104 protein-coding genes and 1 tRNA gene (1 of these 105 only partly in view) are annotated in these 115,343 nt (G+C 65.2%); 44 read left to right on the forward strand and 61 right to left on the reverse strand.

Translation table 11 applies throughout. The annotated features are described in order from the left end of the window. Positions 1-675, reverse strand: partial view of a hypothetical protein gene (locus Q0L25_RS05770; RefSeq protein WP_296612404.1) — the 5' portion only. It extends 396 nt beyond the left edge of the window; 675 of the gene's 1,071 nt are visible here — the first part of the coding sequence; it begins with the start codon at positions 673-675; its stop codon lies off the left edge, out of view. 271 nt (positions 676-946) lie between these two features. On the opposite strand from Q0L25_RS05770, the gene Q0L25_RS05775 reads away from it, so the two are divergent. Together Q0L25_RS05775 and Q0L25_RS05780 are read left to right on the forward strand one after the other, a co-directional pair. Then, positions 947-2,188, forward strand: coding sequence for a hypothetical protein (locus Q0L25_RS05775; protein ID WP_296612406.1), 1,242 nt, complete (start codon positions 947-949; stop codon positions 2,186-2,188). A 416-nt stretch (positions 2,189-2,604) separates the two neighbouring features. Further along, entirely contained in the window at positions 2,605-7,212 is a 4,608-nt protein-coding gene (locus tag Q0L25_RS05780; protein WP_296612407.1) for an NAD-glutamate dehydrogenase domain-containing protein, read from the forward strand. A gap of 113 nt (positions 7,213-7,325) precedes the next feature. Here Q0L25_RS05780 and Q0L25_RS05785 read toward each other — a convergent pair whose 3' ends face one another. The 9 genes from Q0L25_RS05785 to Q0L25_RS05825 all read right to left on the reverse strand — a co-directional run bounded on the left by Q0L25_RS05785 (position 7,326) and on the right by Q0L25_RS05825 (position 17,229). Next, complete coding sequence (locus tag Q0L25_RS05785) at positions 7,326-8,432, reverse strand: PepSY domain-containing protein (RefSeq protein ID WP_296612409.1); 1,107 nt, start codon at positions 8,430-8,432, stop codon at positions 7,326-7,328. A 7-nt stretch (positions 8,433-8,439) separates the two neighbouring features. Continuing rightward, entirely contained in the window at positions 8,440-9,123 is a 684-nt protein-coding gene (locus Q0L25_RS05790; protein WP_296612410.1) for a Fe2+-dependent dioxygenase, read from the reverse strand. After that, positions 9,117-9,845, reverse strand: coding sequence for a tetratricopeptide repeat protein (locus Q0L25_RS05795; protein WP_296612412.1), 729 nt, complete (start codon positions 9,843-9,845; stop codon positions 9,117-9,119). The genes Q0L25_RS05790 and Q0L25_RS05795 overlap by 7 nt, the downstream gene beginning before the upstream one ends. Continuing rightward, entirely contained in the window at positions 9,845-12,406 is a 2,562-nt protein-coding gene (locus Q0L25_RS05800) for a TonB-dependent siderophore receptor (RefSeq protein WP_296612415.1), read from the reverse strand. The genes Q0L25_RS05795 and Q0L25_RS05800 overlap by 1 nt, the downstream gene beginning before the upstream one ends. Positions 12,407-12,473: 67 nt before the next feature. Beyond that, positions 12,474-12,731: a ribbon-helix-helix domain-containing protein gene (locus Q0L25_RS05805; RefSeq protein WP_296612416.1), complete on the reverse strand. Its 258-nt coding sequence runs from the start codon at positions 12,729-12,731 to the stop codon at positions 12,474-12,476. A gap of 121 nt (positions 12,732-12,852) precedes the next feature. Beyond that, positions 12,853-14,679 carry a cobaltochelatase subunit CobT gene (gene cobT / locus Q0L25_RS05810; protein WP_296612418.1) on the reverse strand — a complete coding sequence of 609 codons (1,827 nt, stop codon included), beginning with the start codon at positions 14,677-14,679 and terminating at the stop codon, positions 12,853-12,855. A 10-nt stretch (positions 14,680-14,689) separates the two neighbouring features. Beyond that, positions 14,690-15,694 (reverse strand): cobaltochelatase subunit CobS, encoded by a 1,005-nt coding sequence (cobS, locus tag Q0L25_RS05815; protein WP_066589518.1) that lies wholly within the window; start codon positions 15,692-15,694, stop codon positions 14,690-14,692. Between the two features lie 378 nt (positions 15,695-16,072). After that, positions 16,073-16,534, reverse strand: coding sequence for an SRPBCC domain-containing protein (locus Q0L25_RS05820; RefSeq protein ID WP_296612421.1), 462 nt, complete (start codon positions 16,532-16,534; stop codon positions 16,073-16,075). Continuing rightward, complete coding sequence (locus tag Q0L25_RS05825) at positions 16,531-17,229, reverse strand: winged helix-turn-helix transcriptional regulator (RefSeq protein WP_296612423.1); 699 nt, start codon at positions 17,227-17,229, stop codon at positions 16,531-16,533. Before Q0L25_RS05825 ends, Q0L25_RS05820 begins: the two co-directional genes overlap by 4 nt. 87 nt (positions 17,230-17,316) lie before the next feature. On the opposite strand from Q0L25_RS05825, the gene Q0L25_RS05830 reads away from it, so the two are divergent. The 7 genes from Q0L25_RS05830 to Q0L25_RS05865 all read left to right on the forward strand — a co-directional run bounded on the left by Q0L25_RS05830 (position 17,317) and on the right by Q0L25_RS05865 (position 22,399). Next, complete coding sequence (locus Q0L25_RS05830; protein ID WP_296612425.1) at positions 17,317-17,754, forward strand: VOC family protein; 438 nt, start codon at positions 17,317-17,319, stop codon at positions 17,752-17,754. Between the two features lie 166 nt (positions 17,755-17,920). Continuing rightward, positions 17,921-18,346 carry a DoxX family protein gene (locus tag Q0L25_RS05835; protein ID WP_296612427.1) on the forward strand — a complete coding sequence of 142 codons (426 nt, stop codon included), beginning with the start codon at positions 17,921-17,923 and terminating at the stop codon, positions 18,344-18,346. A gap of 25 nt (positions 18,347-18,371) precedes the next feature. Then, entirely contained in the window at positions 18,372-19,088 is a 717-nt protein-coding gene (locus Q0L25_RS21785) for a DUF1428 domain-containing protein (RefSeq protein WP_367184088.1), read from the forward strand. 23 nt (positions 19,089-19,111) lie between these two features. After that, positions 19,112-19,897, forward strand: coding sequence for a VOC family protein (locus Q0L25_RS05850; protein ID WP_296612429.1), 786 nt, complete (start codon positions 19,112-19,114; stop codon positions 19,895-19,897). After that, positions 19,894-20,388, forward strand: coding sequence for a VOC family protein (locus Q0L25_RS05855; RefSeq protein ID WP_296612431.1), 495 nt, complete (start codon positions 19,894-19,896; stop codon positions 20,386-20,388). The genes Q0L25_RS05850 and Q0L25_RS05855 overlap by 4 nt, the downstream gene beginning before the upstream one ends. Then, a complete protein-coding gene (locus Q0L25_RS05860; RefSeq protein ID WP_296612433.1) occupies positions 20,381-21,049 on the forward strand; it encodes a dihydrofolate reductase family protein in 669 nt (222 codons plus the stop codon). The genes Q0L25_RS05855 and Q0L25_RS05860 overlap by 8 nt, the downstream gene beginning before the upstream one ends. Positions 21,050-21,115: 66 nt before the next feature. After that, positions 21,116-22,399, forward strand: coding sequence for a phospholipid carrier-dependent glycosyltransferase (locus Q0L25_RS05865; protein WP_296612434.1), 1,284 nt, complete (start codon positions 21,116-21,118; stop codon positions 22,397-22,399). 157 nt (positions 22,400-22,556) lie between these two features. Here the strand turns inward: Q0L25_RS05865 and Q0L25_RS05870 are convergent, their stop codons facing one another. Continuing rightward, positions 22,557-23,453 (reverse strand): LysR substrate-binding domain-containing protein, encoded by an 897-nt coding sequence (locus Q0L25_RS05870; protein ID WP_296612436.1) that lies wholly within the window; start codon positions 23,451-23,453, stop codon positions 22,557-22,559. 167 nt (positions 23,454-23,620) lie between these two features. Here Q0L25_RS05870 and Q0L25_RS05875 point away from each other — a divergent pair, with 167 nt between their 5' ends. Genes Q0L25_RS05875 through Q0L25_RS05885 form a run of 3 tightly spaced genes read left to right on the forward strand, consistent with a single transcriptional unit; the run spans position 23,621 to position 29,328 of the window. After that, positions 23,621-26,809 (forward strand): efflux RND transporter permease subunit, encoded by a 3,189-nt coding sequence (locus tag Q0L25_RS05875; protein ID WP_296612438.1) that lies wholly within the window; start codon positions 23,621-23,623, stop codon positions 26,807-26,809. Then, a complete protein-coding gene (locus Q0L25_RS05880; RefSeq protein WP_296612440.1) occupies positions 26,802-27,941 on the forward strand; it encodes an efflux RND transporter periplasmic adaptor subunit in 1,140 nt (379 codons plus the stop codon). The genes Q0L25_RS05875 and Q0L25_RS05880 overlap by 8 nt, the downstream gene beginning before the upstream one ends. Then, positions 27,931-29,328: an efflux transporter outer membrane subunit gene (locus Q0L25_RS05885; RefSeq protein WP_296612442.1), complete on the forward strand. Its 1,398-nt coding sequence runs from the start codon at positions 27,931-27,933 to the stop codon at positions 29,326-29,328. Before Q0L25_RS05880 ends, Q0L25_RS05885 begins: the two co-directional genes overlap by 11 nt. A 242-nt stretch (positions 29,329-29,570) precedes the next feature. Here Q0L25_RS05885 and Q0L25_RS05890 read toward each other — a convergent pair whose 3' ends face one another. From Q0L25_RS05890 to Q0L25_RS05905, 4 genes are all read right to left on the reverse strand, one after another. Then, complete coding sequence (locus tag Q0L25_RS05890) at positions 29,571-30,671, reverse strand: glycosyltransferase family 2 protein (RefSeq protein WP_296612444.1); 1,101 nt, start codon at positions 30,669-30,671, stop codon at positions 29,571-29,573. After that, positions 30,668-31,717: a 3-isopropylmalate dehydrogenase gene (gene leuB / locus Q0L25_RS05895; RefSeq protein WP_296612446.1), complete on the reverse strand. Its 1,050-nt coding sequence runs from the start codon at positions 31,715-31,717 to the stop codon at positions 30,668-30,670. The genes Q0L25_RS05890 and leuB overlap by 4 nt, the downstream gene beginning before the upstream one ends. 47 nt (positions 31,718-31,764) lie before the next feature. Then, a complete protein-coding gene (locus Q0L25_RS05900; RefSeq protein WP_296612874.1) occupies positions 31,765-32,376 on the reverse strand; it encodes a recombination protein O N-terminal domain-containing protein in 612 nt (203 codons plus the stop codon). A 153-nt stretch (positions 32,377-32,529) separates the two neighbouring features. Further along, positions 32,530-33,015 carry a hypothetical protein gene (locus Q0L25_RS05905; protein ID WP_296612448.1) on the reverse strand — a complete coding sequence of 162 codons (486 nt, stop codon included), beginning with the start codon at positions 33,013-33,015 and terminating at the stop codon, positions 32,530-32,532. Between the two features lie 256 nt (positions 33,016-33,271). Here Q0L25_RS05905 and Q0L25_RS05910 point away from each other — a divergent pair, with 256 nt between their 5' ends. Continuing rightward, on the forward strand, positions 33,272-34,075 hold the full coding sequence (locus Q0L25_RS05910; RefSeq protein WP_296612450.1) for an arginyltransferase: 804 nt from the start codon (positions 33,272-33,274) through the stop codon (positions 34,073-34,075). Between the two features lie 122 nt (positions 34,076-34,197). Here the strand turns inward: Q0L25_RS05910 and Q0L25_RS05915 are convergent, their stop codons facing one another. From Q0L25_RS05915 to Q0L25_RS05940, 6 genes are all read right to left on the reverse strand, one after another. Next, positions 34,198-34,902, reverse strand: a complete 705-nt coding sequence (locus Q0L25_RS05915) for a transglutaminase family protein (RefSeq protein WP_296612451.1) — start codon at positions 34,900-34,902, stop codon at positions 34,198-34,200. After that, positions 34,902-35,837: an alpha-E domain-containing protein gene (locus Q0L25_RS05920; protein ID WP_296612453.1), complete on the reverse strand. Its 936-nt coding sequence runs from the start codon at positions 35,835-35,837 to the stop codon at positions 34,902-34,904. Before Q0L25_RS05920 ends, Q0L25_RS05915 begins: the two co-directional genes overlap by 1 nt. A gap of 172 nt (positions 35,838-36,009) precedes the next feature. Next, on the reverse strand, positions 36,010-37,440 hold the full coding sequence (locus Q0L25_RS05925; protein WP_296612455.1) for a circularly permuted type 2 ATP-grasp protein: 1,431 nt from the start codon (positions 37,438-37,440) through the stop codon (positions 36,010-36,012). 258 nt (positions 37,441-37,698) lie between these two features. After that, the gene (locus Q0L25_RS05930) at positions 37,699-38,007 is read right to left on the reverse strand and encodes a hypothetical protein (RefSeq protein ID WP_296612457.1); all 309 of its coding nucleotides are present in this window, start codon (positions 38,005-38,007) and stop codon (positions 37,699-37,701) included. A gap of 82 nt (positions 38,008-38,089) precedes the next feature. Continuing rightward, positions 38,090-38,926, reverse strand: a complete 837-nt coding sequence (gene bla / locus Q0L25_RS05935) for a subclass B3 metallo-beta-lactamase (protein WP_296612459.1) — start codon at positions 38,924-38,926, stop codon at positions 38,090-38,092. Then, positions 38,926-40,962: a protein-disulfide reductase DsbD gene (locus tag Q0L25_RS05940; RefSeq protein WP_296612461.1), complete on the reverse strand. Its 2,037-nt coding sequence runs from the start codon at positions 40,960-40,962 to the stop codon at positions 38,926-38,928. The genes bla and Q0L25_RS05940 overlap by 1 nt, the downstream gene beginning before the upstream one ends. A gap of 79 nt (positions 40,963-41,041) precedes the next feature. Here Q0L25_RS05940 and Q0L25_RS05945 point away from each other — a divergent pair, with 79 nt between their 5' ends. After that, on the forward strand, positions 41,042-42,688 hold the full coding sequence (locus Q0L25_RS05945) for an alkaline phosphatase family protein (RefSeq protein WP_296612463.1): 1,647 nt from the start codon (positions 41,042-41,044) through the stop codon (positions 42,686-42,688). After that, complete coding sequence (locus Q0L25_RS05950; RefSeq protein ID WP_296612465.1) at positions 42,685-43,035, forward strand: VOC family protein; 351 nt, start codon at positions 42,685-42,687, stop codon at positions 43,033-43,035. Before Q0L25_RS05945 ends, Q0L25_RS05950 begins: the two co-directional genes overlap by 4 nt. A 230-nt stretch (positions 43,036-43,265) precedes the next feature. Here the strand turns inward: Q0L25_RS05950 and Q0L25_RS05955 are convergent, their stop codons facing one another. From Q0L25_RS05955 to Q0L25_RS05975, 5 genes are all read right to left on the reverse strand, one after another. Further along, positions 43,266-44,201 (reverse strand): right-handed parallel beta-helix repeat-containing protein, encoded by a 936-nt coding sequence (locus tag Q0L25_RS05955; protein ID WP_296612467.1) that lies wholly within the window; start codon positions 44,199-44,201, stop codon positions 43,266-43,268. A gap of 360 nt (positions 44,202-44,561) precedes the next feature. Next, positions 44,562-47,216, reverse strand: coding sequence for a methionine synthase (metH, locus tag Q0L25_RS05960; RefSeq protein ID WP_296612468.1), 2,655 nt, complete (start codon positions 47,214-47,216; stop codon positions 44,562-44,564). Positions 47,217-47,346: 130 nt separating this feature from the next. Beyond that, positions 47,347-48,393: a homocysteine S-methyltransferase family protein gene (locus tag Q0L25_RS05965; RefSeq protein ID WP_296612470.1), complete on the reverse strand. Its 1,047-nt coding sequence runs from the start codon at positions 48,391-48,393 to the stop codon at positions 47,347-47,349. Positions 48,394-48,484: 91 nt separating this feature from the next. Continuing rightward, on the reverse strand, positions 48,485-49,423 hold the full coding sequence (gene metF / locus Q0L25_RS05970) for a methylenetetrahydrofolate reductase (RefSeq protein ID WP_296612472.1): 939 nt from the start codon (positions 49,421-49,423) through the stop codon (positions 48,485-48,487). Then, entirely contained in the window at positions 49,423-50,382 is a 960-nt protein-coding gene (locus tag Q0L25_RS05975) for a metalloregulator ArsR/SmtB family transcription factor (protein WP_296612474.1), read from the reverse strand. Before Q0L25_RS05975 ends, metF begins: the two co-directional genes overlap by 1 nt. Positions 50,383-50,486: 104 nt before the next feature. Between Q0L25_RS05975 and Q0L25_RS05980 the strand changes: the two genes are divergently transcribed. The 5 genes from Q0L25_RS05980 to Q0L25_RS06000 all read left to right on the forward strand — a co-directional run bounded on the left by Q0L25_RS05980 (position 50,487) and on the right by Q0L25_RS06000 (position 55,152). Then, positions 50,487-50,786, forward strand: a complete 300-nt coding sequence (locus tag Q0L25_RS05980; protein WP_296612476.1) for a hypothetical protein — start codon at positions 50,487-50,489, stop codon at positions 50,784-50,786. Then, positions 50,786-50,968, forward strand: a complete 183-nt coding sequence (locus Q0L25_RS05985; protein WP_296612477.1) for a hypothetical protein — start codon at positions 50,786-50,788, stop codon at positions 50,966-50,968. The genes Q0L25_RS05980 and Q0L25_RS05985 overlap by 1 nt, the downstream gene beginning before the upstream one ends. Beyond that, positions 50,965-51,909: an aldo/keto reductase gene (locus Q0L25_RS05990; protein ID WP_296612479.1), complete on the forward strand. Its 945-nt coding sequence runs from the start codon at positions 50,965-50,967 to the stop codon at positions 51,907-51,909. Before Q0L25_RS05985 ends, Q0L25_RS05990 begins: the two co-directional genes overlap by 4 nt. Before the next feature lie 24 nt (positions 51,910-51,933). Then, on the forward strand, positions 51,934-52,758 hold the full coding sequence (locus Q0L25_RS05995; protein ID WP_296612480.1) for a protein phosphatase 2C domain-containing protein: 825 nt from the start codon (positions 51,934-51,936) through the stop codon (positions 52,756-52,758). Between the two features lie 177 nt (positions 52,759-52,935). Next, on the forward strand, positions 52,936-55,152 hold the full coding sequence (locus Q0L25_RS06000) for an arylsulfatase (protein ID WP_296612483.1): 2,217 nt from the start codon (positions 52,936-52,938) through the stop codon (positions 55,150-55,152). A 234-nt stretch (positions 55,153-55,386) separates the two neighbouring features. Here Q0L25_RS06000 and Q0L25_RS06005 read toward each other — a convergent pair whose 3' ends face one another. After that, positions 55,387-56,982, reverse strand: coding sequence for an isocitrate lyase (locus Q0L25_RS06005; RefSeq protein WP_296612484.1), 1,596 nt, complete (start codon positions 56,980-56,982; stop codon positions 55,387-55,389). Positions 56,983-57,118: 136 nt separating this feature from the next. Beyond that, positions 57,119-57,646: a lipocalin-like domain-containing protein gene (locus tag Q0L25_RS06010; RefSeq protein ID WP_296612485.1), complete on the reverse strand. Its 528-nt coding sequence runs from the start codon at positions 57,644-57,646 to the stop codon at positions 57,119-57,121. Positions 57,647-57,756: 110 nt separating this feature from the next. Between Q0L25_RS06010 and Q0L25_RS06015 the strand changes: the two genes are divergently transcribed. Continuing rightward, the gene (locus tag Q0L25_RS06015; protein WP_296612487.1) at positions 57,757-58,623 is read left to right on the forward strand and encodes a LysR substrate-binding domain-containing protein; all 867 of its coding nucleotides are present in this window, start codon (positions 57,757-57,759) and stop codon (positions 58,621-58,623) included. A 68-nt stretch (positions 58,624-58,691) separates the two neighbouring features. On the opposite strand, the gene Q0L25_RS06020 is transcribed toward Q0L25_RS06015, so the two are convergent. After that, positions 58,692-60,083, reverse strand: a complete 1,392-nt coding sequence (locus Q0L25_RS06020) for a short-chain fatty acyl-CoA regulator family protein (protein WP_296612876.1) — start codon at positions 60,081-60,083, stop codon at positions 58,692-58,694. 455 nt (positions 60,084-60,538) lie between these two features. On the opposite strand from Q0L25_RS06020, the gene Q0L25_RS06025 reads away from it, so the two are divergent. Continuing rightward, positions 60,539-61,108 (forward strand): hypothetical protein, encoded by a 570-nt coding sequence (locus Q0L25_RS06025; RefSeq protein WP_296612488.1) that lies wholly within the window; start codon positions 60,539-60,541, stop codon positions 61,106-61,108. A 3-nt stretch (positions 61,109-61,111) separates the two neighbouring features. Here Q0L25_RS06025 and Q0L25_RS06030 read toward each other — a convergent pair whose 3' ends face one another. From Q0L25_RS06030 to Q0L25_RS06040, 3 genes are all read right to left on the reverse strand, one after another. Beyond that, on the reverse strand, positions 61,112-61,651 hold the full coding sequence (locus Q0L25_RS06030) for a DUF4893 domain-containing protein (RefSeq protein WP_296612490.1): 540 nt from the start codon (positions 61,649-61,651) through the stop codon (positions 61,112-61,114). Positions 61,652-61,771: 120 nt separating this feature from the next. Then, positions 61,772-62,557: a 3-hydroxybutyrate dehydrogenase gene (locus Q0L25_RS06035; protein WP_296612492.1), complete on the reverse strand. Its 786-nt coding sequence runs from the start codon at positions 62,555-62,557 to the stop codon at positions 61,772-61,774. A 12-nt stretch (positions 62,558-62,569) separates the two neighbouring features. Continuing rightward, positions 62,570-63,703 (reverse strand): patatin-like phospholipase family protein, encoded by a 1,134-nt coding sequence (locus Q0L25_RS06040; RefSeq protein WP_296612493.1) that lies wholly within the window; start codon positions 63,701-63,703, stop codon positions 62,570-62,572. 107 nt (positions 63,704-63,810) lie between these two features. On the opposite strand from Q0L25_RS06040, the gene Q0L25_RS06045 reads away from it, so the two are divergent. Further along, a complete protein-coding gene (locus Q0L25_RS06045; RefSeq protein WP_296612495.1) occupies positions 63,811-64,731 on the forward strand; it encodes a neutral zinc metallopeptidase in 921 nt (306 codons plus the stop codon). A 122-nt stretch (positions 64,732-64,853) separates the two neighbouring features. Here Q0L25_RS06045 and Q0L25_RS06050 read toward each other — a convergent pair whose 3' ends face one another. The 3 genes from Q0L25_RS06050 to Q0L25_RS06060 all read right to left on the reverse strand — a co-directional run bounded on the left by Q0L25_RS06050 (position 64,854) and on the right by Q0L25_RS06060 (position 69,974). Beyond that, positions 64,854-66,524, reverse strand: coding sequence for an ABC transporter ATP-binding protein (locus Q0L25_RS06050; RefSeq protein ID WP_296612496.1), 1,671 nt, complete (start codon positions 66,522-66,524; stop codon positions 64,854-64,856). Positions 66,525-66,605: 81 nt separating this feature from the next. After that, positions 66,606-67,205 carry an alpha/beta hydrolase gene (locus Q0L25_RS06055; RefSeq protein ID WP_296612497.1) on the reverse strand — a complete coding sequence of 200 codons (600 nt, stop codon included), beginning with the start codon at positions 67,203-67,205 and terminating at the stop codon, positions 66,606-66,608. Positions 67,206-67,352: 147 nt separating this feature from the next. Then, positions 67,353-69,974 (reverse strand): sensor histidine kinase KdpD, encoded by a 2,622-nt coding sequence (locus tag Q0L25_RS06060; protein WP_296612878.1) that lies wholly within the window; start codon positions 69,972-69,974, stop codon positions 67,353-67,355. A 264-nt stretch (positions 69,975-70,238) separates the two neighbouring features. On the opposite strand from Q0L25_RS06060, the gene kdpF reads away from it, so the two are divergent. The 6 genes from kdpF to Q0L25_RS06090 all read left to right on the forward strand — a co-directional run bounded on the left by kdpF (position 70,239) and on the right by Q0L25_RS06090 (position 76,777). Beyond that, entirely contained in the window at positions 70,239-70,328 is a 90-nt protein-coding gene (gene kdpF / locus Q0L25_RS06065) for a K(+)-transporting ATPase subunit F (RefSeq protein ID WP_066809408.1), read from the forward strand. A 10-nt stretch (positions 70,329-70,338) separates the two neighbouring features. Next, positions 70,339-72,072 (forward strand): potassium-transporting ATPase subunit KdpA, encoded by a 1,734-nt coding sequence (kdpA, locus tag Q0L25_RS06070; protein ID WP_296612500.1) that lies wholly within the window; start codon positions 70,339-70,341, stop codon positions 72,070-72,072. A 178-nt stretch (positions 72,073-72,250) separates the two neighbouring features. Continuing rightward, positions 72,251-74,272 carry a potassium-transporting ATPase subunit KdpB gene (gene kdpB / locus Q0L25_RS06075; protein WP_296612502.1) on the forward strand — a complete coding sequence of 674 codons (2,022 nt, stop codon included), beginning with the start codon at positions 72,251-72,253 and terminating at the stop codon, positions 74,270-74,272. Positions 74,273-74,320: 48 nt separating this feature from the next. After that, complete coding sequence (gene kdpC / locus Q0L25_RS06080; RefSeq protein ID WP_296612503.1) at positions 74,321-74,917, forward strand: potassium-transporting ATPase subunit KdpC; 597 nt, start codon at positions 74,321-74,323, stop codon at positions 74,915-74,917. Between the two features lie 10 nt (positions 74,918-74,927). Next, on the forward strand, positions 74,928-75,620 hold the full coding sequence (locus Q0L25_RS06085) for a response regulator (RefSeq protein ID WP_296612504.1): 693 nt from the start codon (positions 74,928-74,930) through the stop codon (positions 75,618-75,620). Positions 75,621-75,727: 107 nt separating this feature from the next. After that, on the forward strand, positions 75,728-76,777 hold the full coding sequence (locus Q0L25_RS06090) for a LacI family DNA-binding transcriptional regulator (protein ID WP_296612506.1): 1,050 nt from the start codon (positions 75,728-75,730) through the stop codon (positions 76,775-76,777). Between the two features lie 71 nt (positions 76,778-76,848). Here the strand turns inward: Q0L25_RS06090 and Q0L25_RS06095 are convergent, their stop codons facing one another. From Q0L25_RS06095 to Q0L25_RS06110, 4 genes are read right to left on the reverse strand one after another with little or no spacing between them, the layout of a single operon-like run. Next, positions 76,849-77,523 carry a TorF family putative porin gene (locus tag Q0L25_RS06095; protein ID WP_296612507.1) on the reverse strand — a complete coding sequence of 225 codons (675 nt, stop codon included), beginning with the start codon at positions 77,521-77,523 and terminating at the stop codon, positions 76,849-76,851. 31 nt (positions 77,524-77,554) lie between these two features. Continuing rightward, on the reverse strand, positions 77,555-78,763 hold the full coding sequence (locus tag Q0L25_RS06100) for a S8 family serine peptidase (protein ID WP_296612509.1): 1,209 nt from the start codon (positions 78,761-78,763) through the stop codon (positions 77,555-77,557). Between the two features lie 50 nt (positions 78,764-78,813). Continuing rightward, positions 78,814-79,455, reverse strand: coding sequence for a zf-HC2 domain-containing protein (locus Q0L25_RS06105; protein WP_296612510.1), 642 nt, complete (start codon positions 79,453-79,455; stop codon positions 78,814-78,816). Positions 79,456-79,467: 12 nt separating this feature from the next. Next, a complete protein-coding gene (locus tag Q0L25_RS06110) occupies positions 79,468-80,067 on the reverse strand; it encodes a sigma-70 family RNA polymerase sigma factor (protein WP_296612511.1) in 600 nt (199 codons plus the stop codon). 138 nt (positions 80,068-80,205) lie between these two features. Here Q0L25_RS06110 and Q0L25_RS06115 point away from each other — a divergent pair, with 138 nt between their 5' ends. The 5 genes from Q0L25_RS06115 (at position 80,206) to Q0L25_RS06135 (ending at position 85,007) form a co-directional block, all read left to right on the forward strand. After that, positions 80,206-81,111 carry a cyclase family protein gene (locus Q0L25_RS06115; RefSeq protein WP_296612512.1) on the forward strand — a complete coding sequence of 302 codons (906 nt, stop codon included), beginning with the start codon at positions 80,206-80,208 and terminating at the stop codon, positions 81,109-81,111. 120 nt (positions 81,112-81,231) lie between these two features. Next, entirely contained in the window at positions 81,232-82,110 is an 879-nt protein-coding gene (gene yghU / locus Q0L25_RS06120; RefSeq protein WP_296612514.1) for a glutathione-dependent disulfide-bond oxidoreductase, read from the forward strand. A gap of 798 nt (positions 82,111-82,908) precedes the next feature. After that, entirely contained in the window at positions 82,909-83,208 is a 300-nt protein-coding gene (locus tag Q0L25_RS06125; RefSeq protein WP_296612515.1) for a PqqD family protein, read from the forward strand. Next, entirely contained in the window at positions 83,201-84,148 is a 948-nt protein-coding gene (locus Q0L25_RS06130) for a hypothetical protein (RefSeq protein WP_296612517.1), read from the forward strand. The genes Q0L25_RS06125 and Q0L25_RS06130 overlap by 8 nt, the downstream gene beginning before the upstream one ends. A gap of 1 nt (position 84,149) precedes the next feature. Next, entirely contained in the window at positions 84,150-85,007 is an 858-nt protein-coding gene (locus tag Q0L25_RS06135) for a sulfotransferase domain-containing protein (RefSeq protein ID WP_296612519.1), read from the forward strand. A 12-nt stretch (positions 85,008-85,019) separates the two neighbouring features. Here Q0L25_RS06135 and Q0L25_RS06140 read toward each other — a convergent pair whose 3' ends face one another. After that, a complete protein-coding gene (locus tag Q0L25_RS06140; RefSeq protein WP_296612521.1) occupies positions 85,020-86,759 on the reverse strand; it encodes an asparagine synthetase B family protein in 1,740 nt (579 codons plus the stop codon). Between the two features lie 845 nt (positions 86,760-87,604). Next, a complete protein-coding gene (locus Q0L25_RS06145) occupies positions 87,605-88,795 on the reverse strand; it encodes a zinc-binding dehydrogenase (RefSeq protein WP_296612523.1) in 1,191 nt (396 codons plus the stop codon). A 13-nt stretch (positions 88,796-88,808) separates the two neighbouring features. On the opposite strand from Q0L25_RS06145, the gene Q0L25_RS06150 reads away from it, so the two are divergent. Next, a complete protein-coding gene (locus Q0L25_RS06150; protein WP_296612525.1) occupies positions 88,809-89,087 on the forward strand; it encodes a helix-turn-helix domain-containing protein in 279 nt (92 codons plus the stop codon). Between the two features lie 441 nt (positions 89,088-89,528). Here Q0L25_RS06150 and Q0L25_RS06155 read toward each other — a convergent pair. Together Q0L25_RS06155 and Q0L25_RS06160 are read right to left on the reverse strand one after the other, a co-directional pair. Continuing rightward, a tRNA-Gln gene (locus Q0L25_RS06155) sits at positions 89,529-89,603 on the reverse strand. 79 nt (positions 89,604-89,682) lie between these two features. Beyond that, positions 89,683-90,774 (reverse strand): branched-chain amino acid aminotransferase, encoded by a 1,092-nt coding sequence (locus Q0L25_RS06160; RefSeq protein ID WP_296612880.1) that lies wholly within the window; start codon positions 90,772-90,774, stop codon positions 89,683-89,685. 79 nt (positions 90,775-90,853) lie between these two features. Between Q0L25_RS06160 and Q0L25_RS06165 the strand changes: the two genes are divergently transcribed. Next, the gene (locus tag Q0L25_RS06165; protein WP_296612526.1) at positions 90,854-91,369 is read left to right on the forward strand and encodes a helix-turn-helix domain-containing protein; all 516 of its coding nucleotides are present in this window, start codon (positions 90,854-90,856) and stop codon (positions 91,367-91,369) included. 22 nt (positions 91,370-91,391) lie between these two features. Here Q0L25_RS06165 and proC read toward each other — a convergent pair whose 3' ends face one another. The 5 genes from proC to Q0L25_RS06190 form a co-directional block, all read right to left on the reverse strand. Then, a complete protein-coding gene (gene proC / locus Q0L25_RS06170; protein WP_296612528.1) occupies positions 91,392-92,204 on the reverse strand; it encodes a pyrroline-5-carboxylate reductase in 813 nt (270 codons plus the stop codon). 2 nt (positions 92,205-92,206) lie between these two features. Then, positions 92,207-92,710, reverse strand: coding sequence for a YbjN domain-containing protein (locus Q0L25_RS06175; RefSeq protein WP_296612532.1), 504 nt, complete (start codon positions 92,708-92,710; stop codon positions 92,207-92,209). A gap of 88 nt (positions 92,711-92,798) precedes the next feature. Next, the gene (locus tag Q0L25_RS06180) at positions 92,799-93,065 is read right to left on the reverse strand and encodes an accessory factor UbiK family protein (protein ID WP_296612534.1); all 267 of its coding nucleotides are present in this window, start codon (positions 93,063-93,065) and stop codon (positions 92,799-92,801) included. A gap of 22 nt (positions 93,066-93,087) precedes the next feature. Further along, on the reverse strand, positions 93,088-93,639 hold the full coding sequence (locus Q0L25_RS06185; RefSeq protein ID WP_296612536.1) for a TspO/MBR family protein: 552 nt from the start codon (positions 93,637-93,639) through the stop codon (positions 93,088-93,090). 238 nt (positions 93,640-93,877) lie between these two features. Further along, positions 93,878-94,615 (reverse strand): TlyA family RNA methyltransferase, encoded by a 738-nt coding sequence (locus tag Q0L25_RS06190; RefSeq protein WP_296612538.1) that lies wholly within the window; start codon positions 94,613-94,615, stop codon positions 93,878-93,880. 179 nt (positions 94,616-94,794) lie between these two features. Here Q0L25_RS06190 and Q0L25_RS06195 point away from each other — a divergent pair, with 179 nt between their 5' ends. The 3 genes from Q0L25_RS06195 to Q0L25_RS06205 all read left to right on the forward strand — a co-directional run bounded on the left by Q0L25_RS06195 (position 94,795) and on the right by Q0L25_RS06205 (position 98,386). Then, positions 94,795-95,466: an alpha/beta hydrolase gene (locus Q0L25_RS06195; protein ID WP_296612540.1), complete on the forward strand. Its 672-nt coding sequence runs from the start codon at positions 94,795-94,797 to the stop codon at positions 95,464-95,466. 393 nt (positions 95,467-95,859) lie between these two features. Further along, complete coding sequence (locus Q0L25_RS06200; RefSeq protein ID WP_296612541.1) at positions 95,860-96,306, forward strand: hypothetical protein; 447 nt, start codon at positions 95,860-95,862, stop codon at positions 96,304-96,306. 52 nt (positions 96,307-96,358) lie between these two features. Further along, positions 96,359-98,386: an alkaline phosphatase family protein gene (locus Q0L25_RS06205; protein ID WP_296612543.1), complete on the forward strand. Its 2,028-nt coding sequence runs from the start codon at positions 96,359-96,361 to the stop codon at positions 98,384-98,386. A 42-nt stretch (positions 98,387-98,428) separates the two neighbouring features. Here the strand turns inward: Q0L25_RS06205 and dxs are convergent, their stop codons facing one another. Genes dxs through Q0L25_RS06220 form a run of 3 tightly spaced genes read right to left on the reverse strand, consistent with a single transcriptional unit; the run spans position 98,429 to position 101,366 of the window. Then, a complete protein-coding gene (gene dxs, locus Q0L25_RS06210; RefSeq protein WP_296612544.1) occupies positions 98,429-100,354 on the reverse strand; it encodes a 1-deoxy-D-xylulose-5-phosphate synthase in 1,926 nt (641 codons plus the stop codon). A gap of 44 nt (positions 100,355-100,398) precedes the next feature. Further along, a complete protein-coding gene (locus tag Q0L25_RS06215) occupies positions 100,399-100,908 on the reverse strand; it encodes a hypothetical protein (RefSeq protein ID WP_296612546.1) in 510 nt (169 codons plus the stop codon). Beyond that, entirely contained in the window at positions 100,896-101,366 is a 471-nt protein-coding gene (locus Q0L25_RS06220) for a hypothetical protein (protein WP_296612548.1), read from the reverse strand. Before Q0L25_RS06220 ends, Q0L25_RS06215 begins: the two co-directional genes overlap by 13 nt. A 62-nt stretch (positions 101,367-101,428) precedes the next feature. On the opposite strand from Q0L25_RS06220, the gene Q0L25_RS06225 reads away from it, so the two are divergent. From Q0L25_RS06225 to Q0L25_RS06245, 5 genes are read left to right on the forward strand one after another with little or no spacing between them, the layout of a single operon-like run. Beyond that, on the forward strand, positions 101,429-101,995 hold the full coding sequence (locus Q0L25_RS06225; protein ID WP_296612550.1) for a MarR family transcriptional regulator: 567 nt from the start codon (positions 101,429-101,431) through the stop codon (positions 101,993-101,995). Positions 101,996-102,011: 16 nt separating this feature from the next. Further along, positions 102,012-102,698, forward strand: a complete 687-nt coding sequence (locus Q0L25_RS06230) for a DUF4166 domain-containing protein (RefSeq protein WP_296612551.1) — start codon at positions 102,012-102,014, stop codon at positions 102,696-102,698. Continuing rightward, positions 102,695-103,096, forward strand: a complete 402-nt coding sequence (locus tag Q0L25_RS06235) for a thiol-disulfide oxidoreductase DCC family protein (RefSeq protein ID WP_296612553.1) — start codon at positions 102,695-102,697, stop codon at positions 103,094-103,096. The genes Q0L25_RS06230 and Q0L25_RS06235 overlap by 4 nt, the downstream gene beginning before the upstream one ends. Further along, the gene (locus Q0L25_RS06240) at positions 103,093-103,539 is read left to right on the forward strand and encodes a hypothetical protein (RefSeq protein WP_296612555.1); all 447 of its coding nucleotides are present in this window, start codon (positions 103,093-103,095) and stop codon (positions 103,537-103,539) included. Before Q0L25_RS06235 ends, Q0L25_RS06240 begins: the two co-directional genes overlap by 4 nt. Next, a complete protein-coding gene (locus Q0L25_RS06245; RefSeq protein ID WP_296612556.1) occupies positions 103,536-105,170 on the forward strand; it encodes an SDR family oxidoreductase in 1,635 nt (544 codons plus the stop codon). The genes Q0L25_RS06240 and Q0L25_RS06245 overlap by 4 nt, the downstream gene beginning before the upstream one ends. Here Q0L25_RS06245 and Q0L25_RS06250 read toward each other — a convergent pair. The 10 genes from Q0L25_RS06250 to Q0L25_RS06295 all read right to left on the reverse strand — a co-directional run bounded on the left by Q0L25_RS06250 (position 105,160) and on the right by Q0L25_RS06295 (position 115,246). Then, positions 105,160-105,978: an alpha/beta hydrolase gene (locus Q0L25_RS06250; RefSeq protein ID WP_296612558.1), complete on the reverse strand. Its 819-nt coding sequence runs from the start codon at positions 105,976-105,978 to the stop codon at positions 105,160-105,162. The two genes, Q0L25_RS06245 and Q0L25_RS06250, sit on opposite strands and share 11 nt — an antisense overlap. A gap of 224 nt (positions 105,979-106,202) precedes the next feature. Continuing rightward, complete coding sequence (gene rpsI, locus Q0L25_RS06255; RefSeq protein WP_296612560.1) at positions 106,203-106,766, reverse strand: 30S ribosomal protein S9; 564 nt, start codon at positions 106,764-106,766, stop codon at positions 106,203-106,205. Continuing rightward, on the reverse strand, positions 106,766-107,245 hold the full coding sequence (gene rplM / locus Q0L25_RS06260; protein ID WP_296612562.1) for a 50S ribosomal protein L13: 480 nt from the start codon (positions 107,243-107,245) through the stop codon (positions 106,766-106,768). The genes rpsI and rplM overlap by 1 nt, the downstream gene beginning before the upstream one ends. A gap of 163 nt (positions 107,246-107,408) precedes the next feature. Beyond that, positions 107,409-107,720, reverse strand: a complete 312-nt coding sequence (gene cutA / locus Q0L25_RS06265) for a divalent-cation tolerance protein CutA (RefSeq protein ID WP_296612563.1) — start codon at positions 107,718-107,720, stop codon at positions 107,409-107,411. After that, entirely contained in the window at positions 107,717-108,754 is a 1,038-nt protein-coding gene (locus tag Q0L25_RS06270; RefSeq protein WP_296612565.1) for a COX15/CtaA family protein, read from the reverse strand. Before Q0L25_RS06270 ends, cutA begins: the two co-directional genes overlap by 4 nt. A gap of 218 nt (positions 108,755-108,972) precedes the next feature. Next, complete coding sequence (locus Q0L25_RS06275; RefSeq protein ID WP_066806883.1) at positions 108,973-109,383, reverse strand: DUF3035 domain-containing protein; 411 nt, start codon at positions 109,381-109,383, stop codon at positions 108,973-108,975. Further along, on the reverse strand, positions 109,376-109,894 hold the full coding sequence (gene lspA / locus Q0L25_RS06280) for a signal peptidase II (protein ID WP_296612569.1): 519 nt from the start codon (positions 109,892-109,894) through the stop codon (positions 109,376-109,378). Before lspA ends, Q0L25_RS06275 begins: the two co-directional genes overlap by 8 nt. Then, positions 109,891-112,923 carry an isoleucine--tRNA ligase gene (locus Q0L25_RS06285; protein WP_296612571.1) on the reverse strand — a complete coding sequence of 1,011 codons (3,033 nt, stop codon included), beginning with the start codon at positions 112,921-112,923 and terminating at the stop codon, positions 109,891-109,893. Before Q0L25_RS06285 ends, lspA begins: the two co-directional genes overlap by 4 nt. A 206-nt stretch (positions 112,924-113,129) precedes the next feature. Next, positions 113,130-114,059 (reverse strand): bifunctional riboflavin kinase/FAD synthetase, encoded by a 930-nt coding sequence (locus Q0L25_RS06290; protein WP_296612572.1) that lies wholly within the window; start codon positions 114,057-114,059, stop codon positions 113,130-113,132. A gap of 20 nt (positions 114,060-114,079) precedes the next feature. Next, positions 114,080-115,246: a dipeptidase gene (locus tag Q0L25_RS06295; RefSeq protein ID WP_296612574.1), complete on the reverse strand. Its 1,167-nt coding sequence runs from the start codon at positions 115,244-115,246 to the stop codon at positions 114,080-114,082. Positions 115,247-115,343 lie beyond the last annotated feature (97 nt).

Below are 115,343 nucleotides of genomic sequence, written 5' to 3' on the forward strand. Positions count from 1 at the left end.
TGACGACTTACCGTCCCACGGGTAATATTCGGTAAGTTGGTACAGCCGATCTTCAAAAAGGATATCCTCTACATATAGGGTACAACGCACGCTCGCGATATCGGAAATCGGCTTTCCGTCCTTGAGCGCGTTCGCGTTGCGGAGCATCATTTCTAGACTCTGCCTTATGTCTAGCGCCGCTACCTGGCGACGAAACTCGCGGTCGGCCTTTTCGCGAAAGGAGTCGAACGCCTCTTCCGTAGTTTGCGCGAGCCGCTTTGCTGCCTCTGGGGTAAACTCTAGCTCGACCTCCCCAACTTTGACCTTCTGAGCTCTCCTAGCCAACCACATCGCTCCCCCATCAAGCCGCCGGGTAAGAAGGACTAAGGCTACGATTACGAGAACGACGGCAGGCCAGGTAAAACGGATCAATTCTCCAATACTGGCGTGGGCTATACGCCCGATCCCGGCGACCGTCTCGTGTAGGCCCTTAGCCAGTATTCCGGGCGGCAAGTCTATCCAGCCTACGATCACGAGACCGAAGACGATTATGCTAAGAGTCGCAATGAACGTCGACACCGCGCCGAACATATTCTTAGTCAGAAAACGACCAAAATCTCCGGCGTGTCGCTTCATGATCATCCGGAAAGTTTCGCGAACCTCTGGGATGCCTCTCGCCTTTGGGGTACCGTTCACGGGCTCATTACTCCGTTGGGAATGGCACTAAAAAATCGCAATTGCGGCTAATGAAGCGCTGGGATCAATGTCGCCCGCTGCCCTCTGCTGTCAACTGCTTGAGGTTTATTGGAGGCTCCGACCAGATCCCGGCGAGTAGCTGGTTGGAAAGACAGCTCCAGCACAGCCGCCCTTATTTACTTCTAGCCCCCCAAACACCCTTTACGCTTCATTTACCACGCCCGGGGCAAAACACGCTCTGTACGGGGCGATGTGCGCCCAGGGGACGTTTATGGATTCGCAGCGCGGCTACGAAGAGGACCGGTCGGATACCGATCGCGTCGTCGCGGATGATGGGATCGACGACACGACGGCGCCATCGGCGATCGGCACCGACGAGCGCCGAATGCACGTGCGCGCGTACAACCATTGGGTGTCGTTGCTGCGCGGGCGGGCCTATCCCTCTATCGAGGATCTGGACCCCGCCAATATCGCCGATTTCGGTCCGCATTCGGTGCTGCTCGATTTCACCGCCGGGATCGAGGATCCGGCGATCGCCTTTCTGGGCCGCGCGCTGCGCGACGAGACCGCGCTCGACCAGTCGATCACGCATATCTCTCAGGTGCCCAGCCGGTCGCTGCTGTCGCGGCTGACCGATCATTATCTTCAGATCATCGCCAACCGCGCCCCTATCGGGTTCGAGGCCGAGTTCGTCGGCACGCGCGGGCACAATACGATGTATCGCGGCATCCTGATGCCCTTTTCGTCCAACGACGACACGATCGATTTCATCTATGGCGTGATCAACTGGAAGGAACTGGTCGACGCCGAGACGCAAAAGAAGCTCGACGCCGAGGTCGATAGCGCGCTGCGCGCCGCGCCCAAGCCGCAAGCCGCCGCCCCGGTCTGGGCCGATGGACCCGCCGCCGACACGGCGCTGGTGCCCGAGCCGGAAGATCTGGCCGGCAAGCTGGAACAGGCGCGCCAGACCGCGCAGGCCGCGACCAATGCCGATACGCGCAGCCGCGCCGCGCTGTATCGCGCTTTGGGCCGTGCGCACGATTTCGGACTCGCCGCCGAACAGGATAACGAGACCTATGAACGCCTGCTCGCCGATGCCGGGGTGACCGTGCAGGAGCGCGCGCCGATGACCGCGGTGGCGAAGCTCGTGTTCGGCGCCGATTACGACAAGGCGCGACTGACCGAATTCGCCGCGGTGCTGGCGCATGCCCGCCGCCATGCCATCCCCGCCGGCCAGCTGACGCCGTTGCTGGAAACGGTCGAGGGCGGGATCAAGGCGGTGGTCGCGGCCGAACGCGCGGCACGCAACCCGGAGAAGGACGAGGCGCGCGATCCGCTGGCCGATATCGCCGAGCGGCTGGTGCTGGCCAGCATCGAGTTCGCGACTGGGCTGGAGCCTGGGGAACTGGTCGTGCTGCTGGGGCGGGCGACGGGGGAAGGCACGGTGGATATCGTTGCTTCGGTGGCGAACGACCGGCCGCTGGCGGCCCGGACGTTGAAGGCGGCGAAGTAGGTTACTTCGACGTCGTAGGTCTCTCTACCGTCACCCCGGACTTGTTCCGGGGTCCAAGGTACCGCGAGCGCCGGACTTGAGCCTCTTGCTTCTCACCCAGCCTCCCGTTGGTGCTCGAGCGAGATCGTGTCCCCCGGACACGATCTTGGCTTGCCGGGGGCAAGCCAAAGCTCGAACACGGCACAAGGCCGGGATGACGGAGGAAAGGGGCAAGGCCTCACCTCCTCGTCACGCCAGCGAAAGCTGGGGTCTCGTGCAGTATATCGATCGCCTGAGACCCCAGCTTTCGCTGGGGTGACGGCTATTGGCAGGATGACGACGTTTTGCGTGTCAGGTCAGCACCCCGCTAACCCACAAACCAAGTTTCACTCGAAACTATCCTTGAGCCCGCCGCTTCACGGGAGCATAGGGCGGCGATGGCCAAGACCACGCTGAAATCGCTGTCGGACGCGCTTGCGGACCGGCTGACCAAGGGCGCCTTGCCGGGAGAGCTGCAGGGATTCGGAAAGGCGGAGCGCGCGGAAGCGGCGAACTTCGTCGCCACCGCTGCCTATAGCCGGCCGCCGGGCGGACCGACGATCGTGATCGAGCCGATCGCCGCTAACGATCCGCGCCGCCGCATGCGCGTGGCGATCGTCAATGACGACATGCCGTTCCTGGTTGATTCGGTCGCGGCGACGATCGCGGCGCAGGGCATTGCGGTCGATCGCATCATCCACCCGGTCATTCCGGTCACGCGCGACCAATCGGGCGGGCTGATGAGCGTGGGCGACGGCAATCCCGAATCGATGATCTATATCGAGATGGAACGGGCCGACGCGCGCGAGCGCCGCGCCTTGGTCACCGCGCTGGAAGACAATCTGAAGGACGTGCGCGCCGCGGTGTCCGATTGGGTACCGCTGCAGGATGCGATGGCCGCCGACGCCGGGACTTTGGGTGGCGCGGGCGCGGAATTGCTCAACTGGTTCCTCGACCGCCACTTCACCTTGCTCGGCCACGGCAAGTTCGGCCGCGACGGCGGCGCCCGCGATCCGCTGGGCATTTGCCGCAACAAGAACGAAACGCCGATCCTGGCCGAAGCGTCGCGCGCGCTGGCGATCGAATGGTTCGAAAAGGGCAACGAAGCGCCGTTGCTGCTCAAGTCCAACCGCATTTCGAGCGTGCATCGCCACATCCCGCTCGACCTGGTCGTGGTGCCGATCCGCGAGGGCAAGACAGTCGCCGGCCTGTCGATCCATGCCGGTTTGTGGACGTCGTCCGCGCTCAATTCGCCGCCGGACGACGTGCCCACGTTGCGCACCCGCCTGGCCGACCTGCAGAAGAAATTCGGGTTCGATCCCAAGGGCCATGCCGGCAAGGCGCTGGAACATGCGCTGACCACCCTGCCCCACGACCTATTGATCGCCTTCACGCCCGAAGCGCTGGAGGAAGTAGCACTGACGGCGATGAGCCTGGCCGACCGGCCGCGGCCGAAACTGGTGATGGCGCGGTCGATCCTGGGCCGGCATCTGTTCTGTTTCGTCTGGTTGCCGCGCGACGAATTGACCACCGCGCGCCGCATCGCGATCGGCGAGATGTTGTCCGAGGCGGCCGGCGGCGCCCTGCTCAACTGGGCGATCGCGATGGACGATCTGGTCGCATTGATCCGCTATACGGTCGACGTGCGCGGCGAGGGCCGCATGCCCGACGTGGCGGCGCTCGATACCCGCTTGGCGCGGATGATGCGCGGCTGGGCGCCGGCGGTCGAAGCGGCGCTGGCGGAAAGCGACGCGGCGCGGTCGACCCGGCTGGCGCTGCGCTGGGCCAATTGCTTCCCGCAAGGCTATCGCACCGTCAACACCGCCGACGAAGCCGCGCGCGACATCTTCAGCCTGGCGACGCTCGACACGCCCGATCAACGCGCGGTGCGCCTCTATCGCGACGCGCGCGGCGAAGCGCGGCTGAAACTCTATCGCCTGGGCGGCGCGATCGCGCTGTCGGACGCGGTGCCGGTGCTGGAGAATTTCGGCTTCCGCGTGATCGAGGAAGTGCCGACCGCGCTGAGCGACGAGAGCCAGGGCTTCATCCACGAATTCCTGATCGAGGCGGCCGGCGGCGTCCGCAACGTGTTCGACGGCAATACCAGCGTGCTGGAAAATGCGGTCGCGGCGGTGCTGGAAGGCAATGCGGAGAACGATGCGTTCAACCGCCTGATCGTCGACCTCAACATGGCGCCGAGCTCGGCGGTGCTGTTCCGCGCCTGGTTCCGCTATCTGCGCCAGGGCGGGCTGACCTATGGCCTGACCACGGTGGTCGACGCGCTGCGTCGCGCGCCGGCGGTGACCGCCGCTTTGATCGAGCGGTTCGATGCCGCGCACGCGCCCGGCGGCAAGCGCGAGGCCGGCGTCATTGCCGCCGACGAAGCGATCAAGGCGGGGCTCAACAATGTCTCGGCGATCGACGACGACCGCATCCTGCGCGCGATCCATGGCGTGATCGCCGCGACCCTGCGCACCAACGCCTTCACGCCCGCGGCGGACGAGGCGCTGGCGTTCAAGCTCGACAGCCACAAGGTGCCGGGCCTCCCCGCGCCGCTGCCCTGGCGCGAAATCTGGGTGTACAGCCCGCGAGTGGAGGGCATCCATTTGCGCGCCGGCCCGGTCGCGCGCGGCGGGCTGCGCTGGTCCGACCGACGCGACGACTTCCGCACCGAGATCCTCGGCCTGATGAAGGCGCAGCGCGTGAAGAACGCGGTGATCGTGCCGACCGGCGCCAAGGGCGGCTTCTATCCCAAGCAGCTGCCCAGCCCCGCGGTCGACCGCGATGCCTGGTTTGCGGAAGGAACGGAGAGCTATCGCATCTTCATCCGCACGCTCCTGTCCGTCACCGACAATATCGTCGAGGGCAAGGTCGTCCATCCCAAGGGCGTGGCGATCCATGACGGCGACGACCCCTATTTCGTCGTCGCCGCCGACAAGGGCACCGCGACCTTCTCCGACGTCGCCAATGCGATCGCGATCGAGCGTGGCTTCTGGCTGGGCGACGCCTTCGCCTCGGGCGGCAGCTACGGTTACGACCACAAGGCGATGGCGATCACCGCCAAGGGCGCCTGGGTCTCGGTCCAGCGCCACTTCGCCGAGCGCGGGGTCGACGTGCAGACGCAATCGATCCGCGTGGTCGGCTGCGGCGACATGTCGGGCGACGTGTTCGGTAACGGCATGCTGCTGAGCAAGGCGATCAAATTGATCGCGGCGTTCGACCATCGCCACATCTTCCTCGACCCCGATCCCGATCCGGCCGCGAGCTGGGCCGAGCGCGAGCGGATGTTCAACCTGCCGCGGTCGAGCTGGGCCGATTACGACCCCAAGCTGATCTCCAAGGGCGGCGGCGTGTATCCGCGCACCGCCAAGACGATCCCGCTGTCGAAGCAGGTGAAAGCCGCGCTCGACATCCAGGCCGACGAACTCGAGCCCGCGGCGTTGATCTCGGCGATCCTCAAGTCGCCGTCCGACCTGATCTGGTTCGGCGGCATCGGCACCTATGTGAAGGCGGCAGCCGAGAACCATATCGAGGTCGGCGACCCGGCCAATGACCGCCTGCGCGTCAATGCCGAGGATATCCGCGCCACCGCAATCGGCGAAGGCGCCAATCTGGGCGTGACCCAGGCGGGACGCATCGCCTTCGCGTCGAAGGGCGGGCGGATCAACACCGACTTCATCGACAATTCGGCGGGCGTCGATTGTTCGGACAACGAGGTCAACATCAAGATCGCGCTCAACCGCGAGATGATCGAGGGCCGGCTGCAATTCGAGGCGCGCAACAAATTGCTCGTCCAGATGACCGACGACGTCGCGCACCTGGTGCTCGAGGACAACCGGCTGCAGACGCTGGCGCTGTCGATCATGGAGCAGGACGGCGCCCAGGCACTGCCGAGCTTCGTCCGCCTGATCGAGATTTTCGAAAGCGCCGGCCGGCTCGACCGCGTGGTCGAGGGACTGGCCGATAACGGCACCCTGCTCCGCCGTGCGCCCGAAGGTCGCGGCCTGACGCGGCCCGAACTGGCGGTGTTGCTCGCCACCGCCAAGCTCGCGCTGCAGGACGCGATCGAGCATTCCAACCTGGGCAGTGACGACGAATTGCTCACCGACTTGCACGCCGCTTTCCCGCCGGCGATGCGCAAGAAGTTCGCCGACGCGATCGACCATCACCGCCTGCGCGGCGAGATCATCGCGACCAAGCTGGCCAATCGCCTCGTCAACCGGCTGGGCGTGCTGCACCCGTTCGAGCTCGCCGAGGAGGAAGGTGCCGCGATGGCCGACATCGCGGCGATGTTCGTCGTGGTCGAGCGGCTCTACGATCTCGACAAATTATGGGCGGAGATCGAGCGGGCGCCGATGCCCGAAACCGGCCGCCTGGCGCTGTTCGACGAAGTGGCGGCCGCGGTGCGCAGCCAGATCGCCGATCTGCTGCGCGTGACCGCGCCCGGCACCACGCCATCGGCGGTGATCGCGCGACTGGCCAAGGGCGTGTCGGCGCTCGACCGCAAGACGAAGGAATTGCTGCTCGAGGAAGCGAGCGCGCAATCGGTGCGGATCTCGACCAGCCTGGAAGCGGCGGGCGCGCCGGCCGCGCTGGCGAAGAAGGTCGTGCGGCTGTTCGAGCTCGACGGCGCGGTCGGCCTCGCCGATCTCGGTGCCGAACTCGGGATGGACGAAACGGTGCTGACGAAGGCTTTCACCCATCTGGGGCAAGCGCTCGGGCTCGACTGGGCGCAGGCCACCGCGGCGCGCATCGTGTCGAGCGATCCCTGGGAACGCCTGCTGATCGCAGGGCTCGCGCGCGACTTCCAGCAGCTCCGCCTCGAATTCCTCGCGCGGCACGCCGGCAAGGACCCCGAGGGCGCGGTGGAGATGTGGCTGGGCGCCAATGCCGGCCGCGTCGCGCAATTCAAGGGCGTGGTCGACCGCGCCCGGACGGCGGCAACACCGAACGCCGCGATGCTCGCGCAGATTGCGGGGCAAGCGCGGGTGTTGTTGGGGCGGTAGGTCGTCTTCCTCAAGCCCCTCCCCTTTAGGGGAGGGGTTGGGGGTGGGGCGGTGCCCCAAGCGCATCGTCTGCGGATAGGCCCCACCCCAACCCCTCCCCTGAAGGGGAGGGGCTAGGAAATTGTCGCCTTCGCCCGCTGCCGCGCCTTCAGCTCGGCCTTCCACCCCCGCGCACGCCACCACATGATGACTCCGGTGACCGCCAGGATCGCCGGCAGCAGGCCGCCCAGAAAAATCACCACCTGCCACAGCAAGCCCATCCGCGTGCCGTCATGGATGCGGCGCATCAGGCGGGCGGTGTCCTCCTTGGGTAGGGGTGATACCGTCGCCGCGCCGGTCGCATCGTCGACCTTAACCTGACGCCCCGCGCCCTCGCCGATCGTGACGGTCCATTCCGGTTTGAGGTCGGTCGGCCAGGCAATCATTGCGATCTCGCCGGGCAGCGCCTTTCGCGCATTGACGATCGCGCTATCGAGGCCGGTCTTCGGCGCTTCCAGCGGTTTCGCCCTCGCGAGCGCGGCGCGGTCGGGCCCCTTTTGCGGCTGCGCGCCCGACATCGCGCCGAAGAATTGCGGGAAGCTGATCCACGCGCCGGTCAGCGACAGCACGAACAGGGGTAAGGCGATCCAGAAGCCGAACAGATGATGCAGATTGGTGTCGAGATTGCGGTGCCGGCGCCAGCGCAGGCCCCTCACCCATTTGCCGACCGTGGGCCACCACAGCCAGATGCCGGTGAAGCAGGAAAACAGCATCGCGACGCCCAACCAGCCGACGATCGAGCGGCCCCAGACGGGGATCATCATGCTGCCATGGATCATATGCATCGCGCGGATCAGGCCGGAGTTGCTGCTCGCACGATCGAGCACCCGCGCGGTCGGCGGATCGAGCCAGACATTGGTGCGCGTCGGTGGACCCGCTTGCGGCCTGGCGCCGCCGGGTATCGCCGCGACGATCACCGGGCCGTCGCCATTGGATAACGTGATAGACTGGATGCGATCGCCCGGCTTGAGCGCCGCACGCGCGGCGTGGACATAGAGTTGCGGATCAAGCGTCTGTTGGCCGCTGACCGCATAGCGCTGCGGATTGAGGCCATGGTCGAGCGCCTCGTCCCAGACGAGCGCCGCGCCGGTCACGCACAAAGGAATGATCAGGATCGCCAGGATCAGGCCGATCCATTTGTGCACCTGGAACCAGAAATTGCGCAGCCCGATCTTGGTCATCGTCGTCCTAAGCCTCGGCCCAGCGGCGGAGGAGATTGTGGTAGGTGCCGGTCAGCCGCACGACCGCCGGATCGTCCTGGCCGAGCCGCGCTGCGACGTCTTGTACCGACTGGTCGAGCTCGAACAGGATGCGGCGCGCGCTGTCGTCGCGGATCATCGACTGGATCCAGAAGAAGGACGCGACGCGCGCGCCGCGGGTGACCGGTTCGACGCGATGCACGCTGGAGGCGGGATAGAGCACCATATGTCCGGCCGGCAGTTTGACCCGTTGTTCGCCGAACTGGTCCTCGATCACCAGTTCGCCGCCGTCATAGCTGTCGGGATCGGACAGGAAGAGCGTCGCCGACAAGTCGCTTCGGATGCGGAAGTCGCTGCCGCGCCGGATGCGAATCGCACTGTCGACATGCGCGCCGAACGCGTCGCCGCCGGCATAGCGGTTGAACAGCGGCGGATAGACTTTGAGCGGCAGGGCAGCGGCGACGAACACCGCCGCGCTCGACAAGGCGTCGAGCACCATCGTCCCCGCCTCTCGCGCCGCCGCCGACTCTTCGGGCAATTGCGCGTTCTTCTTGGCAAGCGCCGATTGGTGACCCGAAGTCGCGTTGCCGTCGATCCACTCGGCCGCGTCGATGATCGCGCGCATCCTGGCGACGCCCGCTGCGTCGAGTACATCGGGAATTGCGATCAGCATCGGCCCGCCCCGCGCTCGATCGCGGCGCGGCCGCGCGCGCGAAAGGCGGGCACCGGCGAAGCGTCTAGAAACGCGGCGGCCTTGGCGACGAAGGCCGGGGTTGCCCGCTCTCCTGCGCGTTCGATCCAGCGAAGCGCTTCCTCGCCGCGTCCCTTGGCGCCGAGCATGCGCGCATGGTTGAACATGCCGCGAAAATCGCCGCCCTCGGCTGCCTGCTCGTAGAGTCGCGCCGCCTTGGTCAGGTTGCGCGCGACCACCCAGCCGTCCTCGTGGAAGCTGCCGACGAAGTTGATCGCCTTGGCATTACCCAATTTCGCCGCCTTCTCGAACCAGGCGAGCGCCGCCGCTTTGTCCTCGGCGACGCCGTGCCCCAGCGCGAGCAACGTCGCGTAATTGTACATCGCCCAGTCGAGCCCGCGTTCGGCGGCGATGCGATAGCAGTCCGCCGCGCGGGTCTTGTCGACCGCGACGCTCCAGCCAAGATCGTAGCAGCGCCCGACCATGTTGAGCGCCATCAGATGACCCTGCGCCGCGGCACGGTTGAACCAGGCGAAGCCGGCCGCTTCGTCCTTGGCGACGCCATTCCCGTCGAGCAGCAGCTGGCCGTAAAGCGCCTGCGCCTCTGCCTCTCCGCTTTCGGCGCGTTGGCGAAGAGACGCCGCGCGCTCCACCGGATCATCGGGCAAGCGCGCGGCGTCGACGACGGACGGTTCTGCCGTCATCAGAACTTGAACTCCACCGACCCGAACACCGTCCGCCCGGTAGCGATCGACGCGTAATGGCTGGTATAGACCTGGTTGAAATAGACCTTGTCGGTCAGGTTCTGCGCGTTGACGCTGAGTTGGATGTTCCTGGTCAGCTTGTACGACGCGCGCGCATCGAACCGCCAATAAGACGGGATCATGCGATAGAGGACCTTGGTCGCCGGCGTCACAGTGATCGCCCCAGTATTGGTCTGCGACGCGGCGCGATTGTCGGCATAACCGCCGAACTGCCGGTCCATGTAGAGCGCCCCGCCGCTGACCGAGAAGCGCTTGGTCACATCGACCGTGGTCCAGGCAGTAAACGAATTCTTCGCCGTTTGCGGTACTTGTTTGCCGTTATTGACCGACGGCACGAGGACAGTGGTCGCCTTGGCCGCTCCATTGGCCGCCACCGCGAGCGAGGTGAAACCGCCATCGATGATCTTGGGGTCGAGATAGGTATAACCGCCGAACACCGTCCAGCCGGGCATGATCGTGCCGTTGACGGTCAATTCCAGCCCGCGGATGCGGGTCTTGCCCAGGAACGAGGGCAGGCCGTCGTCACCCGTCACGCGCGCATTGGCGATGTCGGTCTGGAAAATCGCGAGACCCAATCCCAGGCGCTCGTCGAACAGGCTCGCCTTGGCGCCGACCTCATAGGACTTGGTCTTCTGTACCTTCAGCGAGTCGAGGATCGCGAGGTTCTGATTGGTGACACTGGTCGGCAACGCATTGTCCTCGCGCCCTTCGCCCAACAACGTGTTGGGAGGCGTCGCGGCCGTCGCGTAGCTTGCGTAAATGCTGGTCTCGGGCGTCGGTTTGAATACCAGGCCCGCCTGCCAGTTGAACAATTCGTCGGTGCGGCCGAGCCGGAAGGTCTGGGTCGCGGCATAGGTCTGGCCGGGCGTGGTCACCGATTTGAAGCGGTCGAACCGCGCGCCGAGGTTGAGGATCAGCTGTGGCGTCAAGGTGATCGAGTCGAAGCCGTAGACGCTGATTGTGTTGGCGTCGTTCTGCGTCTCCTCGAGCGGCAGGGACTTCACGATCGGCGATAGCGTGGACGACGTGTCGCTCGCGTAATTGACCCAGGGATCATAAGGATTGGGGTTGAACAGGCTGGTGCAATAATAACGGGAGACCGTCGCCGTGTTGCAGCGCGGGCTCCCCGTCGAGCCGGTCGACAGCGTTTCGACGCCGGAGGAATTGAGGAAGCCGCGCGTGACGAACGTGCCGCGACGCGCCTTTTCCCAGGAGAATTCCGCGCCCACCGCGATGCTGTGCTTGATACCGCCGGTATCGAACGTCCCGTAGAGATCGATCTGATCGGTCAGCGCGTCCGAATAGCTGTAGCGCGTATTGGCGCGGCGCCAGACATAACCGCCGCTGAGAAGGTCGCCGCGCGTACCCGCCGCCCCGGTCGTCGGGTTGGTCGGCGCCGTGCCGTATACGTTGCCGGTGCTATCGTCAGGCAGCAGGAAAATATAGGCTTGCGTCGAGTGCGACCAGCGCGCGGTGTTGCGGATGGTGAGCGTCGGCGTCAGGTCGTGTTCGAAGCGGAGCGTCGCCTGATCGGCGGTCGCGTCGCGGAAATCGCGGTCGACCAGCCCGTAATAGGTACTGCGGTCGACATAGCCGGTCTGGCCGCCTGCGGTGGTGATCCGGCCGAGCGCTGGTTGGGTATAGATGTTGCCCGAGCCCGGGGCGTTGGCGATCGTGTAGAGATAGGGGATGCCGCTGTCGGGCAATTCGTGGCTTTCCAGCCGGTAATAGCTCGCGGTCAATCGCGTCGCGGTGCCGAGGCCAATCGTCAGCGACGGCGCGAAACCCCAACGCCTTGCCCAGATCGCGTCGCGCCCGGCGAAATCCTGATCGTGCCACAGGCCCTGGATGCGGAACGCGACGGTCGGCGTGATCGCGATATTGAGGTCGCCGGTGATGCGCTTGTAATCGGCTTGGCCATAGCTTGCCGAGATGCTGCCGAAGGTGCCCGCCTTGGGCAATTTGGAGATGATATTGATCGTCCCGCCCGCCGATCCGCGCCCGCCCAGCGTCGAATCCGAGCCGCGAACGATCTGCACCGCATCGATCGCGAAGGTCTCGCGGGTCTGCGACGACAGATCGCGGACGCCGTCGACATAGATCGACCCCTGGCTGTCGAAGCCGCGAATGAAGGGACGATCACCGATCGGATTACCCCCCTCGGCCGCGCCGAAAGTGATGCCGGGCACGGTGCGCAATGCGTCCTGGAGCGAGGCCGATCCGGTTTCCTCGATCACCTTGCTCGGGATCACGACGATCGACTTGGGCGTGTCGACCAAGCGGGCCACGTCCTTGGGACCATTGGGTTCCGCCTCCGCTTTGATCAGCTGGCCATTGATGATGATGTCGTGGCGGCGATCCTGATCGTCGCCGTCGTCATTGGCCGGCGTCGGATCGGGTCCGTCGGCGGCAAACGCCGGATGCGCGGCAAAGGCGCCGACACAGGACAAGGCAAGGAAAGCCGGCTGCGCGACACGGCGCGCGGAGTTGTTGCGAGTCACTCTTATCTCCCTTGGGAGACGCGCTATTGAGAGTCGTTCGCAGTGTCAACGCTATTGAGAAATATTCTCAACTACGACTGTCGTTCGCTTGGCTAAATGCCCATGTCCGCAACGCGCTGGCGAGGTTTGGCGGATCGGCGGCGAGGATGCGCAACGCGTCGATCTCGGCGACCAAAGCGGATAGTGGCAAGGCACGAGCCTTCGCCGCCTCTTCGAGTGCTCGCCAGAAGATGGGTTCGAGCGTGATCGAGGTTTCATGCCCCGCGATGGTGATCGAGCGTTTTACCGGGCCTGCGAAGCCGCCGGGGGGTGGGTCGATATTCAAGAAAGCCCCTCCCCTTCAGGGGAGGGGTCGGGGTGGGGAATGTCTCGCAGAGCGTATCGCCCGTGACTGCCCCACCCCCAACCCCTCCCCCGAAGGGGAGGGGCTTGATGGAGCCCCATGTTCAAGGCTTGTCGAACAGCGCCGCGAGCTGCTCGATGATCGCGCCACCCAATTGTTCGGCATCCATGATCGTCACCGCGCGCTCGTAATAGCGGGTCACGTCGTGGCCGATGCCGATCGCGACGAGCTCGACCGGCGAGCGGTTCTCGAGCCAGTGGATCACCTGGCGCAAATGACGTTCGAGATAGGAGCCGCTATTTACCGACAAGGTGGAATCGTCGACCGGCGCGCCATCGGAGATCACCATCAGGATCTTGCGCTCCTCGGGACGGCCGATCAGTCGATTGTGCGCCCAGAGCAAAGCCTCCCCGTCGATATTCTCCTTGAGCAGCCCTTCCCGCATCATCAGGCCCAGGCTGGGCTTGGCGCGGCGCCAGTGTTCGTCGGCCTGCTTGTAGACGATGTGGCGGATGTCGTTGAGGCGGCCGGGCTGCGGCGGGCGGCCCGCGGCGAGCCAGCTCTCGCGCGCCTGCCCGCCTTTCCACGCGCGCGTGGTAAAGCCGAGAATCTCGGTCTTCACGCCGCAGCGTTCGAGCGTGCGCGCCAGGATATCGGCGCTGATCGCGGCGATCGAGATCGGCCGCCCGCGCATCGACCCCGAATTGTCGATCAGCAGGGTGACGACCGTATCCTTGAACTCGGTATCGCGCTCGATCTTGTAGCTCAGCGACTGCATCGGGTTGATCACCACGCGCGCCAGCCGTGCGGCGTCGAGCAATCCTTCTTCCTGATCGAAATCCCACGACCGGCTCTGCTGCGCCATCAGCCGGCGCTGCAGCCGGTTGGCGAGCTTGGTCACCGCACCTTGCAGATGAACGAGCTGCTGGTCGAGATACGAACGCAGCCGCGCGAGTTCCTCGGCATCGCACAGCTCGGTCGCCGCGATCACCTCGTCATATTGCGTGGTCCAGGCCCTATAGTCGAATTGCGGCGACAGGTCCGAAAACGGGCGGTTGGGCCGGACGGGAAGCATCCCCTCCTCGCCTTCGTCGCCGGCTTCGCCCTCGGCATCTTCGAACGATTCGTCGCCGGCCTCGGCACCTTCGCCCTCATCGCTCTCGGCTTCGGATTGCTCGCCGCGCGCCTCGACTTCGCCCTGGCCCTGCTCGCCCTGGTCGTCGCCTTCCTCGCCCTGATCCTGTTCCTCGTCGGTGCCTGCGTCGTCCGAGCCGCCGTCGTCGCTGTCCTCGGGAATCTGATCGCCCTCGACCAGGTCGAGGTCTTCGAGCATTTTGGTCGCCAGGCTGGCGAAGGCGCGCTGGTCGTCGAGCGCGAGGCGTAACGCGTCGAGATCGCCGCCCGCTTTCTCCTCGATCCAGTCGCGGACCAGATCGAGCCCCTCGCGCGCCACTTCGGGCGCCGGCTGGCCGGTCAGCCGCTCGCGCACCAGCAGCTGGATCGCGGTCGACAGCGGCACTTCGTCGCGGCTGCGCGCGCGCGTGATCGGGTCCGAGCGCAAGCGCATGTCGAGCGCATGGTTGAGGTTGGCCGAGATACCCGCATAGCCGCGCGACCCCAATGCCTCGACCCGCGCCGTCTCGGCCGCATCGAATACCGCGCGCGCCACCGCGTCGTGCGGCGCGTTCTTGAGGTGAAGCGCCGCATTGTGGAGCTTCAGCCGGAGTGCAAACGAGTCCGCGAAACCACGCGCCTCGGCGACCTGATCGGCCGGCAGCGTCCGCGCCGGCATCGGCACCTTGATATGCTTGCCCGACTGCGCCGGCGCATCGGCGGTGAACGCCAGTTCAACCTCGGCCTCTTCCGACAGCGCGCGCGACGCACCGCCGAGCACGGCCTTGAAGCGATCGAGGGGAGTATCCTGCGCCACGCGCCTGCTGTTACGCCTTTCCGACCACGCTCTCGGGCAGGTCCTTGCCGAACACGCGCTGATAATATTCCGCCACCAGCGCCCGCTCCGCGTCGTCACACTTGTTGAGGAACGACAGGCGGAAGGCGAAGCCGACGTCGCCGAAGATCAGCGCGTTCTGCGCCCAGGTGATGACCGTACGCGGGCTCATCACGGTCGAGATGTCGCCGTTGATGAAGCCCTTGCGGGTCAGGTCGGCGACGCGGACCATGTTGTCGACGACCTGTTTGCCGTCGGGCTTGTCGTACTCGCCCGACTTGGCGAGCACGATCTGCGCCTCGACCGCGGCGGGCAGATAGTTGAGCGTCACGACGATGTTCCAGCGGTCCATCTGACCCTGGTTGATCTGCTGCGTGCCGTGATAGAGGCCGCTCGTGTCGCCCAGGCCGACCGTGTTGGCGGTCGCGAACAGCCGGAAATACGGGTTCGGGCGGATCACGCGATTCTGATCGAGCAGCGTCAGCTTGCCCTCGGTCTCGAGCACGCGCTGGATCACGAACATCACGTCGGGGCGGCCGGCGTCATATTCGTCGAACACCAGAGCGGTCGGCGTCTGCAGCGCCCAGGGCAGCAGGCCTTCGCGGAATTCGGTGACCTGCTGGCCGTCCTTGAGCACGATCGCGTCGCGGCCGATCAGGTCGATGCGGCTGATATGCGCGTCGAGGTTGATGCGGATGCACGGCCAATTGAGGCGCGCCGCGACCTGCTCGATATGCGTCGACTTGCCGGTGCCGTGATAGCCCTGGACCATCACGCGGCGATTGTGCGCGAAGCCCGCCAGGATCGCCAGCGTGGTGTCGGGATCGAACACATAGGCGGGGTCGAGATCCGGCACGCGCTCGTCGGCCTCGCTGAACGCGGGCACTTCCATATCGCTGTCGATGCCGAACAGGTCGCGCACCTTTTTCATCTGGTCGGGCGCGTCGAGCAGCGTCGTCTCACGGCTATCTGGCTGGATGTTTGGGATGTCGGTCATCGTCTATTCCTTCACGCGCCTCCTAGGGTGTGTATTCGCGGTGGGCAATGCCCTGGACGGAGCGGATTTTGGTGCAGGGCTAGAAGCGAGGAAGGAGCGATGTCGATGCATCGTGACCGACGAGCGTCGCCGCCATGCGCCAAAATCCGCCCGCCGCTTCGCGGTTGGGCAGGGAGGCGCGCTGGGCGTCGTCGCTTGCTTGCGCGTAGCTCAAGCTACGCGACCGCGCTGCGCTCCTCGCCAGCGCGCCTCCCTGCCCAATCCAGGGCATTGCCCACCGCGAATACACACCCACGACGCGGCCATGGCGCGAAGTCGAGACGCGAATTGCAGACCCGATGTTCGAAAATTCGGCCCCGCCGTTCGTCGTAACGCGCTCTATTCGAGAAAATCAGCGAGGTTGGCGAGGGTGGAGGCGAGTCCCCGGGCGTGATCCTCGGCGGAGATTCCCGACGGAACATCGCGCGCCGTGATCGTCACTTCCGTGCCCTCCGGAACGGCTTGAAGCGTCCATGTCATCGTCATCGTGCCCGCATAGGCAGGATCGTCCGACTCGAAGCCGGCGGTCTGGACGACACGCTCGCCGGGGACAAGCTCGACCAGCCGCCCCTCGACCGTGTCCGCATCGGTGGACGTCTTGCCGGCCATGGCGTGCGCGCCGGTGAACGTCAGCGTCATGCGATAGCGGCCGCCCGGCCATGGCTCAAACACATCGAATTTCGCCGTCATGCCTTCCGGCGGTAGCCAACGCGCCTGTATCTTGGGGTCGATGAAGGCGTCGTAGATCGCCTGCGGGCTGGCGCGAATGATCCGGCTGCCGGTGTCCGTCCGTCCGGTCACTCTTCGGTCCATTTGGGCGGCAAGGGAAACAGCGTCACGAACCGCTCGGCAAGCGCCCGGTCCCCCTCAATCGCGACCAGTCCCAGCCGTTCGCCTTCCGCGATCGGCACGCCGCCATAGGTCAGCGCGGCAAATCCGCGCGGAGTCGAGGTGAAGACGACATCGGCATCGACCGGCTCGGCGCGTATGACCTGAAAGCTGCTATTGGCGAGTTCGGTCGTGAATACCTCGTCGCCCAGGCGGAAGCCGATCCTGGCGACCATGCCCGCCGAGCGTTCGGCCGACAACATGGTCCGGAACGACAGCATCAGCGACGCCGCCGACAGCGGCAGCGAGGGATCGTGCGCGGGCGATCGCGTCGCCCAGCGGCCGAGTTCCTGAATCGCTGTCTCGCTCTCATAGCCCCAGCGAGTCAGCTCATAGATCTGGACCGAAGCCGGCGGCGGGAGCTTGCGCTTCTTGAGGATGCCGGCCGCCTCCATTCCCTCAAGCCGTTGCGTCAGGACGTTGGCGCTGATGCCGTTCAATGCCGCCTTGAGCTCACCGAAGCGGCGCCCGCCGAACATCAGCTCGCGGACGATCAACAGCGACCAGCGCTCCCCTACCAGTTCGAGCGCCATCGCGGTGCCGCATGCATCGTCATACCACCGTTTTTCTGACGTTTTTTCCTGCTTAGTCATTTTTTCTAACTTCATGGTTGCTTTTTGTAACTATCGAGGTCATAAAAGTCAAGTCAGTTGATTCGCCAGTCCATGGCGGCACCGTCTTTAGGGAGAGATCAGATGACCAAGATGATTTTCGTGAACCTGCCCGTCGCCGATGTCGCCAAGGCGACCGCATTTTACGAAGCGATCGGGTTCGACAAGAATCCGCAATTCAGCAATGGACAGGCTTCCTGCATGGTCTGGTCGGACGCGATCCATGTGATGCTGCTCGACCACGGTTTCTACCGGACCTTCACGTCCAAGCAGATCGCCGACACGCACAAGACCAGCGCCGCGCTGATCGCCTTGTCGCGCGACAGCCGCGAACAGGTCGATGCGATCGCCGACGCCGCGATCGCCGCCGGCGGACGCCAGACGCGCGACACCGAGGATGGGGGCTTCATGTACGCTCGCCCGTTCGAGGACCTCGACGGCCATACGTTCGAGCCGATCTACATGGACATGAAAGCGTTCTCCGCCGCGATGTCCGATCAACAAGAGAGCGTCGCGGCCTGAGCGCCGCGCCCTCCTCCCCAAGGAGATTTACGATGCCCGAACGTTTCCGCCCCTGGATTGCCGGCCTTTTCTGGTTCGCCGTGACCGGCATCGTCATCCTCGACTATCCGGCGCTTGCCGGCATGCCGATCACCGCCTGATCACCACCGCTTCCAGGAGAGAAAGCATGGCGAGCACCTATCGAGCCGCTTCGGCGGCGACGCCTCCGCGCGCCCTTGAGCTATGGGGCGGCCGCATCCTGACTGCCCTGATCATCCTGTTCCTCGGTGCCGATGCCGCGGGCAAGCTGATCGCCCCGATAACGATGATCGCGCACAGCCCGCCGCTGGGACTCCCCGCCACGTCCGGCTTCTACCGGCTGCTGGGGGCAATATTGGGCCTCGCGACCGCGCTTTACGCCTGGCAGCGCACGGCATTGCTCGGCGCGATCTTGCTGACCGGCTATCTGGGCGGCGCTGTGGCGACCCATTTGCGCGTCGGAAGCCCGCTGATCGGCTACACGCTGTTCGGCGTCTATCTCGGGATCATGCTATGGGCAGGCCTGTGGCTGCGCGACTCCCGCATCCGCGCATTGCTGCCCCTGAACCGTTGACCAAAACAACAGAAGGAGAGGCATCATGACCTATGTGCAGGGCTTCATCATTCCGGTGAAGGAAGGCGATAAGCAGCGCTATCTCGACTTGGCGAAAAAGGCCGCGCCCGTCTTCGCCGAATATGGTGCGATGGCGACGGTCGAATGCTGGGGCGACGACGTCCCCGACGGCAAGCGCACCGACATGAAGCGCGCGGTGAAAGCCGAGCCCGACGAGAAGATCGTCTTCTCCTGGGTGTGGTGGCCCGACAAGGCGACCTGCGACGCGGCGGCCGAGAAACTGATGGCCGATGAGCGGATGCAGCCCGACGGCGAGATGCCGTTCAATCCGCAGCGGATGATCTATGGCGGGTACGAGCCCGCCTATGAAGGCGGCGAGGGCGGCAAGTTCGGCTTTGTCGACGGGATCGTCGCGCCGACCGCCTCCGACAAGGCCGCCTTCGTCGACCATGCCCGAACGATCTCGGCCTATTTCCTGAAGAAGGGCGCGACGCGCATCGTCGATGGCTGGGGCGTCGACGTGCCCGACGGCAAGGTCACCGACTTCAAGCGCGCGGTCGCGGCCGAGGAAGGCGAGACGGTAATCTTCGGCTGGGTCGAGTGGCCCGACAAGGCGACCCGCGATGCCGCCTTTGCCGGGATGATGGACGATCCCGACATCCAGGCCGCGCCGCCAGCGTTCGACATGCAGCGCGCGATCTTCGGCGGCTTCGTGCCGATCCTCGATACCGATCACCAATAACGACCATCAACAGGAGAGAGATGATGGCTACCCGAACCGGAATGCCGATCTGGTATGAATTGCTGACCAGTGACGTCGATGCCGCCAAGAGATTCTATGGCGACATCGTCGGCTGGACCACGACCGCGTTCCCGTCGCCCGACGGCGGAATGCAATACAATATCTTCAACGTCGGCGAGACCGGCGTCGGCGGTCTGGCAGGATTGCCGGCAGGCGCGCCCACCGGCGGCCCGGCATGGCTCTCTTATTTCTACGTCGCCAACGTCGATGCGAGCGTGGCGGAGGTCGAGAAAGCCGGGGGCAAGACCCATATGCCGCCGACCGACCTGCCCGGCGTCGGCCGGATCGCGCTCGTCAACGATCCGCAGGGCGTGCTGTTCTACGTCATGACGCCCGATCCCTCGATGCCGGATCAGGAGAGCACGGCCTTCTCGGCCAACCTGCCCGGCCGCTGCAGCTGGAACGAACTGGTCACCAGCGACCAGAAGGCGGCATTGCCTTTCTATTCCTCGTTGCTCGGCTGGACCTCCAAGGAGGCGATGCCGATGGGCGAGATGGGCGATTACACCTTCATCGATTGCGGCGACGTTCGGCTCGGCGCGATGATGGATCGGGCGAGCCCCGAACAGCCGCTCAAATGGACTTTCTACTTCGCCATCCCCGACGTCGACGCCGCGGTCAACAAGGTCAAAGCGCATGGCGGTACCGTGATCATGGGGCCGATGGACGTCCCCGGCGGCCAGCGCATCATTCTCGCCGTCGACCCGCAAGGCGCGTCGGTCGGCTTCGTCTCAGGAGAACGGCAATGAACAAGATGGCAACCTGTCTGTGGTTCGATCGCGGCGAAGCCCGCAAGGCAGCGGAATTCTATGCCGCGACCTTCCCCGACAGCCATGTCGGAAGCCCGCATGAAGCGGCGTCCGACTATCCGGGCGGCAAGGCCGGCGACGAACTCACGGTGGAATTCACTGTGCTCGGCCAGGCGTTCCTGGGATTGAACGGCGGTCCCAATTTCAAGCCGAACGAAGCGGTCAGCTTCCAGGTCTATACCGACGATCAGGAGGAAACCGATCGCTATTGGAATGCGATCGTCGGCAATGGCGGCGCGGAAAGCGCGTGCGGCTGGTGCAAGGACCGCTGGGGCTTTTCGTGGCAGATCACGCCGCGCGTGCTGATCGATGCGGTGAGCGGTTCCGACCGCGCCGCCGCCAAGCGTGCGATGGACGCGATGATGACCATGAAGAAGATCGACATCGCGACGATCGAGCGCGCCCGCGCCGGGGAGCAGATCGATGCGTAAGGTGACCGGCGGCGTGTTCCTCTCGCTCGACGGCGTGATGCAGGCGCCCGGCGGTCCGACCGAGGACTATACCGGTGGCTTCGACCAGGGCGGCTGGCTGTTCCGGTTCGGCGACGAAGGCATATTCGATACCGTCGGCTCGCTCTTCGCCGGCGAGTACGACCTGCTGCTCGGCCGGCGTACTTACGACATCTTCGCCTCCTATTGGCCCTATGTCGAAGGTCCCGAAGCGGCGATGGGCCAGGCGTTCGCGCGCGCCGGCAAACATGTGCTGACGCGCGGCGATCGGCCGCTCGAATGGCAGAATAGCCATCGTCTGAAAGGGGTGGACGACGTCGCTGCGCTCAAACGGAGCGAAGGCCCCGACCTTATCATCCAGGGATCGAGCACGATCTATCCAGACCTGCTCGCCGCCGGGCTGATCGATCGTCTGGTGCTGATGATCTTCCCGGTGACGCTCGGCAAGGGCAAAAGGCTGTTTGGCGAGGGGACGCCGGCAGGCAAGCTGCGGATGACGGACCACAAGGTCACGGCCAAGGGCACGGTCATCGCGACCTACGAACCGGACGGCGCTATCCCTGCGGACGCGTCGTTCCCCGAGCCCAGCACGAGCCAACGCGAGCAGGAGCGCCAGGCACGGATGCGGGAGGAGAAGTGGTAGGCGTGTCCAAGGGTCTCTCCCAAAACCGGTATCCACTTTTCAACACGATAGGCTAAGCGGGCGGGGATGCATGGTCGTCCCCGCCCGTTTCTCGTCGCGATCCTGATCGGGCTGGCCGCGGAGGCGCTGTTCCTGTGGGGCGTCACGATTCCGTCGAAGATCGTGTTCGACGAGATTCACTACGTTCCCGCCGCCCGCGCGCTGCTCGCGCTGTCTGGGCCGGTGAATACAGAACATCCCCTGCTCGCCAAGGAATTCATCGCCGCGGGGATCGCGCTGTTCGGCGATAACGCCTTGGGCTGGCGATTCTTCTCGACCATCGCCGGCGCGGCGACGGTGATGGGCGTGTTCGCGATCCTGTGGTTGCTTTACGGGCGGATGCGGCCGGCGGTGATGGGCGCGATCTTCGCGCTGCTCAACTTCACCATCTATATCGAAGCGCGGATCGCGATGATCGATCCGTTCCTCGCCGTTTTCACCATCTGGGCGATCGCCGCCATGCTGTGGGCGATGCGCGCGTCGCCGGGCAAGGTCTGGTTGCGCTGGATCGTCGCGGCGATCCTGTTCGGGTTGGCGGTCGCGGCGAAATGGGCCGCCGTGCCCTATGTCGCTGGGGCCGGTATCGCCTTCCTCGCGATGCGCTGGCGCGACGCGACGCGGGCGAAGCGTCCCCTCGCGACGCTGTGGTCCGCTCGCGACCAGCCGCATTGGCCGGGCCTTGCCGCCTTCCCCGCGCTGCTCGCCTTCGGGCTGGTCGCGATCGCGGCCTATTTCCTGACCTTCGCACCCGCCTTCTTCTATCACGACCAGCCGCTGACCCTCGCCGAGCTGCTGCCGTTCCAGATGACGATGTATGCCGAGCAGACGCAGGTCCTGCCGCACCACACCTACGAATCGTCCTGGTGGACCTGGCCGCTGATCATTCGCCCGATCTGGTATTTCTACGAGCCCTCCGACGGCGCGATGCGCGGCATCCTGATGATCGGCAATCCGGTGATCATGTGGGGCGGGCTGGTCGCTGTGCTCGCCTGTGTGTGGGGCTGGCTCCGCGTGCGAGACCCCAGGCTGCTGTTCGCCGCGGGACTATGGATAGCGAGTTATCTGATCTGGGTGATCATCCCCAAGTCGCTGGGCTTCTATTATTACTATTACCTGCCATCGATCTTCCTGTGCATCGCGCTGGCCGCCGCGTTCGACCATTTCGGCAAGGACAGGTTCGAGCATTGGGACGAGGGATTCGCGATCCTGGCGTTCGGAATCGCGGTCTATTTCTTCCCGATCATCTCCGCCGCGGCGCTGCCGGGGGAGCAATCCTTCATGCACTGGATGTGGTTCTCGAGCTGGCCTTAGCGGAATAGCGAAACTCCCCTCCCGCTTGCGGGAGGGGTGGGGGGGGGTCTGTTATGCCCGACAATCGCTAGCGGACATGCCCTCCCCTAACCCCTCCCGCAGGCGGGAGGGGAATAATGTAGCTATTTCAGGTCGCTCGCCCTCGCGAATATCGGGACTAAGCCTCCATCGCACCCGCCGGACGAGTAAGTACCTGGAGGAAATGACGACAGGGCAGCGTCAGGTCGGAAACGTGATGGACCAGCCACAGCATCATCGTCACGTCGGTCAGCGGCCGATAGGCCAAGGCAGCCGATTGCAAATTGCATAGCGATTCCGCCAACACCATCACGCCGATCCCGGCGGCGGTCAGCCCGAATAGCGTCGACACGTCGCTCACCACTTGCGCGACATTGGGCTCGACACCGCGTTCGCGCATCAACGCCATCAGCTCGCCGGTGAACAGGCTGCGTTCGGTCGAGTAGAAGACCATGGGTTCGCCGGTCAGATCGAGGAGGTCGACCGTGTCCTGCGCCGCCAGCCGGTGATCGGGTGGCACGCCGACGAACAATCGTTCGCGAAGGAAAGGCTGTGCGATCAGGTCGCGCGGCAGGACGGGCCTTGCGCGGCTGCGCATGAAGCCGATGTCGAGCAAGCGGTCGTCGATATCCTCGACCTGGGCGCGGCCCGACGCCTCGCGCAGGACGAGCTTCACGTCGGGGTAGAGACGGCGGAATTCGGCGATCGCCCGCGCGATCTCGGGAATGAATGGGGCCGAGGCGTTGAACCCGATCGCCAGTTCGCCACGTTCGCCCCGCGCCGCGCCGCGCGCGACCGCCATGGCATGCTCGGCCTGGCGCAACGTCGCCCGCGCAGCATCGAGAAACAGCTTGCCGGCGGGAGTCAGCGTGACGCTGCGGCTGGTGCGATCGAGCAAGCGCACCTGCAATTCGTCTTCCAATGCCCGAATTTGCTGGCTGAGAGGCGGTTGCGATATGCCGAGATGCTTTGCCGCGCGTGCGAAGTGCAGATCCTCCGCGACACGAACGAAATAGCGCAGGTGGCGTAACTCCATTATCAAGACGTAATAAATATCAATCATGCCGTAAACAATATTGGACAGGCGCGGTTGTCGCGCCCACTTCGCCGCGACGCAGCATCGGCTTGCCACCGGTGCCATCACAAAGATCGCCGACGGTGCTCCCCCGCCCCGCCACCGGCAATCGAACACGGGAATCGCCGATGATCGGAATCGTCCGCATAGCGCTGACGCGACCGCTGACCTTCGTGGTCATGGCCATTCTGATCGCGCTGATCGGCGTGCTGACGGCCGTCCGGACTCCGGTCGACATCTTTCCCAATATCCGCGTGCCGGTGATCGCGGTGGCCTGGCAATATAGCGGCCTGCCGCCCGATCAGATGTCGGGGCGCATCATCACGCCCTTCGAGCGCGTGCTGACGACCACCGTCAACGACATCGACCATATCGAGAGCCAGTCGATGCCCGGCATCGGCGTGACCAAGATCTATTTCCAGCCCGGCGCCGATATCCGCACCGCCACCGCGCAGGTGACCAGCGTGTCGCAGACCGTGCTCAAGCAGCTGCCGCCGGGTGTCACCCCGCCGCTGATCCTCAACTACAACGCCTCGACCGTGCCGATCCTGCAGCTCGCTTTGTCGGGCAAGGGTCTGTCCGAGGGCAAGATGTTCGACCTGGCGCAGAACCAGGTCCGCCCCGGCCTGGTGACCGTACCCGGCGCGGCGATCCCCTATCCTTCGGGCGGGCGTCAGCGCCAGATCCAGGTCGATCTCGACCCGGCCGCGCTTCAGTCCAAGGGGCTGTCGGCGCAGGATGTCGGCAACGCCATCGCCGCGCAGAACCAGATCAATCCGGTCGGCTTCGCCAAGATCGGCAGCTTCCAGTATAGCGTCGCGCTCAACAACGCGCCCAGCTCGGTCGAGCAACTCAACAACTTGCCGGTCAAGGTGGTGAACGGCGCCACCATCTATATGCGCGATGTCGCCCATGTCCGCGACGGATCGGCGCCGCAGACCAATGTCGTCCATGTCGACGGGTCGCGATCGGTGCTGATCACCGTGCTCAAGAACGGCGCCACGTCGACGCTGGCGATCGTCCAGGGAATCAAGGACGCGCTGCCCAACATCCAGGCGACCTTGCCCAGCGCGCTCAAGATCGTGCCGATCGGGGACCAGTCGCTGTTCGTCAAGGCGGCGGTCGAGGGCGTCATCAAGGAAGGCGCGATCGCCGCCGCGCTCACGTCTTTGATGATCATGCTGTTCCTGGGCTCGTGGCGATCGACGGTGATCATCGCGATCTCGATCCCGCTGGCGATCCTGGGCGCGATCATCGCCCTGTCCGCGACCGGCAACACGCTCAACATCATGACGCTGGGCGGCTTGAGCCTCGCGGTCGGCATCCTGGTCGACGATGCGACGGTGACGATCGAGAATATCAACTGGCACCTCGAACAGGGCAAGCCGGTGTTCACCGCGATCATGGACGGCGCGGCGCAGATCGTGACCCCGGCGTTCGTGTCGCTGCTGTGCATCTGCATCGTGTTCGTGCCGATGTTCTTCCTGCCCGGCGTCGCCGGCTTCCTGTTCGTGCCGATGGCGCTCGCCGTGGTGTTCGCGATGATCATGTCGTTCGTCCTGTCGCGCACCCTGGTGCCGACCATGGCCAACTATCTGCTCAAGCCGCATGCCGGCGACATGCACGCAGCCGGGACGCCGTCCTCGCGCAACCCGCTGGTTCGTTTCCAGCGCGGCTTCGAGCAGCGGTTCGAACGGTTTCGCAAAAGCTATGGGGCGTTGCTCGAACGCGCGCTGGCGACGCCGCGGCCGTTTGTCATCGGCTTCCTGGCATGCGTCGCGCTGTCTTTCCTGCTGGTGCCGTTCCTGGGCGAGAATTTCTTCCCGTCGGTCGATGCCGGGCAGATGGCGCTGCATGTCCGTGCGCCGGTCGGATCGCGGATCGAGGATACGTCGGCGCAGTTCGACCGTATCGAACAGCGCATCCGCCAGATCATCCCGGCGGACGAACTGGTGTCCGTGGTCGACAATATCGGCCTGCCGGTCAGCTCCATCAACACGACCTACAACAATTCGGGCACGGTGGGGCCGCAGGACGGCGACGTCCTGATCCAGCTGACCAAGGATCACCGGCCGACCGACGATTATGTCCGGATGCTGCGCGAGCAATTGCCGCGCGATTTCCCCGGCTCCACCTTCTCGTTCCTGCCCGCCGACATCACCAGCCAGATCCTGAACTTCGGCGCGCCCGCGCCGATCGATGTCGCGATCTCTGGCAAGGACGGCGAAGGCAATGCTGCTTTCGCGCGCGAAGTGCTGCGTCGGATCAAGGCGATCCCCGGCTTGGCCGACGCCCGCATCCAGCAATCGGCGCGCTACCCGCAGCTCAATGTCGATGTCGACCGCAGCCGGATCGGCCAATACGGCCTGACCGAGCGCGATGTGACCGCCAGCCTGGGCAACTCGCTCGCCGGCTCGTCGCAGACCGCACCAGTCTATTTCCTCGATCCTGCCAGCGGCGTGTCCTACCCGGTGGTGGCGCAGACGCCCGAATATCAGGTCGGGTCGATCAGCGACCTCGCCAATGTCCCGGTCACCGGCTCGGCCGGCGCCAGCCAGATCGTCGGCGGCATTGCCACGATCGGCCGTTCCTATGCGCCGACCGTGGTGTCGCACTATAATATCGCGCCGGTCGTCAATGTATTCGCGACCACCAACGGGCGCGATCTCGGCGCGGTCGCCGGAGACATCAACCGCGTGCTCAAGGACATGAAGGCGAAGGCACCGAAGGGCACGACCGTCACGCTGCGCGGCCAATATGCGACGATGAATGCGGCATTTTCCGGCCTCGCCTTCGGCCTGCTGGGTGCGATCGTGCTGATCTACCTGTTGATCGTCGTGAACTTCCAGTCGTGGCTCGACCCATTCGTGATCATCACCGCTTTGCCCGGCGCGCTGGCCGGCATCGTCTGGATGCTGTTCGCGACCGGCACGACCTTGTCGGTCCCGGCGCTGACCGGCGCGATCATGTGCATGGGCGTCGCCACCGCGAATTCGATCCTGGTGGTCAGCTTCGCGCGCGAGCGGTTGGCCGAACTGGGTGACGCGACCGCGGCAGCGCTCGACGCCGGTCTGGTCCGCTTCCGTCCGGTGTTGATGACCGCGCTGGCGATGATCATCGGCATGTTGCCGATGGCGCTGGGTCTGGGCGAAGGCGGCGAGCAGAACGCGCCGCTCGGCCGCGCGGTGATCGGCGGCCTGATGGTCGCGACCTTCGCCACCCTGATGTTCGTTCCCGTAATCTTCAGCCTCGTCCACCGGCGCAAAGCCGGCGATGCGGACGCGGCGCCAAAGCAGCTGGAGGAAGCCTATGCCTGACGGCGACGGCCCCAATCTGAAACGCACCGGCATCATCGCCGCGGTCGCCGCGATCGCAGTGGTCGGCATCGGCATCGGCACCCGCGTCCATTCGCAGGCGCAGCTCGCGACCTGGACGCACGACCAGTCGACCCCGACGGTCAATGTGATCCACGCCAAGCCGAGCGCCGCCACCACCGCGCTGACGCTTCCGGCGACGCTGCAGGCGTTGCAAAGCGCGCCGATCTACGCCCGGACCAGCGGCTATATCCGCAAATGGTTCGTCGATATCGGCGACACTGTCGGGCGCGGCCAATTGCTGGCGGTGATCGACGCGCCGGAGGTCGACCAGCAGTTGGCCGCCGCGCGCGCCGACCTGCAGACGGCGCGCGCCAATCAGCAGCTCGCCGCGACCACTGCGACACGCTGGCAGACGATGCTAGGCAAGGACGCGGTGTCGAAGCAGGAAACCGACGAGAAGGTCGGCGACCTCGCCGCCAAATCCGCCGTCGCCAATGCCGCGCGCGCCAATGTCAGCCGCCTGCAATATCAACAGGGCTTCACCCGGCTGACCGCGCCGTTCGCCGGCGTGGTAACGACGCGGTCGACCGATATCGGCGCGCTCGTGACCGCGGGCAGTGCCGCCAGCGCACCTTTGTTCACCGTGTCGGACGTCAGCAAGATCCGGGCCTTCGTGAAGGTTCCCCAGGCCTATTCGGCGCAGGTCCATCCGGGCATGGAAGTTCAGCTCACGCTGCCGGAATATCCCGGCCGGACGTTCAAGGCGGTGATGACGCGATCCGCCGACGCGGTGGATACGAGCTCGGGTACGGTGCTGGTCGAATTGCTCGCCGACAATGGCGACCGCGCACTCAAGCCGGGCGCCTATTCGCAGGCGACCTTCCCGATCGGCGGCGCCCGCACTGCCGTCGAGCTCCCTGCCAGCGCGATGATCATCGGCAAGAATGGTACCCAGGTCGCGGTGCTGGATGCCGGCGGCAAGGTCCGGCTCAAGACGGTGACGATCGGCCGCGATCTGGGCGACCGCGTCCAGATCAGCGCGGGGCTGACGCCGGCCGATCAGGTGATCGACAACCCGCCCGATTCGATCCAGTCGGGTGACAAGGTGCAGGTCGCGCGCGGTGGCAAATAAGCGCCTCCTCGCTTTGTCCTTGGCATTGCTTGGCGGGTGTTCGCTGGCGCCGGCCTATCAGCGCCCTGCGATCAGCACCCCTGAAGCGTTCAAGGAAGCGCCGTGGCAGCCGGCCGGCAGCGATGTCGCTCCATCCGGCAAATGGTGGGAGGCCTTCGGCGACCCCGCGCTGACCGCGCTCGAAGAGCGGATCGACAAAGGCAATTTCGATCTCGCTGCCGCGTCGGCACGCTATCAGCAGGCACTGGGTGCGGCGCGCCAGGCGCGTGGCGACCTGTTCCCGCAGGTCGGCGCGTCAACCAGCATCGAGCGCCAGCGCCAGTCGGCCAACCGCCCCAACAGTCCGGGCCGGCCCAGCACGTTCACGGACAAAGCGATCGGCGCGTCCCTCTCCTATGAGCTCGATTTGTTCGGCCAGGTGCGCAATCGCGTCGCCGCGGGTGACGCCTCGGCTAAGGCCGCGGCGTTCGACGTCGACGGCATCCGGCTGGGCCTGCAGACCCAGCTCGCCTCGACCTATTTCGATCTGCGCGGGCTCGACGCGCGGATCACGTTGCTCAAGCAGACAGTCGCGTCCTATCAGCGCGCCTTCGACCTCACCGATACGCGCCATTCGGGCGGGATCGCCTCGGGGATCGATGTCAGCCGCGCGCAAACGCAATTGTCGAGCGCCAAGTCCGAACTGTCTGCCGTCGAAATCGACCGCGCGCAGGACGAGCACGCCATCGCCGTGCTGGTCGGCGAAGCGCCGGAGACTTTCACCATCGCTATCGCGGACCAGCAGTCGCGGCCGCCCGTCATCGCCGCAGGCCTGCCCTCGACGCTGCTCGAACGCCGGCCCGACATCGCCGCGGCGGAACGCCGCGTCGCCGCCGCCAATGCCGAAATCGGCGTCGCAAAGGCCGCGTTGTTCCCCAACATCACCTTGGGCGGCGCGGTCGGTTACGAAGCGGCGGGCGGCAGCTGGCTGAGCGCGCCGAGCACCTTCTGGGCGCTGGGGCCGTTGCAGGCGGTGCTGTCGATCTTCGACGGCGGCAAGCGACGCGCCGGCGTTAAGATCGCGCGGGCGCAATATGACGAGGCCGCCGCCAATTACCGCCAGACCGTGCTCACCGCGTTCCGCGAAGTCGAGGACGATCTCGCCGCGCAGCGTCTGTTGATCGCGAGCGAAGCCGATCAGGCCGAAGCGACGCGCGCGGCCGAACGGACGCGCGACCTGGCCCTGACCCGCTATCATGACGGGGCGTCGGATTATCTCGAAGTGGTGCTCGCGCAGACGGCGGCCTTGGACGCCGAGCGTAGCCTGTTACAGCTGCGCGCGCGGCAATTGCAGGTGGCTAGCGATACGTTCCGGGCGTTGGGTGGGGGTTACGGGGTCACGTCCTGATCTCCGACGCCTCCCCGGCGAAGGCCGGGGCCTAGTTTCGTGATATAGCGACGGCGTCCCGCCAACTTTGAATGTATCGCGACTGGGCCCCGGCCTTCGCCGGGGAGGCGTGACTTTGACGGAGCCAAGTAACGAAGTGCGCCCGGCGCGAAGTGAATTCGCGCCGTCGGTCGGCGCTTTGCGCCGCCGGCCGGGCTCGCCATGGCGCGCGGAATAGCGTGCGCTATTCCACTATGGCGAGCCTAGTACCTCCCCCAAACGAACTTGCTCGACAGCGCGTAATTCCACACCGCGCCGACCAGCACGCCGACCATCGCCGACGCCGCCCAGCTGCCGTCGCGGAAATCGTACAGGAACCCGGCGACGCCGACATTGGCGACCAGCCCCACCGCGCACACCGCGCAAAACGAAATCCAGCCGTCGACCAGTTGGCGCACGCCCTTCAGCCGGCGGTCGCGATAGGTCAGCGCATTGTTGAGGAAGAAATTGCCCGTCATCGCGGCGAGGGCGGCGATGATCTGGCTGGTCAGGAAATGCACGTTGAGCACGAACATCGCAAAGGTCAGCACCGCCATGTGCACGCCGACGCCGATCGCGCCGATCGCCGAAAACATCGCGAAGCGCACCGGAATCACATTACCGAACATGCGATCGTAGAGCGCGATCAGATATTCCATCGCGACGACGTGATCGAGCTTGCTCTCGCCTTCGGTGCGGACGCGGAACGTGTAGGGCAGCTCGCGGAAACGGAGCGGACGCGGCGATCCGGTCATGATGTCGAGCAGGATCTTGAACCCGATCGCGGCTAGGCGCGGCGCGAGATTGCGCACGATCTCGGTCCGGATCATGAAGAAGCCGCTCATCGGATCGCTGAGATCGGCCTTGAGCACATGCCGCGCCAGCTTGGTCGCCAGCGCCGATTTGGCGACGCGATCCTTGTCCCACTCGCCCGTCCCGCCGCCCGCGACGAAGCGCGACCCGATCACCACGTCGAGCGTCGGGTCGTCGTGCAAGGCCTTGGCCATCGCCGGCAGGATCGTCTCGTCATGCTGCAGATCGCCGTCGATCACCGCGACGAGCGGCGCAGCGGTCGCCAGCATCCCTTCGATACAGGCCGAGGATAGGCCGCGCCGTCCGATCCGCTGGATAACCCGCACGCGGCGATCGACCCGCGCCAATTCGCGCGCCGCGTCGGCGGTGCCGTCGGGGCTGTCGTCGTCGACGAAGATCGCTTCCCAGGCGACATGTTTCAGCGCCTCGTCGAGCTTGGCGACCAGCACGGGCACATTGCGACGCTCATTGAACGTCGGAATGACGACCGCGAGGTCGAGCAGGTCGCTCACAGCGCAGTGAGGATCGCGTCGCCCATCGCCGAGGTCGACAGCGTGCCGCCCAGATCCGCGGTGCGCGCGCCGCCCGCTATTGCCTTGGCGACTGCCGCCTCGACCCGGTCTGCCGAGTCCGCCAGATCGAGCGAATGCCGCAACATCATCGCCGCCGACAGGATCGTCGCGCACGGATTGGCTTTCCCTTGCCCGGCAATATCCGGCGCGGAGCCGTGGATCGGCTCGTACATGCCGAGGCTGGATCGCCAGCTGGATAGCGAGGCCGATGGCAGCATGCCGATCGACCCCGCGCACATGCTCGCCTGGTCTGACAGGATGTCGCCGAACAAATTGCCGGTGACGATCACGTCGAATTGCCCAGGATTGCGCACCAGCTGCATCGCGGCGTTGTCGACATACATATGGGTCAGCTCGATATCGTCATAATCGCCGGCGACCTCGTTGACGATGTCGCGCCACAATTGCGAGGTTTCGAGCACGTTCGCCTTGTCGACCGAGCACAATTTGCCGCGGCGGCGGCGCGCGGTCTCGAACCCGACCCGGGCAATGCGTTCGACCTCGGTTTCGTCATAGCGCATCAAGTCATGACCCTCGCGCACGCCGCCGGGTCCGACGCGACGGCCCTTTTCGCCGAAATAGACGTCACCGGTCAGCTCGCGGACGATGACCATATCGATGGCCCCCGCGATCTCGGGCTTGAGCGGTGAGGCATCCTCCAAGCCCGGCGTCAGCGTGGCCGGACGCAGATTGGCGAACAGGCCGAGTTCGCGGCGCAGGCCCAGGATCGCGGCTTCGGGGCGCAGCCGGCGCTCGAGGCCGTCGAACTGCGGATCGCCGACCGCGCCGAACAGGATCGCGTCGGCGCGCTTGGCGAGGTCGAGCGTCGTCGCGGGAAGCGGGTTGCCCGCCCGCATATAGGCCTGGCCGCCGACCGGCGCCTCTTCGAACGTCAGGTCGAGCGCCAGCGCGTCAAGCACGCGGCGCGCTTCGGCAATGACTTCGGGTCCGATCCCGTCTCCGGGCAGCAAGGCGATCAACGGCACGCGGCTTCCTTTCTCTCGTCCCGCCGCCTTTGCCGAGCGAAACGCGCTCACGCAACCGCGCGCTTGAGCCTTTCGATCAGGCGCGCGCGCGCCGCCAGCGCTTCGGCGCGGCGATCGGTCAGCAGATGCGCTTCGATCTCGCGCCCCGTCAGCGTCAGCGCGGCGATGATTTCGGGCCAGCCGGACTCCCCGGCCAGCGCCGGCGATTGGCGAAAACCATAGCCGAGTTCGGCCAGCAACAATTGCTCATAGCGCGCCAGCGCCACCGCCCAGCCGCGTGCCGCGGGCGCCGCCTCGATCGCGCCGATCATGCCGTCGAGCGCTTCGTAGAGGCGCGGATAGGGCTGGCTCTCGGGCAGCGCGATCGCGGTCAGCGCCGTCACCCATTCGAGCGCCGCGCTCGCCAATGGCTCGGAATACAGCGGGGCGCGGCTGTGGGTCAGCTCGACGGTCAGGCCGGCAAGCTGGTCGTAGGTTCGCGCGCGCCATTCGCCCATCACCAGATTGGCCGGTTGCAGCACGGGCCGCAAGGCGCGCGACCGCCCGCCGCGGATGTAACCCGCGATCATTCCCGCCTCGCGGGTCAGGCAGCGCACCACCGCATTGTGCTCGCCATGCTGGCGGACCGACAGGATCAGGGCTTGCGCGCGAAGATGCATGCCGCCGAGGTAGAGCGCCGGGCGAGGCGGCGCCACCTACAAAGCCCCTCCCCTTCAGGGGAGGGGTTGGGGTGGGGCCTGACCACCATCGACCCGCTTGAGGCACTGCCCCACCCCCAACCCCTCCCCTGAAGGGGAGGGGCCAGAATAAACTTAATCCGCCGCCGGCCGCAGCACCGGGCCGGTCGCGCGACGGCCGATTTCGTTCACGTCGTCCAGCGCTTCGACCAAGTCGCGATAGCGCGGATTGCTGCGGCTTTGCTGCGTCAGCATCACGGTATGAATACGCCCGTTCTGCCGCCGGGTCAGCGCGCAGTCGATACCGTCCATCACATACGGCTTTTCGGGCCGTACGGTGCGGCGTTCGAACCGCGCGATGTCGAGCTCGCGCCAAATCTTCATGACCTCCATCCGGGTCGCCCGCGCGTGGAGCACGCCGCCGGACCGGCGAGTCACTTTCGACACCTGGCCGTTCGTCAGAATCCGCGTCTGTTCGTAGCGGCCGTCAAAGCCCCCGGTGCAGACGCTCTCGACATAATCGACGCCGCGGGGCGCGAAGGGCAGTACCGGTTGCACGCGCTGCGCCATTGCCGGGGCTGCAATGGCGACGATCAGAGCGGGAAACAGCAAGCGACGCATCATCATCTCCTTTGCCGGTGCTGCTAACCGGCGGTCCCTGAACCGAAGCTTGCGACAAAGCGAATCGGAGCGGCGACGAGCTGCCTTGCACCCGCGAGTCGCGAGGGCGTATTCTGCCGATGCAAGGCAGTTCGTCGCATTCTGGTGAATCGTTAACCACCTTTCTTGGTAAAGCCGCTTTTCATCACGCTCCGCTCGATTCATAGTGTGTTCCCAGAGGCCGGATGGACCGGCGTCGAAGGGGACCTAATCGTCGGTGACCGCGCCATTTCGCTTTCCGCGCTTTTTCGTGACGTCACCGTCGCCGTGCCCGTATCTGCCGGGCCGGCAGGAGCGGAAGGTGTTCACCGAACTCAACGGTCCGCACGCCAGCGAACTGAATGACGCGCTCGGCCGGATTGGCTTCCGCCGCAGCCAATCGGTCGCCTATCGTCCCAGCTGCGCGGGATGTTCGGCCTGCGTCTCCGTCCGCGTCGTGGCGCCCGAGTTCAAACCCAATGCGAGCCAGCGCAAATTGTTGCGCCGCCATGCCGATCTCGAGATCACTGCCTGTAATCCCTGGGCAACCGACGAACAGTTTCAACTGCTCCGCCGCTATCTCAGCGCGCGTCATCCCGGCGGCGGGATGACGATGATGGACGACGGCGATTATGCCGGCATGGTCGAGCAATCGCCGGTCAACTCCGTCGTCGTCGAATATCGCGAGCCGAGCCTGCATGGCGAGCGCGGGCGGCTGGTCGGCGCGTGCCTGACCGACCAGCAGGCCGATGGCCTGTCGATGATCTACAGCTTCTTCCTGGCCGATGATGAAAGCCGCCCGGGGCTCGGCAATTTCATCATCATGGACCATATCCTGCGGTCGCGTGCCGCCGGCCTGCCCTATGTCTATCTCGGCTATTGGGTGAAGGGATCGGCGCGGATGGCCTACAAGACGCGCTACCGCCCGATCGAAGTGCTCGGCCCGTCGGGCTGGTCGTTGCTCGAGGACGAGGACGCGAACTACACGCCGCCGACGCACCCGGCCGAGCACGCACTGGCGGTTACCGGCCAGTTCGCCTGAAATTTCAGCACGGCGTCATTCCCGCGAACGCGGGAACTCATCTCTCCGACTTATCACAAACTTCACGGGCGTCGCTTGTCGAACGCTCGGGTGCTGGGTGCCCGCTTTCGCGGGGATGACGATCAGCTTACCGACCTGACCCGTCCTCCGACCACCGCCGCCACGCCATTCAGGTCGATCGCGCTCGCGACGCGCGCGTGATCCTCGCCCGCGGATAGTCCGATCGCCGGATCAAATCCGATCCAACCGACATCGACGACATAAGCCTCGGCCCAGAAATGCGGCATCGCGCCTTCATCGCGGGCGAGATAGCCCGAGACGTATCGCGCCGGGTAGCTCAGGCGTCGGGCCGCGGCGACGAACATCCCGGCCAGCACGTCCGGACCGGAATCGCCCGCACGGCGATGGAGCGCTACGTTGAGCAGATGCAGGCGATCGATATCGCCATCCGTTTCCTCGATCGCGTCGATCGCCAGCGGAGCCAGGTCGGGCGCATCCGACTGGCCCGGCGATTGCCGCAGGAACAGCGACGGCGGCAGCGGCTCGGGGTGCGCTGCGCTGAGGATGCCGGAGGATGGACCGGTGAATATCTCGCCGCCAAGATGAATTTCGATCCGGTCGAGCGGGCCGTCGGCATAGAGCATCGTCAGGACGTTGCCATAGCCGTCGCGACCGGCGCTGAGGCGAGCGTCGCAATCGAGACCGATCCGCCAGCCGACGACCGTCTGGTCGTGATTATCCTCGGGCGTGACGCGCAGCGCCAAGGTTACGCGGGATAATGAAGCAGTAAAATCGACAGTGATCGTATGATCGACCGAGATCCGCATCAGGCGAACTTGAACTGCCGGCCGATCGCGAAATGCAATTCGGCATTCTCTTCGATGAACGATTCGAGATATTGGTGCAGCCCGCCCAGGATCACGTCGGCCGATCGGGTCTTCATCATCCGCGCGTGGCGTCCGCGCGCCATCCGGTCGGCCTCGCCATGATGTCCGGTGCGTTTGGCGAGCAGGGACAGCAGTTCGACCGTTTCCTCGACCGATGCGGCCAGGCTGCGCGGCAGTTCGGAGCGCGCGATCAGCAGATCGATGACGTTCGCCGGCGACAGCCCGTCCGAATAAAGCCAGCGATACGCGGTCACCGCCGACACCGTCTGCAGGATCGTGGTCCATTGGTCGCGGTCGACGACCCCACCCACCATCTCACCTTCAGGCAACAGGATATGATATTTGACGTCGAGCAGGCGCGCGGTGTTGTCGGCACGCTCGATCGCCTGGCCGAGCCGGATGAACCAGGTCGTCTGGTTGCGCAGCATGCGATGGATCGCGCCTTCGAACCCGCGCGTCTCCGCCTTGACGGCTTCGGCCAGGTTCAAGGTCGCTGTGGCGCCGCCGGGCGACGAGCGGCTGTCGAACAACAGCCAGGCGCGATTGATCCCGGTCCAGGCGTCGCGGGTCAGCGCAGTGCGCACCGCACGCGCATTGGTCCGCGCCTTGTCGAGGCATTGTATGATCGACCCCGGATGGCTGGTGTCCAGCGTCAGGAAGCGCGCAACCGCCTGCTGCCCGAGCGTCGCGCCGGAGGCTTCGAACGCTTCCTGCGCGTCGATCACCGCGAGCGCGCTCGCCCAGGCGATCTCACCGGCCGGGCGCGGCGAGAGGACGTCGAGGCGGACGGTCGCTTCGACGAGGCGCGCGATGAAGTCCGCGCGCTCGACGTAACGGCCGAGCCAGTAGAGCGACGATGCCGTGCGCGAGAGCATTACAATTCCTCCCCGGCACGGGGAGGGGGACCGAGGCGCGCAGCGGCTCGGTGGAGGGGGCTTGCGACACACGGGCAGCAGCCGAGGAGGTAGCCGAAAGATGGGCCCCCTCCACCACTCGCTCCGCGAGCGGTCCCCCTCCCCGTTCCGGGGAGGATTTGGGACTCAACCCTCATGCTTGCACCTGGAAATGCGCGGGGCCGTTGTCCAGCAGCACGAAACTGTCCTTGGTCCCGCCCCCTTGCGACGAATTGACCACCAGCGAGCCTTCGCGCAGCGCCACGCGGGTCAGGCCGCCGGGCACCACTTGGATGCCCTTTGACCCGGTCAGCACGAACGGACGGAAATCGACATGGCGGGGAGCAAGCCCTTGCTCGACCAGCGTTGGAACCGTGGACAAGGCGAGCGTCGGTTGCGCGATGTAACGCTGCGGCTCCGCGACCAATGCGGCGCGGAAACGTTCGATCTCGTCCCGTGAAGCGGTCGGCCCGACCAGCATGCCGTAACCGCCCGACCCGTCGACCAACTTCACCACCAGTTCGTCGAGATGGTCGAGCACATATTGCAGCGCCTCTGGCTCGCGGCAGCGGAATGTCTGGACGTTGGGCAGCTTGGCTTCGGCGCCGGTATAATAGCGCACGATTTCGGGCATGTAGGAATAGATCGCCTTGTCGTCCGCGATGCCGTTGCCTGGCGCGTTGAGTAAAGCGACATTGCCCGCCGCATAGGCCGCAATCAGGCCGGGCACGCCAAGCATCGAGTCCGGACGGAACACCAGCGGATCGAGATAATCGTCGTCGATCCGGCGATAGATGACGTCGACCTTCACCCGCCCGGCGATCGTCCGCATCCACACGATATTGTCGTCGACCACCAGATCCGCGGCCTCGACCAGCTCGATACCCATCGAATCGGCGAGGAAGCTGTGCTCGTAATAGGCCGAATTATAATGGCCGGGCGTAAGTACGACGCAGACCGGATTGCTTCCCGTGCCGGGCGGGGCGACCGACTTCATCGTCTGGAGCAGGAGATCCGGATAGGAATCGACCGCCGCGACGCGGAACTGGCGGAACAGCTCGGGGCACAAGCGCAGCATCGCCTCGCGATTTTCGAGCATGTAGCTGACGCCCGACGGCGTTCGGGCATTGTCTTCCAGTACGAAGAAATCGTCGGGCCCGGTGCGGACCAGATCGATCCCGCAGATATGCGCCCAGATGCCGTGCGGCGGTCGCATCCCGGCGATCTCCGGCCGGAATTGCGGATTGCCGAAGATCAGATCCTCGGGCAGCACGCCGTCCTTCAGGATGCGGCGCGCGCCGTATATGTCGTCGAGGAAAGCGTTGATCGCCTCGACCCGCTGCACCAGCCCGGCGGAGAGCCGCGCCCATTCGTCGGCCAGGAACACGCGCGGCACGATATCGAACGGAATGATCCGTTCGCTCGCATCCTCATCGCCATAGACCGCGAAAGTGATGCCGAGCTGACGGAAGGTAACCTCGGCCGATTGCTGGCGGCGCCTCAATTCGGCGGGGTCGGTGACATCCAGCCATTCGCCGAGCGCGGTCAATTCGGGACGAACGAGCCCAGCACCCGAAGTGCCCATGATCTCGTCAAACGCCGGCCCAATTCCCACCAAATGCCAAAGCCCCGCTAGGTGTCAGAGTTCCATGCTGCAACGGAATGCTGCGGTGCACAAGCACCGCCGGAAATAAATGCGTTCGGGGCCTGCATTCCGGGGGCACAGGGACCGCGTGGAGCTGCGAGCGAACTGAGCCGAGCCCGCCTCCGGCTAAGCCGAAGCCTTGTGAAGGACCGCTTTTGGAAGGGACCGTGAACGACCAGGAACGGGTGGGAAGCGGACCTAATCGTATGCCGGGGTAGGCGAGACCACCCACGGCGAGTCTCGGTCATTTCGTTCAGCCTCGAACCCGAAATCCACTGTTGGCAACAATAGCAAATCCGGCTGCGATTCTAGGACGTGCGCCGCATGTAAGAACCGGCACTGCTCATCAAAATCATGATCGGGCGCGCCGCACAGGAACTGTAAGTCTCCATCGGCTTCATGAACGAAAAGAAGAACCGGCGCACCATCCATGACATGCTGACAGGTGAAGCAACCCTTGTCGCAGTCAAATGTATAACCCGCAAAACTGATCGTTGAAGTTGCCATACGCCCTTTGGCACAGAGACAGAAACGTCCGCAATCGCGGCCTAAGTCGACAGACAGCTTATAACCCCAACCCGGGTGGTCGCTATTTCGCAATCGCTTGCTGCTTGAGCAGTTCCTTGTCGAACGCCGCCTTGGACTCCGCCACCATCTTCGGCAGCAGGTCGGGCGTCAGCCACTTTCCGCTCGCCTTGCGTCCCATCACGTCGGACAATTCGGGGTGCGCGGTCAGCACGATGTCCGCCTTCATCGCGCCGAGGCGTTTGAAGCTGGCCCGGTAATCGGCGACGATGCCGGGATAGGTCTTGTTGCCGTAGAGCTTGTTGCCGGCGACCGACAAGCTGCACGGGAACACCACGCTCTTCACCCCCGCCTTCAGCTTCACTGTCGTCGTCCAGGTCGTGCAGCCGCTCGTGTGCCCGGCGGTCAGCAATGCGGTCATCGTCACGCCCCCAAGCGTCACCTTGTCACCGTCCTTCAAGCGGCGGTCGACCTTCACCGGCGGGAAAGTGCCGACATAATTCTGATCGCCGAAATGCTTGCCGTTCTCGAGCGCCCAGACATCCTGTTCCATCGCGTCGAGCTTCGCGCCGGTGTCGCGCTTCATCGCCGCGAACCCGCCGGCGTGATCGAAATGCGCGTGGCTGTTGAGCAGGATCTTGACGTCGGACAGCTTGAAGCCGAGCGCCTTGATGTTCGCCTCGATCGCCGGGACATTCTCCTCCATCGTGGCGTCGAGCAGGATCAGGCCCTTGGGCGTGACGATCAGATAGGATGCCAGTCCGGCGGTTCCGACATAATAGATGTTGCCGGCGATGCGGAACGGCGCCGTCGGCTGGGTCCAGGCCGGCGGATCGTCGGACGGCGCCGCGGCGACGAGCGATAGCCCGGCGATGGCCATGCCCAGCATCCTAACGATCATCACAATTCCTCCAGCAGCGACGGGCTCAACACCTGCGGCAATATACGCGGCTCGCCGCCGCCGGCGGGATAATAAATATAGAGCGGCACGCCCGCCCGATTATGCGCTTCGATGAAGCGGCCCAGCGCCGGATCGCCGTTTGTCCAGTCGCCGACCAGCACCGCGATGTTCTTCGTCTTGAACGAGGCGCGGACGGCATCGGTGTCGATCGCGACCCGCTCGTTGACCTTGCAGGTCAGGCACCAATCGGCGGTGAAATAGGCGAACACGGGGCGCCCCTGCGCGCGAAGCTGGGCGAGCCGTGCTTCGCTGAAACTTTCCTCGCCGGCAGACGTCACCTTTGCTTCGGCCGGTTGCACACGGATCAGCCACGCACTCGCGCCAGCAACGACGATCAGCAGGACCACAGCCACGGCCCCGAAGCTCAGCCCCCGCGCCTGACGCCGGCCGGCTACCCAGAAGACAATCGCCGCCCCGAGCGACGCGAGCAGACCCAAGGCCATGGCATTGACGCCTGCCTCCTTGCCGAGCACCCAGGCGAGCGCGACGGCGGTCAGCCACATCGGAATCGACAAGATACGCCGTAGCGTATCCATCCAGGCTCCCGGCCGGGGCAATCGTTTCCGCAACGCCGGCAAATAGCCGAGCAACAGAAACGGCAATGCCAGACCGAAACCGAGTCCGATGAAGATCGCCAGAGCCGCCGGCCAGGGCAGGATCAGTGCCGCACCGAGTGAGGTCGCCATGAACGGCCCGGCGCAGGGCGTCGCAACGAAGGCGGCAAGCGCGCCGGTGACGAAGGCACCGCCGGCACCGGCCGCACGGTTGACGAAACCGGGGACCGGCACCTCGAACACACCGGCAAGGTTGAGCGCGATCGCGACCGTGAGCAGCAACAGCAAGATGACGACATGCGGGTTCTGGAGCTGGAATGCCCAACCGACAGCGCTGCCGCCGGCCCGCAACGTCAGGATGACCACGCCCAGCGCGAAACACACCGCGATGGCGCCAGCCGCATAGGCCAAGGCCTCGTGCCGCGCGGCGCGCTCGTCGCCACCCGCCCGCGCCAGGCTCAACGCCTTCAGGCTCAGGATCGGGAACACGCAGGGCATGACGTTGAGGATCAGCCCGCCGAGGACTGCCCCGAGAAATGCTAGCAAGGCGGTCGACCAACCGCCGCCGCCGACCGAGGCAGCCGGAGCCGGTACCACACCACGATCGGCCGTCAGCGCGAGGGCATGGCCATCGACGCCCAGCACGCCCTGGATCGGTCCGGGAGCGCCCTTGCCCTTGGTGGTGATGACCAGCCGATCGCCGTCACGCGCAATCTTTTGCGGCTCGGCATAATCGATCGCGTCGGCAGTGATCGGATAGAAATAGGCGCCCTTCCCCGCCGCGCCCGCGGGATAGGGGATTGCGATCCGCAATGCGCCGCCTTGCGCCTGATAGGTCGCTTGAGAGCCGAGCGGCTGCGGCAGCACGCGCATCCATTGCGCGAATTGCGCGGCGCGCGCCGGATCGGGCCGCCCGTCGCCGACGGTCAGAACGGCCGAGAGATCGGCCTGTTCGGGAACGCACAAGGTCTTGGTGCAGACGAGATATTGCAGATGCAGCTTGATCGGCAGCGAGCTTCCGGCCGCCAGACCCTCGGGCACGGTCAGCGGCACGATCACCGCATAAGGCTGCTCGAACACATAGTTCATCAGGCCCGCGACGACGAGTTGCTGCGGCGCCGGATAGCGCGGGGCGCCCGCGCCAACGCCGTTGGGCAGCGTCCAGGCGAATTTCGCCGGAAAGCCCGCGTCTCCCGGATTTTGCCAATAACCGTGCCAGCCCGGCTGCGGCCGGGTGTCGAGCGCGAGATTGATCGTGCTGCCCGCTTTGGGCGTGGTCGTTTCGGCGACGAGCTCGATCTTCAGATGCGGCGGCGGGTCGTTTGCCGGGTCACCTTGCGCGGACGCCGGCACCACCCAGGCGAACATCGCCAGCAGGATCATCAGGATCATTGTCATCGGAACGAAACCGAACGCGCGCATGCGACCTCTTGTACCTGACACCCCAGCCCCTTAGCGGTCCTTCATCGCCTCGCCCAGCCCGCCAGCGGAGTTTTCCCCGATGCGCCTTCTCAAATTCGTCCCGCTTGCCCTCGCGGTTACGGCCGCCCCGCTCGCTGCGCAGGATGCGCCGCCGGTTGCCGCCTCCGCCACCACCAAGGCGCCGGCGCCGAAACTGGTCGTGGTGATTTCGGTCGATCAATTCTCCGCCGATTTGTTCGCCGAATATCGCAACCGGTTCACCGGCGGGTTCAAGCGGCTGCTCGACGGCGCGGTATTCCCCGCGGGCTATCAGAGCCATGCCGCGACCGAAACCTGCCCGGGCCATTCGACGATCATGACCGGCGACCGCCCCGCGCGCACCGGGATCATCGCGAACGACTGGTATGAATGGTCCGGGCCGCGGCCGGGATCGGTCTATTGCGCCGAGGATCCGTCGAAGGGTCCGGCCGGTAATTATGTCGCCTCCGACATCCACCTCCGCGTGCCGACATTGGGCGAACGGATGAAGGACGCAGATCCCGACGTCCGTACCGTGTCGATCGCGGGCAAGGACCGGGCGGCGATCATGATGGGCGGACACAAGGTCGACCAACTCTGGTTCTGGCGCGACGGCAAGGGCTTCATTTCCTATGCAGGCCGCACCGAGCCCGCCGCAGTGACCGCCGCCAACACTGCCGCCAAGGCCGAGATCGCCAAGCCGGGTGCCGCATTTGCCGAACCGGATTGGTGCAAGCCGGTCGACCGCGCCTTGGTGGCCAACGGCCAGACGGTCGGCGCCGGCAAGTTCGAGCGCCCGGCCAATGTCGAGGCGAAATGGAAGGCTTCCCCCGCCTTCGACAGCGCGATCGTCGGGCTGGCGACGGCGATGGTGCGGGACATGAAGCTCGGCCACGGCAGGTCGACCGATATCCTGACGATCGGCGCCTCGGCGAGCGACTATGTCGGCCACACCTATGGCACCGAAGGGTCGGAGATGTGCATCCAGCTCGCCAATCTCGATCAGACGCTTGGCAAGCTGTTCGCCGCGCTCGACAAGACCGGCGTCGATTATGTCGTCGCTCTGACCGCCGATCATGGCGGCAACGACATTCCCGAGCGCGAGCGCGAGCGCGCGATTCCGATGGCCGCCCGGGTTGCCGCTGCGCTGTCGCCCAAGGCTGTCGGCGATGCGATTGCCAAGGACATGGGGCTGACCGGCCGCATCCTGTACGGAGTCACCAACGGCGATGTCTGGATCGACCCCAAGCTGACCGGCGATCAACGCACCAAGGTGCTCGCCGCAGCGGTCGCGCATTATCGCGCCGATCCCCAGGTCGCCGCCGTCTATACCCAGGCCGATATCACCGCCGCGCCGCTGCCCGAAGGGCCGCCCGAGGGGTGGACATTGCTGCAGCGCGAACGGGCCTCGTTCGATCCGGCGCGCTCCGGCGACTTCGTGGTGTTCCTGAAACCGCGGATCACCGCGATCCCGCCCGGTGACTATCCGGGCGCAGTGGCGACGCACGGCTCGCCCTGGGACTATGACCGCCGCGTGCCGATCCTGTTCTGGCGCAAGGGGATGAAGGGGTTCGAGCAGCCGCTGTCGATCGAGACGGTCGACATCATGCCCAGCCTCGCCGGCGTGCTTGGCTTCGCGCTGAAGCCCGGCGATGTCGATGGCCGGTGCCTCGATCTCGACGGCGGCACCGCAAGCACTTGCCCATGAGCTACGAGATGCGCCGCGTGATTATCTTCACGCACAATTTCGCCGCGATGCGCGATTTCTATCGCGACATGTTCGGGCTGCAGGTCGTCGAGGAGGATGACGGCTGGGCGGACATGGCCGCGGGCGGCTGCCACATCGCGATCCATGCGGCGGGCAAAGGCGCGCCCAGCGCGGATGGCACAGGGCCGCACAAGATCGTGTTCCATGCGGACGACGTTGCCGCGGCGTGCGAGGATCTGGTGTCGCGCGCGGCGAAGATGGGGCCCGTCAAGGTGTTCGGCGACCTCCATCTGTGCGACGGCGATGATCCTGGCGGGAACAGGTTTCAGCTGTCGAACCGGCCGTAGGAACTCCCCTCCCTGCAAGGGAGGGAGCATTCAGGTCGGACAAGCCCCCGGCTTGACCTGAACAGCGCGGGGCGCTGTTCACCCGATGCTGGGTGGGTGCGCGCGTCTGCGCGCCCAAAAAGCTCCAAAGCGGATCGGCAAAATAGCGACGGGCGAGGCATCGAGCCTCGCCCGCGCTTACCCACCCCTAACCCCTCCCTTAAAGGGAGGGGAATTAGATATCGAACCGTTCAGCGCTCCTCGTACTTGCGGATCCCCGCCGCCAGTTGATTCTCGCCTACGTCCAGCCGATCGCGGCCGACATTGGCCACGAAGGCCGGGCTCTTGCTGAAATTGGGGGCGAGGGTGGCGACGTTGTCGACCACCTTCAGGCCCGCCGACGAATAGGTCCGCCCCTCCGCCGCGACGACGATGAAGCCGGTCCAATTCTCCTTGTTCGGTCCGTCGGCGAAGGTGTTGCGCGCGATCAGGCCGGTGCCGCCCTCCGACAGATCGATCATATAATTGGTCTTGCGCCCCTGGCTGTCGTCGAAGCTGTTGTCGGTGATCGTCAGGTTGGGCACGCGCAATTTGACGTAATGACCGCCGGTGCCGCGTTCGAAGCGCGACCGCGTGATCGTCACCGACCCCTTGTTGGCGAGATAGATGGAGTGCGAGCAGTCGACCGTCTCGTCGCATTGGCCGAGGCCGGCGAAGGTCGAGCGGTCGATCACGATCTGCTGGCCCGCCGGTTGGCCGCCAAGAATGCCCTCCTGGCTGTCGAGGAACATCGAGTTGCGCACCGTCAAATTGCCCATCTCGGTGCGGATGCCGGCCCCGTTGCCGTCCGACACGCGCATGTTGCGGAAGATGATCCCGTCGACCGTCGACGACAGGCCGCGCAGCACGAACGCCGCCTTGCCCTCGCAGGTCTCGCCGTCGAAGATCACCTTGCCCGGTTCCGCGGCCTTGAAGGTGATGTTGCCGCCCGCTTGGACGGTGCATTGGTGATAGACACCCGGCGCGATCACGATCGTAGCCGTGCCCATGCGGATCGACTGCACCGCATCGTCGAGATTGGCGAAGCCCTGCCCGGTTTCCTGCACGGTGAAGGGCGCGACAGCGGGTTCGGCGCGCAAAGGTGCGGTGGCTAGCAGCGGAAGCAGGGCGATAAAGGCACGGCGCATGAAGGGACTCCTTTGCGCTGGGCTATCGGACGCGGAATGCGGCTGGGGTAGCTGGAATGACGGTTAATACCCGCGTCGCACGACAAGCGGCGGCCATAGATATGAACACGCCTAGAGTTTGCCCCAAGGAGAGACAAACGGGAGGAGTCGTGACGAAGACGTGCACCCCTTCTCCCCTTGGGGGAGACGGATAGCGTAGCTTGGTGCCCCCGGCCTTTGCCGAGGCGCCTAGCGAAGCTTGGATGAGGAGTATGCGGCGCGAAGCGCCGCGCGAGCCTGCGGCTCGCACCCTCACCCTCCCACTCGGCTGCGCCGAGCGGGTCCCTCCCTCTCCCCCGGAGGGAGAGGGGAAATAAGACCTCAATCCAGATTCGGCCGCAGCCAACGCTCGGCCTGCGGCAGCTCGACCCCGCGCCGCTTGGCGTAATCCTCGACCTGATCCTTGCCGATCCGCGCGACGCCGAAATACTCGGCCTGGGGGTGACCGAAATAGAAGCCGCTGACCGCGGCGGTCGGCAGCATCGCGAAGCTCTCGGTCAGGCTGATCCCGGTCGCATGATGCGCGTCGAGCAGCTTGAACAATGTCGGCTTCAAGCTGTGGTCGGGGCATGCGGGATACCCCGGGGCCGGCCGGATACCGCGATATTCTTCCTTGATCAGCGCTTCGTTGGTCAGCTGTTCGCCCTCGGCATAACCCCAGAGCGTGGTGCGGACATGCTGGTGCAGCCGCTCGGCCAGTGCTTCGGCGAAGCGATCGGCCAGCGCCTTGAGCAGGATGTCCGAATAATCGTCGATCGCCGCCTTGAACCGCGCCAGATGCGGCTCGATGCCGTGGATCGACACCGCGAAGCCGCCGATCCAGTCACCCGCGGGGTCGATGAAATCGGCCAGGCACATGTTCGGACGGCCTTCGCGCTTGACGATCTGCTGGCGCAGCATCGGCAGGCGCTCGAGATCGCTATTCTCGGAAAGCCCGAGATATTCGAAGCCGCCGAGCTCGTCGGGGCTCCAGACATTCTCCGGGTCGACGAACACGTCGTCGCCGTGCCGGACGCACGGCCACAGCCCGACCACCGCACGCGCGGTCAGCCATTTCTCGGCGATGATGCGGTCGAGCATCTTGTTGGCATCGGCGAACAGTGATCGCGCGCTATCGCCGACGATCTCGTCGTCGAGGATCTTGGGATAGGTGCCGGCAAGTTCCCAAGCGCGGAAGAACGGCGTCCAGTCGATGCATTCGCGCAGGTCGCTCAAATCCCAATCGGCATAAACGTGCCTGCCCGGCTGTTTGGGCGCGGGCGGCTTGAGCGCCATGTCGGCCTGAAAGCCGTTCTTGCGCGCCTCTCCGATCGGCAGCAGTTCGTTCTGCCCCTTGCCCTCGCGCGCCTTGCGCACGGCTTCATATTCGTCCGCGACCTTGGTCACGTAATCGTCGCGCTGCGTATCCGACACGAGCGTCGTCGCGACGCCGACCGCGCGGCTGGCGTCGAGCACGTGCACCACCGGGCCGTCATAGGCCGGCGCGATGCGGAGCGCGGTGTGGACCTTCGAGGTGGTCGCGCCGCCGATCAGCAGCGGCATCGACATCTTGGCGCGCTTCATCTCCTCGGCGACGGTGACCATCTCGTCGAGGCTCGGCGTGATCAGGCCCGACAGGCCGATCATGTCGGCGTCATTCTCGTTCGCCGCTTCGAGGATCTTCGACCAAGGCACCATCACGCCGAGATCGACCACCTCGAACCCGTTGCACTGGAGCACGACGCCGACGATGTTCTTGCCGATATCGTGGACGTCGCCCTTGACGGTCGCCATCACGACCTTGCCCTTGCCCTTGGCGCCGGGCTCCTTCGCCGCCTCGATGAAGGGCAGCAGGTGCGCCACCGCCTTCTTCATCACGCGCGCCGATTTGACCACTTGCGGCAGGAACATCTTACCCGACCCGAACAGGTCGCCGACGACGTTCATGCCGTCCATCAGCGGACCCTCGATCACCTCGATCGGGCGGGCGGCCTGAAGGCGCGCTTCCTCGGTATCCTCGACGACATATTGGTCGAGGCCCTTGACCAAAGCATGTTCGAGACGCTTCTCCACCGCCCAGCCGCGCCATTCCTCGGCCGCCTTCTCGGCCGCGGCGTCGGTGCCGCGGAACTTCTCCGCGAGCGCGACCAGCCGCTCGCCGGCTTCCGGATCACGGTTGAGGATGACGTCCTCGCACGCCTGGCGCAGTTCGGGGTCTATCGTGTCGTAGACGTCGAGTTGGCCGGCGTTGACGATCGCCATGTCCATGCCCGCGGGGATGGCATAGTACAGGAACACCGAGTGCATCGCGCGGCGCACCGGCTCGTTGCCGCGGAACGAGAAGCTCAGGTTCGACAGGCCGCCCGAGATATGGACATGAGGGCAGCGCTGCTTGATCTCGCGCGTCGCCTCGATGAAATCGACGCCGTAATTGTTATGCTCCTCGATGCCCGTCGCGATCGCGAAGACATTGGGGTCGAAGATAATATCCTCGGGTGGGAAGCCGATCCCCATCAGCAATTTATAGGCGCGCTCGCAAATCTCGACCTTGCGCTCCTTGGTATCGGCCTGACCGGTTTCGTCGAACGCCATGATCACCGCCGCCGCGCCATAGGCCATGCACTTGCGCGCATGTTCCAGGAACTGCTGCTCGCCTTCCTTCATGCTGATCGAATTGACGATCGGCTTGCCCGACACGCATTTCAGCCCCGCCTCGATCACTGCCCATTTGGAGCTGTCGATCATCACCGGCACGCGCGCGATATCCGGCTCGGCGGCGATCAACTTGAGGAACGTGGTCATGGCGTGGACCGCGTCGAGCAGCCCTTCGTCCATGTTGACGTCGACCACCTGCGCGCCATTCTCGACCTGCTGACGCGCGACCTCGACCGCCTTGGCGTAATCGCCGGCCATGATCATCTTCTTGAACGCCGCGGAGCCCGTGACGTTGGTGCGCTCGCCGACATTGACGAAATTGGCGGAGGAGGATGTGGTCATTACTTTTCTTTCTCCCTCTCCCCATCGGGGAGAGGGTCGGGGAGAGGGGCAGTAATCTCGCGAATGACAGGCCCCTCTCCCGCCTTCGCTTCGCTCGGCACCCTCTCCCCAAAGGGGAGAGGGAGAATATTCACGCCGCCATCGTCATCGGTTCGAGCCCGGCCAATCGCGTCCGAACCTCCGGCGTCACGATCTTGCGCGGAGCAAGTCCCCTCACCCCGTCCGCGATCGCCTTGATATGCGCCGGCGTCGAGCCGCAGCAGCCGCCCAGGATGTTGACCTGTCCGGCCTCTGCCCATTCGCCGACGAGTCCGGCGGTCGTCGCCGGCTCCTCGTCATACGCGCCGAGCTCGTTGGGCAGGCCCGCATTCGGGTACACCATGATCAGCGTGTCGGCGATCTCGGCGAGCGTCTTGACGTGGGGGCGCAGCTGCTCCGCGCCGAACGAGCAATTGAGCCCGATCGTCACTGGCCTGGCGTGGCGCACGGCGTGCCAGAAGGCCTCGACCGTATGGCCCGACAGGTTGCGGCCCGAAAGATCGGTCAAGGTCATCGACAGCATGATCGGCAAGTCGCGGCCGAGCGCATGTCCCGCCTCGATCGCCGCCATGATCCCGGCCTTGGCGTTGAGCGTATCGAACACCGTCTCGATCAGGACGAAATCAATCCCGCCTTCGACCAGGGCGTCGATCTGCTCGCGATACACGTCCTTCAGGTAATCGAAGTCGATCTCGCGATAGCCCGGGTCGTTGACGTCGGGCGACAGCGACAGGGTCTTGTTGGTCGGCCCGATGGCGCCGGCGACAAACCTGGGACGGCCATCCTTGGCCTCGAACTCATCAGCGATCGCGCGCGCCATCTTCGCGCTTTCGAGATTGATTTCGCGGACCAGATGTTCGGCGCCGTAATCGGCCTGGCTGATCCGGTTGGCCGAGAAAGTGTTGGTCTCGGCGATATCGGCGCCGGCCTCGAAATAGGCGCGATGGATCGACGCCGGCACCTCGGGCTTGGTCAGCGCGAGGATGTCGTTATTGCCCTTCTGATCATGGCTCAGGCCGCGATTGCCGGCATAATCGGCCTCGACGAGTTTCCAGTTCTGGATCTCGGTGCCGAACGCGCCGTCGGTGATCAGGATGCGCTTTTGCGCTTCCGCGAGCAGTTTTTCACGTGGTGTCATCTTTTTTTCCCGTCGCCCCGGCGCAGGCCGGGGCCGTTACGTATTTCTCGCCAGCCAACCCGGCGGCCCCGGCCTCCGCCGGGGCGACGACTCAAGCCGCTTCCGCCTTCGCCGCGCCCTTGGGCCGGATCCCCAGCAAATGGCAGATCGCGTAGCTAAGCTCGGCGCGGTTGAGCGTGTAGAAGTGGAAATTGCGCACGCCGCCCGCATAGAGGCGCCGGCACAATTCCGCGGCGATCGTCGCCGATACCAATTGCCGCGCCGCGGGATGATCGTCGAGCCCCTCGAACAGGCGGCCCATCCAGCTCGGCACCGCGGTACCGCACATCGCCGACATGCGCTGGACGCTGGCGAAGTTCATCACCGGCATGATGCCGGGCACGATTTCCGCGTCGATACCCGCCGCGGCGATCGCATCGCGATAGCGGAAGAAGGTTTCCGCCTCGTGGAAGAACTGGGTGATTGCCCGCGTCGCGCCGGCATCGAGCTTGCGCTTGAGGTTGTCGATGTCCGCGGCCGCATTGGGTGAATCCGGATGGCATTCGGGGTAGGCCGCGACCGAGATCTCGAACGGGTGCAGCTTGCGCAACCCCGCGACCAGATCGGCGGCATTCTCATAGCCACCCGGATGCGACGCATATTTCTCGCCCGCGCGCGGCGGGTCGCCACGCAGCGCGACGATGTGCCGCACGCCGGCATTCCAATAGTCGTCGGCGACCTGGTCGATCTCCTCCCTGGTCGCCTCGACACAGGTCAGGTGCGCGGCGGCCGGGATATGGGTCTCGCGCGCGATCCGCTCGACCGTCGCATGGGTCCGCTCGCGGGTCGAACCGCCGGCGCCATAGGTCACCGAGACGAAGCGCGGGCCGAGCGGGCTGAGCGTCTGGATCGACTCCCACAAAGTCTCTTCCATCTTCTCGGTCTTGGGCGGGAAGAATTCGAAGCTGACCCGAGCGTCGCCCGCGAGGTCCGCGAACAGCGGACTCCCCAGCGCGCGGCGCGCTTCTGCCATCTCCTTGACCGAAACCATTACGCTGCCTCCGCTATACGCGCCGACGCGCCTGCCTTGCGCGCCAGCCACAATTTCACCGTCAGTTCGCCGCCCTCGAGCGTCTCCGTCCGCACCGGCACGAGTCCCGAATGCTCGAACCAGCCGAGCATCTGTTCGTCCGAAAAGCCGAGGCGCGCATGCGCGTCGCGAATCCGCAATTCCTCGCGTCCGTGCGACGCGAAATCGACGATCAGCAACCGGCCGCCCGGTCCAAGCACACGCGCCGCCTCGGCAATAGCCGCATCGGGCGTCTGCGCGAAGTGCAGCACGTGATGCAGGATCGCGAGATCCGCCGTCCCATTGTCGAGCGGCAGCGCGTAGAGATCGGCCTGGCGCAATTCGGTATTGTCGAGGCCGCGCTCAGTCAGCTTGGCGCGCGCCAGCCGCAACATCTCGGAACTGCGGTCGATGCCGAGCGCATGATCCGCCTGGCCCGCGAACAATTCGAGCATGCGCCCTGTGCCGGTACCGATATCGACCAGCCGTTCGACCCGCGCATCGCCGAGTACCTCTGCCATCGCGGCTTCGACCTGTTCCTCGGCGACGTGGAGCGAGCGAATCGCGTCCCATTGACCGGCATTGCTCTCGAACCAGCCCGCGGCATGCGCGGCGCGATCGGCACGAACCGCCGCCAGCCGTGCCGCATCCGCCTCGGCACGCGCCTGGGCACGATCACCTTCCCAGGCATCGAGCGCGGCGCAGAGCGGCCCGACCACGTCGCGCGCGCCCATCGCCACGAATACCCAGCTGCCTTCCTTGCGGCGTTCGACGATGCCGGCGTCCGACAGTATCTTGACGTGGCGGCTGACACGCGGTTGGCTCTGGCCGAGTACCTGGGCGAGTTCGCTTACCGACAATTCCATCGAGCGCACGAGCGCGACGATCCTGAGGCGCGTCGAATCGGCAAGCGCGCGAAAGATGTCGAGAGCGTTCGGCATGTCGATTAGAGATATAAAGATATCTTTATATGCCGTCAACGCGTTGCACGCGGAACGAGGCGGCGGTAGCGAAGTTCTCGACCCATTTCGCAGGAGATTTCCGGATGACCAAGGCTCCCAAGACACTGGCCGTGTCGCTCGCGATCGTCGCTTCACTCGGCATTGCCGCCTGCAGCCAGAAGGCACAGAACGAAGCGGCCGAAGCCGCCAACACGATGGCCGGCGACGCCAATGCGACCATGGCACGCGCGGTCAACACCACCGACGCGGCCGTCGATTCCGCGCTGGGCGCAGCCGAGAACAAGATGGACGCCGCGTCGAACAAAATGGACAAGGCGACCAGCGACGCGAAGAAGGACGCCGGCCAGGCACTGAAGGATGCCGGCAACGAGATCGAGGATTGATGCGCGCGCGCGTGACGCTGGCCGGTCTCGCCTTGCTGGCGGGACTGACGGCGTGCTCGAGCCATGACGATACCGGCGGCGTATCGGCCGACGAGCAGCGCGCGCTGAACGATGCCGCCGCGATGCTCGACGCCAATAATGCCGTGCCTGCCCAGCCCTCCGACCAGGGAAATAGCCAGTGACCGAACTCCGCCGCCTCGGTGCCAGCCATCTGCACACGCCCAAGCTTTGCCTCGGCGGCAACGTGTTCGGCTGGACTGCCGACAAGGCGACCAGCTTCGCCGTGCTCGACGCGTTCGTCGATGCCGGAGGCACGCTGGTCGACACCGCCGACGTCTATTCGGCCTGGGTGCCCGGTCACAAAGGCGGCGAGTCGGAGACGGTAATCGGCGAGTGGCTCAAGTCGAGCGGCAAGACGGTCGGCGTCGCGACCAAGGTTGGCATGATACCCAGCGCAGCGGGCGAGAAGCTGGCGCCGGCGCGGATCGCCGAGGCGTGCGACGCATCGTTGCAGCGGCTCGGGGTCGAGCAGATCGCACTTTATTACGCGCATCAGGACGACGAGGCGACGCCGCAGGACGCCTATATGGAGGCGTTCGCGAAGCTGGTCGCGGCCGGCAAGGTCGCGGTGCTGGGCGCGTCCAATTTCCACGCGGGGCGATTGAAGTCGGCCAACGACATCGCGCGCGCCGCCGGCCTGCCGCATTTTCAGGTGCTGCAGCCCGAATATAACCTCGTCAGCCGCCACAAGTTCGAGGGCGAGCTGCAGGATTATTGCGTCGAGCATAATATCGGCGTGCTGCCTTATTACGGGCTCGCCTCGGGCTTTCTGACCGGCAAGTACCGCTCGGCCGACGATCTCGGCAAGAGCGTGCGCGGCGGCCGGATGACCGAGTTGCTCGAGGGCAAGGGCGCGGCAGTGCTCAAGGCGATGGACGAGGTCGCCGCGGAAACCGGCGCAACCCTCGCCCAGATCGCGCTTGCCTGGCTCGCGGCGCAACCCGGCGTCACCGCGCCGATCGCCAGCGCGACCAGCGTCAAGCAGCTCGAGGAGTTGCTGCCGGCGATGGACCTGACGCTCAGCGCGGCGCAGCTCGACAAACTCGACGCAGCGGGCGCCTGACCCTCTCTTGAAACGGAGGGGCACATGCACCTCGACGTGATCCAGTCGCTCTCGATCGCGGGCGACAGTTCGAAGGCGAATGACGACCGCACCGGCGCGGGCCACGCCCATGCCTGGGTGATCGACGGCGCGACAGACCTGGGCGAACCCGGATTGCTCGGCAATCGCGGGGGCGCGGCCTGGATCGCGGCCGAAGCCGACCGCGCTTTCGCCGCCGCTCCGGAGGATGGATCGATCGAACAGACTTGCCGGATTGTATTCGAACAGGTCGCGACGCGTTTCGCCGAACAACGCACCCGCGAGCCCGAGAGCTGGGAAGTCCCCTCGGCCTCGTTCCTGGCGGTCGCGGTCGCCGACAATGTCGTCGATTGCGCGTGGCTCGGCGACTGCGCCGCGTTACTGATCCGCGACGGCGAGGCGACGCGAATCGGCCCGCAGCGCGACATTCGCGACGACGAGACCGACCTCGCGCGCAGCGTCGCACATCACGGCCTGGGCTCGGTCAAGCGCGCGGCGCCAGTACTCGACGTGCTGCGGCAAGCGCGTAGCCGGCCGGGACGCCAGGTGCTCGGCATCGACCCTGCCGGTGCCGAACAGATCTATTATTCCAGCCAGCCCTGCGTCGCCGGCGACGAATTGCTGCTGATGACCGACGGCTTCGTCGCGGTGACCGATCTCTATCGCCTGATCGATCAAGCTTCGCTGCCCGGCCTGCTCTCAATTGACGGCCTGTCGGGCATCGCCGCTCGACTGCGTGCTGCCGAGGCCGACGATGCCGAATGCATGCGCTGGCCGCGCTTCAAACAGGGCGACGACGCCACCGCGATCTGGCTCCGCGTGGTCGCCTGAACCACGAACGCGGGGCTAGCCTCCCGGTGGATGCCGGGACGGGCCCGGCATGACGAAGGTGGTTAATCCCACCCCCGTCCTCCAATGCGCGTAAGCCAGCCCTTGTCGCTCCCCTGCCCTGCTTCATAAGCTGCCGGGAAGCCCGCTCAGAAAACGCGGGTCGCCAGGAGAGTGACAATGCCCAACCGCGACCCGTTGGCCGCCCCGCACGCGCCGTTCTGGCCGTCGGGACCCAAGCCGCCGGCGGGCGCGCCGAATATCGTCGCCATCCTGTTCGACGATGTCGGCCTGTCGGATTTCGGCTGCTACGGGTCGCCTATCGCGACGCCGGCGATCGACGCCATTGCCGCTCGCGGGCTGCGCTATTCGAGCTTTCACACGACCGCGATGTGCTCGACCACCCGCGCGGCGTTGATGACGGGGCGCAATCATCATTCGGTCGGCATGGGGTGTCTGGCCAATTTCGACAGCGGCTATCCGGGCTATCGCGGCAAGATCGCGCGCGAGGCGGGCACCTTGCCCGAGATGCTGCGGCCGCACGGCTATAACAGCTATATGGTCGGCAAGTGGCATGTGACGCCGCTCGACGAAACCGGTCCGACCGGGCCGCATGACGGCTGGCCGCTGGGGCGCGGGTTCGACCATTTCTACGGCTTCATGGACGCCGAAACCGACCAATACGCACCCGAACTGGTGCGCGACAATACGCCGGTTCGGGCGCCGGGAACCTATGAGACCGGCTATCACCTGACCGAGGACCTCACCGACGAGGCGATCCGCTACGTCGCCGATCACGTCGCCGCGCGCCCCGACAAGCCGTTCCTGCTATGGCTGGCCTATGGCGCCTGCCACGCCCCACACCAGGCGCCGCGCGACCTGATCCTGAACTATGACGAGATGTTCCGCGACGGCTGGGATGCCGAGCGCGAGCGGCGGCTGGCGCGGATGATCGACATGGGACTGGTTCCGGCGGGCACGACGCTGCCCCCGCGCAACGATTTCGTGCAGCCCTGGGACAGCTTGGATGCCGACGCGAAGCGGCTCTTCACGCGGCTGCAGGGTGCCTATGCGGCGATGCTCGACCATGCCGACCGGAACATCGCGCGATTAACCTCTTTCCTGGATACCGCCGGGCTGAGCGACGACACGCTAATCCTCGTCCTGTCGGACAATGGCGCCAGCCAGGAAGGGCTCGGCTATGGCTTCATTAACGCGATGGGGCCGTACAATATGCGGCCCGAGACGATCGAGGAGAAGATCGCGCGGATCGACGATATCGGCGGGCCCGACACGCATTCGAACTTCCCGCTCGGCTGGGCGATGGCGTCGAACACGCCGGTCCGGCGCTACAAGCAGAACACCCATGGCGGCGGCATCCGCGATCCGCTGGTGGTCAGCTGGCCCAACCGCCTTTCCGCGCGCGGCGAAGTGCGGCACCAATTCGCCCATGCGGTCGATCTGGTCCCTACCCTGCTCGACCTGATCGGGATCGATGCCCCCGCCAGCATCGCCGGAGTCGAGCAAATGCCGATCGAGGGCGTCAGCTTCGCCGCCTCTTTGACCGACGCCGCCGCGCCCGAACGCGAGACGCCGCAATATTTCGAGATGTTCGGGCATCGCGGGATCATCCATCGCGGTTGGAAGGCGGTCGCGTTCCATCCACCGGGCACACCATACGAGTCCGACAAATGGGAATTGTTCGACCTGTCCCGTGACTTCGCCGAGACGCATGACCTTTCCGCGGAGCGACCCGACAAGCTCGCCGAGCTGATCGACCTGTGGTGGCAGCAGGCGGAGGCGCATCAGGTGCTGCCGCTCGACGACCGCTTCGGCCCGCGCTTCGCCGAGAATGCCGCGCGGCGGCTAGGCGACCGCCGCGTCTTCACCTTCCATAAGGGCATGGGCCATATCCCGACCGATATCGCACCAGATCTGCGTGCGCGGTCGTACCGCATCGAAGCGTATGTGACGGTGCAATCGGGCGACGAAGGTGTGCTGATCGCACACGGCGACGCGACTTGCGGCTACAGCCTGTATTTGAAGGACGGTCGGCTGCACTTCGACGTCAATGTCGGCGAGCACCAGATCGTCTCGTCCGATGCGTCGGTTTCGGCGGGTGAGCATGTATTTTCGGTCCATGTCGCGCATGGCGCGCCGGTGCAGGCCGAATTACGCTGCGACGGCACATCGATCGGCAGCGGCACGATCCGCTTCGGCTTCGTCAACTTCATTAGCTGGTCGGGGCTCGACATCGGCCATGACCGGTCGAGCCCGGTGTCGCGCTACGAAGCGCCGTTCGCCTTCACCGGCCAGCTGGCGAAGGTCGTGGTTACGATCGAGGACGAGCAAGGCGATGCGGAAGGCGCGGCGCAGGCGCTGCTGGCGCGAGAGTGAAGTTATCAAATTCTCTCTCCCCTTGTGGGAGAGGGAAATGACGCCAAAACGAAACGGCCCGGAGGGGCTACTTACCTCCGGGCCGTCCATGGTCCGCCGCAAGGGGGATGGAGCGGCGGACATTGCTCGCCTGGTTCAGGCGGCGAACTCTTTCGGCCGGTAACGCGGCGGCGGAGCCACGTCGTCGGTCGGGCGTGATCGCGGGCGCGGGATAGCCGGAGCTATCCCGCTCGATCACGCCGCGAACTGGTTCATCGTATTGTGCACCCCGCCCGCCTTGAGCGCCGCTTCACCGGCGAAATATTCCTTGTGATCGTCGCCGATGTCGCTGCCCGACATGTTCTGGTGCTTCACCGCGGCGATGCCCTGGCGGATTTCCTGGCGCTGGACGTTCTTGACGTAACCCAGCATCCCCGCCTCGCCGAAATATTCCTTGGCGAGATTGTCCGTCGACAGCGCCGCCGTGTGATAGGTCGGCAAGGTGATCAGGTGGTGGAAGATCCCCGCCCGCTTCGCGGCGTCCGCCTGGAAGGTGCGGATGCGCTCGTCGGCCTCGGCCGCCAAATCGGTGGCATCGTAATCCACGCTCATCAGCTTGGCGCGATCATAGGCCGACACGTCGCGGCCCGCTTCCGCCCAGGCGTCATAGACCTGCTGGCGGAAATTGAGCGTCCAGTTGAAGCTGGGCGAGTTGTTGTAGACCAGCTTGGCGTTGGGCACGACTTCGCGGATGCGATCGACCATCGAGGCGATCTGCTCGATATGCGGCTTCTCGGTCTCGATCCACAACAGGTCGGCACCGTTCTGCAGCGAGGCGATGCAGTCCATCACGCACCGATCCGCCCCCGTCCCTTCGCGGAACTGGTAGAGGTTGGACTTGAGCCGCTTCGGACGCACCAGCTTGCCGTCGCGCTCGATCACGACGTCGCCGGCCTTGAGGTCGCCGACCGCGATTTCCTCGCAATCGAGGAACGAATTATATTGGTCGCCCAGATCCCCGGGCGTGTGGCTGATCGCGATCTGCTTGGTCAGGCCGGCGCCGAGCGAGTCGGTGCGGGTGACGATGATGCCGTCCTCGACGCCGAGTTCGAGGAAGGCGTAGCGGCAGGCGCGGACCTTCGCCAGGAAGTCCTCATGCGGCACCGTGACCTTGCCGTCCTGATGCCCGCATTGTTTTTCGTCGGACACCTGGTTCTCGATCTGCAGCGCGCAGGCGCCCGCCTCGATCATTTTCTTAGCGAGCAGATAGGTCGCCTCGGCGTTGCCGAAGCCGGCGTCGATATCGGCGATGATCGGCACGACGTGCGTCTGGTGATTGTCGATCGCCTGGACCAAGCGCTGCGCCTCGACTTCGTTGCCAGCTTCGCGCGCCTTGTCGAGGTCACGGAACATCATCCCCAGTTCGCGCGCATCGGCCTGGCGAAGGAAGGTGTAGAGTTCCTCGATCAGCGCAGGAACGCTGGTCTTCTCGTGCATCGACTGGTCGGGCAGCGGCCCGAATTCGGAGCGCAGCGCGGCGACCATCCAGCCCGACAGGTAAAGGTAGCGGCGCTCGGTCGAACCGAAATGCTTCTTGATGCTGATCATCTTCTGCTGGCCGATGAAACCATGCCAGCAGCCGAGCGACTGGGTGTAGTTGGCCGGATCGGCATCATAGGCCGCCATGTCGCGGCGCATGATCGCCGCGGTGTAGCGGGCGATGTCGAGCCCCGTGCGAAAGCGGTTCTGGATCTGCATCCGCGCCACCGCCTCGGCGCCGATCCCGTCCCAGGTGCCGTTATGGCTCTTGATGAGCTGAGCGGTAGCAGCAATCGAATCTTGGTAGGTCACGATACGTCCTCGCTTGTAGTGATGCGAGGTTATGTACATCGATTTACACGCCTCAGCGCACCTGCACGAGGAAGATATCGGTCATGATGTGACCAGAGATGCAGAATCGATTGACAATATGTAACTTAATTTACAACTAGTCGATCTTGTGCCAGACCGAGATGGGGATGTCGCCGTTGGGGCGGGCGGCGACCGCGTAGCGCAACACCTTGCCCTTCAATTGGTACTGCCTGACCTGCCTCGTCCCGTTCCAGTTTGCGAAGCTCGCCTGCTCGATCGCGAAGGTCAATGTGCGGGCCTTCGTGTCCGCACTTAACGCCCCATAATGTACGCTCATCCCCAACGCGGTCTCGCGATATTCCTCCGGAGTGCCGCTGGAACGGTCGCCCGAAGCAAAGCGCGGCCGTTCGCTCTTGAAGATCATCAGCGTGTAGCGACCGGCAGTATCGACCATCATGCTCCCGCGCGGCGCTTGGCCGTAATCGTGGCTGATACTGCCGTCGGGATGCTGGACATCGGCGGCGACCAGCGACCAGGTCCCGACCAGTTCGCGCGGCAACCACGGGCGCTCGGTCGCGGCGGATACTGCGCCGAGCGAACCGCCGATCAGGACGGCAGCGGCAGCTATTTCGATCGTACGTGGTGGGGGCAACAGTCTGAACATCGCGAGTCTCCTTCGCGACGCGCGCTACCTGAACCATCTCATCGGCAAAAACGAATAGTTTTTATTCATCACTTCGGTTATACTGAAGTATGCAATTGTCCAATCTCGACATGGACGTTCTCCGGACTTTGGTCCTGGCCGATCAATTGGGCGGTTTCGGCCGGGCCGCGGAACGGGTCGGACGATCGCAATCGGCGGTCAGCCAGCAGATCCGCAAGATCGAAGACCAGGTCGGAGAGCCGTTGTTCGCGAAGCAAGGCCGCGGCCTGGCGCCGACGCCGGCCGGCGAAATTCTGCTGGCCTATGCGCGGCGCATCCTCGACCTCAACGATGAAGCGCTGATCGCGGTTCGCGGTACCGCCGCGCAAGGTCAGGTGCGCTTCGGATTACCGCCTGATCTCGCCGAAACCTGGCTTCCCGACGTGCTTGGGCGATTCAATCGCGCGCATCCGGGCGTTCGTCTGGAAACGATCGTCGACCGCAATCGTGCGCTGATCGACCGACTGGACCGCGGCGAGCTCGATGTCGCGCTCGCCATGAACCAGATCGACCGCGCCGATGCCCGGCCGCTGGCTGCGCTCAAGGCAATCTGGATTGGACCATCGCCCCGCCGCTTGCACTGGGACCCGGCGGGCGGCGAGCCGCTGCCGCTCGTCCTGACCGAAGCACCCTGCTTCTTTCGCCAGCGCGCTCTTGCCTTGCTCGAAGCCGCCGGCGTCCCCTGGCGGATCGTGATGACCAGCGCGAGCGCGCGGGGTCTGTGGGCCGCGGTCGAAGCCGGGCTCGGCGTGACTTTGCGCATTCCGGTCGGCGTCCCCGCCGATCTGCACGTTCTCGGCATCGAGGAGGGACTTCCCGATCCATCCGGCGAGCCGTTTGTCCTGTCGATCCATGATGGCGGCCGCGTCCTCGAACCGGCCGCACGACAGCTTTACGATATCCTGGCAGCCGCGATGACCGACATCCCTGGCGGGTAGAGGTTGGTTCAGCAAAGCTGAAACATTAGCGGAGCCGATACAGCGGAGCTGAAAGCGGCTCGGGGCCTTCAATCGCGGCCGAAGGTGAACGGGCTGACCCCGCGCTCGCGCTCGTTGACCAGCAAGGCGCGGCCTGCCGGCGCGGCGCTGCGTTGCGGGCAAGACGGGCGCGCACAGGCGCGGCATCCCAGACCGATCGGCGTTGCCTCGCCCTTCAGGTCGAGTCCCCGTGCCACCGCAAGGCCTCCCGCGACGTCCGCCGAGACGCCCAGCCCGACCGCGAATTCGGCCTGCACCGCGCCATAACGGCGCCCTTGCGGCGTGACCGTGCGCGAAAGCGTCAGCCAGCGCGCGCCGTCCTCCAGCGCGACCAGTTGAACCACGAGGTCGCCGGGCCGGTCGAATGCGGAATGCACTCGCCAGAGCGGACACCGCCGGTCGCTTTCGACCAGCGGCGAACCGCTGGCGCCCGAAAAGCGCTTTGAGACCTGACCGGCGCGGTCGACCCGCACCATGAAAAACGGCAGTCCGCGCGCGCCCACGCGCTGCAGCGTGGTCAGTCGGTGCGCGACCTGCTCGAACCCGGCGCCGAAGCGCCGCTGCAGCAACTCGAGATCGTATCCCGTGGCCTCGCACGCGCGCAGGAAACGGGCATAGGGCATCATCACCGCCGCCGCGAAATAGCTGGTAAGGTAGCGGCGATAGAGACGTTCGCCGGCACGATCGGCGAAACCGGCGCCCTGAACCAGCGCCTCCACCATCGATCGCGCTTCGATCTGCCCGAGCTGATAGGCGGCCGCAAAAGTCCGGCTTGCGGCATCGAGCATCTCGGACACTTGCAATTGGCGGGCATGGAGATCGGTGCGCCGAAGCAGGTCGGGCATCACGTCGACCGGCAGGATCCGAATGGTGAGCTGGTGCTTGACCCGCAGCCGCTCGGCGATCGCGCCATAGAGATCGCCGGCACCCATCCGCAATTCGTCGGCCAGTGCCTCCGCCGCGGCATCTAGATCGGCATAATGCCCGCGCCAGCGCTCGATCTCCTTGCGCAATTCGGCGATCACGTCGCCGGGCCCGCCGGTCTCTCCGGTCGCCGTACCCTGCCCCAGCCGATCGAACACGCGGGCAAAAGCTTCGGCCCCACCGGGCGCCCCCGCCAGCCACTCCTCCACCTCGTTACGGTCGATCTCAAGGTCGGCGAACATCGGATCGGCCAGCCGCCGCCGGATCGCCGCCGCCCCGCCGCCCGGCTCACCCGCCGCCAGCGCGCGCGGATCGAAATCGAATGTCTCGGCGAGCTTGACCAGCAACGCGGCGGAGAGCGGACGCTGGTTCTTTTCGACTAAATTGAGATAGCTGGGCGAGATCGCCAGCATCTCCGCCATGGCCGCTTGAGTCAGGCCAGCGCGCCGACGCAATCGCCGAACCGCGTGTCCCGCCAGCAACTTGCGATCCGCCATCCCGATCCCCGAATAGACTGCTAGGCCGTAGCGATCCGGCGACGACAGCAATTTGTCAATCCTTTACACATCGACGGGCCATATCGCCCAATCGGTCGACAGCCTGACCTCGGGACGGACACGTGCGATATCGCCCGGGGCACGAAATTCGGCCAGTTGCCCGGCCAGAGACGAGCGTCAGCGCTGCGGTCTTGTAAGGTTTCCGACTTTCCTGGGGAGGAAAGGATGCCCGCCGGGTTCATCTCGGCGGGCATTTTCTATTCCGGCAGATTAATCCTCCCCGTTTACGGGGAGGGGGACCAAGACGCGCAGCGGCTTGGTGGAGGGGGCTGGCCACAAGCGATTCCGAGGAGGATATCCCCCTCCACCACGCGACTTCGTCGCGTGGTCCCCCTCCCCACCTTGTGGGGAGGATTTATCTCCCCTTGCCACGCGGCGCTTGTTAAAGCCCTGCCATGCATCTCCGTCTTCGTACCGCGTTCGCGCTCCTGCTCGTTTGGCTAGCGTTCGCCGCCCAGCCCGCGGCCGCCAAGGTCCGCATTACCTTCTGGTCGCGCGAAGAGGGGCAGATGTTTCCCCACGCCTTCTTTACGCTCGACGGCACGCCCGATCGCGGTGGGCGGCCGGTCGACATCTCCTATGGTTTCACCGCCAAGGTGATTTCCCCCGCGATCCTGTTCGGCGACGTGCCGGGCAAGATCGACATCACGCCGCGCAGCTACATCATGGGCAGTTTCGCGCATTTCTCGGTGCTGTTGACCGATGCGCAATATGATTCGGTGCTGCATCTGACCGAGGAATGGGGCGAAAAGGGCGACCATCATTACAGCGCGAGCAAGCGCAACTGCGTTCATTTCGTCGCCGAAGCCGCACGCCGCTCCGGCCTGCGCGCGGTGATCCAGCCGAAATTCGTCAAGAAGCCACACGCCTTTCTCGAATCCGTGCTGGCGATGAACCCTCAGGTCACCCGGGTCGAAGCCAACGCCAAGATCTTCTACGGAACCGCACGTGCCGGCGCGCGCTGAGCCTCAGCCGATCGGTACCAGTTCGACGACGTCGAGCAAGGATTCGAAGTGCGGATAGGGCAGCACCAGCCGCCAGCGCCGCGGTCCGATCCGCTCGACGATTCCCGCCATATCGCGATTGGCGTCGCGGCCATAATCCATCGGGAGTTCTTCGTCGCCGAGTGACAGCGTGCCCAGGAAGATCTGTCGAGAACGGCCATCGTCGAATATCAGTCCGACCGGGCGCTGCGACCCGCCGATCTTGTAGAAACTCAGCATCTCGCCTTCGGGATCGATGCGGCAGCGGAATGCGGGATAGGCAGTGAAGTCGCGATTGCCCGGGCGTTGCCCGCCCAGCTTGAAGACTCGGCAGCGATAATCGCCGGCGGGCGGCTTGGCGCCAGCAAGGGCGCGGTCCGGATCGAACAACACGCCTTGCGCGGCAGTCGCCTTGCCCTGGCCCGCCGCCCGCACCTTGGCGAGCGCATCGAGCCAGGCCTGGCGCGTGTTGCGCAGGCGCACACGGTCGTCCGGCGTCGCCACGCGCCGCCAGTCCGCGGGCATGTCTCTCGCCACAGCCGGTACGATCCCGACAACCAACAGGGCACCTATTAGCGCCCCCAAATGCGCCCTTTTCATGCCGGGACAACCAACCACCGAAGGGTTGGTTGCGCAGGCGATATGTCAGGCCGCGGTCCAGCCGCCGTCGACGGTCATATTGGCGCCGGTGATCGACTTCGCTTCGTCGCGGCACAGGAATACAGCGAGCGCCGCCACCTGTTCCGGCGTGACGAATTCCTTGGTCGGCTGGGCGGCGAGCAGCACGTCGTTCATCACCTGCTCGCGAGTCAGGCCGCGCGCCTTCATCGTGTCGGGTATCTGGTTCTCGACCAGCGGCGTCCAGACATAACCGGGCGAGATCGCATTGACGGTGATGCCATGGGTCGCGACCTCCAGCGCCGCGGTTTTGGTCAGGCCGGCGATGCCGTGCTTGGCGGCGACATAGGCCGATTTGTTGGGGCTCGCGACCAGGCTGTGCGCCGAGGCGGTCGAGATGATCCGCCCCCATTTCGCCGCCTTCATGTACGGGATCGCGGCATGCATCATGTGGAAAGCGCTGGTCAGGTTGATGGCGATGATCGCATCCCATTTGTCGGCCGGGAATTCGTCGATCGGCGCGACATGCTGGATGCCGGCATTGTTGACGATGATATCGGGCCCGCCGAGTTCGTCATGGCAGCGCTTGACCATCGCCTCGATCGCCTCGGCCTTGGTCATGTCGGCGGCGTCGTAGAGCGCCTTGGCGCCGCTCGTCGCCTCGAGCGCGGCGCGTTCCTTTTCGATTGCCGCAGCATCGCCGAAGCCGTTGATCATCACGCTCGCGCCCTCGGCAGCGAACGCCTTGGCATAAGCGAGGCCGATGCCCGAGGTCGAACCGGTGACGATGGCGCTCTTGCCCTTGAGGAACATTGGGTCTTCTCCTTAGCGGCGGGTGAGGTCGAAGGCGGCGGTCTTGCCGTCGATGATGTTCTCGGCGACCAATTCGGCATTGGCCATGGTCGCGGCGACGTCTTCGTTGCCGGCCTGCCAATGTTCGCGCATGGTGCGCGCCGAGAATTCGAAGTCGCGCGCGCCGCCTTCCCAGGCATTGGCGCGGTAGATCAGATGGACGAGGTTGACCGGATATTCCGCCGACCGCTCGGCGAGCGCGCGGACGTCCGGATCATTCCCCATTTCAGGCGGCAGTTTGGCGAGCACGCGGCGAGCGATTTCGCGATCCTTGCGCAGCCGCATCAATTGCGTCGAGATTTCGCGCGACCGGCTGGAGAAGCGAATTTCCTTCTCGCGCGCCATCACGTCCATGATGGTCCGCGGTCGCACCGCGATCGACGGGAACAGGTCGACCTGGAACACCAGCAATCCTTCGGTCTGGTGATCGAGCACATGGCTGAGCGGGGTGTTGGAGACCAGCCCGCCGTCCCACCACAGCCTGCCTTCGATCTCGACCGGAGGAAGGCCGGGCGGCAACGCGCCCGAGGCCATGATGTGACGCGCGTCGATCCGCTCGAAACGATTGTCGAAATAGCGGAAGTTACCGCTCTCGACATCGACCGCCCCGACCGACAGCCGAACCGGGCCATGGTTGAGGAGATCCCAGTCGACCAGTTCGTTCAGCGTGTCCTCCAGCGGCGCGCTGTCATAGAAACTGAGCGCGGCGACAGTTCCCGGTGCGGCCATTACCGGCGGCAATCCACGTGGCGTAAAGAACCCCGGAACGCCTGCCAGCATGACAAATCCGGCCGACCATTCGTGGAGCGTCTCACGCACCATGTCGTCGGGAAAGATCGGGAAGCTGGGCAGCGCGCTCGTCACCTTGTCCCAGAATGCCGTTAGCCGCTGAACGCGCCGGTCGGGCGGGTTGCCCGCGACGATCGCGGCATTGACCGCGCCGATCGAAATGCCCGCGACCCAGTCGAGTTCGATGCCGTTGGCCTCCAGCCCGTCGATGACGCCGGCCTGATAGCTCCCGAGCGCGCCTCCTCCCTGAAGCACCAGCGCCACCTGTTCGGGCAAGGGCAGCATCTTGGTGCGGCGGCGGGCGGCGGGATCGACCATCGCCCAGCCGCATGGGCCAAGTGCCCGAGTCGATCAATCGGGCGATTGCAACCATGGGCGTTGGCGCGCATTTTGATACGCGACGAAAACGACAAAAGGGGCAACCGATGCGGCTCGACGACTTCGATCCCAACATCAATGTCGAGGATCAGCGCGGCCAAGGAAGCGGGTTCGGCGGCTTCGGTGGAGGTGGCGGCGGGGGCGGACTGCTGTTCGCCTTCCTGCCGTTCATCTTCAACCGATTCGGCTGCCTGGGCGTCGCCGTGGTCGTCGGGCTGTTCTTCGTGTTCAGCGGCGGCCTTCACTTCGCCGATACCGGAAGCACCGGCGGCAGCCTGGCGCCGACCGAGAGAAGCCGGACCGCCGGCGGCACCGATGCGCGATCGAGCTGTACGGTCGATGCGTCGTCCAAGGTGGCCTGCAACGCCTTCAGCTCGGCCGACAAGACCTGGGCGGCGATCTTCCAGCAGCAAGGACAGCGGTTCGCCGCACCGAAATTGGTATTCTATTCGGGTGAAGGTCAATCGGGCTGCGGCGCCGCACAATCGGCGATGGGGCCGTTCTATTGCCCAACCGACCAGGGCATCTATCTCGATACCAGCTTCTTCCAGGAATTGTCGCAGCGCTTCGGCGCGCCGGGCGACTTCGCGCAGGATTATGTCATCGCGCACGAATTCGGCCATCACATCCAGTATCTGATGGGCATTTCGGATCGTGTGAATTCGGCGCAACGCCGCGCCAGCGAAGCAGAGGGCAATCGCCTGTCGGTGATGCTCGAGCTGCAAGCGGATTGCTTCGCCGGCGTCTGGGCCGCGCAGAATCGCGACCGGATGGATCCCGACGATCTGCAGGAAGGCATGACCGCGGCCAAGGCGATCGGCGACGACACGCTGCAGCGCGAGTCGCAGGGCCGCGTGGTTCCCGACAGCTTCACCCACGGCACGTCCGAGCAGCGCATGACCTGGCTAAAGCGCGGCATCGACACCGGCGATTATCGCCGGTGCGATACCTTTGCGGGGGCGATCTAGCATTAATCTTCAGCCGTCACCCCGGACGCGTTCCGCAGTCCAACGGGCGGCAACGGAATAGCTTCAGCCTCTTGCCTGTCGCTAGCGGCACGTTGGATGCCGGGACGAGCCCGGCATGACGATTAGATCGGATGATCCTCCACTCGCGCCACCCCATCATTGACGCGGATGAGCGTGTCGCACAGCCGCAAGCTCGAATCGCGGTGCGCGACGATCAGGATCGTGGGGCGCGGATCGAGCGCGGCAAGGCGCGTCAGCAATTCGCCTTCGCTGGCCTGATCGATCGCATTGGTCGCCTCATCGAGGACCAGCAGGCGTGGCTTGCGCAACAAGGCGCGGGCGATGGCCAGGCGCTGGCGCTCGCCGCCCGACAGCAGCGCGCCGCGCTCGCCCACGACGCTGTCGACTCCTCTCGGCATGCGCGCGACGATCGCGGTCGCGCCGACCATCTCGATCGCCGCGTGCATCAGGTCCTCGCTGATCGTCTCATCGCCCCAATCCAAGTTGCGGCGCACGCTGTCGTGGAACAGGAAGCCGTCTTGCGGGACATAGGCGATCGCCCCGCCCCAGCCGCCGCCGAGCGCGCGTCCGCCGATGGTGATCCTGCCCTGTTGCGGTTCGAGTAGCCCGGTGATGATGTCGACCAACGTGGTCTTGCCACCCCCGCTCGCGCCAGTCAGCCCGGTGATCGATCCTTCGGCGATCGTCAGCGTCGCATCGCTCACGCCGCCGCCGCCGTGATGCCGATACGTGACGTGCGAGAGCTCGATCGGTCCGGCTGGCGGAACCTCCGCGCTGGTCTGAGCGAAGGCCCCGAAATGCCGCTCCGCATCGCGCACCGCTTCGAACGCCGGGACGCCATAGGCGACTTGCTGGATCGATTGCTGGATCGCCTGGGCCGGGCCCGCCATCCGGCCGAAGACCAGGACGACGATGATCAGCCGCGCCGGCGGCACGCCCAAGAGGTTGATGCCCGCGAGCACGACGCCGGCCAATGCCACCGCCGCTCCCAGGGTGAACCACAAGCGCGCCCGCGCCTGGTCGCGCTGGAACCCTAATTGCCGGCGCCGCGCGACCGATTGCGACGCCGCGAATTCGTCGACGAAACGATCGCGCATCTGTTGCGCGGCCGCGATCTTCAGTCCGCCCAGAAAGCTGCTGGCATTGCTCATCATGTTCTGACCCGCGCGCAAGGCCTGTTCGCCGCTGTTGCGATTGCGGGCCTGGCCGAGCGCGATCAGCATCGCACCGATCACCATCGCCACACCGGCCACCAGCGCCAGAACCGGGGCAAGCGCCGCGATCACGGCGAGCTGCACCAAAGTGGAAATCAAGGCGACCGTCATCTGGATCAATTGCTGAGCGGTGGTACCGATCCGGATCACGTCGATCCCGATCAACGTCGTCGTTCGCGAATGATCGAGCGCGGCGATTTCGCGCCACGGGGCCACCGCCAGCGCGCGCAGGATGCGCAGGCGCTGCGCATCGACGAACCGTGCCTGAAGCGACTGCATTGAAAGGTCGCGCGCATAGAGCACCATCCCGCGCACCACCATCATCGCCATGAACGCGATCATCATCCAAGCGATCAACTGGGACGTGCCGACAATACCCCATTTCTCGGCATAATTCCGTACCCAGCCGGGGCCACCGCCGGTCGCCACGGTCAGGATCGGCACGAGCAGCAGCAGCCCGGCGCCTTCGACCGCGGCGCCGCCGAGCGCGAGGGCCAGGGCGATTGCCGTGTGCCGCGGGCTCATCGCCGCCAGGGCGCGCGTGATCGCCAGCATCATGCGCAATGTTCTTGTGGCGTCGCCCCCGGTCACTCCGCCTTGTTAAGGACGAAGCGCACCGCTGTCACCGCGTACCGTGTCTTAATCGACCAGCGCGAGTAGCCGCTCCGGATCAGCGCGTTCGGGTATTGGTCGTGCGAACGCGTCGCTGCCCAAAGTCGCGAGCAGGTCGACCAACCGCTCCTCGGCATGCGTGCCGATCGCGCTGCGATTGGTCGGATGATCGGGGGTCAGGCTGCCCAGATCGACGAAGCGACTTCCCCAGCTATCGGCCAGCGCCAGGACCTGTTCGACCGCAGGCGTGGGATCGCAGGCCACGATCGACGGAAAGGGCAGCTTGGTCGCCGGGCTTAGCCGGACATTGCGCGCGATTGCCGATTGGCCGAAGCCATAGCTGAGCGGTGACAACAGCACCGCGCCGCGGATGTTGCGGAGGTAGGAACGCGGTGAAAGCTGTGCCCACCAAGCCACCGCCAGACACGCCACGCCTTGCGCCAGGATGACGGCGGGCTCGGCGCGATTGGCCATCGCGGCATCGAGCTGCAAGGCCCAGCGCCCGCTATGGAAACGGGAAAGATCGAGTTCGACGCGCTGCAATCGTGCCGCGATCTGGGTATCGCCCTTGACCGAGACGATGATCGGAACAGGCTTGTCGAACGACGTATCGAAGTCGCGATCCATGACAGCTCTCCCAAGCGGGCGCGTCGCCTCTGTTCTTGCAAGCGCCTCCGACTCGGCGGCGCCTGACTCAAAGCTATTCCGATCGATTTGATGTACAAACAGCTTGCGACGAATCGAGGTCCGGCAGAGCCGGACCGGAGGATTCGGTCACACGGCGAAGGCGAGCGAGAATTCGGCCCCACCGTCGGGATGATTGCGCGCGCTGATGCCGACCTGCATCGCCTCGGCGAATCCCTTGGCGATGGCGAGGCCGAGGCCACTGCCCCCGCTGCGATCGCTCCCGCGCCCCTGCGCGAACGTATCGAACACGCGCTTTTCCGAGCCCGGCTCCAGCCCCGGGCCATGGTCGCGCACCGACAGCAGCACGGTGTCGGGCGTCCTCTTGCCGATGATCGCGACGCGCCCGTCGCCACCATGGATCGCCGCATTGGCGAGCAGGTTGATCAGCACGTGATGGAGCAGGGTCGGGTCGGCCCGGACCAGCGGCAGGTCGACCGGAACCTGCAAGTCGATGTGCACGCCGCGCAACAAGTCCTTGAGATCGTGTACCGCGCTCGCCACCGCGTCGGTCAGGTCGATCGCCTCGGGCGAGATCGCCAGCGCACCCGTATCGAGCCGCACCATGTCGAGCAGATTGTCGAGGAAGCGCCGCAGCCGGGCGATGTCGGCGCGGGCCAACGGTACCGCCGCGGCGTCGGGATATTGCCGCGCCAATGCGTCGACCGAGGCGGCGACCGATGTCAGCGGCGTGCGCAGATCGTGCCCGATAGACGACAACAATGCCGCACGCAGACGATCGCGTTCGCGCAGTACCGATACGTCGCGCAGCTGGTCCTCGAGCTTCAGCCGCTCCTGCGCGAGCGCGGCCTGGCCGAGCAAGGTCGTCAGCAACACCGCGCGATCCGCACCCACCGGATTGCCGCCATCTTCCGCAAGCAACCCGACCACGCCGAGCACGCCAAGCGAGGTCTTGAGAGGCTGAAACTGCCAGTCCGCCGAAACCAGGGTCGCGGTACCGACCCCGGTCGCCTCGCCCCTGTTCCATGCCCAGTCGGCGGCGGCACGGTCGACCGTGCCGAGCTCGGGTATCGATCCCGGGGCCGAAGCGATGCATTCGAGTTCGCCGTCGCGTTGATCGAGCAGGATCACGGTCACGCCGAGCAGGCGGGCCGCTTCGCTGCAGATCGTCTGGCTGGTGCTCCGCCAGTCCGACGCGCGCGCCAGCGCCTGGCCGAACCCGGCGACCGCCGCATTCTCCTGCGCGCTGCGCGCACCGATCGTCGCGCGTATCTTCAACCGGCCGGTCAGGTTCGCGGTAAAGGTCGCGATGCCGATCAGGACGAACATCGTCAGCAGGCTCTGCGGATCGGCGATGGTGAAGGTGTAAAGCGGCGGCAGGAAAAAGAAGTTATAAGCCAGTCCCGACAGGATCCCCGTCGCTACGCCCGGCCACAGCCCGAGCCGCGCCGACGCGACGATCACGGGCAATAGGTAGATGAGGTCGATGCCGCCCGGTCCGATCCACGGCTCGACGGTCCGGGTCAGCACCGTTGTGAGCGCCACCAACAGCACCGGCACGAATGCATCGATCGCAAGGCTCCAGTCACCGCGCGGAACGCTGGTTCTGGTCTGCGCCGGTGCACCCCCGGCGGGAATGACGTGAACCGCCAGGCCCTCGCCCGTCGCCAGCATCGCGTCGACCACGGATCCGTGACGCAAGGCGAACCACCAGCTGCGGCTCGACTTGCCGATCACCAATTGCGTGATCCGCGCCTCGGCGATCTGGTCGCGTAAGCCCGCGGTGACGCTCTCCGCGGGAATGGTCGCGATCGTCGCGCCCAGGCTCGAGGCGAGGCCCAGCATGTCGGCGACCTGACGCCGTTGCTCTTCGCCAAACCCGGCGGCGCGCGGCGTTTCGATGAACACCGCCTGCCATGGCGCTTTCAAGGCGTCGGCCAGGCGCTTGGCGGCACGCACCAATGTGTCCGCGCCCGGCAATTCGCTGACCGCGACGAGCACGCGCTCGCCGCCGGCAAAGGTGCCCGTCACGGCATGAGTATCGAGATGCTCGGTCAGCGCCTGGTCGACGCTTTGCGCGGCGCGGCGCAGCGCCATTTCGCGCAGCGCCGACAGATTGGCCTTGGAAAAGAAGCGATCGAGCGCCCGGGTCGCTTCGGCAGGAATATAGACCTTGCCCGCCTTCAACCGCTCGATCAGTTCATCGGGCGGCAAGTCGACCACTTCGACCTCGGCGCCGTCGAACACGCTGTCGGGAACGGTTTCGCGGACACGCACGCGTGTGAAGCTGGCGACGACGTCGTTGAGGCTGTCGACATGCTGGACGTTGAGCGTGGTATAGACGTCGATCCCGGCGTCGAGCAGTTCCATCACGTCCTGCCAGCGCTTGGGGTGGCGGCTGCCGGGTGCATTGGTGTGGGCGAATTCGTCGACCAGAACGAGCCGCGGGCGACGCTCCAGCACCGCGTCCAGGTCCATTTCTTCGAGCCGGTGCCCCTGATAGTCGATCGAACGGCGCGCGATGACCTCGAGCGGTTCGACCAGCGCCTGAGTCTCGGCGCGACCGTGTGTTTCGACCACCGCGACCACGACGTCGGTTCCGGCGCGCTGCCGCTCGGCGCCTTGGCGCAGCATCTCGAACGTCTTGCCGACTCCCGGCGCGGCGCCGAGGAAGATCTTAAGCCGCCCGCGCTCCTCGGCTTTCGCCGCACGCAGCAGCGCGTCCGGTGAAGGGCGGTTATCGTCGAGCAACTGTGCCAAACTCCCGTGTAGCGGCGAAATCAGGCGCAGGGGATCGGCACGAACTGCGGATAAGGCAAGTCTCGACGGTGCGATTCTAATGGCTTCTTAATGCCGCCGGGCCGCTTTCGCCCTCGCACCTTAATGCCATCCCCTCCTATCTCGCCGGCCGATCCAACAGGAGGCCGATCATGCCCGACATCACCTGGCTCGCCGTGCTCGGCGGGCTGTTCCTGGCGACACTCGCCTTCGTGCGGCTGTGCGACGAGGCCTGAGATGAATCTGCACCTCGCGCTCGCCGGGCTGACCGCATTCGGCCTGCTCATCTACCTCGTCGCCGTCCTCGTGCGGCCCGAACGGTTCTGAGGATATCGCCATGACACTCCAGGGATGGGCGCTGATCGCGCTCTTCGTCGCCATCCTGGCGGCACTGGCCAAGCCGATCGGGCTCTGGCTGTTCGCGCTCTACGAAGGACGTCGCACGCCGCTGCACGCCGTACTCGGCCCGGTCGAGCGCGGCTTCTACCGACTGTCGGGAATCGATCCGGATACCGACCAGAGCTGGCGCCGTTATGCGGTCCACATGCTGGTGTTCCAGCTGATCACGGTGCTGCTCACCTATCTGATCCTGCGCGCGCAGGGTTTCCTGCCGTTCAACCAGGGCAAGCTGCCCGGGGTGGGCGCGGATGGCTCGATGAACACCGCCATCGCCTTCGTCACCAACACCAACTGGCAATGGTATGTCGGGGAATCCACCATGTCGAACCTCAGCCAGATGATGGCGTTGACGATCCACAACTTCCTCAGCGCGGCGACCGGCATCGCCATCGCCTTCGCGCTGTTCCGCGGGTTCGCCCGGCGCCCTTCCCCCAATGCGGCGCCGGGCGGCACCGCATCGCCGGGGATCGGCAATTTCTGGGCCGATATCACGCGCATCACGCTCTATCTGCTGCTGCCGATCAGCGTCGTCTATGCGCTCTATCTGCTGCTGAGCGGCGTTCCGCAGACCTTTGCCATGTCGGTCGACGCGACCACATTGGAAGGCGTCAAGCAGATCATCTCGCTCGGTCCGGTCGCCAGCCAGGAAGCGATCAAGATGCTCGGCACCAATGGTGGCGGCTTCTTCAACGCCAATTCGGCGCATCCGTTCGAGAACCCCTCGGCAGTGACCAACCTAGTCCAGATGTTGTCGGTCTTCTCGATCGGCGTCGGCCTGACCTATACGTTCGGCAAGGCGGTCGGCGACACGCGCCAGGGCTGGGCGATCCTGGGGGCGATGACCATCCTGTTCCTGGCGGGTGTCACCGTCGCCTATTCGCAGGAAGCCGCCGGCAACCCGATCCTTCACCATCTCGGCGTCGCGGGCGCCAATATGGAAGGCAAGGAAGTCCGCTTCGGCACTGCCGCCAGCGCCTTGTTCGCCGCGGTCACCACTGCCGCTTCGTGCGGCGCGGTCAACGCGATGCACGACAGCATGACAGCGCTCGGCGGGCTGATCCCGCTGTTCAACATGCAGCTCGGAGAGATCGTCATCGGCGGGGTCGGCGCCGGCATGTACGGGTTCCTGCTGTTCGCCATCCTGGCGGTGTTCGTCGCCGGGCTGATGGTCGGCCGCACGCCCGAATATGTCGGCAAGAAGATCGAGGCGCGCGAGGTCAAGCTCGCCGTGCTGGCGATCGCTGTGCTGCCGCTGTCGATCCTGGGCTTCACGGCATTGTCCGCGGTGATGCCCGATGGTCTCGCCGGGCCGCTCAACAAGGGCCCCCACGGCTTTACCGAGATACTCTACGCGTTCAGCTCGGCGACCGCGAACAACGGTTCCGCCTTTGCCGGCCTCAGCGCGGGGACCCCCTGGTATAACGGCCTGCTGGCGGTGGCGATGTGGATCGGCCGATTCTTCATGATCGTCCCGGTGCTGGCCATTGCCGGCAGCCTGGCGGCCAAGAAGTACACGCCGGCCAGTGCGGGGTCGTTTCCGACCACCGGCGGCTTGTGGATCGGTCTGCTGGTGGGGATCATCCTGATCCTGGGCGGCCTCACCTTCCTGCCGAGCCTCGCGCTCGGGCCGATCGCCGATCATCTCGCGATGATCCACGGCCAGCTCTTCTGATGGTCTGGCGCGAAACACTGCCCCTCTCCCGTTGGGAGAGGGGAGGAGCCGCGAAGCGGCGGGCGGGTGAGGGTGTCCCCTCCGCGCCGCGCCCCTCGTCACCCTCACCTTCCCACTCGGCTGCGCCGAGCGGGCCCCTCCCTCTCCCAATGGGAGAGGGGACACAGCGAGACGTCCAATGACAACCGCATCCTCCATGTTCTCGGCGAAGCTGGTCGTTCCGGCGATCGGCGACTCGTTCAAGAAGCTCGATCCGCGTCAGCTGATCAAGAATCCGGTGCTGTTCACCACCGCGGTGATCGCGCTGCTGCTGACCATCCTTCTCGCGCTTGGCGGTGAGAAGCTGCCCATCGGTTTCCAGCTTCAGCTGATCATCTGGCTGTGGCTGACGGTGCTGTTCGGCACGTTCGCCGAGGCGCTCGCCGAAGGGCGGGGGCGCGCCCAGGCTGCGAGTTTGCGCGCCACCAAGTCCGAGCTCCAAGCGAAGCGGCTAACCGGGGTCGGCGACACCTGGGGCAAAGTCGAAGCCTGGCGGTTGCAGAAGGGAGAAATGGTGCTGGTGGAGACCGGCGACCTGATCCCCGCCGACGGCGAAGTCGTCGAAGGCGTCGCGAGCGTGAACGAAGCCGCGGTCACCGGCGAGTCCGCACCGGTCATCCGTGAGGCAGGCGGCGACCGCTCGGCCGTGACCGCGGGCACCCGCGTCATCTCCGACCGGATCAAGGTCCGCGTGACGCAGGAGCCGGGCCAAGGCTTCCTCGACCGCATGATCGCTTTGGTCGAAGGCGCCGAACGGCAGAAGACGCCGAACGAAATCGCCCTCACCATTCTGCTCGTCGGGCTGACGATCATCTTCCTGATCGCGGTCGGCACGATCCCGGGCTTCGCCAGCTATGCCGGCGGCAGCGTACCCGTCGCGATCCTAGCGGCGTTGCTGATCACGCTCATCCCGACCACCATTGCCGCGTTGCTGTCGGCGATCGGTATCGCGGGAATGGACCGCCTGATCCGCTTCAACGTGCTGGCCAAATCGGGACGCGCGGTGGAAGCCGCCGGCGACGTCGACACGCTGTTGCTTGACAAGACCGGCACAATCACGATCGGCGACCGCCAGGCGAGCGAATTCCGCCCGCTGACCGGGGTAAGCGCGAATACGCTCGCCGAAGCTGCGATGATCGCCAGCCTGGCCGACGAGACTCCCGAGGGCCGCTCGATCGTCACGCTGGCCCGCGAGAAATTTGCGCTCGCCACCACTCTGCCCGCCGATGCCGAGATCATTCCGTTCACGGCGCAGACGCGCAGTTCCGGCGTCCGCGTCGGCGACACCAAGGTGCTGAAGGGCGCCGTCGACTCGATCCTCAAGACGATCGGCGCCGACGCGCCGGGAGCCGCGGAGCTCAAGCGCATTACCGATGAGATCGCACGCGGTGGCATGACCCCGCTCGCGGTCGAGCGAAACGGCCGGTTGCTTGGCGCCGTGGCGCTCAAGGACGTGGTCAAGGCAGGCGTACGCGACCGCTTCGCCGAACTGCGGCGGATGGGAATCCGCACTGTGATGATCACCGGCGACAATCCGCTGACCGCGGCCGCGATCGCCGCCGAGGCAGGAGTCGACGACTTCCTGGCCGAGGCGACGCCGGAAGACAAATTGGCGCTGATCCGCACCGAACAGACCGGCGGCAAATTGGTCGCGATGTGCGGCGACGGCACCAACGACGCCCCTGCCCTCGCCCAGGCCGATGTCGGCGTGGCGATGAACACGGGCACGCAGGCGGCGCGTGAGGCCGGCAACATGGTCGACCTCGACAGCGACCCGACCAAGCTGATCGAGATCGTGGGTTTGGGCAAACAATTGCTGATGACGCGCGGCGCGCTGACCACCTTCTCGGTCGCCAACGACGTCGCCAAATATTTCGCGATCATCCCGGCGATGTTCGTGGTGCTCTATCCAGGGCTGGGCGTGCTCAACGTGATGGGACTGACCAGCCCACGATCGGCGATCCTGTCGGCGATCATCTTCAACGCGCTGATCATCCCCTGCCTGGTCCCGCTGGCGCTCAAGGGCGTGACCTATCGCGCGATCGGCGCCGGACCGCTGCTGGCGCGCAACCTGGCGATCTACGGCCTGGGTGGACTGATCGCGCCGTTCGTCGGGATCAAGCTGATCGATCTGGCGGTGGGTGGGCTCGGACTAGCCTGAGTTCAGAAAGCCCCCCCCTGAAGGGGAGGGGCTAGAAAGGAAGAAAAGATGCTCAAGGATTTCACCACTGCCGTCCGCCCGGCCCTCGTGCTGACGGTGCTATTCGCCGCTCTGCTCGGCCTCGCCTACCCCGCCGCGATCACCGGCATCGGCCAGGTGATCGCGCCCGGCGCCGCCAACGGCAGCCTGATCCGGGACGCCAAGGGCAACGTCATCGGCTCGTCGCTGATCGGCCAGGGATTCGCCTCGCCCCGCTATTTCCACGGTCGCCCCTCGGCCGCGGGCAAGAACGGCTATGATGCAACCGCCTCATCGGGCTCCAATCTCGCCCCGACCAGCCAGGCGCTGGTCGACCGCGTCAAGACCGACCTCGCATCGGCCAGGGCATCCACTCCCGCACCAGGTTCCAACGTACCCGCCGATCTGGTGACGGCCTCCGCCTCGGGGCTCGATCCCGATATCAGCCCCGAGGCGGCTTTGTTCCAGGTGCCGCGCGTCGCCAAGGCGCGCGCGATCGACCCCGAAAAATTGCGGCGGGTCGTCGCCGACAACACCGCCTATCCCCTGCTCGGCTTTCTGGGCGAGCCGCGCGTCAATGTCCTCGCGCTCAATCTTGCCCTCGACCGGATCGCACCGCAGCCGTAACGTTGCCCTGATGGCCGCTCAGCCCCGCATCCTGATCGTCGAGGACGATACGCATATCCGCCGCCTGCTCCGTGTAGCGGTCGAGCGCGCCGGCTATGCGGCGACAGAGGCGGCGACGGCGCGCGAAGCGCTGTCGGCGGCCGATATCGACAAGCCCGAGCTCGTTCTGCTCGACCTCGGCTTGCCCGATCGCGACGGGCTCGAGCTGATCCAGTTGTTTCGCGGCCGCGCCGGCGCGACGGTCATCGTCGTGTCGGCGCGCGAGGACGTTTCGGAAAAGGTCGCCGCGCTCGATCTCGGCGCCGACGATTATCTGACCAAGCCGTTCGATACCGAGGAATTGCTGGCACGCGTTCGCACCGCGCTTCGCCACCGCATCGCCGGCGAGACGGGGCAGACGGTCGTCGCAGCGGGCAAGGTCGAGATCGATCTCGAGCGCCGTCGCGTGCGCCGTGACGGCGAGGAGGTCCATCTCTCGCCCAAGGAATATGAGGTGCTGGCCGAACTGGCCAAACGCCCCGACCGCGTGATCGGCCATCGCCAGCTGCTGCGCACAGTCTGGGGACCGGCCCATGAGGACCATGTCGATTATCTCCGCATCGTCGTCCGCAATCTGCGCCAGAAGCTCGAAGCCGACCCGGCGCGTCCGCGGCTGATTACAAACGAGCCTGGCGTGGGCTACCGGCTGACCGGCGTCCGTTAGGATGCGGCTTCCCGGCGCTCCCCTTGCCACCATCGCTTGCGCATCTGATCGCGCCGAGGTCGAATTTTAGAGACAGGACAGCCGGCAACGTCGATAATCGCAGTCCGATGCAGACCGAATTCGACGAGGAGAGGACCAGCGAGCGGGCGCATCGACCCACCTCGTTCGACGTCGCGTCGCTGGCCCAGGTATCGCAATCGACGGTCTCGCGCGCGCTGCGCGGCGATCCCTCGATCACACCCGAGACGCGCGACCGCGTCGCCCGCGCGGCGGCGGAACTCGGCTATCGTCCCGACAGCCGGGCAGTCAGGCTCCGCGGTGGTGCGGTCGGGACGGTGGCGGTGGTATTGTTGACGTCATCGGAACTCGAGCGGCGCGCGCTCAACCCTTTCTATTTCGACATATTGGGCGCGGTCGAGGCCGCGGCGGCGCGGCGCGGCATGGGCATCCTGCTATCGTATCAGAGCAGGCCAGAGTCCCTGCGCAGCGATTTCGAACAACGGCGCGAAGCCGACGGATTGATCGTGATCGGTACCGCGGCGAACCGCTTTGCCTGGGACTATTTCGCCCGCGCCCGACAGGCCGGGAGCAATCTCGTCGCCTGGGGAGCGCCGGATGACTCGCTACCGATCGTCCGCGCCGACAATCATGCGGCGGGCGTGCTGGCGGTCGAGCATTTAATAGGTGCCGGCCGTCGGCGGATCGCCTTCGTGGGGCCCGGCTGGGAAGCACATCAGGCATTTCGCTTGCGGCGGCAGGGGTATCTCGACGTGCTGGCGAAACACGGCCTGACCCCGATAGAGGTGGCGGCACCCCCGATCGACGATCGCCACGCCCAAGGCGAAGCCGCGGCCGCGCAATTGCTGGTAATCAGCCCCGCGGTCGACGCTGTGTTCGCGGCATCCGATACGCTCGCGTCGGGTATCATGCGCGGCCTGCAGGAAGCGGGCATCCGCATTCCCGCCGACGTCGCGATCGTCGGCTTCGACGGCGGTTTCGGCGCGCGGCAGTCCACACCGGCGCTGACGACGATCGAACAGGATGTGGCAAGCGCCGGCGAGATGCTGGTCGAAGCGCTATTCGGCCCGGCGGAACCGATGGACGGGCCAGGAAAGACGTTCGTTCCCGTGCAATTGGTAGTGCGGGGAAGCAGTTAGAGCGTCATCGCGCGCCAAAGCCCAAGCCGGCGAGTGATACCGCCCCTGCCGCCAAAGATTCGCGCGGCGCGTCAGAAACTCCAGCTCGCGCCCGCGGTCAGCGCGACTTTGCCGTGGAAGCTGCCCGAATAATAATCCCTGGCCGGCCCGCCGCCCGACAGAGCGGCATGGAGGTCGAGACTGCCCAGTTGGCGCGCCACGCCGAGCCGCCAGTCATAACGGGCAGCATAGCCGGGCTGATATCGCGCGGGTGTCGTCAGATAGACCTGCGATCCGAGATGGCCGTTTACCCGCCAGTTCCTCGCCGGCCGGACGGTGGCTTCGACTTCCGTGTAGAGCGACGATGCATCGGCGCGGAAATAATCGGGCGAGTAATAGACCCGCGCCGAAAACGGACCGGAAGCGAGGCCGAGATAGATTTCGGTATAATTGTGCGACCGGCTTCCCGGGTCGGCGGAGCGATATTGGCTGCGGGCTAGACCGCCATCGATCGATAACGTCGCATTCAGTCGGCGGACATAACCGATATTGCCCTGAACCCCCAGGAACAGCGGATCGTCGCGGCCGAGTTCCCCGGTCGCGGACAGGTTGAGATAGACGCCGCTATCGTCGTCATAGCCGATCTGCGCGGTCGCGACGGGACGCCCCGCGCTCAACGAATAGCCGCGCAGGCGATAGTCGCTCTCTACATCGATGCCGCCGCTGACCTGGGCGTTCGCCGGAGCCGCGGCGAAGCAAAGGATCAAGGGCGCGGCGAACGCACCCATAAGCCGCAGGTCAGCGCGGCCTCGCCGCCAGCCTCCGGCCGATAGCGCACGAACAATCACAGCCGGGCGACGTGCCGACAAGAGTCGCGCAAGCATCGATCTCGCCGCCCGACATGCGGTCCAGGATTATGTGCGTGGCGTGGCCGCCGGTCTGGCGCATCAGCGCGATCAACCCGGTGACATGCGCGACCGCGTAGGAACTGCCGTTGACGAGGTACCATTTACCCCCCGGTTGTGTGGTCGGCACGTCGCGGCCGGGCGCAATGTACACGCGCGCTGGTAAGGACCGCAAAGATTCGTCGGCGACGGCAACGACGCCGGGCATGGAGGCGGGAAATCCGCCCTGAGGCAAAGACGGGTCGAATGCCGCGACCACCGAGAGATTGCGCGCAACGGCAAGGCCGATCAGCCGCGCGAGCAGCGGATCGGCCGGGCCGGCGAGACTGAGGTTAATCACCTCGGCCTTATGCTCGATCGCGAATTGCAGCGCTCGCGCCAGACTGAGACTGTTACACAAGGTCGGGCCGGCTTCGGTCTGCCAGCACGCCCGCAACGCCATCATCCGCGCGTCGGGCGCGATTCCGGCGATACCGATACCGTTCCCCGCCTTGGCGCCGACGATGCCGGCAACGCCCGTGCCATGCGCTTCACCCGATGCCGGGCGGCGATTGAGACCGGAATCGGCGACGAAATCGAGATTGGCGGTGAACTGCCCGGCCAGATCGGGGTGTCCGACGTCAACCTTGCTGTCGATAATGGCGATGGAAACGTTGCGACCGGTGGCGATGCGGTGGAGATCGGCGAGCCGCCAGGCCATGGCAGACGGCTGTGCTCGAAAGAGCGGGTCGTTGGGCACGGCCCCCACGGGCGAGCCGCGCGCCTGATATGTTTGCAGCGGCTGCGACCAGGCGACTCCCGATTCTTTCGACACATGGGCGATCGCCGCCTCCATCGCCATGCCGTCCGGCACGCGCATGACGTAGCAATCGACCCCTATGAGCGGCATCGGCCAGCCGTCGACCAGCTGCAGCCGGTTGCGCCGTGCGATTCCCGCCGCCAACCGCCGCCGCGCGGCCATCGCAGCGCCATCACCATAGCTGCCGCCATAGGCCGCGCCGGGACGATAATGCGGCGGCGCCATCTTGAGCATCACCAGTATCTGGCGATCGGCGCCGGGCGCCGACCGTTCCTGAGCGCATGCCGGACTCCCGACGGCCAACGCGGCGAAGCCACACGAAGCCAAGCAGAACCGGAACCACCGGCGCCAGATCATGGCTGCGATCCAGGGTCAATTGGCTCGGCCAGCACGATCTGGGGCGTCGAGCGCAAGCCGTCGAGCGCCTGCGCCCGGCTGGCTGGCGCGATCCGTACGACGTAAGCCCCGCTCGCGGTTGGGCCGTCGACGATGCGCGCGCCCGCTTTGGTCAGAGCGGCACGAAGATCGCTATCACGCGCATCGGGCCGAAACATCACCAGCGCATTGCCCGGCGCCGCCGTCGGTGCCGACCCAAGCGCGCGATACGTTTCTCCGGCCGGCGATGGCGCGCCGGGGACAATGACAACCGCCAACGCTACCGCTACCGCCGCGGCGAGCGGCCCGCCCAGGGCCCAGCCGATCGCGACCTTGCGGCGGAGGAACGGCACGGGCTCGGCCAGCCGGCGAGGCAGTGGCGCGGCGTCGATCCGGTCGTTCAATGTTGACCAAGCATGCTCGACATCGAGCGGCAATGCCGCGACCTCCCGCGCTAGGACTTGTTCCACCGCCAAATCGGCGCGGCATCCGGGGCACTCGGCGAGATGGGCTTCGACCATGGCCGCTTCATCGGCCTCCAGCGTGCCGTTGACATACCAGGGCAGCAATTGCTGCGCCTGTTCATGAGGGCCGCCGCGCAGCCGGATGATCTCAGCCATCGAAACGTCTTCCTAAATCCAGTCGCTAAGCGCACCCGACAAACGTCGCCGCAAATGCCGGCGGGCGTGGAACATGCGAGTCTTCACCGTGTCGACCGGGCATTCGAGAATCGTCGCGATCTCGCGATAGCCTAGGTCGTGAAAATAGGTCAGGTCGACCACCGCGCGATGCGCCGGCGACAATTCGTCCATCGCGCGCATCAGCAATGCATTGATGCGCTGGCGGGCCGATACGTCCTCGGGGCTCGCCGCGTCGCTGACCCGGTTCTCGGCGTCCTTGTCCTCGACCGCCTCGTCCTGCCGCTTCAGGCCCTTCATCGCCTTGCGATAGGCGATGGCGAAGACCCAGGTCGACAGCTTGCTTGCGCCATTGAAGCTGTCGGCGCGGTTCCAAACGACCATCATCGTGTCGTCGAGCACTTCCTCGACCAATGTCGGACGCCGGATCAGGTTGAGCAGGAACCGTGTCAGCCGAGGATGATAGAGGCCGTACAATTCCTCGAACGCCGCGCGGTCGCCGCCCACAACGCGAGCGAACAGCACCATCTCCGTGTCCGATCCGCCGCCGCGCCCGCGCTCGCGCACCGCTATCAAACCGACCTTACCTTTCATCACCCGCCGCCGCTTCAACGATACCGCGTTTGTGCCGGGGCCGCATCGGATAGTTCATCGCACCGCGTTCGCCCTGGCGTAACGGCACGATTAGACACTAGATCGCCGCTACGACCGAGCGCGGCTGGAGAGGCAGGAATGGTGAGCGACAAGCGGGTGTGTTTCGATTTCGAGGTCGATTTTTCGAACGGGGGCGGCGTCCAGGGGCAGGATTTCCGCCTCGATATCGACGGCGACGACATCACCGACGACATGCTCGCCGCCCATATCATAGCCGATCTGCGTCTACTCATGGTTGGCGAGGTGAGGATTCTCAACAAGCGGATCATCGAAGAGCGCCACAAACGCGCCGCCGCGGCCGTTCGACCGGTAATGTCCGACGCGAGCCGACGCATCGACCTCAGCCACACGATCGAAGACGGAATGATAACCTATAAGGGATTGCCCGCTCCCCTGATGTGCGATCATCTATCGCGCGAGCAATCGCGCGCGACCTATGCCGAAGGCACCGAGTTCCAGATCGGCAAGATCGAAATGGTCGGGAATACCGGCACCTATCTCGACACGCCGTTCCACCGTTACGCCGACGGCTACGACCTGTCCGGGCTCGATCTCGACCGCATCAGCGGTGTGCCGGCGGTCGTGGTGCGGGTCGCGGGGCAAGCCGGGCGCGCGATCGACTGGACCGCCTTTGCCGCGACCGACGTCGGCGGCCGCGCGGTGCTGGTGCACACCGGATGGGATCGCCATTGGCAGACCGATCAATATTTCGAGGATCACCCATTCCTTACCGCCGATGCGGCCAGCTATCTGCGCGATCATGGCGCGCTGGTGGTCGGCATCGATTCCTACAATATCGACGACGTTTCCGGCGGAGAGCGACCGGTGCATACGATCCTGCTCGGCGCGGGGATTCCGATCTGCGAGCATATGACCAATCTGGATGCGCTCCCGATCGACGGATTCCGCTTCTGGGCAGTGCCGCCCAAGGTCAGCAAGATGGGCACATTCCCGGTGCGCGCCCATGCAATATTGGAGGGATGACGATCCTGCGATCGATTGCCGTTGCGGGCACGTCTTCAAGCTGGCGAAACCCGGTCGGGCTTCCTAGCTAGCCACGGCGCGGCCGGGCCGTTCCGGGCGCGAAACCGTGGAGCTGCATCGATGAGCGAGCCGACCGACTACACCCCGCCGAAAATCTGGACCTGGGACAAGGAAAACGGCGGCGCGTTCGCCAATATCAACCGGCCGATCGCCGGGCCGACCCATGACAAGGAGCTCCCGGTCGGCAAGCACCCGCTGCAGCTCTATTCGCTCGCCACGCCCAACGGCGTGAAAGTGACGGTGATGCTCGAGGAGTTGCTCGCGCTCGGCCACAGCGGCGCCGAATATGACGCCTGGCTGATCCGCATCAACCAGGGCGATCAGTTCGGCAGCGGCTTTGTCGCCGCCAACCCCAATTCCAAGATTCCCGCGCTGATGGATCACACCGACCCGGCCGCCCCGGTGCGCGTGTTCGAATCCGGCGCGATCCTGATCTATCTCGCCGAGAAGTTCGGCGAATTCCTGCCGAAGGCCTATCCCGCCCGCGCCGAAGTCCTGTCCTGGCTGATGTGGCAGATGGGCAGCACGCCGTTCCTCGGCGGCGGGTTCGGGCATTTCTACGCCTATGCGCCGTTCAAGCAGGAATATCCGATCAACCGCTATGCGATGGAAGTGAAACGCCAGCTCGACGTGCTCGACCGCCGACTGAGCGAGAGCGAATATCTCGGCGGCAAGGACTATTCGATCGCGGACATGGCGACCGCGCCCTGGTACGGGGCCCTGGTCAAGGGGCTGGCCTATGACGCCGGCGAGTTCCTGCAGGTGCAGGAGTACAAGAACGTGATCCGCTGGACCGACCAGATCTTCGACCGCCCCGCTGTGAAGCGCGGCCGTATGGTCAACAAGGTGACCGGCGAGCCGTCCGAGCAACTCCACGAACGCCACGACGCCAGCGATTTCGAGTTGCGCACCGCCGACAAGCTGGAGGCGGCGGACTGAGGCTCGCTTTTTGCGCTCCCGCCTCGGCCGACGGCCGGACGGGAGTTGCAAAGTCTGGGCCGGCCGGAGGCCGTACCAACTTTCGAATGCCTGCCGTATTTCAATTCAGATTGACGATAGCTACTCCGCGTCTGCTTGCTCGATCGCTGAATTATGCGGGTTGCGGATATATTCCACCGCAAGATCAGGCGTGATCGCATCGTTGAACAATGCAGCCCGTGATGGGCGCCGTTGTCCCCGATCCCGCAGTCGGACCGGGGACAGCGACGCAGCAGGAGCCCTCCTCCGATCCTCGGGTCTCTGCGCTTTTTAATGCTAGCTCCGCGCGAGGTCTGGGAGCTGTAACCAAAGTGTTGGCACAACCGTAATCCATCGGGGGGCCAGGTCTTCCCGACGGGGAGGTTGGGCGTTGGATATCCAGTTTGGCTGCACGCAATACGGCAAACGCCGTCACGACCTGCTGTTACTGCAGAGCGACGAAGAAGCGCTGGTCAAGACGAGGCGCGGCCATCAAGTGAACTTCGGCAAGGCCTCGCCGAAACCGGATGAGGGTCGGCCACCCGAATGCCCGAGCGGGACATCGTGTCGAGCGATCTTTCGACGCGCGCTCGCCGCCGCTGCCAGGCAAATCCCGCGACCGAACCGATCGACCGCGATACGCCCACTATCTGATGCAGATAAGCGAAGCCTCCTCTTGCCGGCATCGGGACTCGTCGAGGTGCTTCTTTGTTTACCGCGGCGAACGTGCGCACGAACCGTTCGCACTAGTGAAACGCTTGGATTCTTGAGGGGGAACAGATGCAGGATATCGAGGCGGCGCATCGGCTGATCGTCGGGTCGATCCGCCGCAACCGCGACATTGCGGCGGCCGGGATCGACGGCGAGACCTTCTTGATGAGCATCGAGCGTGGCCGCTACTATGCGCTGGATGCAGCGGCGACGGCCGTCTGGCAGCGGTTGGATTTGGAACCGACCGGCGAAGCGCTGATTGCTGGGCTGATCGCCGATTTTCAAGGCGATCCAGTCGGCATCCACGGCGACGTGCTGGCGCTGCTGCACCAATGGTTGGAAGAAGGCCTGGTCAGCATCGATGCTTGACCGGAAGCCCGCACCAGCCGCTCGCGGCGCTGCCAGGCGCTATCGCATCTTCGGTTGGCAGCTCGAAAGTGAATTGAATCTGCCCGATTTGCCGATCGGTGACGCGGCGGATCCTGTCGACGTGACTTTCCGCCTGGGCGAGGCGCCACCGCTGGAGGATGCGATTCCGCTTAGCACGCTGGTTTCGTACAACCGCCACGGTTGCGCCCGCATCGAAATTCCGGGTGTTGCCGCTTTTGTGGTGCGCGACGGGCGCGAGGTCGTAATCGCGCCGCATATGGCGCCCGATGCGCCGGACATCCGCGTGTTTCTGCTAGGCAGCGTCATCGGCGCCCTGTGCCATCAGCGCGGCGAACTGCCGCTGCACGCTAGCTGCGTGGTGATCGACGGGCGGGCAGTGGTATTCTCTGGTCAGTCGGGCGCCGGAAAATCGACGTTGGCGGCCGCGATGGTCGCGCGAGGATCACAGCTCCTTGCCGATGATGTCGCGGTCGCCAGACGCGTCGACGATGGTTTTCATATCATGCCCGCGTTCCCGGGCCAGAAGCTGTGGCGCGATGCGCTTGCGTCGCTGAGCCTGCCTGCGGGGCGCAAACTGCGCAGCTCCGGCGACGCCGAGAAATTCGAGCACCTGATGAGGGACGGCTTCTGCCCAGAGCCGCGCCCGCTGGCGCTGATATGCCACCTACGCCGCGAGCACTACGCTGCTGCGCTCCCGATTTTGTACTCCAACCGATTCCAGGCGCTGCAGGCAGCAAACGAAGCCGTCTATCGGTTGGGAATCGGCCAGGCACTCAACAGGCAGCGCATGTTCGGCACGGTTGCGGCGTTGGCCACGTCGGTGCCGCAGTTGTCGCTGCCGGTGCCGGACGATCTGGACGCCTTGTCGTCGTTCGCGGCGCGCCTTCCCGCGCTGATCGGCCGCTACTGGGAGGGTTGACGTGGCGGACCGAACGGCAGCGCGACTTTATTGGATCGCCTCCTATCCCAAATCCGGCAACACCTGGATGCGCGCGGCGCTCACCAGCCTGCGCCACGGTGGCGGCGTGGTCGACATCAATCGATTGGACGGTGAGCGAATCGCCTCGTCGCGGGCGCTGTTCGACCATTATACGAGCGTCGAGGCGTCCAGCTTGACCGACGCGGAGATTCTGCGGCTGCGCCCGGCTGTCTACCGCGGACTGGCGCAGGCTCAGCGGGAACCATTATTGTGCAAGGCCCACGACGCCTATGTCCACGCGGGCGACGAGCCGCTGTTCCCCGCCGACGCGACGCTAGGCGCCGTCTATATCGTTCGCGATCCGCGCGACATTGCGGTATCGCTGGCGCATCATCGGCAATGGCCGCTACCGCGCGCTGTCGAATTCCTGTGCGCGCCGGACGTCGACATGGCGGCGTCGCGCAGTCGGATGAATCAGCAGCTGCGACAGCCCCTCGGGTCGTGGAGTCAGCATGTCCAGAGTTGGGTCGCGCCGGACGGAGCGGCAGGTGCGTTCCCTGTACGCGTCGTACGCTATGAGGCGATGCATGGCGACTTGTCGGCCATTCTTGGCGATATCGCATCGGCGCTGGGTTGGGGCGCTGACGCGACGCAGCTAGCCGGGGCTGTTGCGGCCAGCCGCATCGACCGGTTGCAACACCAGGAGGCTGTCGAGGGATTCTGTGAACGCCCCGCGAAGATGCAGGCGTTCTTCCGCAAGGGGCTTGTAGGCGGCTGGCGCGAGACGCTGTCCCCGGCGCAAGCTGCGCGGATCGAGGATTGCCACGCGGAATGGATGGAACGGCTCGGCTATCGTTGAGGCAGGCCGTCGTCAGAGCGTCGCGCCAAGGCGATCCAGATAGTCGAGGAAGCGCGCATGTTGTAGCGCGCGGTGCAGATGCTGGACACGACCGATCTCATCCGGCGTCGCATCGCTGACCCGGGCCAGCTGCGCGCGGACTTTCGCCACGTCCAGACAATGCCGCACAAGCGGAGACGCAGCATGCACGTCCAACTCGGCTTGAAGGCGGGGTAGCTGCGCCACGACACGCTGCACGGCCTCGGGGCATTGTCGGCCGCGCAGCCGGTTTTGAACGATCGCCGCGGGCAGCCGATCCGACAGCACGCGCCGGGCGAGATACCGCGCCTCGCCATTTCGCAGAAACTGCTCCGGAGGGGTCGCCATGCAGAATTCGATCAGGCGGCGGTCGGCGAGTGGCTGCGAGAATTCGACGCGCCAATACCGTTGCAATGGACCATGCAGGTGCCGTTGGCGCTGGCTGCGGGCGATGTGCCAGGCGCGATGATCGGCGCTGCCAGCGGGGATAGGCGCATCGCTGTCGAGTCGATAGCGCAGCCAACCCGAGGCTTCCGCGAAGCCGTCGCTTAGAAATGCGCGCCCGAGGAGCTGGACGAACCACGAACTTGGGTCGTGTCGCTTCTTGCGATAGCGGCTGAAGTAGCGGCTGTTGGCGATGGAGCTGCTCGCGATGGCGCGGTAGGAATGGGTGCTGCGGCGGGCAAGGGCGGCGAACTCCGCGGCAAACCGGATCAACCTGGCCTGGTCGAGCAATGCGGGAAGCAATGTGGCGCCGTCATAGCTGAGCGTGATGTTGCCGAAACCACCGGTCAGCATGCTGTGTACACCGTGCAGACCGGCTGCCGCATAGGCCGGGCTGAGCCACGCCGCGTTCAGGCTGTTGTTCAGCGGCATGCCGCCAAGCTGGATGATTGCCGCGTTGATATGGTCTTCGGCGTCCGGCGCACTCGACGCGCGCATTAGTTTGAGGGACGGAAGCTGCTCGCACAACGACCGAACATAGGGCGTTTCGTCATTATATTGATGCGCCGTGTGTGGCAGAACGGCGCCGGGTGCGGGAACGCCGGTAAAGCCGAATAACGCGGCGCCTGGCGCAGCCGCGGCCGCATATGCCGCCATGCCGGCGCTGTCGAGGCCGCCGCTGAGCGCGATGCCGACCGGGCTTTGCTTCGGCAGGCGGCAGCGCACCGCGTCATCTAGTAGCGCCCGGGCGGCGTCGACATAGTCCTCGTCTCGGGCATAGCGGATGCTGGTTTGCGGTAGCTGCCAATAGCGTCGCGTGTCGCCGTGGCCGCGCGCGAAGCGGGCGATGCTCGCGGGGGCGACCGCGCGCACGTCGCGCCAGACAGTCAGATCAACTGGAGGCAGACCGTCGACCAGCACATCGGCCAGCACCTTGGGATCGAGTCTCCGCGCATCGGGGGCCAGCGCCAGCAGCACCGGAAGCGAGTCCGCGAAAAACACGCGATCCGACTGCCGCAGATAATACAGGATCTGCCAGCCGCCGACATCGCGCGCCAGGTACAGGCGGCGGTTGTCCCCATCCCATACCGTATAGGCGAAATCGCCCAGCAGCTGCTCCGGCGCTTGGTCGCTCCAGCGTTGATGGGCGGCGGCGACGATCGCCGCCGGGTCCGCATCCGGCGATTGGTCAAGCGTGGCGGCCAGTATTCCGGCATTGTCCAGACGCCCCACGAAGCCGACCAGCCGGACGCCGTCGTGTGCCAGCGTGGCCGATTTGCGGCAATTCATCGCCCATGTGTCGCGCGCGACCGCCAGCGTCGCGCCCGCGTGAGTGCGGGCTTCGATGCTGGGATAGCCGGACGCCGACAGGGCGCGGCGCAGGGCATCGACATCGCTTTCGCCGCCAGCGACGGCACCCGGATCAAGGTGGACGATGCCCGCGATTGCGTACACGGTGACTCCCTATCCGCGTGCAGGGCGCGCCACCCAACGACCGACTGCCCGGATTTGCGGACGACCGCTGAAATCAGACCCGTTCGAGGGGCACCGAAACGCGCGCAGGCGATGCGGCGTACACGTCGCCGTCGGACATGCCGATTTGTCGGTGAATGTGCTGGCTACAGACTATGAGCCGAAGGACGTGGGGGCATCGAAGTTCGTAAACCCAGCGGTACGAGTGAGGGTGTTGATTTCGGCAATCGATACCGTCGGCGTTTTCCAGACTGGCCGGGTGTCGACCGAGGGTTCGCGATCCAAGTCCTTCGATTTGAAATCCGGCATTCTTTCGCTCCAACGTTGGGCAATTTGCATAGGTTGAGACCCTTGGCGGCGCTACCGATTTCGCAGCCGCGTGCTTCAATATTGAGTAATCCAAGACGCCGCACCGCGCCCGATTGGGCAGGGTAGCAGGCTTATCCCTGGGATCGGGCCTCATTGATCATAGCAAGATGATCGGCGACCGCGATGACGCACCACGGAACCGGCAACGTCGGTTCCGTCGGCGCGGGGCAGCCGGCGATCGGCGGCTATAGTTCAGCTCAGCGAGCCCCCTGCCCCGATGGCAACCAACCGCCTGTTCACGCGCGATAACGAGCTCGGACGGATTCGAGGGCGCAACGAAGAGCACTCGATCTTCAGGGAACCAGCACCAGCTTTCCGTGGGTCCGGCGCCCTTCCAGCGCGCGATGCGCCTCGCTCGCCTGATCGAGTGGAAAGACGCCACCGATCGTCACCTTAAGTTCCTTCGCAGCGGCCAGCGCAAATATCTGCGCCTGGCTTCGCTGCAGCGATGCCGCCGTCATGAGCGGGACGGTCGCGAACCCAGTGACCGACTGATTCTGGAAAATCAGGCCGAGCAGTTCCGGAACACCCATATTGAATTCGAGAATGTTGAGCGATCCATAAAGGACGAGCTGTCCCAACGGCGCAAGCGCCTTGAGACTCTCCGCGACCACGGTGCCGCCGACCGACTCAAAGACAATATCCGCGCCCTGTCCGTCCGTCAGCGCGCGAACCCCGGCCGACCAGCCAGACGCAGTATAGTCGACCGCGACATCTGCCCCGATCGACAGGGCGAAATTGCGTTTGTCGTCGGTGCTCGCAGCGGCGACGATCAGCGCTGCGTCGGCCCGTTTCGCCAACTGGACGAGCAGGTTGCCAACACCGCCGGCAGCGGCCGATATGAGGACGCGCTTGCCGGCGGCTGGTGCGCGATCGAGGAGGTGCCAAGCGGTCAGCCCCTGCACCATCAGCGCGACCGCTTCCTCGAACGTCAACGCATCCGGAATCGGCGTAACATAGGCCGCGGGACACGTCATGAGTTCGGCGTATCCCCCGAAAAGCTGGCCTGCGGCGTAAGCCGATCCGGCGACACGCTGGCCGATCGCGATACCGGCCACGTTGGCCCCAATGCGTTCCACGACGCCGGCAACTTCGCTTCCCGGGATGGACGGCACGGGCGGCGTTATCGCGTAGCGATCTGCGCGCATCGCGGTCTCGGCGAAATTGACTCCGCACGTCTTTACGCGGATCAGAACTTCGTCAGGGCCTGGCTCGGGTGCGGGCACCTCCGCGAGTTCGAGCATATCCGGCCCACCGAATCCGATCAGTTGTACCGCTTTCATCCGACTTCTCCGCAGCTGCGCAATGCTGGAGATCAGCATTGCTCGTCGCTGGCAGCTCGCATAAGTGTAAGATTGGTGACTACGGAGAAATTGGTCATATACCGACCATTTGGTAAGTATGGTGAGACCGCTAAAAGACCTTCCCTCTTTGCCCGCCGAACGCGCGTTGCGGGTGATTTCAGGGCGATGGAAGCCGATCATCCTCTATCATCTGATGGCAGAGCCTAGGCGCCTGTCCGAGCTGACCAGGTTGATGCCGGCGATCAGCCAGAAAGTCCTGATTCAGCAACTGAGGGAAATGGAAGCCCATGGCGTCGTCCGGCGAACCGTCTTCGCCCAGGTTCCGCCACGCGTCGACTATGAGGCGACCGAACTCGGCACCAGCCTGCAGCCAGTACTGCTTGCGTTGTGCGAATGGGGACGACGCCACGCAGCGGAGCTGAATGACCTCGACAGCCTGGGAGATTGCGCGAAGGTATCGTTGCCGGATTGATCGACGCAGGGCGAATGCCCTCGCCCCCTTCAGCTAATCCTCCGGAAAGGACGTGGGCACTTGCAATCGGTCCCGCACGAGCAACGGGCGTCGGCGGTGCGGCAGGGGCAGGTCAGCCCGCAGGTGCAGGGCTGGCATTCCCACTGGTCTTTCATCTTTCGCTACTTTTCACGCCGGAAGACCCGGCGGGCTGGGAGCTAGTCGATGGCAGCAGAGGAATCTTGAACGGAAGGCCTACGAGATTCGAAGCGCGGTCGGGGAGATTCCGGACATGCGTTTGAATGTTCTTCTGAAGTGGGCCGAATCTACGAAGCCGGCCTCCAGACGTTGACTATTCGCTACCCAAAGTGCGCCACAACCACTGCTCTCTAGGGGGCTGTGCGCCTTCCCGGATCCAGCGGCTGACGAAACTAAGCCCATTCAAGAGCTTGGTGAAAAGACTGGCTGGGGCGGCAGGATTCGAACCTGCGAATGGCGGCACCAAAAGCCGCTGCCTTACCACTTGGCGACGCCCCAATATTCCCGACGAAGATGTCCGGCGGGAGCGCGCGCTTATAGCCGCGCGCGCGCTCCTGCAAAGCCCCGAAAAAAGCCCTTATGCGATCCGGTCCAGCCAGCCGTAAGGGTCGGGAGCGGCGCTTGTCTGAATTGCGACCAGGGATTCGCGTAACGACATAGTGAGCTGGCCGGGGCCGCCCGACCCAATCGTGAAGTCGCCCGAGCTCGCCTTGACCTGACCGATCGGCGTGACCACCGCCGCGGTCCCGCAGGCGAAGGCCTCGACCAGCCTGCCGCTCGCCGCGTCGGCGCGCCACTGATCGAGCGCATATTTTTCTTCACGGACGGTGATGCCGCGGTCGCGCGCCAGGGTAATCAGCGAATCGCGCGTGATCCCGGCCAGGATCGTGTCGCTGAGCGGCGGCGTCGCGAGCGACCCGTCGTCGAACACGAAAAACACGTTCATCCCGCCCAGTTCCTCGACATAGCGGCGCTCGACCGCGTCGAGGAACACGACCTGGTCGCAGCCCAGCTTGATCGCCTCGGCCTGCGCTATCAAACTGGCGGCGTAATTGCCGCCGCACTTTGCCGCGCCGGTACCACCGGGAGCCGCGCGCGTGTAAGTCTCGGACGCCCAGATCGACACCGCCGGCGCGCCGCCCTTGAAATAGGAGCCGACCGACGAGGCGATCACCATATAGATATAATCGGACGACGGCTTGACGCCGAGGAAGGTCTCGCTGGCGATCATGAACGGGCGCAGATAGAGCGACCCGCCTTCACTTGTCGGAATCCAGTCGCGCTCCGCGCTAACCAAAGCGCGGCACGATTCGACGAACAATTCCTCGGGCAATAGCGGCATCGCCAGCCGTTCGGCCGACTTGCGGAACCGGCGGGCATTGGCTTCGGGGCGGAACATGGTGATGCTGCCGTCCGCGCCCCGATACGCCTTCAGCCCCTCGAATATCTCTTGCGCATAATGCAGTACGGCACAGGCGGGGTCTACCGTCAGCGGCTGGCGCGGCGCGATGGCGAGATCGTGCCAGCCCTGCGCATCGCTATAATGCGCGATCGCCATATGATCGGTGAACACGCGGCCAAAACCCGGATTGACGAGTTTTTCGGCGCGGACCTCATGGGGGGTGGGCGACGCGGTGGCGTTGAGCGGAAAATGGGCGGCGATATTCATGGCAGTCGTGCCATAGCGCCACAAATCGTGCGCGTCCAAGGCTTGCCGTAGATTAATCCCGGTGGCAAAACCGGTCAACATGACTGCCCCAACACCAGCCGCTTCGGCCCAATTCCTCCGCGAGTCCGAAATTCGCCGAGGATCCGAAATGCTCTTTTTCGCCTATAGCCGGCTGACCAAGGCGGTTGACCAGAATCTGGGCGAGCGCGGAATCGGGCGCGCGCATCATCGCGCGCTCTATTTCATCGGCCGGCATCCCGACATTTCGGTCAGCGAATTGCTGTCGATCCTGGGCGTCACCAAGCAATCGCTCGGACGCGTGCTGACCGAGCTCGAAGAGCGTCGGTTGGTCGAGACACGGATCGGCGATCGCGATCGGCGGCAGCGACTGCTGCGGTTGACCGATTCGGGCTACGATCTCGACAGCGAGTTGTTCAACCATGCCCGCGATATCATCGCGCGCGCCTATAGCGCGGCGGGACAGCAGGCGGTGACCGGCTTCTGGGCGGTGCTAGAAGGACTGATTCCGCCGGCGGAGCGTGAACGGGTACATGGCTGGCGCGAGAATTCGGTGCCGCCAGGGCAACGCCGCTAGAGTCGTTCGCTTAATCGTAAGATCAGCGCTTGGCGGCGGCGGCCATCTCTCGACCGCGGCGCTCGGCAGCTTGCAGCGTCTCGGTCATCAGCTTGATCAACGCGTCGTCGCGGTCGAGCACGTTCAATCCCTGGCGCGTCGAGCCGCCCGGACTGGCGACGCGGTCGGCTAGGATCGCGGGAGTCGCATCCGAGCGGGACGCCATCGATGCCGCTCCATCGACCGTCGCCAGCGCCAGCCGCGCGGCCTGATCGGCGGGCATGCCAAGCTCTTCCCCCGCCTTTGCCAGCGCGTCGATGAAGCGGAACAGGAAAGCCGGCCCGCAACCTTCGAGCGTGCCGATCGCGCCGAACATCGCCTCATCCCGGGTCCATTCGACGAGCCCGAGCGGTGCCATCAAACCCGCGACCGCGTCCCTGGCGGATTGCGGCGCGCCGTCGGCATAAAGCGCGACCACGCCTTTGCCGATCGCGACGGGGAGGTTCGGCATCGCGCGAATAATGGCCGGGCCGGGAAAACGCTCGGCGAGCGTCGATTCCTCCACCCCCGCAAGGATCGAGATAAGCACCGGCGCCTGACGAATACGCTCCCCATAGGCAGCGACGATCTCGTCAAGCTGCTGCGGCTTCATCGCCAGCATCACCGCGTCGGGCGGCGGGCCATCGGGCAAGGCGCGCGCCTGGCGCACGCCGTCCGGAAGTTCGCGGTCATGCCGGTTGATCACGTCGACCGCATCACCGCGAACCACGCCGCTCTCGATCCAGCGCGACAGCATCGCGCCGCCCATATTGCCGCAACCGATCAGCCACAGCCGCTGAGGGACCGCGACCGCCACGCTCACGCCTCGCCCTGCGTCTCCGTCAGCGACGCGGCCAGCGCCTCCTTCGGGGTCTTGCCGCCCCACAGGACGAACTGGAACACGGGGTAGAAACGCTCGCACTCGTCGATCGCCGATTCGATCAGCAATTCGGCGCCTTCCAGGGTCAGCGTCCCGCCATCGGTGCCGTCGATCATCGCTGCGTGGCGATAGAGCACGATCCCGCTCGACGACCACAATTCGAAATGACCGATCCACAATTGCTCGTTGATCAACCCGATCGCTTCGTAGATTGCGATGCGGCGGTCGTCGGGCACGCGGATATCGGGAAAAGCGAGGAATTGCAGCACGCAATCCTCTTCGCGCCACAGCGCGCGCAATTCATATTCGGTCCAGCTGCCCTTGACCGTCGCGACCACCTCATCGTCATGGCGCTGATGCTCCCAGCCATGCGCGGCGTAATAGCTCTCGATCATGTCGATCGGCGCCGCGTCCTCGCGCTGGAAATCGCTCTCATCGAGCATCGTGGGTCTCGCTGGTCATCTCACGCGAATCTGCCCGTTGCGGCCGGGGCGCGCAACGGGATCGTGGAGAAAGCTGTGGAAAATCGGTTCAGGGCTTTGTGGGTTTCGGCTTTGCGCTCTTCGCTTCCAGCGCATCGAGCCGCGCCTTCAGCGCATCGGCCTCGTCGCGCGCGGCGGCGGCCATCGCCTTCACCGCCTCGAACTCGTCGCGGCTGACGAAGTCGAGCCCGCCGATCCATTCCTTGGCGCGCTCGCGCGTCGCGGCTTCGGCCTCGCGGCCCATGCCCGCCAGCGTGCCGGCGGCGCCGTTCACGAACTTGACGAGGTCGTCGAACAGCCGGTTCTCGGATTGCATGTCTGGTATCCCGTAATCTTGATCAGATACTCATCTGGGCGCTCGCCGACGACGGCACAAGCGTCGATGCGTTGGGATTGAGCTTCCCGACCTGCAAATTGAGCAGGCCGGCGAAGCACAACCAGGCCAGATAGGGCACCATCAGCCACGCGGCGGCGGTACGAATCCGACCGAACGCCAACGTCGTCATCAGCGCGGCAACGAACATCCCGACCAGCAGCATCAGCGCGGGCCAGACTTGGTGCATCCCGAAGAACAGTGGCGACCAAGCGAGGTTGAGCACCAATTGGAGCACGAACAACGTGATCGCGAGGGCCCGCAAACGCGATCCGCGCGCATTGATGATCATTGCCAGCGCCAACCCCATCATGACGTAAAGTGCGCTCCACGCGACCGGAAATACCCAATCCGGCGGTGTAATTGCGGGGCGGACGAGTGTCGCATACCAGCGATTCTGCGCTCCAGCCGGCGCGATCCGGCTGGAGGCGAAGCCCAGCAACAGGATCAGCGGCACCGTCACCACCGCCCAGCGCAGGAAGGCCCCGCGCAATTGTTCCTTGGTCGCGATTTCCATCAGCAATCCTCTTGCGCGCTCGACATGCGCATTCGCTTAGTGTTGCCGCGACGCAGCATGATGACAAGCCGCGATGTAGCGGATGGCCCGTCTTCGAAAGGGACGGAGCCAAGCGGCGGGTCTGCCATCGGGAAGAAACGAGGATCACGCCAAAACGAACAGACCCTCACCCTTCCCTCTCCCGCATGCGGGAGAGGGAAGGGAAGCGCGAATGCGCCGGAAGGGTGAGGCTCTGTCATCATTCCGGCAGATGCGCCAGAATCACGAACTCCACATTCCCCTCCGGCCCGGTGATCGGACTCTGGACGATATCCTCGACCATCCAGCCGCTCGCGGTCAGCCATGCCGCGACCTCGTCGCAGACCCGTTGATGGACTGCAGGATCGCGAACCACCCCGCCCTTGCCGACTTCCCCTCGCCCAGCCTCGAACTGCGGCTTGATCAGAGCCGCCAACCGCGCGCCCGGCCTGGCGAAGGACAAGGGCACCTCCAGCACCTTGGCCAGGCCAATGAAGCTCGCATCGCAGACGATCAGGTCGACCGACTCGGGAATATGCGCCTCGGTCAGGATACGCGCACTCGTCTGTTCGTGGACGATGACGCGATCGTCCTGCCGGAGTTTCCAGGCAAGCTGGTTGGTCCCGCTGTCGACCGCATAGACGCGCGCCGCGCCTTTCGACAGCAGGACGTCGGTGAACCCACCGGTCGACGAACCGACGTCGATCGCTATCGCATTGGTGACGTCCCATCGGGCATGGTCGAGCGCGTGCGCCAGCTTGATCCCGCCGCGCGACACCCAGGGGTGATCGCGCCCCTTGATCTCGATCACGATGTCCTCAGCGATCATCTGCCCCGGCTTGTCGATTCGCTTGTCGCCGGCGAACGCTAGTCCTGCCATGATCAGCGCCTGCGCGCGCGTTCGGCTTTCCGCGAGCCCGCGATCGGTGATGAGTTGGTCGGCGCGAACCTTTGCCATTGCGCTTCCATGACCGCGATTTCCGTCCGTCGCAATCCGGCGGCATTTGGGCGCAGACTTATTCCCATCAAGAAACTAGGAATTAAGTTAGCCGTTGGGAAGAAGGCGAGGAAAGCAGCGCGGTCGTCCCCCTAGAGCGCCCACGCCGCCTTCTTCCCACCCTTTCTGGGAGAGAAATGATGGGACTGTTCACGCATCCCGACGGCACGCTTCCGACTATCCTCACGGTTCCCGGGCTGGGCGGCTCGGGCCCCTCGCACTGGCAGAGTCTGTGGGAGACCTCCCGCCCCGACACGCATCGCATCGAACTCGGCATGTGGGATCAGCCGCATCGCAATGCCTGGGTGACCAAGATCGACCAGGCCGCGCGCGCGGCGAAGGCGCCGGTGATTTTTGCAGCGCATTCGCTGGGCTGTCTCGCGGTTGCCTGGTGGGCGGAGATGAGTCCGCAACCTTATGGCTGGCCGGTTGCCGGCGCGCTGCTCGTCGCCCCAGCCGATCCCGACCGGCCCGACACCGCACAAGAACTCAAGGGTTTCGCGCCGACACCGCGCAAGGCGCTTCCTTTCCCCTCGATCCTGGTCGCCTCGACCGACGATCCGTGGATCGACATCGGTCGCGCCCGCGGCATGGCCTCGTTCTGGGGCAGCCATTTCGTCGACGCCGGAGCGCAGGGACATCTCAACGCGGCCAGCGGAATCGGCTGGTGGGAAGAAGGGCGCCGCCTGCTTGATCGCGTGATCGCCGCCTCGGCCGACCGCTCGGGTCATCCGCTCAATCCGGGCGAGGCGCGATCGATCCTGGCGATCAACGCGACCGACGCGGCGCAGGAGCATTATCTCCACAAGTGACCCATCCCCCGCTTTTGGCGGGGCAATCAGCGATACCGATCGTAGAACCGAGCGCCGCTTGTCGGCGCTCGTTTGCTTATGCCGAAACTCGGACCCGGCTCGCGCCGATTGCCGTACATATCCTTAATTAATCGGCAAGCACGATAGATCCAATCCGGTATATATTTACCGTTGTCGAATCATTGACTTCTAACACGCCTAACGCTTCAATACTGAGGCGAATCGTATCGATGACCGCCGGTAAATTACTTGTAAATCCTATTATTATCTGCCGGAACTATCCGGCGGGTTACTGTTACTCGTGCCCATATTTGCTCAATAATGGGGAACATTATGTCTTCTATTGCAAGAAATACACTGCAGTTTGTCGACAACTCGCGAACATTGATCGGCGTGACTTATATTTCCGGCTCGGCCGTGGTCACATCGGGGGAGAGCTACACCGATTCCGCTGCGATTGGCGTCAGCGGCAACGTCTGGACGATCACGTTCGCCGCCGATCGCAAGGGTTCGACCGATGTCGCGACGTCGTTCAACAACGCCAGCGGTGGGGCTGCCTATGTCTTTGCCGCCTCGGGCGGCGGCGGCACGCCGGGCAAGTTGAACTTCTATTTCACGCTCCAGCTGATCTTCTCCACCGCACAAGGCAATGCGACCGTCTCGCTGAACGCTGGTCAGGGCCATTTCGCGCTCCGCAACAATTGGTGGCTCGGCGGATCGATCGTGACCAGCAGCGTGCCTTGTCTCACCATCCCGATCGACGGCACGGCCCTGACGCTTGACCTGCCGCTGTCGGGATCGATCAGCAGCTTCACGTTCGGACCGGGCACGATCGCCTGAACCGGCGCGCACCGCCACTCGAACAGTTCCCCAGCCAGACAAAGGAATTCGTATGTCGATTTCCATCAACGTCCTCACGATCACCGACAATTCGGGAACGATCACCTCGATGGCCTATGTCGCCAACTCGGCGAACGTCACATCGGGACAAGACAGTTCGCCCCCGCCGACCGTCCAGAAGACCGGCAACGTTTTCACGATCACCTTCGCCTGCGACCGCAAGAAGTCCGCCCCGGTGGCGACCGCCTTCAACAAAAATTGCAACAATAACAGCCTCAACGCCTACGCCGCGTCAGGCGGCGGGGGCCTGCCCAAGGAGCTCAATTTCTTCTTCCAGCTGGAACTTCAGGTCACCACCGCCAGCGGATCGGGCAGCGCGATCCTCAACGTCGGTCAGGGCAGCTATGGGCTGAACAACAATTGGTGGCTCGGCGGATCCATCGTCAGCAGCAGCCAGCCCGGCCTCAATATACCGGTCAACAACGGTGCGTCGAAACTGAACCTGCCGCTCTCGGGCACCAAGAGCAGCTTCGTGGTCGCGGCAGGGACGGTGAAGCCCTCTTATCCGATCAGCCGCATCTTCGTGCTAATGCTGGAAAACCATTCGTTCGACAACATGTTCGCTTTGTCCGGGATTCCCGGAATTATCGCAGCGACGACCAGCAACAGCAACAGCTATAACGGCACGACCTATTATGTGGGCGGCGGCGCGCCATCAAGCATGCCGACCGATCCGGGGCACGAATTCCCCGACGTGGTCGAGCAATTGGGCGGCGCCGGCGCCACGTATCCGGTCAATGGGCCCTACCCTACCATCAACAATTCGGGTTTCGCCGCGAACTATGCCACCACCAAAAGCGAGGGGCCGACCCCATCCTCGCACGACATCGGCGACATCATGCTGTGTTTCGATACCGCGACCGATTTGCCGGTGGCCTATCAGCTCGCGACCAATTTCGTGCTGTGCGACCAATGGTTTTCGTCGCTGCCGGGACCGACCTGGCCGAACCGCTTCTTTCTCCATGGCGCATCGTCCAACGGCCTCGATCACAGCCCGACCGACGGCGAGCTTGCCAAATGGGAGAGCGTCGACGGCTTCACCTATCCGCACGGATCGATTTTCGACGCGCTGAACAATGACGGCGTTTCCTACCGGCTCTATCACGATACCAACGGACCGCTTTCCGGGGACATCCCGCAGGTCGCCTCGCTGAAGCACATCCGCCTGACGCAGATGCATTCGGTGAAGAACCTGGCGAAGGACCTAGCCGGCGATTATCCATACCAATATACTTTCATCGAGCCCAATTACGGCAACATCGTCAACGGCTCGTACGAAGGCGGATCGTCGCAGCACCCGATGGATGGCGTCACCGGCGGCGAGGCTCTGATCAAGACCGTCTACGAAGCGATCCGCAACTCGCCATTATGGTATGAGAGCCTGTTGATCATCACTTATGACGAGCATGGCGGGTTTTATGACTCGGTGGCGCCCGGCACCGCCCCGCCCCCGAACGACGGCAGTTCGAACACACCCGGAGCGAAGGATAGCCTGAGCGATTTCGGCTTCACCTTCGACAAATATGGCGTGCGGGTGCCGGCGATCATCGTCTCGCCCTGGGTGCAAGCCGGTGGCGTCGACCACACGCTCTACGATCACGGTTCCGCGCTCGCCACGATCGAAAAGGTGTTCGGCGTTCTTCCGCTGACCGCGCGCGACAAGGCCGCCAACAGCGTCCTGGGGCTGCTACAGAGCAGCCCGCGGACCGATTGCCCGACCAAGCTCGACGACCCTGCGCAGCCTCCCGCCCGCGCTGCCGCAGACTTGGCGGCCGGCGCGGAAGCTCTCGACGCCACGGCGCTGATCCCCCAGCGCGACAATCTGCACGGGGTGCTGGCGATCATGCTCAAGACCAAATACGAACTGTCCGACAGGTCCGAAGCGACCAAGGCGGCGCTCTACGCGGAATTCCGGGCGATCAAGACCCGCGGACGCGCCGCCGCCTATATCGAGGAAGTGATGACGGAGGTCGAAGCGATCAGGGCCGCACGCGACGCCGCACCGTCGGACATGAACTGAACCGGCAATGCCCCCTCTCCGCCGGGAGGGGGCTGCCTAACGTCAGGCTCTCGCGCCGTCCGCTAAATTCGCGTCATTATAACGCAGTGCCTTGAGCACGGTGTCGACGATGGCGTCGGCATCGAGCCCGGCCTGGGCATATTGGACTTCGGGCTTGTCCTGGTCCTGGAAGATGTCGGGCAGGCGCATCGTCCTGAGCTTCAGCCCGGCATCGATCAGTCCGGTGTCGCTGGCAAGCGTCAGGACATGCGCGCCCAGCCCGCCGACCGCGCCTTCCTCGATCGTCACCGCGACCTCGTGGGTGGTGAGCAGGCGGCGGATCAGTTCCTCGTCGAGCGGCTTGGCGAAGCGCAGGTCGGCGACCGTCGCCGACAGCCCCTTGGCATCGAGCGCATCGGCGGCCTTGAGTGCTTCCTGAAGGCGCGTGCCGAGCGACAGGATCGCGACCTTCTTGCCTTCGCGCACGATCCGGCCCCTACCGATCTCGAGCCGCTGGGGCGTCTCGGGCAGCGCCACCCCAACCCCGTTGCCGCGCGGATAGCGCACGGCGATCGGTCCACTGTCGTGAAGTGCTGCGGTATGCGTCATATGCACCAGCTCGGCCTCGTCGGCCGCTGCCATCACCACGAAATTGGGGAGCGTCGCGAGATAGGTGACGTCGAAGCTGCCGGCATGGGTCGCGCCGTCGGCACCGACCAGGCCGGCACGGTCGATCGCGAAGCGCACCGGCAGGTTCTGGATCGCGACGTCGTGGACGACCTGGTCATAGGCGCGCTGCAGGAAGGTCGAATAGATCGCGCAGAATGGCCGCATGCCTTGCGCGGCGAGCCCCGCGGCGAACGTCACCGCATGCTGCTCGGCAATCCCGACATCGAACGTCCGCTCGGGGAACGCCTTGGCGAAGCGGTCGACGCCGGTGCCAGAGGGCATGGCGGCAGTGATCGCGACGATGGTCGGATCGCGCTGCGCATCCTTGATCAGCTGGTCGGCGAACACGTTCTGATAGGCAGGCGGCCCCGGCGGCGCCTTGGCCTGCGCGCCGGTGATGACGTCGAACTTCTGCACGCCATGATATTTGTCCGCGGCCGCTTCCGCCGGACCATAGCCCTTGCCCTTCTTGGTCACGACATGGACCAGGATCGGACCGTGCTCGCTGTCGCGGACATTCTCCAGGACCGGAATCAGATGGTCGAGATTGTGGCCGTCGATCGGCCCGACATAATAGAAGCCCAGTTCCTCGAACAACGTGCCTCCGGTCACCCAGCCGCGGGTCAGCTCCTCGGCCTTTTGCGCGGCATCGTGCACCCGGCGCGAGACCTTGGCAGTGATCCGCTTGGCAAGGCTCCTCAGGCCCAAATACTCGCTCGAACTGACCATCCGTGCGAGATAAGCTGAAAGCCCGCCGACCGGCGGCGCGATCGACATATCATTGTCGTTGAGGATGACCACCAGCCGGTTACCGGCGGCTTCGGCATTGTTCATCGCCTCATAGGCCATGCCCGCCGACATCGCGCCGTCGCCGATCACCGCGATCGCCTTGCCGGGCCTCCCCGCCAACTTGTTGGCAATGGCAAAGCCCAGCGCCGCCGAGATCGAGGTCGAGCTATGCGCAGCGCCGAACGGATCGTACTCGCTCTCCGAGCGCTTGGTGAAACCCGATAGCCCTCCCCCCTGGCGCAAAGTGCGGATGCGGTCGCGCCGCCCGGTCAGGATCTTGTGCGGATAGCATTGATGCCCGACGTCCCAGATCAGCCGGTCATGAGGCGTGTCGAACACATAATGGATCGCCGTCGTCAGCTCGACCACCCCCAGCCCCGAGCCCAAATGGCCCCCGGTCGTCCCCACCGCGGATATCGTCTCCGCCCGCAACTCGTCCGCCAACTGCCGCAATTGCTCCGGCGCAAGTCCGCGAAGATCCGCCGGCGTCGAAACGGTGTCGAGCAACGGGGTCGAAGGTAAATCAGCCATCCGACCGCTTTACCGCAGCGCCATGCGGCTGTCGATTGATCGGGTTACCTCAGCCATTTGATCATCGCGGGATATTGCTCGCCGTCCTCGCCGCTCCGCCGCGCCAGCCCGTAATATTGCAGTATTGGCAGGCCAATATAATTGCCTCCGGCGAAGGTTTCCTGAAGCCATTCGCCCTCTCCGCGATAGGCGTCGGGATGGAAGGCTATGCGCGGATCGAGTCCGGCGGCGATAGCCGCCGCCCAGGACCATGCGATTGCTCCCATCTCGTCACCCTGCGCCATCGGCGCAACGCCAAAATCGCTGACCGTCGAGCGAAGCGCTGGATCGGTCATCGCGATATGCCCCGCCTCGTGGAGCAGGTCGCCCGGCCGCTCAAGCCGCGCCGGATCGTAGATGATCGTCCCGTCACGCACGGTCATAGCCGGCAGCACCGTATTCCCGGCCAACGCCTCTTCTGCGGTCGGGATTCCGATACTGTCCAGGAACGCGACGATCGTTACGATCTGTGCGGCAACGATCGGTGATCCCGCCTCCCCGTTCAGCGTAGCCATTTGATCATCGCCGGATAGGGTTCGCCTTCATCGCGCGAGAAGCGTGCCAGCCCATAATATTGCAGCATCGGCACGCCGATATACCCTCCGGTCGCAAAGGTTTCGGCAAGCCATTGGCCGTCGCCGCGATAGCCGTGATCATGGAATACGACGCGGGGATCGACGCCTGCTGCCAGCGCCGCTGCGTAGGACCAAGCGATCGCCGCCATCTCGTCGCCGCCGTCGCTGGCGAACTCGCTGACCGTTGCCCGAATCGCGGCATCGGTGACCGCGATATGTCCCGCTTCATGAAGCAGGTCGCCCGGCCATCGCAGGCGGTCGGGGTCATAGAGCAGCCGTCCATCGCGCACCTCGATAGCAGGCAAAAAACCGTCCGCCGAAAGCGGAGCGGCGTCGACCGGAATCCCGATGTTCTGGAGAAAAGCGAGTATCGGCGTGAGGGATTCGGCATCATCCATATCGCCGGACGATAATCAGCCCGACAGTTGACGCCAACCCGTTTTTGTCACATATTTCTGTCATGACAGAAATTACCGATGAGTCGGACCAACTTCCACCTGCAGTGCTCCAGTTCGTGCTGCATTGGGGAGAAATGGGCGGGCAATGGGGCGTCAACCGCTCGGTCGCGCAAATCCACGCTCTGCTCTACCTGAGCGAACGGCCGCTGCACGCAGAAGAGATCAGCGACATGCTGCGCATCGCGCGATCCAACACCTCCAACTCGCTCAAGGAATTGATGGGCTGGAAGCTGATCCGCCGCGTGCCGGTGATGGGCGACCGCCGCGATCATTACGAGGCGGAAGTCGATCTGTGGCAGATGCTGACCCGCATCGCCCAGGGCCGCAAGGAGCGCGAGATCGACCCGGCGGTCGCGGCGCTCAAAACCTGCGCCGACACGGCGGCGCGAGACCCCAGGATCGGCCGCATCGCCCGCCAGCGGATCGACGACATGCGCGACTTCGTGATGACGATCGACGATTGGTACCAGCAGATGATCGAGGTCCCGCCGAGCCGGCTGATGATGCTGATCGGCATGGGCAAGCGCGTCCTAGCTTTCCTGCCCAAGGTGAAAGCCAAGAACACCTGACAGCGGGAGACGAATGATGGCCACGCTGGCGAACGAGTTCACCGGAACACGATATGCCGGATGGCGGCGCAGCATCGCCGCGCCGCAACCCGTCGGAACCAGCCAATTCGCCGCCCTCCTGCCGGCGGGACAATGGGCAAGACTACCCGTCACGGTGCGCCACCGGTTCGAACGCAAGGCGTTGGCCGGTGCCGCGATCACCTATGCCGGGGAAGTCGTCGAATGCCGGATAGCCATAACCGGCTGGCTATTGGCGCAAGCTGCGCGCCTGATCGGCGCGCCGCTGCCGCTGGGGCGCGATACCGGCGTTCCCGCGACCGTATGCATCACCGAGGATCGCGCCGGTCAGGGCCAATATTGGAGCCGCATTTACGGCCGTGCGCAGGGGTTTCCTCAGGTCATCCAGAGCGCCAAGCGTTTCTCCGGTCCGACCGGGCTGGAAGAGTATCTTGGTCACGGTATCGGCATCGCGTTGCGGCTCACGACCGACGACAACGCACTGCTGTTCGTCGGCGATCATTATTTCCTGCGCCTGTTCGGCGTGCGGCTGCGCTGGCCGCGTTGGCTGGCGCCGGGACAATTGGTGATCCGGCATCAGGATATCGGCGGCGGACGGTTCGTGTTCGCGCTCGACCTCGTCCATCCGTGGTTCGGCGAACTGCTCCATCAGGTCGCGTTGTTCACGGATCCGGTCGAGCCGTGAGCGAGGTTCGCCCGATCATCGTGTTCGACGCCGAATGCCTGCTATGCTCGGCCAACGCGCAATTCGTGCTCGACCACGACCGGCAAGGCCGCTTCCTGCTCGCCTCGATGCAGGGCGAAGCGGGCAGCGCGCTCTATCGCCGGTTCGGGATCGATCAGGCCAATCCCGACACACTGATCGTCGTCGAGGGCAACCGCGCCCGGCGCGACAGCGATGCGATACTGGCGATCTGGGCAGGACTCGGCTGGCCGTGGCGCGCGGCGACGGCGTTCCGCCTGGTGCCACGCGCATTGCTCGACCCCGTCTATCGCTGGGTTGCGCGCCATCGTTACTGGCTGTTCGGCCCCCGCGACACCTGCTGGCTACCCGGCCCCGCCTTCCGGGACCGTTTGCTGTGAGCCGCCCTCCCGTCACCGGGCCCGGGCCGGGCATGGGCCTGCTTGCGTCGGGAGTGATCGCCGCGGTGACCGGCGGCGTAGTCGCCGCGACGCTGGTTTGCTGGGGCGACAGCCGGGTCGATATCACCACTTATGCGGGGATGGTGTTCTTTTCGGTCCTGATCGCGCTCTTCCTTGGCGGTCTTGCAGCCCCTCCGCTCGCCAAATGGACTATTGGCGGCGGATCGGTGAGCTGGGTAAATTCGGCAATTACGTCGACACTCACTGCCGCGCTCCCGGCGACGCTATTTGTCTTGGTCCGCGCACCCTTCATCAACTGGGGCGATGAGTCTTTCCCCATCGCCGACACGCTGAACGGGCTATCGATGCTCGCACTGTCCGGCGCGGGGGCAGGCCTGGTTTTCCGCGCCCTATACGGGGCGCGCCCGATCGAACCGCGATGAGCCGAATCCTCGTCATCGGCGGCTATGGAGGGTTCGGCGCTCGGTTGACCCGACGGCTGCTCGCCGCAGGGCACGAGATACTCGTCGCCGGGCGCAATGGCGACAAGGCCGCCGCTTTCTGCAACGGCCTGGACCATGCCGAGCCGGTCGTCGCCGATCGCGACCACGGTATCGGGCTGGTCATGGCGCGCCACCGCCCCGATCTCGTGATCGACGCCGCCGGACCGTTCCAAGGCAGCGGATATATCGTCCCCGAGGCGTGCGTGGCGATGAGCATCCCCTATCTCGACCTCGCCGACGCGCGCGATTTCGTGTGCGGGATCGACGCGCTCGACCAGCAGGCTCGCGCCGCGCGAGTCGCCATTATTTCGGGCGCCTCGAGCGTGCCTGCGCTTTCCGGCGCCATCGTACGGAGACTCGCCGCCGACCTCAGCCAGGTCGACAGTATCGAGATGGCGCTGAGCGCCTCGAACCGTGCGAGCGCCGGCAAGTCTATTGCCGAAGCGATGCTGAGCTATATCGGCCAACCCGTACGCTTGTGGCGCGGCAAGCGTTGGGAGACGGTGCACGGCTGGCAGGAACTGCGCCGCGAGACGATGCTGGTGGAGGGCATCGGCCTTGCCGGCCGCCTTGTGGGCATTGCCGACGTGCCCGATCACGCGATCGCCCCCGAGGCGCTGCCCGGCCGCCCTGCGGTGACCTTTCGTGCAGGCACCGAACTCGATTTCCAGATGGCGTCATTATGGCTGCTCAGTTGGCCGGTGCGCTGGGGCTGGCTTCGTTCGCTGCTGCCGTTGAGACGCGCGCTGATGGTGCTCTATCGCGCCTCCGCCAGGCTGGGAGGCGACCGTTCGGGCATGACGATCACGCTCGAGGGCCGGCGCGGCGACGCCGGCGTCGAGCGACGGTGGACGATCGTCGCGACCAATGGCGAGGGTCCCGAAATCCCTACGCTTGCGGCGGAGATCCTCGCCGGGCGGATCCTCGCCGGGCGCGTCACACCCGGGGCGCGCCATGCCTGGTACGAAATGGAGCCGGAGGATTTCGAACCCTTGTTCGCCAGGCTGGCGGTCCGGCACGAGACGGTGGAGCGCGCGGTCCCGCCGCCGCTCTACGCGCGGGTGATGGCCGCTCGCTTCGAACGGCTCCCGCCGTCGGTGCGCACACTGCACAACGTTCATGGCGATGATGGCGCGGCGGGCGAAGGCACCGTCGAGCGTGGCAGCAATCCGCTCGCGCGCCTCGCGGGCTGGCTGGTCCGCTTCCCACCCTCCGGAACCTACCCGCTCCACGTTTCCTTCGCCGAGCGCAACGGGGCGGAAACCTGGACGCGACGTTTCGGCAGGCATCGGTTCCACAGCACGCTCAGCCAGCGCGGCGACCGCATCGTCGAACGCTTTGGCCCGTTGCGCTTCGCCTTCGCCCTGCCCTCGTACGATCAGGGTCTGACGATGGAACTCGCCGGCTGGAGCGCGTTCGGCATTCCCGTGCCCCGCTTCCTGGCACCGCGGATAGAGGCGCGCGAATGGCAGGACGAGGTCGGACGGTTCCGCTTCCTCGTCGCCATTCGCGCGCCGTTAATCGGCGCTATCGTGCGCTATACGGGCTGGCTGCTGCCGGTCAGCCTTTGATGAACGCCAAGAGGTCGGCGTTGAACGTCTCGGGCATCGTCTCGGCTAGGCCGTGCGGTGCGCCTTCATAGATTTTGAGCGTGGCGTTGGGCAGGATCTTGCTCGACTTCAGCCCCGCCGCGGCGATCGGCACGATCTGGTCGTCGTCGCCGTGGATCACCAATGCGGGCACCGCGATCTTCTTGAGGTCCTCGGTATAATCGACTTCGGAGAATTCGTGGACGCAGTCGTAATGGCCCTTGAGGCCGCCGGCCATTCCCTGCAGCCAGAAATTGTCGCGCAGGCCTTCCTGGACATTGGCGCCGTCGCGGTTGAAGCCGTAGAATGGCAGGGTCAGGTCCTTGTAGAATTGCGCGCGGTTGAGCGTGCCGGCGCGGATGCCATCGAACGCCTCGATCGGCGTGCCTTCGGGATTGCTGTCGCTCTTGAGCATGATCGGCGGCACCGCGCCGACGAGCACGATCTTGGCGACACGATCGGTGCCGTGGCGCCCGCAATAATGCACCACTTCGCCGCCGCCGGTCGAATGGCCGACCATGACGATGTCCTTGAGGTCGAGATGCTCGATCAGTTCGGCGAGATCGTCGGCATATTGGTCCATGTTGTTGCCGTCCCAGGTCTGGGACGAGCGGCCATGGCTGCGGCGGTCATGCGCAATGGTGCGAAAGCCCAGATGCGCGAAGTCGACCAACTGCCGGTCCCACGCTTCCGACGACAAGGGCCAACCATGCGAAAACAGGATGGGTTGGCCCGATCCCATGTCCTGATAATATATAGTGGTGCCGTCGCGCGTGGTGATCGTCGCCATCATTGCCTCCAATTCGATTCGCCCCTCGGCAACCGGACTGCCAGCGAAACGATCGCTGCGCGACGGCAAATTGATGCAATGCACAAAAGAAAAGGCGGCCCGTTTCCGGACCGCCCTTCCTTGAACCATAGGCCGCCACGCCGTCGGACGAACCGGCTGCGCCGGATCGCCGCCCGCCGTGGCGAGTCTTCGGATTGCCTTGGCAATCCGAAGCCGCCCGCGCTTTAACGCTTCGAGAACTGGAAGCTGCGACGCGCCTTGGCGCGGCCATACTTCTTGCGCTCGACGGCGCGGCTGTCGCGGGTCAGGAAGCCCGCACGCTTGACCGGGGTGCGCAGGATCGGCTCGTACTTGGTCAGCGCCTGGCTGATGCCGTGCTTGACCGCACCGGCCTGGCCCGACAGACCGCCGCCCTTGACGGTGCAGACGACGTCATACTGACCTTCGCGGCCGGCAACGCCGAACACCTGGTTGATGACCAGGCGCAGCGTCGGACGCGCGAAATAGACTTCCTGATCGCGACCGTTGATCGTGATCTTGCCCGTGCCCGGCTTCAGCCAGACGCGTGCGACGGCGTCCTTGCGGCGACCGGTCGCATAAGCGCGGCCGAACTTGTCGAGTTCCTGCGCACGCAGCGGCGCGGTCTGGACCGGCTCGTCGATCTTGCCGGCGAGATAATCTTCGGCGCGCTGCTCGGCGGCAGCCTGGGTGGCCTCACCCTGCTGCTGCAGGACGGTGCCGAGATCGGACAGCGACTGGCGCCCGTCCGTGTTGTTGGTGTCAGCCATTATGCGCCCACCTTGTTCTTCCGGCTCATGCCGGCAATGTCGAGGACTTCGGGGTTCTGGGCTTCGTGAGGATGCTCGCTGCCCTTGTAGATGCGCAGGTTGCGCATCTGCTGGCGGCCCAGCGGACCACGCGGGATCATCCGCTCGACGGCCTTTTCCAGCACGCGTTCGGGGAAGCGGCCCTCGAGCACCTTGCCCGCGGTCACGCCCTTGATGCCACCGGCATAGCCGGTGTGCTTGTAATAGACCTTGTCCGCCAGCTTGTTGCCGGTGAACTTGATCTTGTCGGCGTTGACGACGATGACATTGTCACCGCAATCGACGTGCGGGGTGAAGCTGGTCTTGTGCTTGCCGCGCAGCACATTGGCGATCACGACCGCGGCGCGGCCGACCACCAGATCGGTGGCGTCGACAATGTGCCATTTCTTTTCCACCTCGTGCGGCTTGGCCGACTTGGTGGTCTTCATCAGCGCCTTCATGGGCTGTTGACCTTCCGGTTATGGCGTTAAAACAAACGCGCGGCCCGTCACCGAGCCGCGTTCGTGGCGGCCAAATGCCGCCCTACCCCGCCAAAGTCAAGCAAAACCGGGCTTTTGCTGACGGGTACTATAATACCGGGAACTTCCAGACCCTCGACGAGCCTCAGCCCGTCGCGTCCCTCACCCACGCCGCCACCGCCTCGTCGACCGCGACCGGCCAGCGTTCGATCACCGGGAGATCGTAACTATGCAGCTGGCCGATCCGGGCCGCCACCTGCGTCGCGAGTTCGATCGTCGTCTTGGCGGTCATCACCGTCTCCGCCGCTTCCTGCGTTACATCCTGCCAGCGATAGATCGAAGTGACCGGCATGAGCGACGTGCACGCCGCCAGCCGCTCCTCAAGCAGCTTGCGCGCGACGAGTGCGGCTTCCGCGGGGTCGCCGAAACTGGCCTGGACGATGGCGATATCGGTCATGCGCGCCTCCTGCCGATGGCATGCGCTCCCCATACCACGCTGATCAGCAGCAGCGCGCCGACCAATTGGTGGAGCGCGGCCAGCGCGATGTTCACCTGGGTCATCACCGTGGCGATGCCGAGCAGGATCTGGATGCCGAACGCGCTGTGGATCGCCACCGACGCGGGGCGGTCGGTCTTGCGGACCGCGCGCGCGAGCGCGACCAGCGCCACGACCACGACCCAGGCCCACCAGCGATGGATGAAATGCACGATCGCGGGATCGTCAGTCAGCAGATGGCCGAGCGATTCGCCCGACTGGCTGGCACCGGGGAAGAAGGTCGAGAAGGTGCCGGTCATCCCCGGCCAGGTGTCGCTGACCAGCCCGGCGCGCAGGCCCGCCATCAGCGCGCCGTAGAATAATTGCACGAACAGGATCAGGCCCGCGGCGAGCCCGAGACCGGTCAGGCGCGCCGGCCGAGCACGGCGATCGCGCGCCAGGGCCTGAAGATCGAGCGCGGTCCAGACGATGCCGGAGAGCGTGAACAAGGCGGTCAGCAGATGCGCGGCAAGCAGCAGCGGCGCCACCTCGGTCCGCACCGACAGCCCCGACCGTACCATGATCCAGCCGAGCGCGCCTTGCAGGCCGCCTAGCGCGAACAAGGCAACCAGCCGCCACCCATAGCCGCGCGGAATCTGCCGCCGGACCGCGAACCACAGGAGCGGCAGCGCGAACGCCATGCCGATCACGCGCCCGAGCAGGCGGTGGATATATTCCCAGAAGAAGATGCTCTTGAAGCCGGCCAGCGTCATGCCGGCATGGATCGCCTCGTACTGCGGGATCTTGCGGTAATTGGCGAACTCGGCCTGCCATTGCGCATCGGTCAACGGCGGGACGATGCCGGTCAGCGGTTTCCACTCGGTGATCGACAGGCCCGATTCGGTCAGGCGGGTGATGCCGCCGACCACGACTATTGCCACGATCAGGGCAGCGACGCACCACAGCCATGCCGCGATGGCGCGTGGGCGTTCGCGATTGGGGGAGAAAGAGGACATGGCGCGCCTTTATCCGGTCGCGCGAAGGTTGTCGAAGCGGATGTGGAGGGAGATTTCAATCCTCCCCCAGCTTGTCTGGGGGAGGGGGACCGCCCGCGTCAGCGGGGGGTGGAGGGGCAAATCCCCGTCCTCGCGGCTTCGCCGCTGCGGCCCCTCCACCATTTGCTCCGCAAATGGTCCCCCTCCCCAAGCAAGCTTGGGGAGGATTTAGATAAACATCAGTTCGCGGTCGTGCGCGCGCTCTGGCCGTCGCCTTCGGGGGCGGCGACGATGTCGCGGGTGGTGCCGCCCTTGTCGACGATCTTGGTGTCGGGATCGCCGGCGTCCGAGCGGATGCCGGGGCTGGCCGAATCGCCGCCGGCCGAATCGAGCGTGCCGTTCTCGGCCTGACTGCGCGGCGCCGGCCCGCCGAACAAAGCGTCGAGCGCCTGCGCCGACGGATTGTTGTCCTGCGGACGCGTCACGCCCGGCTGCGGCGGCTGAAGCGAGAAATCGGGCGGCACGACCAAAGGCTGCGCGCGCGCAACCGCATATTCGTCGGGACGCGTGCGGTCGAACCCGCGATGGCCGCATCCGGCGAGCAACATAGCAACGCCCGCCACGGCAACGATCGGCACAACCTTACGCATTCGATTTCTCCACGTCCGCTCCGTCCACTCGCGGTTTGTCGCGCACCAATAATGCCCGCGCGAGGAGGATGAGCACGCCCACCGTAATCGCAGCATCGGCAAGATTGAAGTTCAAAAACGGCGACCATGCGCCGAAGTGCAGATCGGCATAGTCCTGGACATAGCCCAGCCGCACCCGATCGAGGATATTGCCGAGCGCCCCGCCGGCGATCATGCCCAGCGCGAACTGGTCGTAACGATTGCGCTCGCGCCACATCCACACGAGCACGGCAATCGCGATCGCGCCGGTCATGCCGACCAGCAGCCAGGTCGATGCCGCGCTGTCGGCGCGCAGGAAGCCCAGCGACACGCCGTAATTGTGCACGTTGCGCAAGGTGAAGATCGGCAACACGATCCGCTCTTGGCCATCCTGCAATCCGATCGGACCGACCACCATCCATTTCAGGAATTGGTCGAGGACGAAGAATATGGCGGCACTGATCAGCCCGATCCTGGGCAGTTTCCACGTCACGAGAGAACTCCGGTGCAACGATCGCACAAGGCACCGTCAGCCGTCACTTCGGGCAACAGGCGCCAGCAGCGGCCGCATTTGTGATAATCGGAGCGGGTGACCGAAAGCGGCCCCTTGCTCACCTTGGCGACGATGAATGCCTCGGCAAGATCAGCGGCGGAGAGCGGCATTTCGGGCACGGTCACCTCGGCCTCCAGGCTCGAGCGGATCACCTTGTCGCGACGGAACGGCTCGATCGCTTCGGTCACTTGTGCGCGGAGGCGACGCAGGTCGTCCCATTCGGTCGCGATGACCTTGTCGCCGGGGATTTCCGGCAGATCGGGCCATTCGAGCAGGTGGACCGAGTCTGCCTCCGGAAAGCGCGCCTGCCAGGCTTCTTCGGTGGTGAAGACCAGGATCGGCGCGGCGTAGCGCGCCAGCGCGTGGAATAGGATGTCGAGCACAGTGCGGTACGACCGGCGCTTCAGGTCCGACGGCGCGTCGCAATAGAGCGAGTCCTTGCGGATATCGAAGAAGAAGGCCGAGAGATCGTCCTGCGCGAAATCGGTCAGCAGCCGCAGATAGCGATTGAACTCGAACGCGTCGGTCGCCGCCTTGAGCTCGACATCGAGCTTGCCGAGCAGGTCGAGCACATAGAGTTCGAGCTGCGGCATGTCCTTGGGCGCGACGCGCTCGGCCTCGCCGAACCCGTCGAGCGCACCGAGCAGATAGCGGAAGGTGTTGCGCAGCTTGCGATAGGCGTCGCTGGTCGTCGCCAGCACTTCCTTGCCGATCCGCACGTCCTCGAAATAATCGACCGACGCGACCCACATGCGCAGGATGTCGGCGCCCGATTCCGATATGATCTTGAGCGGATCGACGACATTGCCCAGGCTCTTCGACATCTTGCGGCCATTCCCGTCGAGCGCGAAGCCATGGGTCAGCACCGCGTCGTACGGCGCGCGGCCGCGCGTGCCGCAGCTCTCGAGCAGCGACGACTGGAACCAGCCGCGATGCTGGTCCGACCCTTCGAGATAGAGGTCGGCACGCACGCCCTCCCCGTACCGCGCCTCGATCGTGAAGACATGGGTCGAGCCCGAATCGAACCACACGTCGAGAATGTCGTTCTGCGGCTCAAAATCCTCGAGCTTGTGATCGGGGCCGAGCAGCGCCTGATGGTCGGCGGTGAACCACGCATCGGCGCCGCCGGTCTCGAACGCCTTGACGATGCGGTCGTTGACCGCCGGATCGCGCAGATATTCGCCGGTCGCGCGGTTGACGTAGAGCGCGATCGGCACGCCCCAGGCGCGCTGACGGCTGATCACCCAGTCGGGGCGTCCCTCGACCATCGAGCGGATGCGGTTCTGGCTGCGCTCGGGCACCCAGCGCGTGCGCTCGATCGCGTCGAGCGCAACTTCGCGCAAGGTCGGGCCGTTGCCCACGGCATGGCCGAGCGACGGCGAAAAGCCCGCGAGATCGCCCGGCTCCGGCAGGTCGATCGCGACCGCGGCGGCGTTCTCGCTCTTCTGCGACTGGTCCATCGGGATGAACCATTGCGGCGTCGCCCGGAAGATCACCTTGGCCTTCGACCGCCAGCTATGCGGATAGGAGTGCGCGAAATCGTCCGATGCGGCAAGCAGCGCGCCCGCTTCGCGCAGGTCGTTGCAGATTGGCCCGTCCGACGCGACGAACTTCTTGTTGATGACGCTGCCCTGCCCGCCCAGCCACAGCCAGTCGGGACGATAGAAGCCCGCGCCATCGACCGCGAACACCGGATCGATGCCATGCGCCTTGCACAGCAGGAAGTCGTCCTCGCCATGGTCCGGCGCCATATGGACGAGACCGGTACCGGCGTCGGTAGTGACGAAGTCGCCGGGCAGGAACGGGCGCGGCTTGGCGAAGAAGCCGCCAAGCTTGTGCATCGGGTGGCGGGCGACCGCGCCGGCGAGCTGCGGGCCTTTGAAGATGGTTGTCTTACGATCGCTGCCGAACTCGCGCGGCAGGAAATCGCCGCGCACTGTCCGGTCATCGATCACCTCGATGCCATGGGCCGTGTCGGCCGAATTCATGGCTGCCAGTTCGACGGCAGCGCGCCGACCGGCAGCATTCGCCGTCCGCGCAACCTCGGCCTGCAAACGCTTCTCGAACTGCGGGAGCAATTCGCGCGCGACCAAGAAACGTCGGCCCGCCCATGCCGGCATCGCAAATTCGACATCTGCGGGCGCGTCCTCGTTGTAGACGTCAGCAACAACCAACCAATATTCGATGTCCGGCCCGTACGCCAAAGCCTGGTTGACCGGGATCGTCCACGGCGTGGTCGTCCAGATCACCGCTTGCGCGCCGACCAGTTCGGGCGCGTTCGGCGCCTCGGTGATCTCGAACGCGACGTCGATCTGGGTCGAGACTACATCCTCATACTCGACCTCGGCCTCGGCCAGCGCGGTCTTCTCGACCGGCGACCACATCACCGGTTTGGCGCCGCGATAGAGCTGGCCGCTCTCGGCGAACTTGAGCAATTCGCCGACGATCGCCGCCTCGGCGTCATATTTCATGGTGAGATAGGGATCGTCCCAATCGCCCATCACGCCCAGCCGCTTGAACTGCTCGCGCTGCACGTCGACCCATTTGGCGGCATAGGCCCGGCATTCGGCGCGGAACTGGTCGACTGGCACCTGGTCCTTGTCGAGCTTCTTGTCCTTATACTGCTTCTCGACCTGCCATTCGATCGGCAGGCCGTGGCAGTCCCAACCTGGCACATAGGGCGCGTCCTTGCCGAGCAAGGACTGGCTGCGGACGATGATGTCCTTCAGCACCTTGTTCATCGCATGGCCCATATGGATGTCGCCATTGGCGTAGGGCGGGCCGTCGTGAAGGATAAAGCGCTTGCGCCCGGCGCGTTCCTTGCGGAGCTTGCCGTACAGGTCTTCGGCCTCCCACCGCGCGAGAATAGCCGGCTCCTTCTGCGCCAGGCCGGCCTTCATCGGGAAGTCGGTCTTGGGCAGGAAGACGGTGTCGCGATAGTCCGCGGGAGCGCTGGTGTCGTCGGTCATAGGTTGGCGGGCATTAGCGGGAGGAGCGGTTGCTGTCATCACTCCCCGTGTGGGGCCAAACTAATCCTCCCCCGCCAGGGGGAGGTGGCGCCGAAGGCGACGGAGGGGGCGGTCGGCGACCAACCAACCGTCGTGCTTCCACCCCCTCCGTCAGGCTATGCCTGACACCTCCCCCTGGCGGGGGAGGATTGAGGGAGATGACTGGCCTACTTCCTCGCCAGCAACCGCTTGGCCGTCGCCACGTCGTCCGCCATCTGCGCCATCAGCGCGTCCATATCGTCGAACTTCGCCTCCGGCCGAATGAAGTCCACCAACTCGACCTCGATCGTCTGACCGTACAGATCGCCGGAGAAATCGAAGAAATAGGGCTCGAGCAATTCCTTGGGCGGATCGAAGCTGGGCCGTACGCCCAGGTTCGCGGCACCGTCGACCACCCGCCCGCCCGGCAACCGCCCGCGCACCGCATAGATCCCGAACTTGGGCCGCAGATAATTGGCCATGTCGATATTCGCGGTCGGGAAACCCAAGGTCCGCCCGACCTTGTCGCCATGCTGGACTACGCCCTCGATCGCATAGGGCCGGGTCAGCAGTCGAGCCGCTTCGCGTGGCTTGCCCGCGCGCAACGCCTCACGGATACGGGTCGAGGACACCGTCTCGCCATCGAGCTGGACCGGCGCGATCGTGTCGACGGTGAAGCCGTGACGCTCGCCCAATTGCCGCATCAGTGGGATATCGCCGCTGCGCCCCTTGCCGAAGGTGAAATCCTCGCCAGTCGAGACGCCCGCGACGCCGAGATCGCGGACCAGACGCTCGTCGACGAAATCCTCCGCCGACAACCCGGCAAGCGCGGCGTCGAACGCGAAAACGTACATCGCATCGACACCCGCCGCCTCCAGCAAGCGCGCGCGCTGGTCCATGCTGGTCAGGCGAAACCACGGACTCTCAGGCCGGAAATAGCGCATCGGGTGGGGATCGAAGGTCGCGACGATCGCCGGCCGCCCCGCGGCGCGCGCGCGCTCGACCGCGCGGCCGACCACTGCCTGGTGCCCCAAGTGAAACCCGTCGAAATTGCCGAGCGCGACATAGCCCCCGCGAAGGTGGTCGGGCAGTGCCGAGCCGCTGGAAAGCCGCTCCATGGCGCGTGCCTATAGGGGCGTCATTTGCCGGGCACCATCCCCGCCGTCAGCACGCGGATCACGTTGCCGCCCATCACCTTGCGGATGTCGTCGTCGGAAAAACCGCGATCGAGCAATGCCTGGGTGATCGCCGCGACCTGGCTGGCATCGAAACCGGTGGTGACTGCGCCGTCGAAATCGGAACCCAAGCCGACATGATCGACCCCGACCAGGTCGCGGACATAAGCGATCGCCTTGGCCGCATCCTCGGGCCTGTTCGAGCAGATCGCGGCGTCCCAATAGCCGATCCCGATCACGCCGCCTGTCCTCGCGATTCCGCGAATTTCGTCGTCGGTCAGGTTGCGATTGACCTTGCAGGTTGCCTGGACGCCGCCATGGCTCGACACGATCGGCCGCCGCGCCATGGCGATCACTTCGGCGACCGTCGCGTGACTCGAATGCGCGACGTCCACCACCATGCCGAGTTTCTCCATCCGCGCGACGACCGCCCGGCCGAGCGGGGTGAGCCCACCTTTTTTCACGCCGTGCATCGACCCGGCGATGTCGTTGTCGAAGAAATGCGCCAGACCGGCCATGCGGAAGCCGGCGGCGTAGAGCGTGTCGAGATTGCCGAGCTTGCCTTCGAGATCCTGCAACCCCTCGATCGACAGCATCGCGCCGACGACGCCCCTGCCTGCATGGCGGTCGGCCATCAGCTTCTGGAGATCCGTGGGCGAGGCGATCAGCCGCAATTGCCCGTTCGAGCGGTCCGCGAAACGCTTGAGCTTTTCGGCATGATAGAGCGAGCGCTGGAGCAGCGAATTCCAGGTACGCATCGGCTGCAGATCGGCCATCACCAACTGGGTGATATTGTCGGTGTCGCCCGAATTGGCGTCGTAATTCTGGTTCTTCGGCGTCTTCGTCACTGATGAGAAGACCTGCAGCGCATAACGGCCGGCCTGAAGCCGCGGCAGGTCGACCTGGCCACGATCCGAGCGTGTCAGCAGGTCACGTTTCCACAACAGCGAGTCGGCATGCATGTCGGCGACATCGAGCGTCTTTTGCAGCGCGAGCGCGCGCGGCGTGACCTTGAGCGCGACCGGCTGAACCTTGTTCATCGATTTCTCGACCATGCCGGGCGCGAGGACGAAGAAGAGGATCGCGGCAATCACGAGCAGCGACGCGATGCCGAGTAGCCATTTGCGCATACCACCCCCCTTCGTCATGCCGGCCTTGTGCCCGCATCCACCGGGCAGCGAACCCGTAGCTTCGGGGTGTGCGGCACAGTGGACGCCGGGACAAGCC

Origin of the sequence: Sphingomonas sp., assembly GCF_024508665.1 — a bacterium.
Classification (GTDB): Bacteria; Pseudomonadota; Alphaproteobacteria; order Sphingomonadales; family Sphingomonadaceae; genus Sphingomonas.

Coding starts and splice junctions, on each gene's coding strand:
- Q0L25_RS06050 (WP_296612496.1), bottom strand. CDS start 66,524: ATGATGCTGGCGATCACGCGCGCCCTGGCGGCGATGAGCCCGCGGCAC.
- Q0L25_RS06055 (WP_296612497.1), bottom strand. CDS start 67,205: ATGGATCGCGACTTCGATACGTCGTTCGACAAGCCTGTTCCGATCATC.
- Q0L25_RS05870 (WP_296612436.1), bottom strand. CDS start 23,453: ATGGAGTTACGCCACCTGCGCTATTTCGTTCGTGTCGCGGAGGATCTG.
- Q0L25_RS06110 (WP_296612511.1), bottom strand. CDS start 80,067: ATGAAAGGTAAGGTCGGTTTGATAGCGGTGCGCGAGCGCGGGCGCGGC.
- Q0L25_RS06015 (WP_296612487.1), top strand. CDS start 57,757: ATGGACGTTCTCCGGACTTTGGTCCTGGCCGATCAATTGGGCGGTTTC.
- rplM (WP_296612562.1), bottom strand. CDS start 107,245: ATGAAGGCGCTGATGAAGACCACCAAGTCGGCCAAGCCGCACGAGGTG.
- Q0L25_RS21785 (WP_367184088.1), top strand. CDS start 18,372: ATGACCTATGTGCAGGGCTTCATCATTCCGGTGAAGGAAGGCGATAAG.
- Q0L25_RS05875 (WP_296612438.1), top strand. CDS start 23,621: ATGATCGGAATCGTCCGCATAGCGCTGACGCGACCGCTGACCTTCGTG.
- Q0L25_RS06000 (WP_296612483.1), top strand. CDS start 52,936: ATGCCCAACCGCGACCCGTTGGCCGCCCCGCACGCGCCGTTCTGGCCG.
- Q0L25_RS05915 (WP_296612451.1), bottom strand. CDS start 34,902: ATGCGGATCTCGGTCGATCATACGATCACTGTCGATTTTACTGCTTCA.
- Q0L25_RS05865 (WP_296612434.1), top strand. CDS start 21,116: ATGCATGGTCGTCCCCGCCCGTTTCTCGTCGCGATCCTGATCGGGCTG.
- Q0L25_RS06180 (WP_296612534.1), bottom strand. CDS start 93,065: ATGCAATCCGAGAACCGGCTGTTCGACGACCTCGTCAAGTTCGTGAAC.
- Q0L25_RS05860 (WP_296612433.1), top strand. CDS start 20,381: ATGCGTAAGGTGACCGGCGGCGTGTTCCTCTCGCTCGACGGCGTGATG.
- Q0L25_RS06230 (WP_296612551.1), top strand. CDS start 102,012: ATGGCCACGCTGGCGAACGAGTTCACCGGAACACGATATGCCGGATGG.
- Q0L25_RS05790 (WP_296612410.1), bottom strand. CDS start 9,123: ATGCTGATCGCAATTCCCGATGTACTCGACGCAGCGGGCGTCGCCAGG.
- Q0L25_RS06220 (WP_296612548.1), bottom strand. CDS start 101,366: ATGGATGATGCCGAATCCCTCACGCCGATACTCGCTTTTCTCCAGAAC.
- cobS (WP_066589518.1), bottom strand. CDS start 15,694: ATGACCGACATCCCAAACATCCAGCCAGATAGCCGTGAGACGACGCTG.
- Q0L25_RS05795 (WP_296612412.1), bottom strand. CDS start 9,845: ATGACGGCAGAACCGTCCGTCGTCGACGCCGCGCGCTTGCCCGATGAT.
- Q0L25_RS06105 (WP_296612510.1), bottom strand. CDS start 79,455: ATGGCTGAGATCATCCGGCTGCGCGGCGGCCCTCATGAACAGGCGCAG.
- Q0L25_RS05930 (WP_296612457.1), bottom strand. CDS start 38,007: ATGGCAACTTCAACGATCAGTTTTGCGGGTTATACATTTGACTGCGAC.
- Q0L25_RS06185 (WP_296612536.1), bottom strand. CDS start 93,639: ATGGAAATCGCGACCAAGGAACAATTGCGCGGGGCCTTCCTGCGCTGG.
- Q0L25_RS06045 (WP_296612495.1), top strand. CDS start 63,811: ATGCGGCTCGACGACTTCGATCCCAACATCAATGTCGAGGATCAGCGC.
- Q0L25_RS06025 (WP_296612488.1), top strand. CDS start 60,539: ATGCATCTCCGTCTTCGTACCGCGTTCGCGCTCCTGCTCGTTTGGCTA.
- Q0L25_RS05980 (WP_296612476.1), top strand. CDS start 50,487: ATGACCAAGGCTCCCAAGACACTGGCCGTGTCGCTCGCGATCGTCGCT.
- Q0L25_RS05855 (WP_296612431.1), top strand. CDS start 19,894: ATGAACAAGATGGCAACCTGTCTGTGGTTCGATCGCGGCGAAGCCCGC.
- Q0L25_RS05850 (WP_296612429.1), top strand. CDS start 19,112: ATGGCTACCCGAACCGGAATGCCGATCTGGTATGAATTGCTGACCAGT.
- Q0L25_RS06040 (WP_296612493.1), bottom strand. CDS start 63,703: ATGGTCGATCCCGCCGCCCGCCGCCGCACCAAGATGCTGCCCTTGCCC.
- Q0L25_RS05900 (WP_296612874.1), bottom strand. CDS start 32,376: ATGCATCTTCGCGCGCAAGCCCTGATCCTGTCGGTCCGCCAGCATGGC.
- Q0L25_RS06165 (WP_296612526.1), top strand. CDS start 90,854: ATGACTGCCCCAACACCAGCCGCTTCGGCCCAATTCCTCCGCGAGTCC.
- Q0L25_RS06275 (WP_066806883.1), bottom strand. CDS start 109,383: ATGCGTAAGGTTGTGCCGATCGTTGCCGTGGCGGGCGTTGCTATGTTG.
- Q0L25_RS06035 (WP_296612492.1), bottom strand. CDS start 62,557: ATGTTCCTCAAGGGCAAGAGCGCCATCGTCACCGGTTCGACCTCGGGC.
- Q0L25_RS05775 (WP_296612406.1), top strand. CDS start 947: ATGGATTCGCAGCGCGGCTACGAAGAGGACCGGTCGGATACCGATCGC.
- Q0L25_RS05920 (WP_296612453.1), bottom strand. CDS start 35,837: ATGCTCTCGCGCACGGCATCGTCGCTCTACTGGCTCGGCCGTTACGTC.
- Q0L25_RS05985 (WP_296612477.1), top strand. CDS start 50,786: ATGCGCGCGCGCGTGACGCTGGCCGGTCTCGCCTTGCTGGCGGGACTG.
- Q0L25_RS06205 (WP_296612543.1), top strand. CDS start 96,359: ATGTCGATTTCCATCAACGTCCTCACGATCACCGACAATTCGGGAACG.
- Q0L25_RS05940 (WP_296612461.1), bottom strand. CDS start 40,962: ATGCGCGCGTTCGGTTTCGTTCCGATGACAATGATCCTGATGATCCTG.
- Q0L25_RS06090 (WP_296612506.1), top strand. CDS start 75,728: ATGCAGACCGAATTCGACGAGGAGAGGACCAGCGAGCGGGCGCATCGA.
- Q0L25_RS05945 (WP_296612463.1), top strand. CDS start 41,042: ATGCGCCTTCTCAAATTCGTCCCGCTTGCCCTCGCGGTTACGGCCGCC.
- rpsI (WP_296612560.1), bottom strand. CDS start 106,766: ATGGCTGACACCAACAACACGGACGGGCGCCAGTCGCTGTCCGATCTC.
- Q0L25_RS05780 (WP_296612407.1), top strand. CDS start 2,605: ATGGCCAAGACCACGCTGAAATCGCTGTCGGACGCGCTTGCGGACCGG.
- dxs (WP_296612544.1), bottom strand. CDS start 100,354: ATGGCTGATTTACCTTCGACCCCGTTGCTCGACACCGTTTCGACGCCG.
- Q0L25_RS06160 (WP_296612880.1), bottom strand. CDS start 90,774: ATGAATATCGCCGCCCATTTTCCGCTCAACGCCACCGCGTCGCCCACC.
- Q0L25_RS05955 (WP_296612467.1), bottom strand. CDS start 44,201: ATGCGCCGTGCCTTTATCGCCCTGCTTCCGCTGCTAGCCACCGCACCT.
- Q0L25_RS06010 (WP_296612485.1), bottom strand. CDS start 57,646: ATGTTCAGACTGTTGCCCCCACCACGTACGATCGAAATAGCTGCCGCT.
- Q0L25_RS05830 (WP_296612425.1), top strand. CDS start 17,317: ATGACCAAGATGATTTTCGTGAACCTGCCCGTCGCCGATGTCGCCAAG.
- Q0L25_RS06145 (WP_296612523.1), bottom strand. CDS start 88,795: ATGATCGGCTTCCATCGCCCTGAAATCACCCGCAACGCGCGTTCGGCG.
- Q0L25_RS06245 (WP_296612556.1), top strand. CDS start 103,536: ATGAGCCGAATCCTCGTCATCGGCGGCTATGGAGGGTTCGGCGCTCGG.
- Q0L25_RS06150 (WP_296612525.1), top strand. CDS start 88,809: ATGGCAGAGCCTAGGCGCCTGTCCGAGCTGACCAGGTTGATGCCGGCG.
- Q0L25_RS06175 (WP_296612532.1), bottom strand. CDS start 92,710: ATGCTCGATGAGAGCGATTTCCAGCGCGAGGACGCGGCGCCGATCGAC.
- Q0L25_RS06215 (WP_296612546.1), bottom strand. CDS start 100,908: ATGGCTACGCTGAACGGGGAGGCGGGATCACCGATCGTTGCCGCACAG.
- Q0L25_RS05965 (WP_296612470.1), bottom strand. CDS start 48,393: ATGACACCACGTGAAAAACTGCTCGCGGAAGCGCAAAAGCGCATCCTG.
- Q0L25_RS06125 (WP_296612515.1), top strand. CDS start 82,909: ATGCAGGATATCGAGGCGGCGCATCGGCTGATCGTCGGGTCGATCCGC.
- cutA (WP_296612563.1), bottom strand. CDS start 107,720: ATGACCGATATCGCCATCGTCCAGGCCAGTTTCGGCGACCCCGCGGAA.
- metF (WP_296612472.1), bottom strand. CDS start 49,423: ATGGTTTCGGTCAAGGAGATGGCAGAAGCGCGCCGCGCGCTGGGGAGT.
- Q0L25_RS06130 (WP_296612517.1), top strand. CDS start 83,201: ATGCTTGACCGGAAGCCCGCACCAGCCGCTCGCGGCGCTGCCAGGCGC.
- kdpC (WP_296612503.1), top strand. CDS start 74,321: ATGCTCAAGGATTTCACCACTGCCGTCCGCCCGGCCCTCGTGCTGACG.
- Q0L25_RS06270 (WP_296612565.1), bottom strand. CDS start 108,754: ATGTCCTCTTTCTCCCCCAATCGCGAACGCCCACGCGCCATCGCGGCA.
- Q0L25_RS06140 (WP_296612521.1), bottom strand. CDS start 86,759: ATGAATTGCCGCAAATCGGCCACGCTGGCACACGACGGCGTCCGGCTG.
- Q0L25_RS06195 (WP_296612540.1), top strand. CDS start 94,795: ATGGGACTGTTCACGCATCCCGACGGCACGCTTCCGACTATCCTCACG.
- kdpF (WP_066809408.1), top strand. CDS start 70,239: ATGAATCTGCACCTCGCGCTCGCCGGGCTGACCGCATTCGGCCTGCTC.
- Q0L25_RS06020 (WP_296612876.1), bottom strand. CDS start 60,083: ATGGCGGATCGCAAGTTGCTGGCGGGACACGCGGTTCGGCGATTGCGT.
- Q0L25_RS05835 (WP_296612427.1), top strand. CDS start 17,921: ATGGCGAGCACCTATCGAGCCGCTTCGGCGGCGACGCCTCCGCGCGCC.
- Q0L25_RS06085 (WP_296612504.1), top strand. CDS start 74,928: ATGGCCGCTCAGCCCCGCATCCTGATCGTCGAGGACGATACGCATATC.
- Q0L25_RS05975 (WP_296612474.1), bottom strand. CDS start 50,382: ATGCCGAACGCTCTCGACATCTTTCGCGCGCTTGCCGATTCGACGCGC.
- Q0L25_RS05785 (WP_296612409.1), bottom strand. CDS start 8,432: ATGACCAAGATCGGGCTGCGCAATTTCTGGTTCCAGGTGCACAAATGG.
- Q0L25_RS05905 (WP_296612448.1), bottom strand. CDS start 33,015: ATGCGTCGCTTGCTGTTTCCCGCTCTGATCGTCGCCATTGCAGCCCCG.
- bla (WP_296612459.1), bottom strand. CDS start 38,926: ATGATCGTTAGGATGCTGGGCATGGCCATCGCCGGGCTATCGCTCGTC.
- Q0L25_RS06250 (WP_296612558.1), bottom strand. CDS start 105,978: ATGGCGACGATCACCACGCGCGACGGCACCACTATATATTATCAGGAC.
- kdpA (WP_296612500.1), top strand. CDS start 70,339: ATGACACTCCAGGGATGGGCGCTGATCGCGCTCTTCGTCGCCATCCTG.
- Q0L25_RS06030 (WP_296612490.1), bottom strand. CDS start 61,651: ATGCCCGCGGACTGGCGGCGCGTGGCGACGCCGGACGACCGTGTGCGC.
- Q0L25_RS06190 (WP_296612538.1), bottom strand. CDS start 94,615: ATGGCAAAGGTTCGCGCCGACCAACTCATCACCGATCGCGGGCTCGCG.
- yghU (WP_296612514.1), top strand. CDS start 81,232: ATGAGCGAGCCGACCGACTACACCCCGCCGAAAATCTGGACCTGGGAC.
- Q0L25_RS05880 (WP_296612440.1), top strand. CDS start 26,802: ATGCCTGACGGCGACGGCCCCAATCTGAAACGCACCGGCATCATCGCC.
- Q0L25_RS06290 (WP_296612572.1), bottom strand. CDS start 114,059: ATGGAGCGGCTTTCCAGCGGCTCGGCACTGCCCGACCACCTTCGCGGG.
- Q0L25_RS05825 (WP_296612423.1), bottom strand. CDS start 17,229: ATGAAGTTAGAAAAAATGACTAAGCAGGAAAAAACGTCAGAAAAACGG.
- Q0L25_RS06225 (WP_296612550.1), top strand. CDS start 101,429: ATGACAGAAATTACCGATGAGTCGGACCAACTTCCACCTGCAGTGCTC.
- metH (WP_296612468.1), bottom strand. CDS start 47,216: ATGACCACATCCTCCTCCGCCAATTTCGTCAATGTCGGCGAGCGCACC.
- Q0L25_RS06285 (WP_296612571.1), bottom strand. CDS start 112,923: ATGACCGACGACACCAGCGCTCCCGCGGACTATCGCGACACCGTCTTC.
- Q0L25_RS05995 (WP_296612480.1), top strand. CDS start 51,934: ATGCACCTCGACGTGATCCAGTCGCTCTCGATCGCGGGCGACAGTTCG.
- Q0L25_RS05925 (WP_296612455.1), bottom strand. CDS start 37,440: ATGGGCACTTCGGGTGCTGGGCTCGTTCGTCCCGAATTGACCGCGCTC.
- kdpB (WP_296612502.1), top strand. CDS start 72,251: ATGACAACCGCATCCTCCATGTTCTCGGCGAAGCTGGTCGTTCCGGCG.
- Q0L25_RS06115 (WP_296612512.1), top strand. CDS start 80,206: ATGGTGAGCGACAAGCGGGTGTGTTTCGATTTCGAGGTCGATTTTTCG.
- Q0L25_RS06295 (WP_296612574.1), bottom strand. CDS start 115,246: ATGCGCAAATGGCTACTCGGCATCGCGTCGCTGCTCGTGATTGCCGCG.
- Q0L25_RS05950 (WP_296612465.1), top strand. CDS start 42,685: ATGAGCTACGAGATGCGCCGCGTGATTATCTTCACGCACAATTTCGCC.